This window comes from Thiovibrio frasassiensis (genome assembly GCF_029607905.1).
GTDB classification, from domain to species: domain Bacteria; phylum Desulfobacterota; class Desulfobulbia; order Desulfobulbales; family Desulfurivibrionaceae; genus Thiovibrio; species Thiovibrio frasassiensis.
The window spans coordinates 1,934,799-2,050,141 of sequence record NZ_JAPHEH010000001.1 but is presented as its reverse complement, the minus strand read 5'-3'; the positions used below and the strand labels follow the sequence as shown (position 1 = coordinate 2,050,141).

104 protein-coding genes, 3 tRNA genes and 1 riboswitch (2 of these 108 cut by a window edge) are annotated in these 115,343 nt (G+C 55.0%); of the genes, 31 read left to right on the top strand and 76 right to left on the bottom strand.

The features are described from left to right. A protein-coding gene (locus tag OLX77_RS09615) for an ATP-dependent helicase (RefSeq protein ID WP_307633382.1) crosses the window boundary here: on the bottom strand, positions 1-1,230 show its 5' portion. The gene continues 1,011 nt to the left of window position 1, outside the view; only the first 1,230 of its 2,241 coding nucleotides appear in the window; the start codon lies at positions 1,228-1,230; its stop codon lies beyond the left edge, outside the window. A 136-nt stretch (positions 1,231-1,366) separates the two neighbouring features. Here OLX77_RS09615 and OLX77_RS09610 point away from each other — a divergent pair, with 136 nt between their 5' ends. The 3 genes from OLX77_RS09610 (at position 1,367) to OLX77_RS09600 (ending at position 3,274) form a co-directional block, all read left to right on the top strand. Continuing rightward, on the top strand, positions 1,367-1,753 hold the full coding sequence (locus tag OLX77_RS09610; RefSeq protein ID WP_307633381.1) for a pancreas/duodenum homeobox protein 1: 387 nt from the start codon (positions 1,367-1,369) through the stop codon (positions 1,751-1,753). Positions 1,754-1,799: 46 nt separating this feature from the next. After that, a complete protein-coding gene (locus OLX77_RS09605) occupies positions 1,800-2,366 on the top strand; it encodes a DUF8453 domain-containing protein (protein ID WP_307633380.1) in 567 nt (188 codons plus the stop codon). A gap of 254 nt (positions 2,367-2,620) precedes the next feature. Further along, positions 2,621-3,274 (top strand): DUF6962 family protein, encoded by a 654-nt coding sequence (locus tag OLX77_RS09600; protein WP_307633379.1) that lies wholly within the window; start codon positions 2,621-2,623, stop codon positions 3,272-3,274. 19 nt (positions 3,275-3,293) lie between these two features. Here the strand turns inward: OLX77_RS09600 and OLX77_RS09595 are convergent, their stop codons facing one another. The 35 genes from OLX77_RS09595 to OLX77_RS09430 form a co-directional block, all read right to left on the bottom strand. After that, a complete protein-coding gene (locus OLX77_RS09595; RefSeq protein ID WP_307633378.1) occupies positions 3,294-4,049 on the bottom strand; it encodes a histidinol-phosphatase in 756 nt (251 codons plus the stop codon). Positions 4,050-4,080: 31 nt separating this feature from the next. Next, on the bottom strand, positions 4,081-4,269 hold the full coding sequence (locus tag OLX77_RS09590; protein ID WP_307633377.1) for a hypothetical protein: 189 nt from the start codon (positions 4,267-4,269) through the stop codon (positions 4,081-4,083). 95 nt (positions 4,270-4,364) lie between these two features. After that, entirely contained in the window at positions 4,365-6,500 is a 2,136-nt protein-coding gene (locus OLX77_RS09585) for an FtsK/SpoIIIE family DNA translocase (RefSeq protein WP_307633376.1), read from the bottom strand. Positions 6,501-6,554: 54 nt separating this feature from the next. Further along, the gene (gene nusB / locus OLX77_RS09580) at positions 6,555-6,968 is read right to left on the bottom strand and encodes a transcription antitermination factor NusB (RefSeq protein ID WP_307633375.1); all 414 of its coding nucleotides are present in this window, start codon (positions 6,966-6,968) and stop codon (positions 6,555-6,557) included. Between the two features lie 6 nt (positions 6,969-6,974). Beyond that, positions 6,975-7,442, bottom strand: coding sequence for a 6,7-dimethyl-8-ribityllumazine synthase (ribH, locus tag OLX77_RS09575; protein WP_307633374.1), 468 nt, complete (start codon positions 7,440-7,442; stop codon positions 6,975-6,977). 37 nt (positions 7,443-7,479) lie between these two features. Further along, a complete protein-coding gene (locus OLX77_RS09570; protein ID WP_307633373.1) occupies positions 7,480-8,703 on the bottom strand; it encodes a bifunctional 3,4-dihydroxy-2-butanone-4-phosphate synthase/GTP cyclohydrolase II in 1,224 nt (407 codons plus the stop codon). Positions 8,704-8,748: 45 nt separating this feature from the next. Next, the gene (locus OLX77_RS09565; RefSeq protein WP_307633372.1) at positions 8,749-9,408 is read right to left on the bottom strand and encodes a riboflavin synthase; all 660 of its coding nucleotides are present in this window, start codon (positions 9,406-9,408) and stop codon (positions 8,749-8,751) included. Between the two features lie 41 nt (positions 9,409-9,449). Then, positions 9,450-10,550 (bottom strand): bifunctional diaminohydroxyphosphoribosylaminopyrimidine deaminase/5-amino-6-(5-phosphoribosylamino)uracil reductase RibD, encoded by a 1,101-nt coding sequence (gene ribD / locus OLX77_RS09560; RefSeq protein WP_307633371.1) that lies wholly within the window; start codon positions 10,548-10,550, stop codon positions 9,450-9,452. Beyond that, entirely contained in the window at positions 10,547-11,017 is a 471-nt protein-coding gene (nrdR, locus tag OLX77_RS09555; RefSeq protein ID WP_307633370.1) for a transcriptional regulator NrdR, read from the bottom strand. The genes ribD and nrdR overlap by 4 nt, the downstream gene beginning before the upstream one ends. A 52-nt stretch (positions 11,018-11,069) precedes the next feature. Beyond that, the gene (locus tag OLX77_RS09550) at positions 11,070-11,519 is read right to left on the bottom strand and encodes a deoxycytidylate deaminase (protein WP_307633369.1); all 450 of its coding nucleotides are present in this window, start codon (positions 11,517-11,519) and stop codon (positions 11,070-11,072) included. 6 nt (positions 11,520-11,525) lie between these two features. Beyond that, on the bottom strand, positions 11,526-12,782 hold the full coding sequence (glyA, locus tag OLX77_RS09545) for a serine hydroxymethyltransferase (RefSeq protein WP_307633368.1): 1,257 nt from the start codon (positions 12,780-12,782) through the stop codon (positions 11,526-11,528). A gap of 146 nt (positions 12,783-12,928) precedes the next feature. Continuing rightward, positions 12,929-13,351, bottom strand: coding sequence for a ribose 5-phosphate isomerase B (gene rpiB / locus OLX77_RS09540; protein ID WP_307633367.1), 423 nt, complete (start codon positions 13,349-13,351; stop codon positions 12,929-12,931). Further along, positions 13,348-14,610, bottom strand: coding sequence for a beta-ketoacyl-ACP synthase II (gene fabF, locus OLX77_RS09535; RefSeq protein WP_371877473.1), 1,263 nt, complete (start codon positions 14,608-14,610; stop codon positions 13,348-13,350). The genes rpiB and fabF overlap by 4 nt, the downstream gene beginning before the upstream one ends. 100 nt (positions 14,611-14,710) lie before the next feature. Next, positions 14,711-14,944: an acyl carrier protein gene (gene acpP / locus OLX77_RS09530; RefSeq protein WP_307633365.1), complete on the bottom strand. Its 234-nt coding sequence runs from the start codon at positions 14,942-14,944 to the stop codon at positions 14,711-14,713. A gap of 181 nt (positions 14,945-15,125) precedes the next feature. Beyond that, positions 15,126-15,869: a 3-oxoacyl-[acyl-carrier-protein] reductase gene (fabG, locus tag OLX77_RS09525; RefSeq protein ID WP_307633364.1), complete on the bottom strand. Its 744-nt coding sequence runs from the start codon at positions 15,867-15,869 to the stop codon at positions 15,126-15,128. Continuing rightward, positions 15,866-17,059: an electron transfer flavoprotein subunit alpha gene (locus OLX77_RS09520; protein WP_307633363.1), complete on the bottom strand. Its 1,194-nt coding sequence runs from the start codon at positions 17,057-17,059 to the stop codon at positions 15,866-15,868. Before OLX77_RS09520 ends, fabG begins: the two co-directional genes overlap by 4 nt. Before the next feature lie 125 nt (positions 17,060-17,184). Further along, positions 17,185-17,964, bottom strand: coding sequence for an electron transfer flavoprotein subunit beta/FixA family protein (locus OLX77_RS09515; protein WP_307633362.1), 780 nt, complete (start codon positions 17,962-17,964; stop codon positions 17,185-17,187). Next, positions 17,961-19,118 carry an acyl-CoA dehydrogenase family protein gene (locus OLX77_RS09510; protein WP_307633361.1) on the bottom strand — a complete coding sequence of 386 codons (1,158 nt, stop codon included), beginning with the start codon at positions 19,116-19,118 and terminating at the stop codon, positions 17,961-17,963. The genes OLX77_RS09515 and OLX77_RS09510 overlap by 4 nt, the downstream gene beginning before the upstream one ends. Positions 19,119-19,176: 58 nt before the next feature. Next, positions 19,177-20,154: a beta-ketoacyl-ACP synthase III gene (locus tag OLX77_RS09505; RefSeq protein WP_307633360.1), complete on the bottom strand. Its 978-nt coding sequence runs from the start codon at positions 20,152-20,154 to the stop codon at positions 19,177-19,179. Further along, on the bottom strand, positions 20,151-21,203 hold the full coding sequence (gene plsX, locus OLX77_RS09500; protein ID WP_371877507.1) for a phosphate acyltransferase PlsX: 1,053 nt from the start codon (positions 21,201-21,203) through the stop codon (positions 20,151-20,153). Before plsX ends, OLX77_RS09505 begins: the two co-directional genes overlap by 4 nt. A gap of 17 nt (positions 21,204-21,220) precedes the next feature. Further along, entirely contained in the window at positions 21,221-21,403 is a 183-nt protein-coding gene (rpmF, locus tag OLX77_RS09495; RefSeq protein WP_307633358.1) for a 50S ribosomal protein L32, read from the bottom strand. A 153-nt stretch (positions 21,404-21,556) separates the two neighbouring features. Beyond that, complete coding sequence (locus OLX77_RS13270) at positions 21,557-22,075, bottom strand: YceD family protein (protein ID WP_371877472.1); 519 nt, start codon at positions 22,073-22,075, stop codon at positions 21,557-21,559. A gap of 166 nt (positions 22,076-22,241) precedes the next feature. Then, complete coding sequence (locus OLX77_RS09490) at positions 22,242-22,631, bottom strand: cyclic nucleotide-binding domain-containing protein (RefSeq protein WP_307633357.1); 390 nt, start codon at positions 22,629-22,631, stop codon at positions 22,242-22,244. A 90-nt stretch (positions 22,632-22,721) separates the two neighbouring features. Next, positions 22,722-23,378 carry an MlaC/ttg2D family ABC transporter substrate-binding protein gene (locus tag OLX77_RS09485; RefSeq protein ID WP_307633356.1) on the bottom strand — a complete coding sequence of 219 codons (657 nt, stop codon included), beginning with the start codon at positions 23,376-23,378 and terminating at the stop codon, positions 22,722-22,724. Positions 23,379-23,390: 12 nt separating this feature from the next. Beyond that, positions 23,391-24,407: an MlaA family lipoprotein gene (locus OLX77_RS09480; protein WP_307634071.1), complete on the bottom strand. Its 1,017-nt coding sequence runs from the start codon at positions 24,405-24,407 to the stop codon at positions 23,391-23,393. 266 nt (positions 24,408-24,673) lie between these two features. Further along, positions 24,674-25,123, bottom strand: a complete 450-nt coding sequence (mlaD, locus tag OLX77_RS09475; RefSeq protein ID WP_307633355.1) for an outer membrane lipid asymmetry maintenance protein MlaD — start codon at positions 25,121-25,123, stop codon at positions 24,674-24,676. A gap of 6 nt (positions 25,124-25,129) precedes the next feature. Then, complete coding sequence (locus tag OLX77_RS09470) at positions 25,130-25,897, bottom strand: ABC transporter ATP-binding protein (RefSeq protein ID WP_307633354.1); 768 nt, start codon at positions 25,895-25,897, stop codon at positions 25,130-25,132. After that, a complete protein-coding gene (locus tag OLX77_RS09465; protein ID WP_307633353.1) occupies positions 25,894-26,682 on the bottom strand; it encodes an MlaE family ABC transporter permease in 789 nt (262 codons plus the stop codon). The genes OLX77_RS09470 and OLX77_RS09465 overlap by 4 nt, the downstream gene beginning before the upstream one ends. 228 nt (positions 26,683-26,910) lie before the next feature. Continuing rightward, positions 26,911-26,987, bottom strand: a tRNA-Asp gene (locus tag OLX77_RS09460). A gap of 5 nt (positions 26,988-26,992) precedes the next feature. After that, positions 26,993-27,068 (bottom strand) — tRNA-Val (locus OLX77_RS09455). A gap of 134 nt (positions 27,069-27,202) precedes the next feature. Continuing rightward, on the bottom strand, positions 27,203-29,614 hold the full coding sequence (gene lon, locus OLX77_RS09450) for an endopeptidase La (protein ID WP_307633352.1): 2,412 nt from the start codon (positions 29,612-29,614) through the stop codon (positions 27,203-27,205). A gap of 44 nt (positions 29,615-29,658) precedes the next feature. Then, positions 29,659-30,924, bottom strand: coding sequence for an ATP-dependent Clp protease ATP-binding subunit ClpX (clpX, locus tag OLX77_RS09445; RefSeq protein ID WP_307633351.1), 1,266 nt, complete (start codon positions 30,922-30,924; stop codon positions 29,659-29,661). Beyond that, a complete protein-coding gene (clpP, locus tag OLX77_RS09440; protein WP_307633350.1) occupies positions 30,908-31,528 on the bottom strand; it encodes an ATP-dependent Clp endopeptidase proteolytic subunit ClpP in 621 nt (206 codons plus the stop codon). Before clpP ends, clpX begins: the two co-directional genes overlap by 17 nt. A 39-nt stretch (positions 31,529-31,567) precedes the next feature. After that, positions 31,568-32,863 (bottom strand): trigger factor, encoded by a 1,296-nt coding sequence (gene tig, locus OLX77_RS09435; RefSeq protein ID WP_307633349.1) that lies wholly within the window; start codon positions 32,861-32,863, stop codon positions 31,568-31,570. A gap of 134 nt (positions 32,864-32,997) precedes the next feature. Beyond that, a tRNA-Leu gene (locus OLX77_RS09430) sits at positions 32,998-33,081 on the bottom strand. Between the two features lie 250 nt (positions 33,082-33,331). Next, positions 33,332-33,470: riboswitch (cobalamin riboswitch) on the top strand. A gap of 138 nt (positions 33,471-33,608) precedes the next feature. Here OLX77_RS09430 and OLX77_RS09425 point away from each other — a divergent pair. The 3 genes from OLX77_RS09425 (at position 33,609) to OLX77_RS09415 (ending at position 35,838) form a co-directional block, all read left to right on the top strand. After that, positions 33,609-33,737: a hypothetical protein gene (locus OLX77_RS09425; RefSeq protein WP_307633348.1), complete on the top strand. Its 129-nt coding sequence runs from the start codon at positions 33,609-33,611 to the stop codon at positions 33,735-33,737. Beyond that, positions 33,737-35,128 carry a peptide-modifying radical SAM enzyme CbpB gene (cbpB, locus tag OLX77_RS09420; RefSeq protein WP_307633347.1) on the top strand — a complete coding sequence of 464 codons (1,392 nt, stop codon included), beginning with the start codon at positions 33,737-33,739 and terminating at the stop codon, positions 35,126-35,128. The genes OLX77_RS09425 and cbpB overlap by 1 nt, the downstream gene beginning before the upstream one ends. Before the next feature lie 131 nt (positions 35,129-35,259). After that, positions 35,260-35,838 (top strand): flavodoxin family protein, encoded by a 579-nt coding sequence (locus OLX77_RS09415; protein WP_307633346.1) that lies wholly within the window; start codon positions 35,260-35,262, stop codon positions 35,836-35,838. Positions 35,839-35,842: 4 nt separating this feature from the next. Here OLX77_RS09415 and recO read toward each other — a convergent pair whose 3' ends face one another. The 13 genes from recO to OLX77_RS09350 all read right to left on the bottom strand — a co-directional run bounded on the left by recO (position 35,843) and on the right by OLX77_RS09350 (position 56,006). Beyond that, positions 35,843-36,595, bottom strand: a complete 753-nt coding sequence (gene recO / locus OLX77_RS09410) for a DNA repair protein RecO (protein ID WP_307633345.1) — start codon at positions 36,593-36,595, stop codon at positions 35,843-35,845. Positions 36,596-36,610: 15 nt separating this feature from the next. Beyond that, entirely contained in the window at positions 36,611-37,750 is a 1,140-nt protein-coding gene (locus OLX77_RS09405; RefSeq protein WP_307633344.1) for a helix-turn-helix domain-containing protein, read from the bottom strand. 122 nt (positions 37,751-37,872) lie between these two features. Continuing rightward, positions 37,873-38,850, bottom strand: coding sequence for a SurA N-terminal domain-containing protein (locus tag OLX77_RS09400; RefSeq protein WP_307633343.1), 978 nt, complete (start codon positions 38,848-38,850; stop codon positions 37,873-37,875). Positions 38,851-38,930: 80 nt separating this feature from the next. Next, positions 38,931-42,422, bottom strand: coding sequence for a transcription-repair coupling factor (gene mfd, locus OLX77_RS09395; RefSeq protein WP_307633342.1), 3,492 nt, complete (start codon positions 42,420-42,422; stop codon positions 38,931-38,933). 64 nt (positions 42,423-42,486) lie between these two features. Then, positions 42,487-45,156, bottom strand: a complete 2,670-nt coding sequence (bamA, locus tag OLX77_RS09390; RefSeq protein WP_307633341.1) for an outer membrane protein assembly factor BamA — start codon at positions 45,154-45,156, stop codon at positions 42,487-42,489. 164 nt (positions 45,157-45,320) lie between these two features. Beyond that, positions 45,321-46,037 (bottom strand): ABC transporter ATP-binding protein, encoded by a 717-nt coding sequence (locus tag OLX77_RS09385; RefSeq protein WP_307633340.1) that lies wholly within the window; start codon positions 46,035-46,037, stop codon positions 45,321-45,323. Positions 46,038-46,050: 13 nt separating this feature from the next. Then, on the bottom strand, positions 46,051-47,283 hold the full coding sequence (locus OLX77_RS09380) for a lipoprotein-releasing ABC transporter permease subunit (RefSeq protein WP_307633339.1): 1,233 nt from the start codon (positions 47,281-47,283) through the stop codon (positions 46,051-46,053). Positions 47,284-47,314: 31 nt separating this feature from the next. Then, a complete protein-coding gene (lysS, locus tag OLX77_RS09375; RefSeq protein ID WP_307633338.1) occupies positions 47,315-48,790 on the bottom strand; it encodes a lysine--tRNA ligase in 1,476 nt (491 codons plus the stop codon). Between the two features lie 61 nt (positions 48,791-48,851). Continuing rightward, on the bottom strand, positions 48,852-49,958 hold the full coding sequence (locus OLX77_RS09370; protein ID WP_307633337.1) for a uroporphyrinogen decarboxylase/cobalamine-independent methonine synthase family protein: 1,107 nt from the start codon (positions 49,956-49,958) through the stop codon (positions 48,852-48,854). Positions 49,959-50,173: 215 nt separating this feature from the next. Then, positions 50,174-52,648 (bottom strand): glycogen/starch/alpha-glucan phosphorylase, encoded by a 2,475-nt coding sequence (locus OLX77_RS09365; RefSeq protein WP_307633336.1) that lies wholly within the window; start codon positions 52,646-52,648, stop codon positions 50,174-50,176. A gap of 174 nt (positions 52,649-52,822) precedes the next feature. Beyond that, a complete protein-coding gene (locus tag OLX77_RS09360) occupies positions 52,823-54,307 on the bottom strand; it encodes a CCA tRNA nucleotidyltransferase (RefSeq protein WP_307633335.1) in 1,485 nt (494 codons plus the stop codon). A gap of 8 nt (positions 54,308-54,315) precedes the next feature. Then, positions 54,316-55,209, bottom strand: coding sequence for a GTP cyclohydrolase, FolE2/MptA family (locus OLX77_RS09355; protein ID WP_307633334.1), 894 nt, complete (start codon positions 55,207-55,209; stop codon positions 54,316-54,318). Continuing rightward, positions 55,206-56,006, bottom strand: coding sequence for a glycosyltransferase family 2 protein (locus OLX77_RS09350; RefSeq protein ID WP_307633333.1), 801 nt, complete (start codon positions 56,004-56,006; stop codon positions 55,206-55,208). The genes OLX77_RS09355 and OLX77_RS09350 overlap by 4 nt, the downstream gene beginning before the upstream one ends. A gap of 279 nt (positions 56,007-56,285) precedes the next feature. Between OLX77_RS09350 and OLX77_RS09345 the strand changes: the two genes are divergently transcribed. The 5 genes from OLX77_RS09345 (at position 56,286) to OLX77_RS09325 (ending at position 58,688) form a co-directional block, all read left to right on the top strand. Then, entirely contained in the window at positions 56,286-56,495 is a 210-nt protein-coding gene (locus OLX77_RS09345; RefSeq protein WP_307633332.1) for an addiction module protein, read from the top strand. Then, complete coding sequence (locus OLX77_RS09340; RefSeq protein WP_307633331.1) at positions 56,495-56,797, top strand: type II toxin-antitoxin system RelE/ParE family toxin; 303 nt, start codon at positions 56,495-56,497, stop codon at positions 56,795-56,797. The genes OLX77_RS09345 and OLX77_RS09340 overlap by 1 nt, the downstream gene beginning before the upstream one ends. A gap of 126 nt (positions 56,798-56,923) precedes the next feature. Next, positions 56,924-57,391: an NfeD family protein gene (locus tag OLX77_RS09335; RefSeq protein WP_307633330.1), complete on the top strand. Its 468-nt coding sequence runs from the start codon at positions 56,924-56,926 to the stop codon at positions 57,389-57,391. A 32-nt stretch (positions 57,392-57,423) separates the two neighbouring features. Continuing rightward, the gene (locus OLX77_RS09330) at positions 57,424-58,317 is read left to right on the top strand and encodes an SPFH domain-containing protein (protein ID WP_307633329.1); all 894 of its coding nucleotides are present in this window, start codon (positions 57,424-57,426) and stop codon (positions 58,315-58,317) included. Continuing rightward, positions 58,314-58,688: a DUF2784 domain-containing protein gene (locus tag OLX77_RS09325; protein ID WP_307633328.1), complete on the top strand. Its 375-nt coding sequence runs from the start codon at positions 58,314-58,316 to the stop codon at positions 58,686-58,688. Before OLX77_RS09330 ends, OLX77_RS09325 begins: the two co-directional genes overlap by 4 nt. A 244-nt stretch (positions 58,689-58,932) precedes the next feature. On the opposite strand, the gene OLX77_RS09320 is transcribed toward OLX77_RS09325, so the two are convergent. The 3 genes from OLX77_RS09320 to OLX77_RS09310 all read right to left on the bottom strand — a co-directional run bounded on the left by OLX77_RS09320 (position 58,933) and on the right by OLX77_RS09310 (position 62,094). Then, positions 58,933-60,372: a tetrathionate reductase family octaheme c-type cytochrome gene (locus OLX77_RS09320; RefSeq protein WP_307633327.1), complete on the bottom strand. Its 1,440-nt coding sequence runs from the start codon at positions 60,370-60,372 to the stop codon at positions 58,933-58,935. A 325-nt stretch (positions 60,373-60,697) separates the two neighbouring features. After that, positions 60,698-61,447 carry a hypothetical protein gene (locus tag OLX77_RS09315; protein WP_307633326.1) on the bottom strand — a complete coding sequence of 250 codons (750 nt, stop codon included), beginning with the start codon at positions 61,445-61,447 and terminating at the stop codon, positions 60,698-60,700. A 2-nt stretch (positions 61,448-61,449) separates the two neighbouring features. Further along, positions 61,450-62,094 carry a RibD family protein gene (locus OLX77_RS09310; protein WP_307633325.1) on the bottom strand — a complete coding sequence of 215 codons (645 nt, stop codon included), beginning with the start codon at positions 62,092-62,094 and terminating at the stop codon, positions 61,450-61,452. A gap of 146 nt (positions 62,095-62,240) precedes the next feature. On the opposite strand from OLX77_RS09310, the gene OLX77_RS09305 reads away from it, so the two are divergent. Further along, complete coding sequence (locus tag OLX77_RS09305) at positions 62,241-63,194, top strand: ParB/RepB/Spo0J family partition protein (protein ID WP_307633324.1); 954 nt, start codon at positions 62,241-62,243, stop codon at positions 63,192-63,194. Positions 63,195-63,197: 3 nt separating this feature from the next. On the opposite strand, the gene OLX77_RS09300 is transcribed toward OLX77_RS09305, so the two are convergent. The 14 genes from OLX77_RS09300 to OLX77_RS09235 form a co-directional block, all read right to left on the bottom strand. Beyond that, positions 63,198-64,754, bottom strand: coding sequence for a DUF3369 domain-containing protein (locus OLX77_RS09300; protein WP_307633323.1), 1,557 nt, complete (start codon positions 64,752-64,754; stop codon positions 63,198-63,200). Beyond that, on the bottom strand, positions 64,747-66,699 hold the full coding sequence (locus tag OLX77_RS09295; RefSeq protein WP_307633322.1) for a PAS domain-containing sensor histidine kinase: 1,953 nt from the start codon (positions 66,697-66,699) through the stop codon (positions 64,747-64,749). The genes OLX77_RS09300 and OLX77_RS09295 overlap by 8 nt, the downstream gene beginning before the upstream one ends. Before the next feature lie 20 nt (positions 66,700-66,719). Next, on the bottom strand, positions 66,720-68,903 hold the full coding sequence (locus OLX77_RS09290) for a ribonucleotide reductase barrel domain-containing protein (RefSeq protein WP_307633321.1): 2,184 nt from the start codon (positions 68,901-68,903) through the stop codon (positions 66,720-66,722). A 419-nt stretch (positions 68,904-69,322) separates the two neighbouring features. Beyond that, positions 69,323-71,389 (bottom strand): sensor histidine kinase, encoded by a 2,067-nt coding sequence (locus tag OLX77_RS09285; protein ID WP_307633320.1) that lies wholly within the window; start codon positions 71,387-71,389, stop codon positions 69,323-69,325. Beyond that, complete coding sequence (gene der, locus OLX77_RS09280) at positions 71,382-72,722, bottom strand: ribosome biogenesis GTPase Der (protein ID WP_307633319.1); 1,341 nt, start codon at positions 72,720-72,722, stop codon at positions 71,382-71,384. The genes OLX77_RS09285 and der overlap by 8 nt, the downstream gene beginning before the upstream one ends. 95 nt (positions 72,723-72,817) lie before the next feature. Continuing rightward, complete coding sequence (locus OLX77_RS09275; RefSeq protein WP_307633318.1) at positions 72,818-73,861, bottom strand: aminoglycoside phosphotransferase family protein; 1,044 nt, start codon at positions 73,859-73,861, stop codon at positions 72,818-72,820. 1 nt (position 73,862) lies between these two features. Then, positions 73,863-74,759: a nucleotidyltransferase family protein gene (locus OLX77_RS09270; protein WP_307633317.1), complete on the bottom strand. Its 897-nt coding sequence runs from the start codon at positions 74,757-74,759 to the stop codon at positions 73,863-73,865. A gap of 48 nt (positions 74,760-74,807) precedes the next feature. Beyond that, the gene (locus OLX77_RS09265) at positions 74,808-75,644 is read right to left on the bottom strand and encodes an LpxI family protein (protein ID WP_307633316.1); all 837 of its coding nucleotides are present in this window, start codon (positions 75,642-75,644) and stop codon (positions 74,808-74,810) included. Beyond that, positions 75,631-76,434, bottom strand: coding sequence for an acyl-ACP--UDP-N-acetylglucosamine O-acyltransferase (gene lpxA / locus OLX77_RS09260; protein WP_307633315.1), 804 nt, complete (start codon positions 76,432-76,434; stop codon positions 75,631-75,633). The genes OLX77_RS09265 and lpxA overlap by 14 nt, the downstream gene beginning before the upstream one ends. A 66-nt stretch (positions 76,435-76,500) precedes the next feature. Next, positions 76,501-76,947, bottom strand: a complete 447-nt coding sequence (gene fabZ, locus OLX77_RS09255; RefSeq protein WP_307633314.1) for a 3-hydroxyacyl-ACP dehydratase FabZ — start codon at positions 76,945-76,947, stop codon at positions 76,501-76,503. Positions 76,948-77,017: 70 nt separating this feature from the next. Then, the gene (lpxD, locus tag OLX77_RS09250) at positions 77,018-78,091 is read right to left on the bottom strand and encodes a UDP-3-O-(3-hydroxymyristoyl)glucosamine N-acyltransferase (RefSeq protein ID WP_307633313.1); all 1,074 of its coding nucleotides are present in this window, start codon (positions 78,089-78,091) and stop codon (positions 77,018-77,020) included. A gap of 249 nt (positions 78,092-78,340) precedes the next feature. Further along, a complete protein-coding gene (locus tag OLX77_RS09245; RefSeq protein ID WP_307633312.1) occupies positions 78,341-78,625 on the bottom strand; it encodes an integration host factor subunit alpha in 285 nt (94 codons plus the stop codon). Positions 78,626-78,675: 50 nt separating this feature from the next. After that, positions 78,676-79,968 (bottom strand): phosphopyruvate hydratase, encoded by a 1,293-nt coding sequence (eno, locus tag OLX77_RS09240; protein WP_307633311.1) that lies wholly within the window; start codon positions 79,966-79,968, stop codon positions 78,676-78,678. A gap of 50 nt (positions 79,969-80,018) precedes the next feature. Beyond that, a complete protein-coding gene (locus OLX77_RS09235; RefSeq protein ID WP_307633310.1) occupies positions 80,019-81,230 on the bottom strand; it encodes a type II secretion system F family protein in 1,212 nt (403 codons plus the stop codon). Between the two features lie 321 nt (positions 81,231-81,551). Between OLX77_RS09235 and OLX77_RS09230 the strand changes: the two genes are divergently transcribed. Beyond that, entirely contained in the window at positions 81,552-81,818 is a 267-nt protein-coding gene (locus OLX77_RS09230; protein ID WP_307633309.1) for a PxxKW family cysteine-rich protein, read from the top strand. 86 nt (positions 81,819-81,904) lie between these two features. On the opposite strand, the gene OLX77_RS09225 is transcribed toward OLX77_RS09230, so the two are convergent. Then, on the bottom strand, positions 81,905-82,456 hold the full coding sequence (locus tag OLX77_RS09225; RefSeq protein ID WP_307633308.1) for a hypothetical protein: 552 nt from the start codon (positions 82,454-82,456) through the stop codon (positions 81,905-81,907). A gap of 193 nt (positions 82,457-82,649) precedes the next feature. Between OLX77_RS09225 and OLX77_RS09220 the strand changes: the two genes are divergently transcribed. The 3 genes from OLX77_RS09220 to OLX77_RS09210 all read left to right on the top strand — a co-directional run bounded on the left by OLX77_RS09220 (position 82,650) and on the right by OLX77_RS09210 (position 86,896). Continuing rightward, positions 82,650-83,456 (top strand): CbbQ/NirQ/NorQ/GpvN family protein, encoded by an 807-nt coding sequence (locus OLX77_RS09220; RefSeq protein WP_307633307.1) that lies wholly within the window; start codon positions 82,650-82,652, stop codon positions 83,454-83,456. 7 nt (positions 83,457-83,463) lie between these two features. Further along, a complete protein-coding gene (locus OLX77_RS09215) occupies positions 83,464-85,809 on the top strand; it encodes a nitric oxide reductase activation protein NorD (protein WP_307633306.1) in 2,346 nt (781 codons plus the stop codon). Positions 85,810-86,101: 292 nt separating this feature from the next. After that, positions 86,102-86,896 carry a hypothetical protein gene (locus tag OLX77_RS09210; RefSeq protein ID WP_307633305.1) on the top strand — a complete coding sequence of 265 codons (795 nt, stop codon included), beginning with the start codon at positions 86,102-86,104 and terminating at the stop codon, positions 86,894-86,896. Between the two features lie 429 nt (positions 86,897-87,325). On the opposite strand, the gene OLX77_RS09205 is transcribed toward OLX77_RS09210, so the two are convergent. From OLX77_RS09205 to OLX77_RS09195, 3 genes are all read right to left on the bottom strand, one after another. Further along, positions 87,326-88,042 (bottom strand): Bax inhibitor-1/YccA family protein, encoded by a 717-nt coding sequence (locus OLX77_RS09205; RefSeq protein ID WP_307633304.1) that lies wholly within the window; start codon positions 88,040-88,042, stop codon positions 87,326-87,328. A 76-nt stretch (positions 88,043-88,118) separates the two neighbouring features. Next, positions 88,119-89,201: an AI-2E family transporter gene (locus OLX77_RS09200; RefSeq protein WP_307633303.1), complete on the bottom strand. Its 1,083-nt coding sequence runs from the start codon at positions 89,199-89,201 to the stop codon at positions 88,119-88,121. A 31-nt stretch (positions 89,202-89,232) separates the two neighbouring features. After that, a complete protein-coding gene (locus tag OLX77_RS09195; RefSeq protein ID WP_307633302.1) occupies positions 89,233-89,991 on the bottom strand; it encodes an MBL fold metallo-hydrolase in 759 nt (252 codons plus the stop codon). Positions 89,992-90,087: 96 nt separating this feature from the next. On the opposite strand from OLX77_RS09195, the gene OLX77_RS09190 reads away from it, so the two are divergent. The 6 genes from OLX77_RS09190 to OLX77_RS09165 all read left to right on the top strand — a co-directional run bounded on the left by OLX77_RS09190 (position 90,088) and on the right by OLX77_RS09165 (position 98,855). Next, a complete protein-coding gene (locus tag OLX77_RS09190; protein ID WP_307633301.1) occupies positions 90,088-90,486 on the top strand; it encodes a thioredoxin family protein in 399 nt (132 codons plus the stop codon). Between the two features lie 172 nt (positions 90,487-90,658). Then, a complete protein-coding gene (locus OLX77_RS09185; RefSeq protein ID WP_307633300.1) occupies positions 90,659-94,654 on the top strand; it encodes a DEAD/DEAH box helicase in 3,996 nt (1,331 codons plus the stop codon). Between the two features lie 12 nt (positions 94,655-94,666). After that, a complete protein-coding gene (gene mutY / locus OLX77_RS09180; protein WP_307633299.1) occupies positions 94,667-95,740 on the top strand; it encodes an A/G-specific adenine glycosylase in 1,074 nt (357 codons plus the stop codon). 106 nt (positions 95,741-95,846) lie between these two features. After that, positions 95,847-96,629, top strand: a complete 783-nt coding sequence (locus tag OLX77_RS09175) for a GGDEF domain-containing protein (protein ID WP_307633298.1) — start codon at positions 95,847-95,849, stop codon at positions 96,627-96,629. A 140-nt stretch (positions 96,630-96,769) separates the two neighbouring features. Then, complete coding sequence (locus OLX77_RS09170) at positions 96,770-98,026, top strand: diguanylate cyclase (RefSeq protein WP_307633297.1); 1,257 nt, start codon at positions 96,770-96,772, stop codon at positions 98,024-98,026. Positions 98,027-98,129: 103 nt separating this feature from the next. Continuing rightward, positions 98,130-98,855, top strand: coding sequence for a PilZ domain-containing protein (locus tag OLX77_RS09165; RefSeq protein WP_307633296.1), 726 nt, complete (start codon positions 98,130-98,132; stop codon positions 98,853-98,855). Between the two features lie 8 nt (positions 98,856-98,863). Here OLX77_RS09165 and OLX77_RS09160 read toward each other — a convergent pair whose 3' ends face one another. The 3 genes from OLX77_RS09160 to OLX77_RS09150 all read right to left on the bottom strand — a co-directional run bounded on the left by OLX77_RS09160 (position 98,864) and on the right by OLX77_RS09150 (position 101,310). Beyond that, a complete protein-coding gene (locus OLX77_RS09160; RefSeq protein WP_307633295.1) occupies positions 98,864-99,943 on the bottom strand; it encodes a two-component system sensor histidine kinase NtrB in 1,080 nt (359 codons plus the stop codon). Positions 99,944-100,061: 118 nt separating this feature from the next. Further along, positions 100,062-100,277, bottom strand: coding sequence for a hypothetical protein (locus OLX77_RS09155; protein ID WP_307633294.1), 216 nt, complete (start codon positions 100,275-100,277; stop codon positions 100,062-100,064). Between the two features lie 37 nt (positions 100,278-100,314). Beyond that, the gene (locus tag OLX77_RS09150; protein ID WP_307633293.1) at positions 100,315-101,310 is read right to left on the bottom strand and encodes a diguanylate cyclase domain-containing protein; all 996 of its coding nucleotides are present in this window, start codon (positions 101,308-101,310) and stop codon (positions 100,315-100,317) included. Positions 101,311-101,463: 153 nt separating this feature from the next. On the opposite strand from OLX77_RS09150, the gene OLX77_RS09145 reads away from it, so the two are divergent. After that, complete coding sequence (locus tag OLX77_RS09145; protein ID WP_307633292.1) at positions 101,464-101,952, top strand: NUDIX hydrolase; 489 nt, start codon at positions 101,464-101,466, stop codon at positions 101,950-101,952. Positions 101,953-101,989: 37 nt separating this feature from the next. Here OLX77_RS09145 and OLX77_RS09140 read toward each other — a convergent pair whose 3' ends face one another. Beyond that, entirely contained in the window at positions 101,990-102,388 is a 399-nt protein-coding gene (locus tag OLX77_RS09140) for a hypothetical protein (protein ID WP_307633291.1), read from the bottom strand. A 468-nt stretch (positions 102,389-102,856) separates the two neighbouring features. Here OLX77_RS09140 and OLX77_RS09135 point away from each other — a divergent pair, with 468 nt between their 5' ends. From OLX77_RS09135 to OLX77_RS09105, 7 genes are all read left to right on the top strand, one after another. Then, entirely contained in the window at positions 102,857-105,766 is a 2,910-nt protein-coding gene (locus OLX77_RS09135; RefSeq protein ID WP_307633290.1) for a hybrid sensor histidine kinase/response regulator, read from the top strand. Continuing rightward, a complete protein-coding gene (locus tag OLX77_RS09130) occupies positions 105,763-107,454 on the top strand; it encodes an AMP-binding protein (RefSeq protein WP_307633289.1) in 1,692 nt (563 codons plus the stop codon). Before OLX77_RS09135 ends, OLX77_RS09130 begins: the two co-directional genes overlap by 4 nt. A gap of 25 nt (positions 107,455-107,479) precedes the next feature. Further along, the gene (locus tag OLX77_RS09125) at positions 107,480-108,718 is read left to right on the top strand and encodes an OmpP1/FadL family transporter (RefSeq protein ID WP_307633288.1); all 1,239 of its coding nucleotides are present in this window, start codon (positions 107,480-107,482) and stop codon (positions 108,716-108,718) included. Positions 108,719-108,732: 14 nt separating this feature from the next. Next, positions 108,733-109,929: a TraB/GumN family protein gene (locus tag OLX77_RS09120; protein ID WP_307633287.1), complete on the top strand. Its 1,197-nt coding sequence runs from the start codon at positions 108,733-108,735 to the stop codon at positions 109,927-109,929. 112 nt (positions 109,930-110,041) lie between these two features. Beyond that, positions 110,042-110,365 (top strand): ribosome assembly RNA-binding protein YhbY, encoded by a 324-nt coding sequence (yhbY, locus tag OLX77_RS09115; RefSeq protein WP_307633286.1) that lies wholly within the window; start codon positions 110,042-110,044, stop codon positions 110,363-110,365. A 20-nt stretch (positions 110,366-110,385) separates the two neighbouring features. Next, positions 110,386-111,348: a tRNA 5-methoxyuridine(34)/uridine 5-oxyacetic acid(34) synthase CmoB gene (cmoB, locus tag OLX77_RS09110; protein ID WP_307633285.1), complete on the top strand. Its 963-nt coding sequence runs from the start codon at positions 110,386-110,388 to the stop codon at positions 111,346-111,348. Positions 111,349-111,686: 338 nt separating this feature from the next. Then, on the top strand, positions 111,687-112,526 hold the full coding sequence (locus tag OLX77_RS09105; RefSeq protein WP_307633284.1) for a flagellin N-terminal helical domain-containing protein: 840 nt from the start codon (positions 111,687-111,689) through the stop codon (positions 112,524-112,526). 120 nt (positions 112,527-112,646) lie between these two features. Here the strand turns inward: OLX77_RS09105 and OLX77_RS09100 are convergent, their stop codons facing one another. Beyond that, positions 112,647-113,345, bottom strand: a complete 699-nt coding sequence (locus OLX77_RS09100; protein WP_307633283.1) for a 4Fe-4S binding protein — start codon at positions 113,343-113,345, stop codon at positions 112,647-112,649. A 384-nt stretch (positions 113,346-113,729) separates the two neighbouring features. Then, positions 113,730-114,437, bottom strand: a complete 708-nt coding sequence (locus OLX77_RS09095; RefSeq protein ID WP_307633282.1) for an ankyrin repeat domain-containing protein — start codon at positions 114,435-114,437, stop codon at positions 113,730-113,732. Positions 114,438-114,635: 198 nt separating this feature from the next. Here OLX77_RS09095 and OLX77_RS09090 point away from each other — a divergent pair, with 198 nt between their 5' ends. Continuing rightward, positions 114,636-115,343 carry the beginning of a potassium transporter Kup gene (locus OLX77_RS09090; protein ID WP_307633281.1) on the top strand. Its footprint extends 1,179 nt past the window's final position, so only the first 708 of its 1,887 coding nucleotides appear in the window; its start codon is at positions 114,636-114,638; its stop codon lies beyond the right edge, outside the window.

Sequence of the window (115,343 nt, the reverse complement as noted above, 5' to 3'; positions counted from 1 at the left end):
GGCCAGCTCGTTGAGCTTGAGGCCGCCGCGTTTTTCAAACTCGACCTGTCGATGGGTGAGCTCCAGCTCCAGCTTGTAGGAATGAAAACCGGAGCGGAAGAGTACTGCCATCTCATCAAGAGGCTCGCCCGCATTGCGCAGGGCCACGATCTTTTCCGCCACATAACGGGCCTGGGTGGCCTCATCCCTGGCCCCGTAGACCACGGGCTTTTCCCCGCCCGTGATATTGGTGAACAGGGTCTTGGTATATTTTTCCTGCGCCTTCTCGATGATGGCGTTGGTCAGGTCGAGGATCTTCTGGGTGGAGCGGTAGTTTTCCTCCAGTCGGATGAGGCGGGTGTCCGGAAAGAGCGAGGGGAACTCCATGATGTTGCGGAAATCCGCGCCCCGGAAGCTGTAGATGGATTGGGAATCATCGCCCACCACCATCACGTTGTTGTGCTTGGCCGCCATCAGCCGGACGATACCCGCCTGGATGGGGTTGGTGTCCTGGTACTCATCCACCATGATGTGGCTGAAGCGGTTGGCCAGCTCGGCATGCACCTCGGGAAACTCCTCCAGAACCCGACGCCAGTTCACCAGCAGGTCGTCGTAATCCATGAGGCTGTGCTCAAGCTTGAACCGCTTGTAATGGAGGGCAATGGTCTGCAGATCGTCGGCAAAATCATGAAAATGGCCGTACTCGGCCTCGACCAGCTCCTCGATCCCCATCCCCTTGTTCACCGACTTGCTCAAGATGGAGATCACCACCCGCTTGGAGGGAAAACGCTTGTTCTCGCCGCCCAGATTCAGGGAGGATTTGAGGAGATTGACGATGCCCTCGGCATCGGACTGGTCGATGATGGTAAAATTCGACTCATAGCCGAGATGTCGGCAGTAGCGGCGCAGCAGCAGATTGGCCGTGGCATGAAAGGTGCCGCCCATCACCCGCCGACAGGAATCGTCCAGCAGCATACTGGCCCGATGGAGCATCTCCTGGGCCGCCTTGCGGGTAAAGGTAAGGAGCAGGATCTGCTCCGGGGGCACGCCCTGCTCGACCAGATGGGCCAGGCGATAGACCAGGGTCCGGGTTTTGCCGCTGCCCGCCCCGGCAATGACCAGCACCGGACCACTCACAGTGGTCACCGCCTCGTATTGCGCCTCGTTTAGAGCCTTGCGGCTGATCTGGCTGGCAGAAGGTGCAGGCTGGGGCTTTGGCTTTGGTTCCATGGGAAATAGGGTGGGTTGCATGGCGGCAACTCTAACACAAGAACAGGCGGGCAATCGACAAAAAAGTTTTAATTTTCCTGCCGTACTGGTAGATTAAGGAGTTACAAAAATCAGAGACCAGCAAGACAACTTTTTCCATAAATCCAAGGAAATAGAAATGAACACCGTACAGGATATTTTTACCGAACAAACCCTGCAGACCCTCTTTCCGGCAGACCGCGCCAACGCCTTTTTCGACGCCCTGTTCGGCGATGCCGAAGAAGGGGCCTACGACATCCGCTTAGTCTATAAGGGACATGCGGCAAACATCCTCACCTTCGGCCTCGAACTCCACGAACGCCCCGGCAGATGCCTGGCCTGCAACCTCACCTACGGGTTGCCCGAGGTATTCAGCCGCCACCCCATCATCAACCTCAAGGGATTGACAGCGGAGATCGACGCCCTCCTAGGCGACAAAGCCACCTGCACCGACTGGAAACTCGGCACCACCCAGACCGTTTCCAAGAAGCTGCATGTTATTCCGCTGATGATCAGCTTGGCATAAAAGGTAGCCCCGTAAAATTACATCTTAGGCTTCACTTGGAGACGATGTGGTAATCGAATATTTGACGGCAATCTTGGTGTTCATCACCGCGATATACGCATATCTGACGCACCGCATGACTAAAGCAAGTGAATCATCGGTTGAAGCAATCCGAAATCAGTCAGAGGCGATGTTCCGTCCTTACGTCACGGTTTCATCCTTTATTCGACCTCACACACCATTCCTTTACCTTCGCATTGCCAACACTGGAAGGACAGGCGCAGAAAATCTCTGCCTCGGATTGGACCGAGACTTCTTTCAATTTGGCGAGACTGATCGCCCAGAAAAGAACCTTCGCAATAAGAGCGCCTTCACGACACCAATGGATAGCTTTCCGCCCGACACAGAACTGACCTTTGCTTTGGGACAGGCCTGGGTGCTGTTTGGCAAAGAAGGAAAAATGGATGCTTGCCCCGTCCAGTTCACTGTCACAGCAACTTACGAATACCTAGGAAAAAAGATCGAAGAGCGACACTGCATAGATCTTCGGGGGTACTTGGGCAGCGAAGGTAATCACGATCCAATTGTTGAAGAGTTGGAACGTATCAGAAAAATCATGGAGAAGAAAAATTAACATATAAATACTACTGCATTTCCCATATGTTCCCATTGGCACGCAGCCGAGTACCGGAGAGGCCGCCGAAAAGGGAGGTTGCACTGTTTGAGGCGTAGCCGAGTTTGCAACATCCCGGCGGCATCGAGGAACGCAGGGCATCCCGCCTTCGGCGGGACAAGAGACACAGGGTGCCCTTTCTTTGGTTCGTTTCTTTGGGCAAGCAAAGAAATGAACAATCAATCCCATTCATTCGCCAACCAAACGAGCCATCAGTGCCCCTCACCACCTCCCCAACCGAACTAACCACCAGCGCCACCGATGCCCTCCTCGCCATCGAGTGCACCATAATCATCGCCCTCCTCTTCCGCTCAACACCCACAAACCGCTGGCGAATCAACCTCTGGTGCTCAGCCTTTGCCCTCCTCGCAACCGCCTCCTCCCTCGGCGCCCTGATCCACGCCCTAGAGATGCCAAAGTCCATGCGCATAGCACTATGGGCCCCTCTCTACCTGAGCCTGGGAATTCTCGTGGTTCTCTTCCTCGTGGGGGGTGTTGCGGATTGGCGGGGTAAACTGGCAGCGAAGCGCCTTGTTCCATGGTCCATCGGAGTAAGCGCAGCCTTTCTCGGCCTGACCGCGCTGCTGGGCGGAAAGTTCATCGTCTTCATCGTCTACGCGGCGACGATTCTGCTAAGCACCCTGGCCATCTACACCTTTCTCGCCGCCAGCCAGCGCCTAAAAGGCGCCGCCATTGTTGCCCTGGCAATCCTCCTCAACCTGGCCGCAGCCGCAGTGCAGGCAAGCAATCTCTCGCTCCAGCTTCTCATCCCCTTTGATCACAACGGTCTCTTCCACCTCATCCAAATGCTGAGCACCGCAACCCTCGGGCTGGGATTGCATCTCGGCATGGAACCCGCACAGCGATAGCTATGGGGCAATGCCGAGCCTACCCCAACCGCTCAAAAAACCGCCCCACCTCCCCGGGCCGATGCGCATCGGACCCAGCCACCAGCGGAACCCCCAAGGCAATCGCCTCTTCAAGAATCGGTTGCGCCGGATACTGCTCCCCCCGATGGGAAAACCCGGAGGTATTGACCTCCAGAGCCATGCCCTTTTCCCGCATTGCCTGAAAAATCTCCCTGATCTGCCGCTGATGTGCAGCATTAAATTGCACCTCGGGATGATGGCGAAGCACCGCATCGAGATGACAGAGCACCGTAGCGGGCAGAAGAGAAACCGCTTCCAGCAGGGTGGAGAAATAGTCGGAGATCACCCGCTCCACCCCGTGCTTGCCCAGGGGCTCCAGATTGAACTTGCGGCGGCTCACCACATTGTAGTGATGCCCCTTAATCTCGTAATAATGGAAGGAGAGACCGACCCGGTCCCAGGGGTACTGTTTGAGAAAATCAAGAATCGCAGGAACCTGCTTGGGGTTGTAGCCTACCTCCACCCCGATCCCGATAAAAATCCTATCCCCATAAACCTGCCGCAGCCGCTGACCTTCGCGCTGGTAGACAACAAAATCTTCTTCGCTCAGCCAGGTGTCTTCAGGGTAATGGATGCCGCATTCCAGATGCTCGAGAAAGATCAGCTCCTCAAGCCCCTTGGAGATGGCGGCTCGGACATACTCCTCCATCTCGCCGCTGGCATGATGGCAGAGCCGGGTGTGAACATGGCCGTCGCTCTTGGTGTTGATCAGCATTGGTTTTGTGGCTAAGGGAATTACCCTGGGATTAGGCGTTGCCGCGGGGGAAAAAATGCAGCACCCCGTCGATCTCCGAGGTGTCGCAAACCCGACCCGGTCCGAGCTCGACAAACTGCTCAATGCCTTCCATGTTGATGGAAAACTGCTGGCCGTCCGGCATGTGGTACACAACCGTGCGGACCTTGGTTATATCAATGGGCGATCCAGCCACTCTCATATGCATTCCTCACCAAAATCCTATAAAAAAACAGAACATCGCTGTCCTGTATTTTAGTCATTGATTAAATTATTACAAGCTGCCTGCAAAAAAAATCAATATGACTTTCTCGCCAAGACCTCGCGTGGCTTGGAGCCGTCCGCAGGCCCGACCACCCCTTCCTTTTCCATGAGCTCGATCATCCGGGCCGCCCGGTTATACCCCACCCGCAGCCGCCGCTGGACCATGGAGATGGAGGCCTGGCCCGATTCGCAGACCAAGGCCACGGCTTCGTCATACTTCTCGTCCAACTCCCCACCCTCGTCGCCCTCTCCTGCTTCGGCTTCCTCGGCGAGCTTCAGCACGCTTTCATCGTAACGCACAGCGCCCTGCTCCTTGAGGAAGGTCACGATCCGCTCGGTTTCCTTATCCGAGATATAGGCGCCGTGGATCCGCTGCAGCTTGCTGGTGCCGGGGGGCATGAAGAGCATGTCGCCGGCTCCCAGCAGGTGCTCGGCCCCGCTGCCGTCCAGGATGGTGCGGGAATCGATCTTGGAGGAGACCTTGAAGGACATCCTGGTCGGGAAGTTGGCCTTGATCAAGCCGGTGAGCACATCCACCGAGGGGCGCTGGGTGGCGAGGATGAGGTGCATCCCCGCGGCCCTGGCCATCTGGGCCAGCCTGGCCACGGAATCCTCGACCTCGCGGGAGGAAACCATCATCAGGTCGGCCAGCTCATCGATGATGATAACGATCAGGGGCAACTTTTCCGCGGCCTCGGCGTTGTAGCTGGCCAGGCTCTTGACCTTGGCCTCTTCCATCAGCTGGTAGCGCCGCTCCATCTCCCGCACCGCCCAGAGCAGGGCCCGACTCGCCAGTTTGGGGTCCACCACCACCGGGTGCAGGAGGTGGGGGATATCCTCGTAACAGGAGAGCTCGATCCGTTTGGGATCCACCAGCAGCAGACGAACCTCCTCGGGCGTGGCCCGAAAGAGAATCGAACAGATGATGGTATTGACCGCCACGCTCTTGCCCGAGCCGGTGGCCCCGGCGATGAGCAGATGGGGCATCCGTGCCAGATCGGCGATCACCGGATTGCCCACAACATCCATGCCCAAGCCGATGGTGAGCCGGGAGGCGGCCTTCTGGAATTTTTCATGGGCGAAGATGTCGCGGACATAGACGATATTGCGGGTCGGGTTGGGAATCTCGATCCCCAACGCGGCCTTGCCGGGAATGGAGCCGACGATGCGGACACTCTCGGCCTTGAGCCCCAGGGCCAGATCGTCGGCCAGGGCAATGATCTTGTTGATCTTGACCCCAGGCGCCGGAGAAAATTCATAGGTGGTGATGACCGGACCGGGGGAGATGCCGACAACCTTTCCCACCACCCCGAAATCATTAAGCTTTTCTTCCAGTTCGGCACTGACCGCATAGTAGTACTCGCGGTCCACCACCACCTCGGTGTTTCCCGGCTTATCCAGCAGGGACAAGGGCGGAAGCCGGTATTCTCCGCTGGCCGCGGGCAGGAGGCGGAAGGAGTCGTCCTCTGCCCCGACCTCAAGCTTAACCGGGGCATGCACCTTGGGCACAATGGAATCATCTGCGGACGGGCTTGCGGCTGCGGCAGAGGCGGCGACCTCCCCTTTCTTGCCCTGTCCGGCTGAGTTGTTCGCTTCAGCCGCTTGCCTGGAGGTCCAGCGGCTGAGGACAAAAGCACGCAAGCGGTTCCCAAGGGAATAGGGGGAGAAGCTGCTGATCAGCATCAGGGAGATCAGCAGCACCACGAGAAACAAGAGGAAGGAACCGGGACCGCCGAAGAGCAGCTGACCGTACTGGGCCAGAAGAGTGCCTAAGAATCCGGCCACCGGATAGGTGTGCGCAAAAACGGTAAAAGAGGCCAGCGAAGTGAACCCGCTGAGCCCCGCACTGGCCAGGAGAATCCCGGTGCAGCCGAACACGGTCAGGGGCAGGGTCTCGAGAGTGAAATCAGGGGAAAAAATGCGGATGGAGAAAAAGAGCAAGAGAAAAGGGAGCCAGAACGCGGTGATTCCAAGAAGATCCATGAGCAGCCCGGCCACAAACTGGCCCACCGCCCCGCCCCAGTTGGAGGCAAGGATCTGACCCGAGGGGTCCGGCGTGGTGTGGCTGAGCAAGCAGAGGAGCAGAAAAAGGGCGGCAAACACCCCGAATACGGAAAGTATCTCTCGCCCAAGCGTTGGTTTTTCCTGCTGGTTGTTCCCTTTTGCCATTATGCTCGCAGATCAGTTCCTGTAATGGGAGCGCCAGCGTGCCTGAGGCACAGGCTATTTTTCCTTGCCGATATTTTTCAGGATGGCGTCAAGGATACCGTTGATAAAACCGGGAGAATCCTCGCCGCAGTAGCGCTTGGCCAGCTCAATGGCCTCGTCGATGGCGACGCGCGGCGGCACCTCCTCCTTGTACATCAGCTCGTAGGCGGCCAGCCGGATGATGTTACGATCCAGCACCGACATGCGGCTGACCCGCCAGTTTACCGCGCTTTCCGCGATCTTGGCGTTGATCACCTCCCAGTTGTCGGTGATGCCCTCTACCAGCTCCTGACCGTAGGGGATGGCTTTTTTATTGATCTCGAAATTCTCACAGAGCAGCGGAAAATTCTCCACTGCCGAGGTTTCGGTCATCTCCCCCTGAAACAGGGCGTTGAGGGCAAGTTCCCTTGCCTTGCGTCGATTGCCCATGAATAATCAGGCGAGCTGCGGCAAAAGATTGACCATCTCGATGGCGGTGGCTGCGCACTCGGAGCCCTTGTTCCCGGCCTTGGAGCCGGCCCGTTCAATGGCCTGCTCGATGGAGTCGGTGGTAAGCACCCCAAAAATAATGGGCACCCCGGACTCCATGCTGGCCTGGGCAATCCCCTTGGTCGCCTCGTTGGCCACGAAATCGAAATGGGGGGTGGAACCGCGAATCACCGCACCGAGACAGATCACTGCGTCATAGCGGCCGGATTTGACCATCTTCTGGGCGACCAGCGGAATCTCGAAAGCCCCGGGAACCCTGGCCACCTCGATCTCCTTGTCCTTCACCCCGGAACGCATCAGGGTGTCCAGGGCGCCTTCCAGCAGACGCTCGGCAATAAACGAATTGAAACGGGCAATAACAATCCCGAATTTCTTCCCTTCGACTTGCAGTTTTCCTTCAAAAAATTTGGGCATCGTTTTTCCTCCAAAAGGTGGACTAAAGACTTAACTGTTATTTTGTATCCTTGGAGCCGGTAAAAAGATCCAGCATATGACCAAGCTTATCCTTCTTGGCCTTCAGATAATCGATATTTTCCGGTTCCGGCACCATCTCGATGGACTGCCTCCCCGTGACCTTGAGGCCATACCCTTCGAGACCGACGATCTTCTTGGGGTTGTTGGTGATCAGCCGCATCTTGCGGACCCCGAGATCCCGGAGGATCTGGGCGCCGATTCCGTAGTCGCGCAGGTCGGCCTTGAAGCCCAGATGCACATTGGCCTCAACCGTGTCCATGCCCCCTTCCTGCAGGGCATACGCCTTGATCTTGTTGATCAACCCGATTCCCCTTCCCTCTTGCTGCATGTAGAGAACAATGCCTGCCCCCTCGTTTTCGACCATGCGCATGGCGCTGTGCAATTGCCCGCCGCAGTCGCAGCGCTTGGAGCCGAAGACGTCGCCGGTCAGACAGGAGGAATGCACCCGGACCATGATCTCTTTGTTGGGATCGATCTCCCCCTTAACCAGGGCAACATGTTCAAGCTCATCCACATCATTGGTGTAGACAATGGTCCGGAAATCGCCGTAGCGGGTGGGGATCTTGGCCTCGGCGGCCCGATGGACCAGCTTGTCCTCCCGGGTCCGGTAGGCAACGAGATCGGCAATGGTGGCGATCTTGAGATCGTGTTCCTTGGCAAAGATCTCCAGATCGGGCATCCGGGCCATGGTCCCATCTTCCTTCATGATCTCACAGATCACTCCGGAAGGATGCAGCCCGGCCAAGCGGGAGAGATCAACCGAACCCTCGGTCTGGCCGGTACGGACCAGAACCCCGCCCCGCCGAGCGCGCAGGGGAAAGATATGCCCCGGGCTGACGATATCGCTGGGCTTGGCATCGGGAGCGGCCGCAACCAGAATGGTCCTGGCCCGGTCCGCCGCCGAGATACCGGTGGTAACCCCGGTGGTGGCCTCGATGCTCACCGTGAAAGCCGTTTCAAAGGGAGACTTGTTGTTCTGCACCATCATCGGGATCTGCAGCTGCTCGAGATGATCCGGGGTCAGGGTCAGACAGATAAGCCCCCTGCCATGGGTGGCCATGAAATTGATCGCCTCGGGGGTGACCTTTTCCGCGGCCATGTACAGATCGCCTTCGTTCTCGCGATCCTCGTCGTCAACCAGGATGATCATCTTCCCGGCCCGGATCTCGTCAATCACCTCTTCAATGGAACTCACCGCCATATTCTTCACCTCAAAGCCTTCGCCGCCTGCTGGCTGCCCGTGTATTTATCGCAAAAAACCGTGTTCAGCCAAAAAAGCGGAATTAATTCTTGATGCCACCCCCCCGCCGTCAGCGTCCTTGGCGGAGAGCAATTTTTCCACATACTTACCGATCAAATCCACTTCAATATTGACCACGCTCCCCGGCCGCAATGCACCCAGGGTCGTAACCCCGAGGGTATGGGGGATGATGGAAACGGAAAAAGCCGACTCATCGATGGTGTTGACGGTCAAACTGATGCCGTCAATGGCGATGGAGCCTTTTTCAATGATATACTTGCCAAAACCCGCCGGAACCTGGAAGCTGAAGAGGACAAACTCCCCAACCGGCTTGCGGGTAAGCATGGGGGTCGTGGCATCCACATGGCCGCTGACCATATGCCCGCCCAGCCGGTCGGTGAGGCGCAGAGCCCGTTCCAGGTTGACCACACCTCCCACGGACAACTGGCCGAGATTGGTGCGGTTCAGGCTTTCCGGCGAAACATCGACGAGAAAGCGGCGGCCACTTATCTCTTTGGCCGTCAAACAGACGCCGTTGACCGCAATGGATTCGCCTTCCTCGGGATCGGGCAGAGCAAAATCCGCCCCGATGGCAAAGAGCATCCCGCCACCGACCGGTCTTTTTTCCAGTATTCTGCCCTGCCCCAGTATGATCCCGGTAAACATATTTTTTCCTAAGCGGTCAGCTATCAGCTGCCAGCTATCAGCTATTTTTCCATCAGCCCTTCGATCAGCACATCGTTGCCAAACCGCCGCACCCTGGTAGTGCTGAAGCGGGGAGCGTCCGCAACCTGCTGCAACCCCAAGGTATCCACCAGCGGCACTCCGTCGTTGCCGAGAAAGATCGGGGCAACAAAGATATTCACCTCGTCCACCAGATTGGCCCGCAAAAAAGCGGTATGCACCCGGCTACCACCTTCGACCAGAACGCTGGTGAGCTGCGCGCGGCCAAGCTCGCACAGCACTGCACCAAGATCAAGCTGGCCTGCTTCATCGAGCCTGACCTGCTTGATGACCGCGCCTGCGTTAATCAAGGCCTCGGCCCGTTTCACATCCGCCTCCGGCCCGCAAAAAATCCAGGTGGGGGCAGAGGACTCCTGTTGCAGCATTTTGGCAGAAACCGGCAGCCTAAGCGCACTGTCCAAAATAACCCGCAACGGGTCTCTGCCCCGGCGGCCAGGCAATCTGGTGGTGAGCGCCGGATCGTCGCACAGGGCTGTCTCGCTGCCGATGAGGATGGCGTCCACCCGGTCCCGCACCCGATGCACCTGACGCCGGGATTGCTCGTTGGTGATCCAAGCGCACTGGCCGGAAGCAAGGGCCAAGCGCCCATCCAGACTCATCCCGGCCTTCATGAGCACCCAGGGCAAGCCGGTGGTGACATGCTTCATAAAAGGTCGGTTCAAGCCCCGGCATTCCTCGGCCAACACGCCATGGACAACCTCAACCCCCTGAGCACCAAGAGTCTTGCAGCCTCCCCCCGCCACGAGCGGATTGGGGTCGAGCATCCCGACCACCACCCGCTTGATGCCGCTCGCCAAAATGGCCTGGGTGCAAGGAGGAGTCCGTCCGGTATGGTTGCAAGGCTCCAAGGTCACATAAATGGTGGCGCCCCTGGCTTGTACCCCGGCGCCCCGAAGGGCATGCACCTCGGCATGGGGGGTTCCGGCCTTTTCGTGAAACCCCGTGGCAATGAGCTTGTTATTTTTGACAACCACCGCGCCGACACAAGGGTTGGGCGAGGTGCGGCCGAGCCCTTTTCTCGCCTCCCTGATGGCCAGCTGCATCCAGGCGCGGTCGTCTTTCATTCCGGTATTTCTTCCGGGCCGCCGAGCATGTCCTTCAACTCGGCCATGAACTCGCTCAAGTCCTTGAACTGCCGGTAGACCGAGGCGAAACGGACATAGGCCACGCCGTCGAGCTTGCGCAATCCGTCCATGACCCGCTCCCCGACAAGCTTCACCGGAATCTCGCGTTCGCCCATATCCTGAAGCTCCCGCTCCAGGGAATCGACAAACTCATCGATCTGCTCCATGCTGACCGGCCGTTTTTCACACGCCTTCTGCAGACCTTCCACCACCTTGTGCCGATCCCAGGCCTCGCGCCGCCCATCCTTCTTGATCAACATGGGCATGGTCACTTCAAGCCGCTCGTAGGTAGTAAACCTGCGACTGCAGGCATCACACATCCGGCGACGACGGGTGATGGTAAATTCCTTGTTCAGGCGGGAGTCAACAACCCGATTTTCCAGATGACCGCAATACGGACATTTCATAACTTCGCCTTACCGAGATTAGCGCCGGGGCAAGATTTGCGCCATGTACAACTTACCCCAACTGAACAACCGGAACTTTGGCTTCCGCCAACAGCAACGAGGAAAGGCTGTCGGCATAGCCCTCTTTATAATAGATTTTTTCAATTCGTGCATTGATCAGCATCTTGCTGCAGATGGCGCAGGGCATATTGGTGCAGTACAGGGTAGCGCCCTCGACGCTGAAACCGTGCAGGGCCGCCTGGATAATGGCGTTCTGCTCGGCGTGCAACCCCCGGCACAGCTCATGCCGCTCCCCGGAGGGAATGCCCTGCTGCTCGCGGAGACAGCCGATATCCAGACAATGGCTCACCTTGGCCGGGGCGCCGTTATAGCCCGTGGCAATGATGCGTTTGTCCCGCACCAGAATGGCGCCCACCTTGCGGCGGAGACAAGTGGCACGCTGGGCCACCATCTCGGTGATGGACATGAAATATTCGTCCCAGGAAGGGCGGGTCTCTGTCATAATCGCTTACCCGTTGTCCCGTTCCATGTCCGGATAGAGGGGAAAGGTATCGCACAGGGCGCGGACCTCGGCTTTGATGCCGCTGAGGACCTCCATGTTCTGACGATTCTCTATGGCCCGGTTGATCCAATCTGCAACCTTGGCCATCTCCGGCTCCTTAAGACCGCGGGTGGTCACAGCCGGCGTACCGATGCGCACCCCGCTGGTAACAAAACGGCTCTGCTGGTCAAAGGGAATGGCGTTTTTGTTGACGGTAAGCCCTGCCTCTTCCAAGGCCACTTCCGCATCCTTACCGGTTGCCCCCTTGTTGGTCAGATCGACCAGGAGCAGGTGGTTATCGGTGCCGCCGGAAACAAGACGGAAGCCGTGCCGGACCAACCCATCCCCCAAAGCTTGGGCGTTCTTGACCACTTGGGCCTGATCCTGCTTGAATTTCTCTCCCATGGCCTCCTTAAAGGCGACTGCCTTGGCGGCGATGACATGCACCAACGGGCCACCCTGGATACCGGGAAAGATCTTGCTGTCGAGTTTCTTGCCGAATTCTGCCTTGGCAAGGATCAGGCCGCCCCGCGGCCCCCGCAGGGTCTTGTGGGTGGTGGTCGTGACAAAATCGGCATAGGGCACCGGCGAGGGATGCACCCCGGCCGCCACCAGCCCGGCGATATGGGCCATGTCCACCATGAACAGGGCGCCGATTTTGTCGGCAATGGCACGGAAGCCGGCAAAATCAATAATCCTGGGATAGGCGCTCGCCCCGGCCACGATCATCTTCGGCCGATGCTCAAGGGCAACGCGCTCCACCTCAGCCATGTCGATGCGCTCGGTTTCCCGGCTCACCCCGTAGGAAACAAATTTATAGAGCTGCCCGGAAAAATTCACCCCGGCTCCGTGGGTGAGATGGCCGCCGTGGGCCAGATCCATACCCAGCACCGTATCTCCCGGCTGCAGCGAAGCAAAATAGACCGCCATATTGGCCTGGCTGCCGGAATGGGGCTGCACATTGGCGTATTCGGCACCGAAGATCTTCAGGGCCCGTTCGATGGCCAGGGATTCGATCTGGTCGGCATATTCGCAGCCGCCATAGTACCGCTTCCCAGGATACCCCTCGGCGTACTTGTTGGTGAAAATGGAGCCCTGGGCCTCGAGAACCGCCTCGCTGACAATGTTCTCCGAAGCAATCAGTTCCAGCTGATTACTCTGTCGTGCCAGCTCATGGCGGATGGAACGGTACACATCTGGATCACTCTCTTTCAAGTACGACACTGCAGTATCCTTCCTGGTTAGTTATGGGTTGAAAATCGCGCCCGCAATATTGAGACAAAATAATCACGGCCGAAAAATTACTCCAGGTAATTCCGGCCGCGCAATGTAACAGCGTGCATGGGCCCGCAACAGGGCGAGCCATTTTCCTAGAACATGTCAATCCGACGCTGATGCCTGCCCCCGGCAAATTCCGTGCTGACCCACTCCCGAACTATTTCCACGGCCAGACCGGGGCCAACGACCCTGGCCCCCATGCAGAGCACATTCGCGTCGTTGTGCTCCCTGCTCATCCGGGCGGTAAACAGCTCATTACAGAGAGCCGCGCGAATCCCCTCGAAACGGTTGGCCACCATGGACATCCCGACCCCGGTGCCGCAAATCAGAATCCCACGCTCACAACTGCCGTTCTGCACCTGCGCGCAGACAGCCTTGGCAAAATCCGGGTAATCAACAGACTCGGTGGCAAAGCAGCCCTTGTCATCAACCACATGCCCCAGCTCCTGAAGAAGCGGGACGATTTCTCCCTTCAGGCTGATCCCCCCATGATCGCAACCGATGGCAATCTTCACGGTTTCGCCTCGTACTGCTTCATGATCAGAACCGCATTGGTTCCGCCGAAGCCGAAGGAATTGGACATGGCGGCCCGGATCTTCATGCTGCGGGCCTGATTGGGAACATAATCCAAGTCGCACTCAGGGCTGGGATTTTCCAGATTCATGGTCGGCGGGGCGATCTGATGCTTGATGGCCAGAGCGGTGAAAACCGCTTCGATGCCCCCTGCCCCCCCCAGCATATGGCCGGTCATGGACTTGGTCGAACTGATGGCCAGCTTGTACGCATGGTCGCCGAAGGCCGTCTTAATGGCCCGGGTTTCCACCACATCGTTCAGCGGGGTCGAGGTGCCATGGGCGTTGATGTAGTCAAGGTCTTCCGGCTGCATCCCCGCATCCTTGAGAGCCATCTCCATGCAGCGGGAGGCTCCGTTGCCATCCTCAGGCGGGGCAGCCATATGGTAACCATCGCTGCTCAGGCCGTACCCGGCCACCTCGGCATAGATCTTGGCCCCGCGCGCCAGGGCATGCTCCAATTCTTCGAGAATGAGCACACCGGCCCCTTCGGAGATAATAAAGCCGTCCCGGTCCCGGTCGAAGGGGCGGGAGGCTTTTTCCGGCTGGTCATTGCGGGTGGAAAGCGCTTTCATTGCGTGAAAACCGCCAACCGCCAAGGGACAGATCACCGATTCGCTGCCGCCGGTAATGGCCACATCGCATTCATCATTGACGATGGAGCGAAAGGCTTCGCCCACCGCGTGGGTTCCCGCGGCACAGGCGGTGGTGAGACACAGGTTCGGTCCCCTGGTGCCGTAGATAATGGAGATCTGCCCGGCACCCATATTGGGGATTACCATTGGTATAAAAAAGGGGGTGATCCGTTTCGTTCCCTTTTCCATGGCCACCTGATGGTACTTTTCTATGGTGGGCAAGCCGCCGAGTCCGCAGCCCATGATACTGCCGATCCGGGGCGCATTTTCCTCGGTAATCTGCAGGTCGGCATTGCGCAAGGCTTCTCCGGCTGCGGCGACAGCATACTGGACAAAGAGGTCCAGATGCTTGGCGACCTTTTTGTCGATATGGTCTTCAACCTGAAAATCCTTGACCTCGGCGGCGATATTCACCCCGACCTCACTGGCGTCGAACCGGGTAATCGGGCCGATGCCGCTCTTGCCTGCGCACAGAGCGCTCCAGGTTTTCTCCACGCCTGTTCCCAGGGGAGTAACCAAGCCAACTCCTGTAACCACGACTCTTCTGCCCACGTTGATCCTCACCATCTGTTTGCAGAGAAAGAACAGCCTTGGCAGGCAACGAACCCACCAAGGTCAGTCCTCAATTGTTACCGCGAAACACCTCGTTCCGAAAAAACTGTTCGGATCAGCCGGTAACCTTGCTGATATGGTCGATGGCGTTCTGCACGGTGGTGATTTTTTCCGCAACATCATCGGCAATCTCAATATCAAACGCCTCTTCCATGGCCATGATCAACTCAACCAGGTCAAGGGAGTCAGCGCCCAGATCATCAATAAAAGAGGCACCCGGCACAACCTTGTCTTTATCAACACTCAGCTGCTCGGCAATGATATCAATGAGTTTTTCCTGTACAGACATGTTTTTTCTCCTTCCTTGTTTACGGTAACATCTTACCAAGATTTGTTGAAATCGCGGATAAACGAAAACTTCGAAAAGCCACGATCACAACAGTGGTCACCTTGTAACCATTCAATTTATGTTACGGACCAGTGTCATCGTTCCCTTTTTACGAAAACAGCAAAATTTCTTTTACAATATATTACATAAACATGCCGCCATTGACATGGATAAACTGTCCAGTCACATAGCGCGCATCGTCAGACGCCAGATAGGCAACAGCTCCGGCAATATCCTCCGGCTCGCCCAACACCCCCATGGGGATCTCCCCCTTGATCGTATTGGTGACCTCTTCGGAAAGATCCCGGGTCATATCGGTAACAATATAGCCCGGTGCCACCCCGTTCACCGTGATTCCGCGGGAGGCGAGTTCCTTGGCTACGGATTTGGTAAAACCGACAATCCCTGCCTTGGCGGCGGCGTAGTTGGCCTGCCCGGCGTTGCCGGCAAAACCGATCACCGAGGTGATATTGATGATCCGGCCCCAGCGCTGCTTCATCATCCCCCGGCTCACCGCCTTGGTGCAGAGGAAAACGCCCTTGAGATTGGTGTTGAGCACCTCGTCCCACTGCTCATCCTTCATCTTCATGAGCAGTCCGTCCCGGGTGATCCCGGCATTGTTCACCAGGATATCCACCCGGCCATGGGTATCGATAATCGTCTTGAAAGCCGCTTCAATCTCAGCCGGGACCGCTACATTAAACTGGCTCGCTTCGGCCTTGCCGCCGGCAGTCCGGATACTCTGCACCGTCTCTTCCGCCGCCGCCGGGTTGCTCACAAAGTTGACGATGACCGTGGCGCCGAGAGACGCCAGGCGCTGACAGATGGCCCGACCAATGCCTCTGCTGCCCCCGGTTACTACAGCAACTTTCCCATTCAGACTCATGAGTTCTTCCTTTCCTTGAATTTCTCAATAAGCTTGGGCACAATCTCGAACACATCTCCGACAATGCCGTAGGTTGCCACGTCAAAGATCGGGGCATCGGCATCACGATTGATCGCGATAATGGTGTCGGCGGACTGCATCCCGACCAGATGCTGGATGGCGCCGGAGATCCCGCAGGCAATATAGATTTTGGGAGCCACGGTCTTACCGGTTTGCCCAACCTGATGGGGATAAGGAATCCAGCCGCTGTCCACCGCAGCCCTGGAGGCGGCTACCGCCCCGCCCAGCACATCAGCCAACTCGCGGATCATGGCAAAGCCCTTCTCATTTTCCAACCCCCGGCCGCCAGCCACGACGATATCGGCCTCGGAAAGGTTCACCCGGTCCAGATCTTCAACCACCGATTCAAGCACCTTGATGCGGGGTTTCAGGGTGGCCGGGTCCAGATTCACTGCAATGATTTCACCCTTGCGGGCTGCATCCCTGATAAGGGGCTTCATCACCAACGGTCGAACCGTGGAAATCTGCGGGCGGGTATGCGGGCAGACAATGGTGGCCATGATGTTGCCGCCAAAGGCCGGACGGGTCTGGAGCAGTGCCCCATCCTCATCGCGGATTGCCAGATCCGTGCAATCGGCGGTAAGGCCGGTGGCCAGGGTGGTGGCCACCCGGGGGATAAAGGATCGACCAATGGCCGTGGCGCCTGCGAGAATAATCTCGGGCTTATGTTTTTTGGCCAGGGCACTCAAGGCGTTGCCATAGGCGTCATCGGTAAAAGAGGCCAGGGCCGGATCATCAACGACAAACACCTTGTCGGCGCCGTAGGCGATGAGCTCTTCGGCCATGCCGTCGATTTGTGAACCCAAGAGAACAGCGGAAAGGGAAACCCCTCTTTTTTCGGCCAGCTTACGCCCGGCCCCGAGCAGTTCCGTGGCAACGGGGGCGAGCCTGCCATGACGGCATTCCGCATAGACCCAGACGCCGGACCAATCGGCCAAGTTACCCTGAATTGCCTTTTCCTCTCGCTCGATGGAAAGCGCGCCGACCTCGCAGACATCCACGCAACTGCCGCACAGGGTACAGGTCTCACCGACGACGGCGACCCCGCCTTCAACCTTGATGGCCCCGAAGGTACAGGTACTTTCACAGACACCGCAACCAATACAGGCTTCTATATCAATCTGTAGCATAGAGAATTCCGTTCGTCTAAGGCCGTCATTTACGAAGCCGTAACATTAAAAAGCCATAATCCCGGCATAAAGGGCCGTAACGAAACAGTTAAAATCTAAACATTATTTCGTAACGGCTCCTAAGTCTACAGAAGGGGCGACAATTTCTCATACAGCTGAGCAACCTGCTCACTTGCCGTACCGGCCAGCATGGCCCGCGCCCCTTTCAGTTCAGGAGAAAAGACTTTAACCACCTGGGTAGTAGAACCTTTAAGCCCCAACTGCTCCGGGTCTGCCTCGATATCCGCCGCGCTCATCTTGGTGATATCGATCTTTTTCGCCTTCATCTTTCCCTTGAGGGAAGGAATCCTGGGTTCATTGATCTCTTTGACCACGGTAAACAACGCGGGCAGCGGGACCTCCACCAGATCGTAACCGTCATCCATCAAACGCTCTGCCCGGATGGTATTCGCGGTACAGTCATTGATCTTGCGCACATAGGCGACAAAGGGGATATCAAGACGCTCTGCCAATCCGGGACCCACCTGGGCGGTATCCCCATCAATGGCCTGTTTGCCGCAGAGGATGAGATCAAAATCATCGATCTTTTTGATGGCTTGGGACAGGGTATAGGTGGTCGCCCAGGTATCCGCCCCGGCAAAGGCGCGATCCGAAACAAGCACCGCCTCATCCGCCCCGCAGGACACCGCTTCACGCAGCATCTCTTCCGCCTGGGGAGGACCCATGCTGATCACGGTTACCGTGCCGCCGTGGAGTTCCTTCAGACGAACCGCCTCCTCAAGGGCATGCCGGTCAAAGGGGTTCATAATGGCTTGCACCCCTTCCCTGGAGAGGGTGTTGGTCTTGGGGTCCAAGCGGACATCCTTGGCATCCGGGACCTGCTTTACGCAAACGATGATCTTCATGCGGACCTCATATACTCCTTGTTGAGTTCCTGACCAATAACATTCCGCTGAATCTGATTGGTGCCTTCGTAGATCTGGAGGATCTTGGCGTCACGCATCATCTTCTCCACCGGGTAATCACGCATATAGCCATAGCCGGCAAGGACCTGGACGGCATCGATGGTGACCTTCATCGCCATGTCGGTGGCAAACACCTTGCACATGGAGGAGGCTTTGGACATGTCATTTTTATGGGCGTCGATATGCTTGGCCGCGGAGTACACCAGAGCCCGACCCGCCTCGACTTGGATGGCCATATCGGCGAGAATATGCTGCACCGCCTGAAAGGAAATAATGGGCTTGCCGAACTGCACCCGCTGCTTGGCATAGGTCACCGCCTCGTCCAGAGCACCCTGCCCCAGGCCAACGCCGAGGATGGCAATGCCAGGACGGGACTGATCCAGGGTCTTCATCACGGTGATAAAGCCCATGCCGATCCGACCGATCACCCGGTCCTTGGGAATGCGACAGTCCTTAAAGATCAGCTCCCGGGTGGAAGAGCAACGGATACCCAGCTTCTTTTCCTTGACTCCGTAAGAAAACCCAGGGTCGGTATCCTCGACCACAAACATGGTGGCGCCGCGGGGCCCCTTGCTTTTGTCGGTGATGGCGATAACCGTATAGATCTGGGCCTCGCCGGCATTGGTGATCCACTGCTTGGTGCCGTTTAGGACCCATTCGTCGCCGTCGAGCACTGCGGTGGTCTGGATGCCGGAGGCATCGCTGCCCGCATTGGCTTCGGTAAGGGCAAAGGCTGCCAATTTCTCACCGCTGGCGATGAGAGGCATGTATTTCTGCTTCAACTCTTCGCTGCCGGAAATAAGAATCGGGTATGCGCCCAAGGCGCTGGCGGCAAAAGCGGTGGCCACCCCGGTACAACCGCGGGCAAACTGCTCAAGGGCGAGGACAATATCAAAACACCCCCCACCAAGGCCACCATATTCTTCAGGGATATAGAGGCCATACAAATCGGCCTTGGCGATGGCGGTCAGGATATCCCGGGGATATTCTTCGGTTTCATCCAATTCCGACCTTTGCGGAATAATCATTTCATCGGTAATCTGCCGAGCAACATCAACGATCATCTGCTGCTCTTCGCTCAAGAAATAATCCACTCTGCCCCCTTATCCTCAATTACTTTTTTATGCGCCTGCTAATGGCACACCTAACGGCCTACCACCTCACCAGGGCTGCGCCCCACGTAAAGCCGCCGCCAAAAGTGCAGATGAGAAGCAGATCCCCCTGCTGCAATCGGCCTTCCCGGTTCGCTTCGTCCATGGCAATCGGCACGGTAGCCGCCGATGTATTACCATATTTATGCACATTAATATAGATTTTTTCGAGCGGGACACGGAGGTGATCGGCCAGGCTTTTCAAGATACGGATATTGGCCTGATGCGGAACAACGAGGGAGATGTCCTCGATGGCAAGATCTTCTTTTTCAAGAACTGCGGTGATGGCGTCCGCCATGGCCCGGACCGCGTAACGAAAGACATCCTTCCCCACCATCTTGATAAAGGGGCCATCGCTTGGCTGGCCGCACAGATCAGGATTCAGGCTGGGGGCGCTGTCCATATGGAGCAACTCCCACAAACGGCCGTCGGCATACAGCTTACTCGCCAAAATGCCCCGCTCCTGATCGCTTCCGGTTACCAGGCACGCCCCGGCACCATCACCGAAAAGCACACAGGTATTGCGGTCCTGCCAGTTGGTCCGGGAGGAAAGATTTTCCGCCCCGATTACCAGGATTTTCATGTCCGGAGTGGCACGAATATATTTGTCGGCGAGATCAAGCCCGTAGAGAAAGCCCGAACAGGCGGCATTGATGTCAAAAGCAAAGGCGTTGACCGCTTCCAGCTCTTTCTGAACCAGACAGGCACAGGAAGGCATGGCCTTTTCACAGGAAATCGTCCCGACGACGATCATGTCAACCTCTGCCGGGGTAACCCCGGCCATGTCCAGGGCGCGTCGGGCCGCCACGCTGGCCAGCTTGGAGGTTTCCTCCCCGGCTCCGGCAATATGCCGGGTTTTGATGCCGGTTCGAGTGGTGATCCACTCATCGGAGGTATCGACCATCTTTTCCAGATCCTCGTTGGTAAGGATCCTTTCCGGCAGGCAGGAGCCTGTCCCGATGATCATCGCACGACTCATGGAATTACCTCGGAAACAGTAGCTTTCGCCATGAGAGTGTCATCCTCTTGCACCAGGGGTTGATGCAGGGAAAGGAGCTCGACAATTCGGTCATTGACCTTATTGCGGACCATTTCCGAGGCAACCCGAATAGCATTCTTTATTGCCACGGCACTGGAACGCCCATGACAGATAATGGCGTTGCCCCGGATGCCGAGCAAGGGCGCCCCGCCATACTCGGCATAATCAACCCGTTTTTTAAAGGAAACAAAGGCGTCCCTGGCGAGCAGATACCCGAGCTTTGCCTTGAAGCTCTTGGCAATCTCCTCACCCAGCATCCCCATGACCGCCTCGGCCAACCCCTCGCTGAGCTTCAGGCAGACATTGCCGACAAATCCGTCACAAACCATGACGTCAACATCTCCCTGAAAGGTATCCCTCCCCTCGACATTGCCAATGTAATTCAAGGAGCTTTGCTGAAACAGTTCGTGGGATTTTTTTACCAGGACATTGCCCTTGCCGCCCTCTTCGCCGATACTGAGCAGACCGACACGGGGACGATCCAAACCGAACAGCACTTGCGAGAAAGCGGCGGCCATGACCCCGAACTGAAAAAGGTGCAGGGAACGGCAATCAACGTTTGCCCCGACATCCATCATCACAACCGGACCTTTCAAGGTGGGAAAAATACCCGCGATTCCCGGGCGAGAAACGTGCTCCAGCCGCCCAAGCAACTTGATGGCCGCAGCCAGGGTAGCGCCAGAATTACCGGCACTGACGACAGCGTCAACCTTGCCCTCTTTGTGGAGAGCAAAAGCCTTCATGATGGAGGAGTCTTTTTTTCTACGGATGGCGTCAAAGGGGGATTCATCCATGCCAACAACCTGGGAGGCGTGCACCAGATGAATCCGGGTGGAAGGTTTGTCAAGGCGAGCCAAAATGGCCCCGAGCTGACCCTGATCTCCAATCAAACTGAGCTCAAGGTCATACTCGCGGGCAGCCATGACTGCCCCGGAAACCAGTTCTTCAGGGCCTCGGTCCCCGCCCATGGCATCCAGGGCAATATGCAACGCCATGGGAAGCTCTACTACTCTTCAGTCAGCTTGACAACAGTACGCCCCTTGTATGCCCCGCAGCTAGGACAAAGACGATGCGGCAGCTTCGGCTCGCCACAGGCAGCACAGGTGGCAACAGTGACACCGCAAAGAGCATCGTGGGAACGACGAATTCTGGTACGACAATGGGAATGTCTTCTTTTCGGTAAGGCCATTACTTTTCCTCCAATTGGAAAGATCTCGGTTACAGCTTGTTGTCTGTAACGGGTTTTTCAAAAAAATTCAACAGGTTCAGCAAAAAGGAAACGGTTTCTCCTCCGCAGAGGGAAATAATTGGAAACAATCCCCTGATTGGCATCAAAAAAATACTACTGAACCTTTAATTTTGCCAAAATCTGAAAAGGGGATGCCCCCGTCCCTTGAGTACAATCACACGGACAACGATTCAAGTTTACCCCGCACTCAGGGCACAACCCCAAGCATTTGTCACTGCACAGCCTTTTCTCGGGCAAAGCCAGATACAACTGCTGCACAAGCACAGAAAAAACATCCACTACCGGCTCGGCAAGAAACACGACATCCAGTTCACTGCTCTTGCAACAGTGCTCCGCAGCGATCCCTGCCTCTTCTTCTTTGGCAAGCATCTCAAAAACGACCTCAAACTCCTCAGCCAAGGCATAGACAAAAGAATCAAGACACCGATCACAATCCAGAACAACGGAAAGATGCAAGGTGCCCGCAAACAAAACCCGCCCCGCTTCTTTTTTCAGAGAAACGGTGCATAGGGGCGGCGCTTGACAGACAACCTCGTCGCGAGGAACCCACCCCCCGTCCTCAATGCGAAAAAAAATCCCTTCAGCCGGTATTTCATCCCACCTGATCTGCACACATCACCTATTCAGAATGCAAAAAACGAAACAGATCAATATAAAGAAACACGGTCATTTGTCAAGAGAATTCACCGCCAAAACTTTTTTGACTGATACCCTCGCCCAACGGGATCTTCTCAAGCAATGGACAACAAATGGGACAAAAAGGCGTTGCTACATGAAATTAGAGCAACTTGGAGAGACGATCGCTCGCCTTGCCCAGGCGATGCCCAAGCACATGGATAATCCGTCGTAAAAGTTTCAAGCCAAGGGCTGGGGCCTCCCCAAGCATCCGCTCCATGTTTTCACGAGAAAGAATCAGAACTCGACTCTGCTCCGTAGCGACAACGGTTGCGTGTCGATACCCTTCTTCGACAACAGAAGTTTCCCCGACCAAACTTCCCCGTTCAAGCACGGCAACCAGGATGAACTTCCCGTGGAATATTGCCTCCATCTTCACCGCAAGCTTCCCTTCGACCAGAAAGCCCATAAAATCACCGGACTCCCCACTTTTCATCACAATTTCAGCCGACTGCCACTCTCTCAACTCAAGATAGGCGAAGAATTCCCCCATCTCTTCAGCGGATAAAAAAGAAAATATATCAGTGAGCTCCTCGGGCCTGTATCTCCCAAAAAGCATTTCTCCAGCAATCCCCATTGGTGTTTACTCAGCAGCCCCCTTATTGACCTTCTCTTCGAGCTTGGCAATAAGTCCGGCAAAATTCTCCTTGCTGAGGATACTGGCAAACTGCGTCCGGTAATTGTTCACCAGGCTCACGCCCTCGACTTCCACGTCATAGACCATCCAGCTGTTATCATTGCTTTTCAGCTTGTAATTAACAGGGGTCTCTATATTTTTGCGAATGAGATCACTATAAACAATGGCCTTGTTCCCTTGGACGGTTGTTTTCTTAAAAACAACCTTCTCCCCGGAATAAGTCTCTATCTTGGCTATATATGTGTTTTCAAGAAGCGTCTTAAACAAAAAAACAAAACGGTCCTGTTCAGCAGGAGTCCTGTCCCGCCAATGCCTCGCCAAGGCACGCATGGACATCTCGCGAAAATCAAATTTCTTTTCGACAATAGTGACCACACGGTTTTTTCGTTCCGCCTTACGAGCCGGCACGGCAAGCTTTTCATCCTGAAGAATAGATATAATTTCGTCAACCGCATCCTTCATAAAAACAACTGGATCGGTTGCCGCAGCAGAGGATGCCCCCTTAAGCAAAACCGGGATTGCGATTGCCAAAAAAAACACCGGAAAAAACTTCAGATACCAACGAGTACTCTTTTTCATTTCTGCCTCTACCATCAATTCCATGGGATCCGTAAATTATTGCACAACCCTTGCTTCGCTGAACCCAACAGCGCAGAGTTTTTGCTCCTCCTGCTTGGCGAACTCAAACTTTTTCCCAGCAGGCACCTGCAGAGCATAAAAGTTATAGTCTCCCCGATCATACACCGTGACAACCGGCTCTTCGTTCATGGCGAGCAAGGTTTGCCGCATTGCCAGAACCTGCTCCGCGTCAACCGAAGTACCAACCTGAACAAAAAAATCATCCGATGCAACCGGCACCGATTCCACGTCTGACTCTATCGGGCCGGGCATCACTTGGACATATGTTTTTTCTGTCTTAGCCAAGGAAGAAATATAGACAGAGTCGCCCCCCACAGCAATATCACTGATCTTCTTGTTCCGATACTGACGGTAAGCATCCCGCAAGGCTATATACGGATCAATGGCGGATTCCTTGAAATCTTCGTAATCCCCGATAGTAAGGGAGGTATTATTTACCTCCCTCCCGGTATTTACAGCCACCCCAGCCCCAGTGTCCGACATGGCAAGATAGGAGATCGGACTCAGGAAAAAGTCCCCGGCTAGCCCGAGAGTGTCCCGCACATTCGACGGCCCAAACACAGGCCAACAGATATAGATGCCTTCGCCAATACCATACACCCCCATGGTTTGACCCAGATCTTCATCTTTGGGCGAAAGACCGAACTCATTTTTTGCAGTATCGGCCAAACCGGCAATACCAAGAGTGGAGTTTAAAATAAACCGAGCGGTTTCGACGCCAGAGTCCGCAACTTTTCCCTGAAGGAGGTTGTTCACAATCCGAACCGGAGCAAGAAGATTTTTAAAAAAACTCCGCACACACATCCGGACGTCTTCAGCAAGAATATAGGCATATCCTTGGGATGCAGGCTTAAGCACCCAAAAATACAGCTTATCGTTAAAATGAAAGAAGACACGGTTCATGGGCTCCAAAGGATCCGAGGCCAAAGCGATATCCTGCCCATTTCCCAAGGCCGATTCATCGTCAAGGGTAAATTCCTGACCCAAGGCCATGCTGAAAGAACAAAACCAGATGGCCAGACAACAGAAACATACCCGGCACAGTTGTGGCGCAAAACAATCACGATTTTTCATGGTCGTCCTCTGTCCCCAAAATTTGCATACACCCAGACGAAGAGATCATTCATCCTCAACTAAAGTAAAGCAATTGGAACGTCTATGATATCCCCGAGCAAAACAGTAGAAATACTATACCAGCCCAGCCAACTGTTTTGTTCCTAAAAAATCTAAGACCTCACACGCAATGCGAGGCACCATCACTACTCAACTTTACCAAAAATGTACTTACTCACCAATTCTTCAAGATCAAGCGCGGATTCCGTTTCCGAGATAACACCGCCATCGACCAACACATCTTCCGAACCACCCTGACTGATCTTGATATATTTATCCCCAATAATACCCTGGGTTTTAATGGAGGCGATGGCATCATCGGTAATCTTAACACCGTTGTTGATTTGAAGATGTACTTGGGCCCGATCATTTTCACCCAATGCGATAGTGCTTACCTTACCCACGTTAACCCCGGCCATTTCAACAAGAGCACCACGCTTCAAGCCGGAGACATTCTCAAATGTCGCCTGCACAGAGTATGTTTTTTCCATGGAAAAAACAGAAAACTCCCCCAATTGCAGAGACATGTACACAAAAGCCAGAAATCCGGCCAGGACAAAGAGGCCAACCATCGCATCAAAATTTATTTTCTTCATAACCCTTTATTCAATCTCCCTGCTTAAATAAATCTTCCCCATAGTGTACTGCACAAAGGCCTGAATATCGGGAAGTTCACTCTGTTGAATATCTTCAGGGCTGGCAAAGGTGGTGAACTTGCCCTTATTGACCAGAATAACCTGATCCGCCAAATTAAATACCTTGGGAATATCATGACTTACAATAATTGAGGTATATCCGAATTTTTTCTGGGTCTCCAGAAAAAGTTTGTAAATCTCCAAGGAGTTTTCGGGATCCAGCCCCGTCGTCGGTTCATCAAAAAGCATTATTTCCGGGTGCAACATCAACGCCCTGGCTAACCCCACCCGTTTTCTCATGCCACCGCTCAACTGAGCCGGATATTTGTCCTCGTGCCCCGTAAGACCAAGTTGTGCCAAGGTGGTAAGGACCCGCTCCCGGATTTCCTCGCGGCCCAACTTTGTCCGCTCTTCCAGCGGCAAGGCAACATTGGCAAAAACACTCAACGAATCAAGCAACGCTGATCCCTGAAACAGGACCCCGAATTTAGTCCGAATCCCGTTCAGCGCCTTGCCGCGCATCCTGGAAATGTCTTGCCCGCCAATGAGAATCTGACCGGAATCAGGTCGCAAGAGCCCCAGGATGAGCTTCATGGTAACGCTTTTCCCCTGGCCACTGGGCCCGGCAATAACCGTGGTCTTACCAGCCTTAATCGTCAGATTCACACTGTCAAGAATGATCTGCCGTCCGAATGATTTCACCACATCTTTGAACTGAATAGCTGCCTGACTCATAATAGTATCGCCGTAAGCAGATAATCCCAGATAAGAATCGCGATTGAAGAGAGGACAACCGCCTGCGTTGTAACCTTACTCACTCCCTCAGCCCCGAAACCTGCCCCACGGATAACGTGAACATAATACCCCCTTCCCGCACACACCCAGACGATCAACAGGGCAAAGACAAAGGACTTTATGATGCCCATGTTTATATCCTGATTCACAACGCTCTGCTCCATCCCGGACCAATATGCCCCGGGATTAACACCGAGCAAGCCGCATCCGGCCAGAAAGCCGCCGAAAATGCCGACAACATTAAAAAAAAGGGTGAGAATCGGAACAGAGATAATCGTGGCGAGGAACTTCGGGGTGATGAGATAACGGAAAGGGTCAACGGCCATGCACTCCAAGGCGTCGAGCTGCTCGCTGTTGCGCATGATGCCGATTTCAGCGCACATTGCCGAACCTGCACGCCCGGTAACCATCAACGCGGTCAAGACAGGGCCAAGCTCACGGATCAAGGAGAGCGAAACCGCCGATCCCAACGCGCCTTCCGAGCCAAACTTACGCAAGGTATAGTAACCTTGCAAACCAAGGACCATGCCGGTAAAACCTGCGATAAAAAAGATGACCCAGAAGGAATTGGCGCCGATGAGGCGAACCTGCCGTATCATGGCGGAAAAACGAAACGGCCTTTTGAATACACCGCCAAGACCCCGCATCAGAAAAAAACCCATGCGCCCCAGATCCTCAAGGATCCACACGGTATTATTTCCAATTTTTTCCAGATAACGGATCATAGGGTCCTCTTGCATGCGAGGCGCAGCAAAACGTTTGGCAACAAACGATTGCGGCAATCACCATGCCTTGGCCGATTATCGGCTTGCACCATCCAAAAAGTTTTTTATGTTACTCACGGGAGACGGGAGGTGTCAAGCACTTGCGCCAATGAAAGACAAAAAAAACACCAAAAATTTGGTTAAAAAAAAAGGGATTAGCTGTAATGGCTAATCCCTTTATTTTTTTTATGGCGGAGTGGACGGGGCTCGAACCCGCGACCCCCGGCGTGACAGGCCGGTATTCTAACCAACTGAACTACCACTCCTCTTGTGGTGGGCGAAACAGGGATCGAACCTGTGACCCTCGGCTTGTAAGGCCGATGCTCTCCCAGCTGAGCTATTCGCCCACATGAAGTGTGGCAAGATATACCCTTGCACCCCATGATCCGTCAAGGAAAAAACTTACCGCAGACCAAAAATAAAAGCCAGAGACGATACTGCCTCCGGCCTCCTCTGCCTGACGGCAACGATCATACCACCATTAATGCGCCACATCGTTTGCGGGAAGCACCCCTTCTACGCCCAAGTGGCCAAAAGGAATCTCCTTAAAAAGGGGCTCCCCATCCTGCAGCACCAAGGCCTTTACCAGAACTTCGTCGACATGATCAACCAGTTCCACGGTGAGATCCTTGAGTATCTTGGCTGGAATTTCGTTCAGGTCAGCTGCATTCTCCCGAGGGATCAGGACATGCTTGATATTCCCCCGTCGCGCGGCAAGGAGTTTTTCGGTGAGCCCACCAATGGGTAAGATTCTGCCGCGCAGCGTAATTTCACCGGTCATGGCAATATCCCGCCGGACAGGAAGCTTCAGCAAAGCGGAAACCATCGAGGTCGCCATGGTAATCCCGGCCGATGGCCCATCCTTAGGGATGGCCCCTTCCGGCACATGGATATGGATATCAAGTTTCTGATAAAAATCCGGCAACAGACCGAGTTGCAAGGCCCGGGTCCGCACATAGCTCAAGGCAGCCTGGGCCGATTCCTGCATGACATCGCCAAGCTTTCCGGTTACGGTCAGCTTGCCCTTCCCAGGCATCAGCGCCGTTTCGATCTGCAGCAACTCACCTCCCACCTCAGTCCAGGCCAGGCCGGTGGTGAGGCCAATCTTGTCCCGCTCCTCTGCCAGACCGAAACGGTACCTGACCCCGCCCAAATACTTGGCAATGGCAGTGTCGTTCAGCCGGTACCGCTTCTCCGTCTTTTTCTTTTGTCGGTCCCGGGCCACTTTGCGGCACACCGAGGCAATGTTGCGTTCGAGGTTCCGCACCCCGGCTTCCCGGGTGTATCTCCGGATAATCTCAAGAATCGCCCCATCGTTGAAGGTGATATCCTCGCGGCCGAAACCGTTGGCCTCCAGCTGTTTCGGCACCAGAAAACCCTGGGCGATGTTCAGCTTGTCCTCTTCCGTATAGCCATTGAGTTTGATCACCTCCATCCGGTCCTGAAGCGGGGCCGGGATTGAATGGAGATTGTTGGCGGTGGTCACGAAAAAAACCCCGGAAAGGTCATAGTCGAGATCAAGATAATGATCATTAAAAGCGAAATTTTGTTCCGGGTCCAGCACCTCAAGGAGGGCGGAGGAAGGATCCCCCCGAAAATCCATACTCATCTTGTCCACCTCATCGAGACAGACAACCGGATTCACAACCTTGGCCTTCTGCATGGACTGGATAATCTTCCCCGGCAAGGCCCCAATATAAGTGCGGCGATGCCCTCGGATCTCGGCCTCGTCACGAACCCCACCAAGAGAGAGACGAACGAACTTGCGGCCCATGGCGCGGGCCAGCGACTTGCACAAAGAGGTTTTCCCTACGCCGGGCGGGCCGACAAGACAAAGAATCGGCCCCTTGATTTTCTCAACCTGGGCCTGCACCGCTAGATATTCAAGGATCCGCTCCTTAGGCTTTAAAAGGCCATGATGGTCCTGAGCCAGGACTTTCTCCGCCTCCAGGATATCGATTTTTTCTTCGGTTTTTTCCTGCCAGGGCAGGCTCAGTATACAGTCGATATAGTTCCGCACCACCGTCGCCTCGGCGGACATGGCCGGCATCATCTTCAGCTTCTTGAATTCCTGCTCCAGCTTGGCGCGAGCCGCCTCGGGAAGATTTTTTTCCTGTATCGCCTTGTCCAGCCCCTCAAGCTCGGAAGACCCATCCTCGCTGCCCCCCATCTCTTTCTGGATGGCACGGAGTTGCTCCGCAAGGAAATAATCCTTTTGGGTCTTATCCATTTTTTTCTTCACCCGAGCCCGGATAACCTCCTCAAGCTCAGCGATCTCAATTTCCTTATGGATAAGGGCCAAAACCTGTTCCAGCCGGTCGACAACCGAAAAATTCTCGAGGATCTCCTGTTTTTCCTGCACATTCAGGGGCAGATGCGCGGCCAGAACATCCACAAATTTTGCCGGACTCTCAATGCGGGCAAGGGACTTGATCACCTCGGCCGGCACCTTCTTGTTGTATTTGACATACTCCTTGAAACTTGTCTGGATCTCACGCACATAGGCGATGGCTTCAAGACCGGATTCCTCCTCGGACTCGTCGCTCTCAAGCTGCACGACAAAGTAGTCCGGATTGGGCAGGTGCTTAATAATCCTGCCCCTTCTCTTACCTTCAACCAGGGCTTTTATCGTCCCATCGGGGAGACGGAGCAGTTGCATAACCGTGGCAACGGTTCCCACCATATGCACGCTTTCTTCGCTGGGATCATCCTCGGCAGCATCTTTCTGGGTGACCAAAAAAATCTCGGAACGCTTGGCCATCGCCTCCTCAAGAGCCTTTATAGACCGCTCCCTGCCAACCACCAACGGTGCCACCATATAGGGAAAGATCACGATATCCCGCAGGGGCATCATCGGATAGGCAACATTCTGCTCAGGATCAAACTCAGCCATAATGTTTAATTCACCCTAGAGGGGTTAACGGTCTGCTCGCCAACTCAAGCACTTTTCTTCGCTTCCACATCGTTATCGTACAAGATCACCGGATAATCGCCATTCAGAACCACCTGCTCACTGATCACGCATTCCCGCACGTTTTCCTTGGAGGGCAATTCGTACATGATATCAAGCATCGCCTGCTCCATGACCGTTCTCAAGCCGCGGGCTCCGGATTTTCTCTTGATCGCCTGCTGGGCAATGGCCTTGAGCGCGCCCTCGGTAAAACGAAGACGGATATTGTCAAAGGCAAAAAGGCGCTCATACTGCTTGGTCAAGGCGTTCTTCGGCACCCGTAGAACACGAACCATATCCTCCTCATCCAACTCCTCCATGGTCGCCACCACGGGCAGGCGGCCAACGAGTTCCGGAATCAGACCAAAACGGAGGAGATCCTCCGCCTGGACCCGGGCAAGGATCTCTCCCACCGTCTTCTTCGGCTTGCCGACAACCTTGGCGCCAAACCCCATGGATTTGGTGCCGGTCCGCTGCTTGATCACACTATCAAGGCCGACAAAGGCCCCGCCGCAGATAAACAAAATATTGGTGGTATCAATCTTGATATATTCCTGCTGCGGATGCTTGCGCCCGCCTTTGGGAGGCACACTGGCCACCGTCCCCTCGATAATCTTCAGCAAGGCCTGCTGCACCCCTTCCCCGGAGACATCTCGGGTGATGGAGGCACTGTCTGATTTCCGGGCGATCTTGTCGATTTCATCGATATAGATGATCCCGCGGCTGGCCCGCTGGATATCATGGTCCGCTGCCTGCAGAAGATTGACGAGAATATTCTCCACATCTTCGCCGACATAACCCGCCTCGGTCAGGGTCGTGGCATCGGCCATGGCAAAAGGAACATTGAGAATCTTAGCCAGGGTTTGGGCCAGAAGCGTCTTACCGCTACCGGTCGGGCCGACCAGGAGAATATTGCTTTTCTGCAATTCGACATCGCTGCCGTCGTTGCTTCCTTGGGCCTCGATGCGCTTGTAATGATTATGTACCGCGACGGCGAGAACCTTTTTGGCATGTTCTTGCCCGATAACATACTCGTCAAGATGGGCCTTGATGTCATAAGGCTTAAGGGTCGACGCCTCCAACTGAGACTCCAAGGCCTGCTGGCGATCCTCACTGACGATCTCATTGCACAGATCAATGCATTCGTTGCAGATATACACCGTCGGCCCGGCGATCAGCTTCTTGACCTCCTCCTGACTTTTGCCGCAAAAGGAACAGGTGACTTCTACTTCTCCGTTATGATCTTTTGCCATGACTATTCTCCTCTTCAGGATTTGCCCGTTTCAGCAGCACCTTGTCAATTACGCCATAGGCCTTGGCTTCCTCGGCTCCCATGAAAAAATCCCGGTCTGTATCAACCTGAATCTTCTTGAGCTTTTGCTTGGTATGATGCGCCAGAATGGTGTTCAGGGACTGCCGCATCCGCAAGATCTCCTTGGCGTGGATGTCAATATCGGAGGCCTGCCCCTGAAAACCACCCATGGGTTGGTGCAGCATAATCCGCGCATTCGGCAAGGCATACCGTTTTCCCTCGGTGCCTGCGGCAAGGAGTACCGCGCCCATGCTTGCCGCCTGCCCCATGCACAGGGTAGCGATGTCACATTTCACGTAGTGCATTGTGTCATAGATAGCCATACCGGCCGTCACAACGCCACCGGGGGAGTTGATATAAAAAGTAATATCCTTGTCCGGATCATCGGCCTCAAGAAAAAGTATCTGGGCGATGATTATATTGGCTATCTCGTCATTTATGGCCGAACCCAAAAAAATGATCCGCTCTTTCAAGAGCCGGGAATAGATATCATAGGCCCGCTCACCGCGGGGACTCTGTTCAACAACCATGGGGACGAGATTCATAAACATGCTCCTTCTAGAAGTTAGTGGATCGCTCACACCCTAGGCAGCAGCCGGGACGATTTTCATCTTGGCTGCATCAAGCAGGAAACTCAATATTTTTTCGTTCAACAGCTCTGCCATGAAGGGGAGCAGGTCATCCCTGCTGGAAAAATATTTCTTCACTTCGCTGACCGGCATGTTGTACTGCTCGGAGATGCGCTGAAACCCTTTATCGATGTCTTCATTTTCCAGCTTAAGCCCTTCCTTTTCCGCGACCTTTTTCAAAAGGAAATCACCCTTGACCCGTGACTGCGCCGCAAGCTTATACTGTTCGACCAAGGCATCCCGGTTGAACCCGGCGGCTTCCAGGGTCATCCCCTGCCGCTCCAGGTTGCTTTCCAGTTCTTTAATCATTGACTCGATTTCATAGGCCACCAGCCGAGGCGGAATCTCAAATTCATGGGCTTCGATCAGCGCCTTCATCAACTTGTCGGTAAGATCGCCCCGCTGGGCATCCTTCTTGGCAAGCAGCTTCTTCTCCCGAATATGACCCTTGAGCGCCTCAAGGGTGGCAAATTCCTCCCCGACCTCCTTGGCAAATTCGTCATCAAGGGGAGGGAGCACCCGCTCCTTCACATCCTTGACATTGATTTTAAACTCTACCTTCTTGCTGGCCAGAATCGGATTGGCAAAATTTGCCGGAAAATCTATTTCCTGCGAAGCTTCCTCGCCTTTTTTCAAGCCAAGAAGCTTCTCTTCAAACTCCTTGCCATACTGACCGGAACCGACATCAACGGAATAATTTTCGCCAACCACCTGCTTGATGGGATTGCCGTTGTGGTAGCCCTGGAAATCAACCACAGCCAGATGCCCCAGCTCAATGGCTCGGTCTTCAACGCTTTGCAGGGGAGCCATCTGCTTCTGCAGGGCCTCAAGCTCCTGGGCTATCTCCTCGTCGGTCACCTCAAGGGCGGCCTGCTCGATCTCGAGCCCCTTATACTCGCCCAGTTCGAACTGGGGCCGGACATCAACCTCTGCGATGTAAACAAAAGTACCATTCTCGGCAAACTTCTGTTCACGGATGTCAGGGTGGACAACCGCATCGATCTTGCTTTTCTCCAGGGCATCAAAATATGATTCCTGAATCAACTTTTCAGCCACGTCATACTCAACCTTCGGTCCATAATTTTTTTCCAGCACTTGCCGGGGTATTTTGCCCTTACGGAACCCTTTCAATGAGACTTCTGAGTTCAGTTTTCTATAGGTGGACTCAAGTTCCTGGGCAACCTGCGCTTCCGGCAGAGTTATGGTCATTTTTTTGGTAAGCGCACTCACGTCTTCAACATTGATCTGCATGCAACACCTTCCTTGTTTCAAACATTTTCGACAACACAGTCATCCAGTGCAGGAACATCTTCGCGGGTTCCTCCTCACGGGATGAATAAAATATCTACCGACACTCCGACCTTGACGTCAGAGCTGTTTTCTTATGGTGCGAGAGGGGGGAGTCGAACCCCCATACCAAAGGCGCTGGTTCCTAAGACCAGTGCGTCTACCAATTCCGCCACTCTCGCTTGAACATGGAAAAATAACCAACTTTGGGGTCACAGTCAAGGACGGCTTACGATCTTGGCCCGATTTAACGCCAACCAATCCCCGAAAAAACATACCGAGAAACCATTTCTTCTCCGTGGGCCTAATGTCCAAACCATATTAGCCGCAAATTGGTTGCCCCTCTCTATTTCAAAATTATCCACTGCCACACTTGACAACCACCGGGCAAAAATGGTTTATAGAAAAAAATAGTGAACATTGCATCATCCCGGAACACGGTGTAAATCCGTGGCGGTCCCGCCGCTGTAATCGGGGATGCTGGTCAGCACAGGGAATTTCCCGGTCACTCCCAGAGGCTCTACTTGGGGGGAAGGCCGCAGGCCAGCAGACGATCCGAAAGCCAGAAGACCTGATGCGAATGTTTTTGCTGTATGTATTATGCTGTTCGTCTGGGTATTCCTATGGAAACAGAACCCGGAGAAGCTCCCATGGGGGTTTCTCCGGGTTTTTTTATGCTCACAGTTCAACAATAAAAAAGGAGAACACCATGAAAACACAGAAAGAGATTATCTCGTACCGTCGACGCTGCAATCTAATCGGCCAGGGGACCGGACTTTCCCATTACATCCTCCTCGCCCCCACTGCGGAAACAAAACCAGAGGCGAACGGCAAGTAATGAAACACGCAGACACACAGACAGCAGCAACCATTTTCGCCAACACCGGCCATGGCCCGAATTTTTCCGTGCTGGAGATCGGCGATCCCGACCGAGTTGCGGTTGTCGAGGCGGACACGGCATACTGGGCTCTGGTTGACAGGGATGACCTGCCCCAGGCCTTGGCCGGCTCCATGGCCCACGATTTCATGGCCCGTGAGTCGGAATTCCACACGGAAATGGACCACCTGCGCTCGGGCTTGAAGCTCTCCGCCGCGTATGTGAATCCCACCGAACGCTGCAACCTGAACTGCAGCTACTGCTACCTCCCGGAAGAGATGCGTAAAAACGGCATCGACATGGGAGAGGAAAAGCTGATGCTCGCTCTTGAGCGTTTACTGCAACACTTCCGGAAGGTTTTGCCGGAGGGGGTAAAGCCGCAGCTTATCTTTCACGGCAGCGAGCCCATGGTTGCAAGAGATGCCGTGTTTGCCGCAATTGCCAAATATAAAGACGAGTTCCATTTCGGCATCCAGACCAATGCCACCCTGCTCGATGATAGCGCAATCAGCTTTTTAAGAGATCACGGGGTCGGCATCGGTCTTTCCCTGGATGCCCCCACGGCAGAGATCGCCAACAGCACCAGGAAAAACTGGCAGGGCAACGGATACTTCGACACCGTTGTTTCGGTGATCAAAAAACTCGTCGATTATCCTGCCCTCAATGTCATAACCACGGTTACGCAAGCAAACGTGCACACCCTGACCGAAATGGTGGACTTCTACCACGACCTTGGGGTACGGGTTGTCATGCTCAATCCGGTGCGCTGCACCCGCCAAGGCGGCATGGACCTGAAACCGGACAACCATGTCCTGGCCGAGGCTTTTTTCAAGGCGCTGGACCACTCCTTTAAGCTTTTTGAACAAACCGGGAGAAAACTTGTCATCGCCAACTTCGCCAATGTCCTGGCGGGAGTTATCGGCCCGACCGGACGCAGGTTGATGTGCGACATCTCTCCCTGCGGCGGCGGCCGTTGCTTTTTTGCCGTTTCCGCTGACGGCGAGGTCGTGCCGTGCAGTGAATTCATCGGCATGAACGAGTTCTCCGGCGGAAACATCTTCCGTGATGACCCTGTTGATATTCTGGCCAGCAAGCCCTTTCAAGAGGTGACGAACCGGAAGGTGGAAAAGATTCTCCCCTGCGCAGGATGCGCCATCCGGCATTTCTGCGGGGCTCCTTGCCCGGCTGAGATCTACAAGGTGTCCGGCGACATCAATGCGCCAAGCCCCTACTGCAGCTTCTTTGAGGAGCAGGTTCGCTATGCCTTCCGGACCATTGCCCAACAACGGGAGGAGGCCTATCTCTGGGACAGCTGGCAGAGTGAGACAGAAATATCCTACTGCTGGAAGTAACCTTGTCTTATTGAAACCGGTCGGGGCTCTTCCCCGACTGGTTTTTTTCAAAATCATTTCCTCTCTTTTTCAATCTCGATTACACTATCATGGTACCCCCTAAACGCAGCATAACGTCCGAGGAGCATACCATGAAAGTCGTCGCTTTTAGCGGAAGCGCCCGCAAGGGTGGAAATACCGCAACATTGCTGAATACCGCCCTGAACGAATTGTCCATACAGGGAATCGACACAGAGCTGGTGGAGTTATCAGGCCAGCCGATTTCAGGCTGCATCGCCTGCTATCAGTGTTTCAAGAACAAGGACAATCGCTGCGCCGTGGGAAATGACATCATCAATGATTGTCTTGAGAAGATGATCGCAGCCGATGGCATCCTTCTCGGCTCCCCCACCTACTTCGCCGATGTTTCCGCGGGGATGAAAGCCCTGATCGAACGGTGCGGCATGGTTTCCCGGGCCAACGGCGATCTGTTCAAGCGCAAAGCCGGGGCCGGAGTGGTTGCGGCCCGTCGGGCCGGGGCCTATCAGGTATTCAATTCCCTCAACGCCTTTTTCCTGATCGGCCAAATGATCGTGGTGGGCTCCTCTTACTGGAACATCGGCATTGGCAGGGAGCCGGGCGAGGTGACCAAGGACGAGGAAGGCATGAAAACCATGCGCGACCTGGGACGCAACATGGCCTGGGTCCTTCAGAAAATCAAGGCTGAATAACCTATCAGCCCAAGAAATTCCAGGACTGCACTTCACGCTGCAAGAGATGGTTGTCATGCCGTTTCAACAAATCGATGGCCTCCCTGAGGGCCGCCGGGGAAAAATGGAGCCGCGCCAGTTTGTCTTGCTCCATATCCTGCACCTTACGCAACAGCTGGATGGTCTGGATGGAAAGGGGTGAAGAGTTATTGCCTGTAGCCTGGGGTTGGCAACGGCTGCACACCAAACCGTTGCGTAAGGAGCTGAAACGATACAATATCCCGGGACCGCCCAAAAGACCGCAATCAAGACACCCAGTCAGGTCAGGCCGATAGCCAAGGATCTCCAGCATCTTGACGTGAAAAAAAATAATCCTCCGGTGCACCGCCCCTTCTGCCAAAGCCAGTCCCTCGATACCCCAGCCAAGTAAACGAAAAAGCTCTGCATCACTATCATGCTCCCTGGTCCAGTGCAGGACAAGCTCACACAGCAGGGAGGCTGCGGCGTACAGCGCATAGTTCTCTCGCAGCCGGGGGAAGGAATCCAGCAACTCGGCCTGATCCAGGCGCATCAGCGAACTGTGACGATTTGGGGCAAAGAGGACGGAGAGGAGGGAAAAAAGCTCAAGCTTGTTGACAAAACGGATCTTACTGCGCTTGGCGCCTTTGGCGATCAACACAATTTTGCCGTGTTCCAGGGTATAAAGGGTGACAATCTTGTCGGAATCACCATAATCTTTAACCTGGAGTACAATCCCCAGGCTTTGCCGCAAGGACATCTGCTCTCGCTATACCTATTCAGCCGGAAAGGAAACCCGGGTACTTTCCATTACCTTGCCAAGGGGAGGGACCTTTTTCCCGTTCAGGGTAAGGATGATCCCCCCGGCGTTCCCGACAAAAAGGGAAATCTTTTTTTCTGCCTGCCAGACCAAATGGTCTCCAGGCTTATATACGCCGGACTTCTTCTTTTCTTTGTCCACCTGCACGGAGAGCCAGGTCTCCTGGGTAAATTTCGCCTCCAGAACATAATTCATCCCCGGAGCTTTTACCGTGGAAGGCGGGGGGGAAACTGCCGATACCGGAGCAGGCTTGACCACCTCCTGAGGCGCCGGGACCTGGACCGGTTTTTCTTTGGTGGCCCGCGGCAGAATCACAGGCTTACCATCAACTGTCTTGCTTTGGGCCCCTGGCTCCTGCGGAGTCTCCACCTTCTGGGCTTGTATCTCCGGCCCAGCCTTTTCGGGCACGGATACAGCCGCCTTTATGTCTGGCCCTGTTTTTCCAGGACCGGAAACGGGAGGCGCAGCCACCTCAACTCCACCCTGCGTCACAGGCAAACCACCCTGCTCAGTTGCCACCATACCGAGGGAGGGATCAGCACCGGACTCAGCGGGCAAGGGTACGGACAGCGGCGAAGGGGGTTCCACCAAGGGAGGAGGAGTAGCCTCGTGCATGGAAACACTGACTGGAGGGGCGGTCGAATCTAAAAAATTTAAGACCAGATATACGGCAAAGAAAAGTGCGCCCACGACAATGAAAAACCCGATGAGGCGCCCAAAGGGGAAGGTCCGCTCCTCGGCCATGGCTTCGCCGGCGAGAACCTCCTGAACATTAATTTTTCCCGTAGGCCTGGCCTCCCCATCGTTCTGCTCGATATACCAAGCCAATGCCTCGTTTGGATCAAGGCCAAGATACTGCGCATAATTTTTCACAAAACCCCGGGTAAAGACATCCGCCGGCAAAGCCTTGGGATTGTCCTCCTCGATGGCCCGAAGCGTTGAGGCATGGATGCGGGTCTTTTGCGCGATTTCCTCGAGTTCTTTTCCCTGACTTTGTCGATGTCTTTTTAGAAAACTGCCAAGGGTTTCATCGGCTCGTGATAAAGCCCTCGGCTGCTCAATTGCATCATCAGCAGTTAGTGAATCCTTGGTCATGAGAAACATCCCTTTTCCAGAGGTTATGGGGATAAACGAGACTAAACCGTTTCCATGAATTGAAAGGGTAGCTCCGCTGCTTACACTCCTGTTAACAGCAGTGCCTATCCGTATCCCAGCGCCTAAAGTATCTTTTTAATATACGCCTGATCGCGAAGCTCTTTGACCCATTTCTGAAACTGGCTGTTCATCGCTTCCTCATACAACTGCTTCCTGATCTGCTCTTTCACCGCTTCGTAGGAAGCCTGAAGGCCTATATCGCCCCGGTCGGAAAGAAGCTTAAAAAACTGATACCCGCCCGGAGTCTCTTGAATGGTGCCTATCTGTCCCGCCCGCAGACCGCTAATGCTTGCGCTCATGTAGTCTGCCATTTCCGATTTCTTAAAAACCCCGATATCACCCCCATCCTTGGCCGAAGGCAGATCGGAAGATTGCCGCGCCAGTGTGCGAAAATCCTGGCCGGCAAGAGCTTGCTGCCGAGATGCTTCAGCCCGCCGCAGGGCATCAGCTTTGGCGGCCGGGGTGTTTTCCTGCCAGGCGAACCCCATCTGCAGAACATGATAGGCATCCTCCTTGATTTTCTGGGCATAATTCTTGTCATAATATTCACGTATCCGCTCCTCATTCACCACCACCCGGGAACGGATTTCGTAGTCGATCAATCTTTCTTGCAGGATCTGGCTTCTAATGAGTTCACGGTAGTCATGTTCGTTCGAGCCCATGAGCACTATCTGCTGCCAAAACTTTTCCGGAGTGGTCTTGTTGCGTTCGACGATTCGACTGATGGAATTGTCCAACTCCGAATCAGCCACCGAAATCCCAACCTTCTTGGCCCGCTGGGCAACAATGAGCTTATCAATCAAGCTGGAAAGAATATCCTCCCTTGCCTTCAGCAAGGTCCGCTCAACCTGTTCCGGCGGAGCCTCCTGCGTGATCCTCCGAAAGACGGACGCCCCTTCCCGATTGAGGTCGGAAAAGGTAATGACATCATCGTTGACAATGGCGATGATCCGGTCCACCATTTCCGCCCGGGCGACAGGGGGATGGAAAAAACCGAAAAGAGACAGGGCTGCGCATAAGACATGTAAGGAAAATTTCACTGATCCACTCATAACAGTATAAAAATATTGTTTTTAATCTTGTAAGACATCTTAGCCGGCAAATTCTACCACAGTCATTTTCAAATGTCATCTCCCACGAGCAAAGCAAGAATTTTTTGCGCATTCTCAAGGATTTGTTCCGGCAAAAGACCGACCTCTGTTTTGACAATCAGCCTGCCCTCCGGGGTAAAACGCGCCCGATCCTTGTATTTTTCAAGCAGGTGCATGATCTTCTCCGGGGTCACCGGGGTTTTTTCATGGAAGGAAAAAACAAGATTCCCCACCCCTTGCTCCAACTTGCTGACCCACAGACGCCGGAGCATGGTTTTCAGCGCCATCACCTCAAACAGAGTAATGGCCTCCGGGGGAAGTTGCCCGTAACGGTCGGCAAATTCATCCCGCAGGTCCATCAGCTCTTCGACCTGCTCCGCGTTGGTCAGGCGGCGGTAGGCGATATAGCGCTGTTCCGTGGCGGGAATGTACCGTTCCGGCAGAAACGCCGAGATCTTGAGGTTGATTTCCGGCTCGATCTGCTCAAGGGGATGTTCCACTCCAGCCCCTTTTCGCTTTAAATCGAGCACGGTCTGCTGCAGCAGTTCAAGATAGAGATCATAGCCCACCGCGGCAATATTGCCACTTTGCGAGATCCCAAGGATGTTGCCTCCGCCCCGGATTTGCAGATCACTCATTGCCAGCTTGAAACCGCCGCCCAGCTCGTTGTAGTCCATGAGCGCCCGCAAACGTTGCTGGGCATCCTTGGACAACCCGTCCAGGGAGGGAACCAGCAGATACGCATAGGCCTGCTCCCGTCCCCGCCCAACTCTGCCGCGAAGCTGATAGATTTCCGCCAAGCCGAGCCGGTCCGCCCTGGTGATGACTATGGTATTGGCGTTGGGGATATCAAGGCCGGACTCAATAATAGTGGTGCAGACAAGCACATCAATCTCCCGCTTGACAAAGCGGACCATTATTTCTTCAAGGGCCTTTCCCGGCATCTGACCATGGGCTACAGCCAAGCGTGCTTCCGGCACGAGCTTCTGCACCCTGGAGGCCATTTCCTGGATGGAGTGGACCCGATTATGAACAAGAAAAACCTGCCCCCCACGTTGCATCTCCCGAACCACGGCCTCCTTGATCACCAACTCGTCATCACGGGCCACAAAGGTTTTCACCGGCCGGCGAAACTCGGGCGGCGAACTGATCACGGAAAGGTCGCGGATACTGAGCAGCGAGAGCTGCAGAGTCCTGGGAATCGGGGTGGCGGTAAGGGTAAGGACATCCACCTGACTTTTGAGTTTTTTAAGTTTTTCCTTATGAGAAACGCCAAAACGGTGCTCTTCGTCGATGATCAGGAGACCGAGACGCCTGAAAACGACATCCTGTGAGAGCAAGCGATGGGTGCCGATCACGATATCAATTCTCCCCGCACGCACTTCCTGAACAATCTGCTTCTGTTCTGCCGGACTGCGGAAACGGGTGAGGCTTTCCACTCGGACGGGAAACCCCTGCAGCCGTTCCCGAAAAGTGGCGGCATGCTGCTCGGCCAGTACCGTGGTCGGGACCAGAATCGCGACCTGAAAATTATCGCCCACCACCTTGAAAGCCGCCCGGATGGCAACCTCGGTCTTCCCGTAGCCCACATCCCCGCAGACCAGCCGATCCATGGGCCTGGGGGCGCTCAAATCGTCAAGTACCTCGTTGATCGCCTTGAGCTGGCCGGCGGTTTCATCAAAGGGGAAGGACTCCTCCATCTCATGGTACAACTCGTCGGGCGGCGAAAAGGCATGCCCCTCCACCATGGCGCGCCGGGCATACAGGCCAAGCAGATCCTGGGCCACCTTCCAGACCTCTTCCTTGACCTTTGCCTGCCGGGCCTGCCAGACCTTGCCGCCCAACTTGTCGAGCTTCGGTTCGGTGTCGGAAAGCCCCTGATATTTGCTGATCACCTTGAGCTGGTCAACCGGCACGTAGAGCTTGTCTTCGTCGCGGTATACGAGCTGGAAAAAATCGTTGGCGATGCCGCCGAGCTCAATGTTGATCAACCCTTCGTATCTGCCAAGGCCATGGGCCGTATGGACCACAACATCGCCGACCTTGAGCTCTTCAAAGCTTATCGCGGGTCGGTGCCGCTGGACCCCTTTCTTTTTGCCCGTTCCCAACCGGAGCTCGCCGAAAAGTTCGCTTTCCGAAACCCAATGCTGCCGTGCCACCGGCAGATCAAAGCCAGCGGCAAGCGGCGAATCCACCAGGAAAATCTGTCGCCCAACAGTTGCCGGCGCAAGCACCGGGGCTTCGGCTATGACAACCGGCAGCTCGTATTGGCGGAGCAGTTCCGCCATATGTTCGGCATGGCGCATAGTCCGGCAAGCAAAAAAGACCGTATCTCCCCCCCCAAGCCAGACGTGCAGCTGCCTGGCAAGCTCCGGCAGCATCCCTTGATTTTTCCGCTGCAACTCGAGCTGCTGCCGAAGAAGGACATGATTGCCGCAAGGGATCTCCAGGGTTTCCCCCTCTGCCATATCCGGATGGATAAAGTCGTAGAATCGCCCTCGCTGGAAACGAGCCACCCGCTCATGCCACTCCTCTTCCAAGAGAAATATTTGTTCAGGCACCAAGACAGGCAGACCAGCAGCGGAGGCCTCGGCAAAATTCGCCTGAATCCTTTCCCGACAAAGAGCCAGACTGTCGTCGATCGCGGTCGGAGAGGAAAAAAAGATAAGGGTATCCTCAGCTAGATAATCAAGCACGGTGGCAGGGTTTTCATAAAAAAAGGGGAGCAGAAACTCAATACCGGGAAAACGCTGGCGATTTTGCAGGCAATCCTCCACGACCCTGACCCGTTCACTGTCCCAGCCAAGATCCTCGGCAACGCCCTGAAAACGAGCGACCAGTTGCTGCACTTCTTGCTCAGCATCAGGAAAGAGAATATCACTGACCGGCAGAAGGACGACCTCTTCCAGGTCTTCAACCGAGCGTTGACTGATGGGATCAAACTTGCGAATAGACTCAACGGTGTCGCCACAAAAATCGAGCCGGACAGGCATCTCGAAGCCCGTGGGGAAAATGTCCAGAATACCACCGCGCAGACTGAACTCGCCAACGGATTGCACGAGAGCCGCCGCATCATAGCCACAGGCGGTAAGCGACGCGATCAATCCCTCAAGGTCGGTATCCTCACCCCGCATAACCAATTCGGCGAGATTTGCCAGGGAAGCACGGGGCAAAACCTTTCTCAGCAGGGCCTCAATGGACATGACCAGGATAAACGGCTTATCGGCGCTGTGTACCTGAAACAGGGTGGCGAGACGATCGGCCACAGTTCGACTGTCCGGTGACAAGGGGGTATAGGGAGGAATTTCATGACCGGGAAAAAAATGAACGGGAGTGTCGCTGAACAGGGAAAGATCCTGAACAAGGTGCTGGGCCGCAGTCTCACTCGGGGTAAGACAGAGGATGGGCCGGCGGGCAAGCAGAGATGTGCGGCCGATATACAAAGCGGCGGCACTTCCCCGCAGGCCGATGATATTAACGGAGCGGCCCTCGGTGAAGAGGGCCGCCAGTCTATTGTCCATTTCTTATCTGGGGGGCGGCAGAAACGCCAAAGATAGTCAAATTATTCCGGGTGACGGACATTTGCTAAAAGGCCCCGCCGATGCTGAAATCCCAAACCCCCTGCTTCTCACCTTCTTTCGGATCGAGATTGTAGCCCCATTCAAGGCGCAGCGGCCCCATGGGCGAGAGCCAGCGAAAGCCAACACCGGTGCTGTAGCGAAGATCGGCGACATCCCAGGTGTCCGAATCGGTGTAGACGTTGCCCAGGTCAAAAAACACCAAACCTTTCAGGCCAATCTCAGAGACCAGGGGAAAGATATACTCCACATTGCCATACCACATCTTTTCACCGCCGACCTTGGAATAGGTCGTGCCATCCGGATTTAACTCAAGAGGGCTGATCTTGCCGCTGTCAAATCCGCGGATGGTATTGAGTCCGCCCAGATAGAATTTTTCAAACACCGGCAGTTTCTTATCCTCATTTTCTGTGACATAGCCGATGGAGCCTTTGACATGGAAGGTTGTATCCCACCACAGGGGATAATACCAGCCGGAAGTGGCCTCGTACTTGGTAAAGGCACTGTCCCCGCCCAAGGGGCCGCCCGCCTGCTTGATGGAATAGCTGGTAAGCCAGCCCGTTGAGGCATCCGTGAATTTATTCCGGGTATCCTTGCTCACACCGATCCGAAAAAAGCTTGTAGTCTCGATGTCCAAGGAATCAAGGATAGATTGCGAGACATTGTCCAGCAACACATCGGTCATCTTGGTATCATCATAGCCATAGGCCCAGCCCAGCATCCATTTGTTCCAGATCGGATAGCCAAAACGCAGGGCACCGCCGGTGGAATCCTTGGTATAATCATCGTATTCCCGGGACCAGTTATAGATATCATAGCCGAACAACAGCTTGGTATCGTTGAGGTGGGGCTCGGTAAAGCTGAAGTTATAACGGCTGCTGCGGGAGCTCACGTTGGCCTGCAAGGAGAGGTGCTGGCCCTTGCCGAGGAAGTTTTTCTCGCTGACCTCGCCCATGAACATCATGTTATCCACCGAGCTGTAGCCGGCTCCGACACTGAAGGTGCCGGTGGCCTTTTCCTTGACCTCGACCACAACATCCATGAGATCCTCCTGCACGGTCGGCTCCGGGGTGACATTCACCTCTTCGAAAAATTCAAGCCGCTGCAGCCGCTCGCTGCTCTTTCTGACCGCGCTTGCATCAAGAAGGCCGCCCTCCTTGACCTGCATTTCCCTCCGGATGACCTTGTCCCTGGTCCGGGTGTTCCCCTTGATGTTGATCCGGTTAATGTGCACCAGAGTTCCCTGGGCAACCTTGAGCGACAAATCCATGCGTTTGTCTTCCTCATTCTTGCTCAGCTTGGGGTCAACCTCGGCAAAGGCATAGCCACTTTCCGCGTAACGGTCCGTCAAGCGCAGGACATCCTCCCGCAGAATCTTGCGGCTGAAGAACTTCTCCTTGCTCAACTCAAGCAGGCTGAACAGATCGTTTTTCTCGCCAACGATATCCCCCTCGATTTCAATGGTGCCGACCCGGTAGCGATCGCCTTCCTGGATATCAAAGGTAACATACAGCCAGTCGCCTTCATCGCTGATCTCCGGTTCGCTGATCTTGGCTTCGATATAGCCGCTGTTATGATACATTGCGCCGATCCGGGAACGATCCTGCTCAAGCAGATCACGCTTCAGCTTGCCCGACTCGGTAAACCAGGAGAGCAACCCTTTTTCCGAGGTGGTCATCTCCTTGCGCAATTCCTTTTCAGTGAAGGCCTTGTTGCCGACAAAACGGATGCCCTTGATATACATCTTGACGCCTTCTTCGATATCAAAGGTAACATTCACCTTGTCATCAGCAACATAGTTGAGCTTGGCGGCAACGTTGGTCCGATAAAACCCCTTGTCTTTATAAAGCTTGCGGATGTTTTCAACGGAGGTCTGCACCTCCTTGGTGTTGATGATGGTGTTGGGCGAAACACTCACCACCTCTTTCACCTCTTTCTCCTCAAGCTCATTTTCTCCATTAACGAGCACCTGGCCGATTACCGCTTTTTCCGTGACCTGAAAGGTGATCTCCTTGCCTTTTTCCGTATCGGTCACTAGGATCTGCACATCGTCAAAGTAACCCATCTGAAAGATGTTTTTCAAATCCGCCCGCAACAGTTCCGGAGCATAGCGATCCCCTGCCTGGCTTTTCACCTGACGCAAAATGGCCCCGGAATCCACCCGGGTATTCCCGGCAATGGCAATGGACTGCACAAGAAAATATTGCCCGGTGTGCGAGAGAATATCGTTAACCATCTGGTTAAAAGATTTCTGCAGCTCGGCCTCGTTGTTGCTGACCTGATAATAAAATTTGGGTGGATTGTTGCCGAAGATGTCATAGACGACATAGTCCAGGCTGAGCTGTTCCCCAAGCTTGGTAATACTGCCAACCGCCACATAGTTGACGGCAGGAGAGGCAATCAAGGGCTTGACGGCCTCAACCTTGGGGGGCCAATGCTCATAACCGAGTTTCGCCTGTACTTCCTCCCTGGAAAGCATTGCCAATCCCTTACTCTGCACTACCTCCTTCAGAGTCTTGTCACTCAGGGCAAGCAGCTGCTCAACTCCGGCCTGGGCATTGATCCGGGGGGGGATCATAACGGTATTCGGCTCGAGCCCCGCAGCAACGGCCGCTCCTGCCAAAGGCAGAAAACCCAGGCTTACAAAAAGAGCAAGGGCGAGAACAACAATCTTCATGCCCCCCAAAAAACCGCGGGAGGACACCAGGTATCGGACTGAGTTGTCTTGTTTCATACTCTCGATTTCGCTGTGAAAGGACCGGAGTGACCGCCCCAAGATATGCGGACGTGCTGACGATCTATTAATAAGTTTATCAGAATTATCAGGCATTGCGCCGCCTGTCAAGAATCTTTGCTCTCATCCCGGGTTTCGAACAAGCCCCCGTCTCGCAAGGTGAGACAACGGCTCATCCGCCGGGACAGCTCAAGGTTATGCGTCACCATGACCGTTGCCAGCGAAAGGGTCTCGCTCAACTCCCGAATGAGCTCAAAAACCTTGAGGCCGCTTTTCGGATCAAGGTTCCCGGTGGGCTCGTCCGCAAGAAGAACCGCAGGCTTCATGACCAAGGCCCGGGCCAGCGCAACCCGCTGCTGCTCACCGCCGGAAAGCTCCCCCACCTTGTGGCTGGCACGATTCAAGACACCAACCCGATCGAGAAGATATTCCGCATACCCGACGAGGGCGGACCGTTTCTGCCCGGCGATGAGCCCAGGGAGCAGAACGTTTTCCAGGGCGTCGAACTCCGGCAGCAAATGATGAAACTGAAAGACAAACCCAATAACCTGATTGCGGAATTGGGCCAGTTGGTCATCGGTTTTCTCAAAAACATTTTCGCCCCGGTAAAAAAGCTGCCCCTGGCTGGGCTGATCGAGGGCCCCGAGAATATGCAGTAGGGTTGTTTTTCCGGTGCCGGAAGCGCCGACCACCGCGACCATTTCCCCGGTGACCAACCGCAGATTAACCCCGGCAAGGACCTGCAGATTACCGTGGTTACGATATTCCTTGTAAATATCCCGCGCTTCAAAAAAACAGGGTGCTTCCGGTGCGGTGTCTTGCATACCCCCCCCGCCCCTATTCATAGCGCAGGGCCACGGCAGGATCGATCTTGGCCGCCTGCCAGGACGGATACAGGGTGGCCAGCAGAGTAATAACCGTGGCGGAAAGGGCGATGAGAAGAACATCCGAAGGCAGGACCAGCACCGGCAGGGTGGAAATCGGATACACATCGGGCAGCTTGATAAACTGATACCGGCTGAGAATCGCGCAGAGACCAAGGCCGCCCAGCACCCCGAGCGTAGTGCCGACAAGGCCGATAACCAGACCCTCGTAGATAAAAATCCGCATGATGCTTCCGGAGGTGGCGCCCATGGATTTCAGGATGGCGATGTCCTTGTTCTTTTCCATGACCACCATGATCAGGGTGCTGACGATATTGAAGGCGGCCACCATCACCACCAGGGCCATGATCACCGAGAGGGCTGTTTTTTCCAGAGCAAGGGCGGAAAAGATGTTCCGATTCATCCGCATCCAGTCCTTGGCATAAAAATTTGGGCCCAGGGCATGTTCGATCCGCTTGGCAACCTGATCCGCCGCATTGAGATCAACAGTTTTCACCTCCAAGCCATGCACCGCGCCGGGCAGGCCAAAAAAACGTTGCGCCGTTTCCAGGGAGACATAGGCCAGGGCGGAATCATACTCGTACATGCCTGTTTCAAAAACCCCAACAACCTGACAGGTGGAAACCTTGGGGATTACCCCCATGGGCGTCAAAGGACCTGAGGCCGAGATCAGCCTGACCCGGTCATGGGTCGAGACATGCAACTGGGCGGCAAGCTCCTTGCCAAGGATGATCCCGGGCAATGCTCTCCCCTCCGTCTGGACCGGCGACAAGGCGGCGATTGAACCGCTCCGCAGATGTTTTGCCAGACTGAGTACGCCGGGGGCTGTGGCAGGATCAAGACCGCGCAACACCGCGCCGGTTCCGCCCTCGCCGCTGGTGATCATGGCCTGGCTGTAGAGATAAGGGGTGACCCCGCTTACCCCCTCCACCGCGCGAATCTTTGCCGCAACCTCCTCGTAACCCCGGATATTGCCGGTATAATCCTGGACCACCACATGGGAGTTGATGCCGAGGATCTTGTCGCGAAATTCGGAAGTAAAACCGGTCATCACGGCAAGCACCACGATAAGGGCCATAACCCCGACCATAACCCCGGCAATGGAAATCAGCGAAATAAGCGAGATGAAGCCGTGCTTGCGCTTGGCTTTAAGATATCGCAGGCAGACAAACCATTCAAATTGCACAATATCCCTCACTTGCTGAAACGATTGCGGCTTACTTGTTCTCCGCCCGCAGATGCGGGAAGAGGATAACGTCGCGGATCGAGGGCGAGTCGGTCAGCAGCATCACCAACCGGTCGATCCCGATTCCCTCCCCTGCCGCGGGGGGCATGCCGTATTCCAGGGCGCGGACAAAATCCTCGTCCATCACGGGAAAGATCTCCTCGTCATTGCCCCGCTCATCAATCTGCTTTTGCAGCCGTTGTTTCTGATCAATGGGGTCATTGAGCTCGCTGAAGGCATTGGCTATTTCCCGCCCGGTCATGAAAAGCTCGAAACGGTCGGTGACCTCGGGATTATTCTCGTTGCGGCGGGCCAGGGGCGAGACCTCGGTGGGATACTGGGTCACGAAGGTAGGATTGACCAGTCTTTCTTCCACCAGCAGTTCAAAGAGCTCGGTCTTGGCCTTGCCGTGTCCTGCCAGCGGCTCAAGGGTAATGCCCTTGTCCAGAAGCAACTGCCGGGTGCGGGCCGGATCGGCGAGAATATCCTTGTCAACCCCGCCCACCTCGATGATCGCCTCGTCCATGGTGTAGCGCTTCCAGGGCGGGGAAAGATCCACCTCCTGCCCCTGGTAACTCACGACCATGGAGCCGGTGACCTCGGCGGCGATGTAGGAAACCATCTCCTCGGTGAGATCCATGAGATCTTCGTAGGTGGCAAAGGCCTGGTAGAATTCAAGCATGGTGAATTCCGGATTATGCCGGGTGGAAAGCCCTTCGTTTCTGAAATTGCGGTTGATCTCGAAGACCTTTTCAAAGCCACCCACCAGCAGCCGCTTCAGATAGAGCTCCGGAGCAATACGCAGATAGAGATCCATGCCCAGGGCATTATGATGGGTCTTGAAAGGCTTGGCCGTGGCCCCGCCGGCAATGGCCTGCATCATGGGGGTCTCGACCTCCATGAAACCCCGATTGGTCAGAAAATCACGGATCAAACGGATGATCTCCACCCGCTTGCGAAAGGTGTCGCGCACCTCCGGGTTCATGATCAGGTCGACATAACGCTGACGGTAGCGGGTTTCCACATCGGTGAGGCCGTGAAACTTCTCCGGCAAGGGACGCAGGGATTTGGTGATCGGCTTGACACTTGCCGCTTCGATGGTCAGCTCTCCGGTCTGGGTGCGGAACAGGGTGCCGCCAAAACCGGCGATATCGCCGACATCGAGCTTCTTGAAGATCTGGTAGGCATCCACCCCAACCTCGTCCCGTTTGACATACACCTGGATCCGGCCCGATTCGTCCTGGATATGGAGGAAGGCTGCCTTGCCGAACTTGCGCAGGGCCATGATCCGGCCGGCAACCGACTTGATCCCTTCTTCCAGCGGCGCATCCGGGTTATCGTTTTTCGCCAGAACCTCACTGATCCGATGCGCAGGCCGAAAATCGTTGGCATAGAGATTCACGCCCAGATCTGCTAGCTCCTGAGCCTTTTGACGACGTTGCTTCAAAACCTGATTCAGTTCTTCCATGGTCAATACTCAAACTTTTTTAAAATGGTTGGATACAAGAAACGCCGGCCAATGCCGGTATCTAGAGATATTTGTCACGCAAGAGCTTGGAAAGATCCCGGGTCAGAGCCAGCACCTTTTGGGCATGTGGCAATGACAGCGAACCGGTGCCGCAGCTTGGGGTTATCAGGGTCTGACGGAGCAGGGATTGATAATCCCAGGAGCCATTGCCGTTGCCACTGCCCACCAACTGCTCGGCCTGAGACTCCCAACGGGCAAGAAGCGACTCAGCCGTTTCCTGTTCGATATATTCCTTCTCCGAGGTGGGCACGATCCCCCAGGCAACAATACCGCCCCGTTCCAGAAAGGAGAACAACGCCTCCTTGCAGGCGACAAGCTTATCGAAAAAACCGTAGGCGTCAAAGCTGACAATGTCCAACTGGGTGGACAAGAGAAATTCCCAATCCGTATTGGCGCACACATGGACGCCCACCAGGCCGCCCGCTGCCTGGGCCGCACCGATAATCTCATTGAGATCCTCCCCCAACTCGTCCAGAGAAACGGTGAGGAAGGCGGAGGAGCCAAGACCGGCCAGGGCAGGTTCGTCGATAAAGAGAATGACCGGAACCTGCACCTGCGCGAGAAGCTTGACCTGCCATGCACCCTTGAGGGACAGCCCCTTCACCACCATTTCCCGAATGGTCGGCTCATAATAGGCGGCCCTCCCTTCCCGGTCATGGAGGCCGGTGAGCAGGGTAAACGGCCCGGTCATCTGCCCCTTGACGGCGGCCACATTTTTACCGTCAGCAGCAGCGATTGCCTCCTGCAGGGCGAAAAGGCCCTGGGCTCTCTCCCTCGATACGGCAAAAGGGGAATCCGGCAACAGGGCCGGGTCTTCCACCGCAGCCAGATACTGCTCGAAGTAGTGCAGCATCTCCTCAGCAAAGGTCTCGGTCTGGATATCAAAATAGGTGCGGTCCGCCTCTTCGACTATGCCGGGCATCCCTTCGCTGAACTGACTGAGCATCCCCTCCTTGGGGTTGCTCGGCATTTGCGGCCACAGCGGAATGTCGGGGGTATGCGCAAAGATCAAAGCAAACGCTTCCGTAAGGTCTGTAACCGGCAGGCTGCCGATGAGGGTCGCCAGGCCATTTGCCTGAAATCGCGAGGAAATATTATCTTGAGTCATAGCTTTATTCCAATATCGGGAGCAACGCCGCTATCCTGCTGCGCTTGCGCTGCTATTTACGGCGATGGCGCGGCAGACATGCGCCCTAACACAAATCAGGATGTTAAAAAAAGCGGAGAAGAGCTTTTTTTAACATCCTGCTAGCTATCAACAATAGGGCGAAAAGTCAATGTCTTTTGGGGGAAAGCGGTGTTGTGCCTGAGGGTGAAATCCTCTTAATCCACCGGAACTCCCCATATCTCACGGGCATATTCCCGGATGGTCCGATCGCTGGAAAATTTGCCCATCCGGGCCACATTGAGAATGGATTTACGGATCCAGTTCGGCTGATCAAGATACAGCGCGCCCACCTCTTTCTGGCAGCGGAGATAATCCTCCAGGTCGAGCAGCAGCAGATAGGGATCATTGCTATTGAGCAACCCCTCGACGATGGGAGCAAACAGGGCGGTATCGCCCCGACTGAAAGAGCCGTTGCCAATGCTGTCCAGGGTACGTTTCACCTCCGGATTGTCGCGATAGACAGTAAAGGCGTTGTGGTCTGGATTCTGGCGGGCCGCCTCGACCTCTTCCGTGGTCATGCCAAAGATGAAGATATTCTCTGCCCCCACCTCCTCGAGGATCTCGATATTGGCCCCGTCCAGGGTGCCGATGGTCAGGGCGCCATTCAAGGAAAATTTCATATTTCCGGTGCCGGAGGCCTCCGTGCCCGCGGTGGAGATCTGCTCGGAAAGGTCTGAGGCCGGAAAGATCTTTTCGGCAACCGACACACCATAATTGGGGATGAACGCCACTTTAAGGCGATCGCCCACCCGGGAATCGTTGTTGATCACCTCGGCCACCGAATTGATCAACTTGATGATCAATTTTGCCTTAAAATAGGAGGGCGCGGCCTTGCCCCCAAACACAACGGTGCGGGGGGGAGAATCCGTATCCTCGCCGTTGGCGATCCGGTGGTAGAGGGTGATAACATGCAGGACATTGAGCAGCTGCCGTTTGTACTCGTGGATCCGCTTCACCTGGACGTCGAACATGGTATTGGGATTGACCACCACCCCGCACTCCTGTTTGATAAGGGCGGCCAGCCTTTTTTTGTTCTCCGTTTTCACCTTGGCCCATTTCTGGCGAAACTTCGCCTGCTCGGCATAGGGCTCAAGGTTGCGCAGGTAATCAAGATTGGTGACCCATTCGCCGCCGATGGTGTCGGTGATCAAGCCGGCCAGGCCGGGATTGCATTTGAGCAGCCAGCGCCGCTGGGTTATGCCGTTGGTCTTGCAATTAAAGCGGCCGGGATAAAAGTCGTGAAAATTCTTAAAAAGCCTGGTCTTGAGAAGATGGGTGTGGAGCTCTGCCACCCCATTGACCGAATGGCTGCCCACGATGGCCAGATACGCCATGCGCACCCTTTTCACCGGGCTTTCCTCGATGATGGACATCTCCCGCAGCAAATCGTCCCGGCCCGGATACCGGGCCGCAACCAACTCAAGGAACCGGCGATTGATCTCGTAGATGATCTCAAGGTGCCGGGGCAGCACCCTGCCCAGTAACTCCACGGGCCAGGTCTCCAGGGCCTCCGGCATCAGGGTATGATTGGTGTAGCCAAAGGTGCCGACACAGATCTGCCACGCCTTATCCCAGGGAACCGACTCCTCGTCCACCAGGATCCGCATGAATTCCGGGATGGCGATGGCCGGATGGGTATCGTTGAGCTGGACGGCGATCTCATCGGCAAACGAATCGAACCCCTCGTGCTTTTTTTTATGCCGGCGGAGGATATCCTGAAAGGTGGCGGCTACGAAAAAGTATTGCTGCTTGAGGCGCAGTTCCTGCCCCTCCCGGATATCGTCCGAGGGATAGAGCACCTTGGAAATCGTTTCCGACTGCACCTTTTCCTGCACGGCCGAGATGTAGTTGCCCCGATTGAAGGAGCCGAGATCGATCTCACGAGAGGCCTTGGCGGTCCAGAGACGCATATTGATGACATTGTCATTGTTAAAGCCGGGCACCAGGACATCACAGGCCATGGCCATAATCTCTTTCGTCTCGATCCACTCGGTCCGCAATTCCCCCTTGTTGTTGCGGTAGCGCTGCACCCGGCCGTAATATTTGACCGGATACAGATTTTGGGGCCTTTCAAACTCCCAGGGGGTACCGTAGCGCAGCCAGTTGTCGGGATATTCCATCTGGAAACCGTCCACGATGCGCTGATAAAAAAGGCCGTACTCATAGCGGATGCCATATCCGTAGGCCGGAATGCCCAAGGTTGCCAGGGAATCGAGAAAACAGGCGGCCAGCCGGCCGAGGCCGCCGTTACCGAGGGCGGCATCGTCCTCCTCCTCCCGGATTTCCTCAAGATCGTAGCCCATTTCTTGCAAAACGCCGGCCATCTCATCATAAAAGCCGAGGTTGATCAGGCTGTTGCCCAACGACCGGCCGATAAGAAACTCCAGGGAGAGATAGTAGACCCGCTTCTTGCCCTTGGCGTAATACCCCTTTTGCGTTGCAATCCAGCGCTCGACCAAAAAATCACGGATGGTGTAGGCCAGGGCCTTGTAGAGATCCCTGCTTCCGGCCCGTTGCGGGTCACGGCCGAGAAAACTCAGCATGTGGTGGTTGATCGTGCTGAGAAAATCCTTCTTGGTGAGCGATTTAAAAACGGCACAATACGGGCCTTGCGGGATCTTGTCATTCATAGTTGTGGTCTGCATCCTTAAGGTTGACCTGAATTAAAACCAATCCCCCCATCCTCAATAGCAATCGTTGCTCCCCACAGGGTACAATGGGGCAAAAAAAACAGTCAAACTTATTTAGGGGCCGTCATGGAATAACCTTTTTTTTGCCCCGTAGAATTACGGACCCTTATGCCGTTATAGCGGCGTTACTGACCCTGACTCAAGAAACATTTTCACCCAGGCCAGAGCCTGTTCCCGGTCCGCAACCACACCCTCCACCTGCGCACCCTCCAACCCCTCAAGGATCTCCTTGAAAAGCGGACCTGGCTCAAGGGCAAAGATGGTGATGAGATCATGCCCCGTGAGCAGCGGCGGGCTGGTAAAGACCGGCTGGATGTACTCTACGTGTACCTCATGCACCTCCGCCCAAAGCGCGGCCAGATTCTCCTCCATCTCCTCGGGCTTGCCGGGACCCTGCCCGGCAAGGCTATCCGCCATGGTCAGCAGAAAAAGAAGGGGCAGATCGTCACCAACCGCTTTGACCAAACGCAGACACGCCTTGCGGCTGATTCCGGTGTGCAGCCGGGCGTTGCTGAGATGAAATGGCCACATGTGCAGACTAATGAGCCGGGCCACCCGATTACGGTCATCTTTGGGCCAGTGCAACCGTTCGGCGATCCCCTCAAAGATAGCGGCTCCGGCCTGATCGTGGTTATAAAAGGTGATCTTTTCCTCAATCAGTCTGTGGGTCTCCGGTTTGCCCAGATCATGAAACAGGGCTGCCCATTTCAGCAATACGCCCCGTTTTTCTTGGACCGCCTTCCGGAACTGATCGCCCTGATCAGGAAAATATGCTTCGGGCTTCGAGATGATTGCCTCCACACAGCGCAAGGCCTCCAGACTATGGCCGAACACATCGAGATGATGGCTGGAAGGCTGGACCAGACCGCAACCCGCAACAAGCTCCGGAAAAACAACCCAGAGGAGCCCGCTTGCCGCCATGGCACGCACCGTCTCCCAGGCACGGGGAGAACCGATGATCAGACCCAGTTCATAGGCCACCCGCTCCATGGCCGACTCGACCAGCAGCTCGCCATGGGCGACAATGGCCGCCTCGGTCGCAGATTCGATACTGAAATCCAGAGTGGCCGCGAAACGGTAGGCCCGCAACAACCTAAGGGGATCGGCCAGGAGATTGGCTAGGGCCGGAGTCCGGATGCGTTTTTGGGCAAGATCGGCCACGCCGCCGAAAGGATCAATAACCGTGAGCTCGCCAAGGGCGCCGGTGCCAGGAGCAATGGGAACGGCCATGGCGTTGATGGTAAAATCCCGCTGGCCGAGATCGTCCTCAATACTGGTGGTGTGATTTCTGAAACCGGAAAAATCAAGGGTAAACCCCTGCCAGACAACCCTGGCCACGTCTTCAGCTGCATCAAGCAGGACAAAGGTGCCTCCCAGCAGAGCACTGACCTCGCGGGCGCAAGCCACAGCGCCCTTCGGTACGGCAAGATCAAGATCCTTGGCCACCACCCCAAGCAGCCAGTCCCGCACCGGCCCGCCCGCCACATACATGGGCTGTCCGCTGTGCTGTGCAATCTGGCCCAGGACAGACCGAAGCTCCTCGGGATACGTTTGCAGCCAATCCTGGCTCAATTGCCTCGCCGCTAACACTGCTGCCATGTCGTCCCTTACAGATGCCTGACGATTTCCGCCAGGGTGGTTTCCAGCCGACAACAAACGTCGTGGATATGGATGCTCTCCAGGCTCAAGGACTCGATAATCACCGAGGTTTCCGGCGGCAACACCTTGCCGAACCGCTCCCCGGCCCGCCGGGCCACTTCCCGCACCGCATCCTCAGCAAACTGCGGCTGGGTGTGCGAGGTGTAGACCAGTTGCGCCTCATCGGTTCTTTTCAACAGGTCCTGGGTCACATGCAGGGCCTCTTCCAGGCAAGCCAACAGTTCAGCAATAGATGGGGAAAGTCCTGCCGACTGAAGGGAAAGGGTGGTCTGGGAGCGCTGCGAATGGGTGGGCATGGGGCACTCCTCACCCTCCTTGCGAAACAGGGTCTGGTTATACGCCTGGGTGCAAGGACAGGCCGTAATGTGGGCCACACCCACACCGAACACCGCCACACTCTGCAGAGTATCCCCCTGCCCGGCCAGCTTCAGGTCAAGGGACACGGCAATGGAATCCACCGATTGCCTGCCGCTGACCTTGGCCGTGCGGATGAGCGGCAACTGGCCGGTAAGCCGCACCCTGCCGCGATTCGCACCCTGGCGCGCCATCATCTCCCTGCCGATCTGCAAGCCGTAGTCGCGGAGATCGGAAAACTCCCGATCGTACAGACCGGCGACCACCTCCTCCATGCGGGACATATGGATGCCGCGGACCTCCGCGGCCAGGTTCACCTCCAGCCGGGCCGCAAAAGGAATCAGCCCTTCGGGCAGCCGGACCCAGACGGTTTTTCCGCAGATGCCGACCTCCGGCAGGGGCAGCCCAAAGGCAGGATGCTGCTGGGGAATGTCAACCCCTTCCGCCAGCACCCGGGCATGGTCTTGGGGGGATATGGATGGTTTCAAAGAAGCTCCTCCTGTTTCAAGGAAATATACCACTGCTGAATCGTCTGCCAATCCCCCTGTTGCCTGGTCCAGTCGGCCAGGGCCTGAAACCGGACAAGATTCTCGGCTGCGGCCCCGGTTTCCGCCAGGGCACAGAAGACCGTGGCCAGCAGGGTCTCCAGCCGTTCGCTGTTCGCGCCATTGCACAGACTGCCATGATGGAGATACCGCAGGGTGATGGGTTCCTCCCCGCAAAAGCCAAAGGGGAAACGTTGGGCCAACCGGATAAAAAACGACCAATCCTCACCCAACTCTCCGGGACCGAAGCCCCCCACCGCAACACAGGCCTCTTTCTCCACCGCCATTGCCGAGGGGACCAGAAAACACCAGCGGGACAACGCGGCCAGGCAATGCCCTTCCAAGGTCATGCCCGGCTCGGGGAGGCAAAATTCCCCGCCGCCGACCTGATCGCAGTTCCTGGTCACGCCATAGGCCACCGGAAAGCCGCGGGCCATTGTCCGCACCAAGCGTGCGACATGGCCCTCCAGCCAGACATCGTCGGAATCAAGAAACATAACCACCTCGCCGCAGGCCTCGACAACCCCGGCGTTTCTCGCCAGACCAGGCCCAAGGCCGGAGCGGTGCAGCAGCCGCACCCCGGGAAACCGCGCGGCAACCAGGGCAGCGGTGTGATCCGTCGAGCCGTCGTCCACGACAATGATCTCGCTCACCGGAGTATCCTGAGCGGCCACGCTGGCAATGGCCCGGCAGGTCATCTCCGGCCGGTTTCTGGTGGGGATTACGCAACTGATCCGCATGGTCGTCGTGATGGTTCCTTTTGCTCTGTCTGACGAGGGTACGCTGTACCGGGCAGGAAGGCATGCTGCCCAGTCTCCAGCATAACACATAAAACTGGACTGCTCCAAGGGGATGGATTCGACATGCCTGTCTGAACAAGACGGGAGGCGGGCAGGGTCTCGACCGATTTTCTCCTTGCCTTTCAATCCCGTGCCACATAGAATCACTAACTGTTGGAACCAACGAAAAAATGGGGGCTTCTTTTTTTGTGTTTCCCTAATAACCCCATTGAAAAGGAGATGCACATGGGCACGCAGGAACTGGTGGCAATGGCCTTGAAGCTCGATCCGGCGGAGCGTTTCGACCTGGTTGACCAAGTGTTGCACTGTCTCGACAAACCCGATCCGGAAATCGACCGCCTCTGGCTTGACGAAGCGGAACGCCGCCTGGCGGCCTACCGCGCCGGCAAGGTACAAGGCATCCCCGCAGAGGAAATCCTCGGCGAATAATGATGCGCGTAATCTTCTCACCCGAAGCGCGGCGCGAGTTCGAGGAGGCCGAGCGCTACGACAATCGCCAAGCACCCCGTCTTGGCAACGAATTCCGGACAGAAATCAAGGAGGCCTTGCCGCGCGTCCAGACTTGGCCTTTGTCTTGCCCGGTCGAGCAAGGAGATATCCGACGCCTGACCTTGAGCCGGTTCCCCTACAAGTTGCTGTACTCGGTTGAAAACGATCAGATCTACCTCATTGCGATAGCCCACCAGCACCGCAAGCCCGAGTATTGGATTGACCGGACATCGGATCAATGAGCCTCAAGAACTACCAAGTTCGATATCCGAGACACAATACCTATTTGTCTCAAAACCAAACCGTAATGAGTAGTATCCCCACATAATAGGCTCGAATTTTTCAAAAATCTACAACAAGGAAGGGCAATGGAAAACATCCTCTGGTGGCACTGGATTGTCCTGGGAATCATTCTAATACTCATGGAAATCGTGGTGCCGTCGTTCACTATTTTCTGGTTCGGCCTGGGGGCGGTGGTGACCGGCCTACTGCTGGCCGCGCTCCCGGACGTTTCGCTCAAGTGGCAGTTACTGGTATTTTCCGCGTCCAGTCTCGGGTTCACCTTTTTCTGGTTCCGTTTCTTCGTGCCACGAAAAAAAACCAAAACCCTGCTGGCTGATGACCAGGCAGCCATCGGCCAGATGGGAATTGCCGCCACCCGGGCCCTGGTTCCGGGAGAGCATGGCCGGGTGGCGTTTTCCGTCCCGGTGCTGGGAGAGGAATCGTGGATGTATCTGGCGGACGAACCCATTGAAACAGGCAACCGGGTTCGGGTTATCGCGGTTCTCGTTTCAGACCAGGGAGAGCGGATTCTTAAAGTGAAAAAAGTGCTGTAACGGAGTTTAATCTTCACCTGGAGGAATAGTATATGGATGTGGGACTCATTATCGTCGTTGCCATTCTGGTTCTTGTGTTTGTGACCATTGCCAACGGGGTCAAGATCGTGCCGCAGGGGTATGAGTTTGTCATCATGCGGCTCGGCAAATACCATACGACGCTGACGCCGGGCCTGAACCTGATCATCCCGTATATCGACACCATTGCCGCCAAGGTAACCAGAAAGGATATCTCCCTGGATATCCCCAGCCAGGAGGTCATCACCCGGGACAATGCGGTGATCATCACCAACGCCATCGCCTTTATCAACATCCACACCCCGCACAAAGCCATTTTCGGCATCGATTTCTACGAACATGCCACCAAGAATCTGATCATGACCAACCTGCGGGCCATCATCGGCCAGATGGACCTGGATGACGCCCTCAGCTCCCGGGAGCAGATCAAGGTGAAACTTATCCAGGCCATTGCCAATGATCTGGAGGATTGGGGCTTGACGGTCAAGAGTATCGAGATTCAGGACATCAAGCCATCGAGCACCATGCAGGCCTCCATGGAACGGCAGGCCGCGGCGGAACGGATCCGCAGGGCGGCCATCACCGAGGCCGAAGGCGAAAAACAGGCTGCCATTCTGACGGCGGAAGGCCAGAAGCAGAAAGCCATCCTGGAGGCGGAGGGCGGCCTGGAAGCATCGCGAAGGGAAGCCGAAGCCCGCATCGTTCTGGCGCAAGCCACCAAGGATGCCCTGGCCTTGGTGCAACAAGGAATCGGCAACGAGCAGTTGCCGGCCCTCTACCTGCTGGGCGAGAAATATATTGGCGCCTTGCAGGAACTGGGTCTTTCCGGAAACGCCAAGACCGTGGTCCTGCCTGCCGATCTGCCCGCAGCGCTCCAGGGGATGTTTGGCCTCAAGATCGGAAAATGATCTACCGCATCGGGGCCGACACCATCCTCCTGCTGCACCTCACCTTCACTCTTTTCACTGTTCTTGGAGGCTTGCTGGTGTTGCGCCGCCCCTCCCTTCTCTGGGTGCATCTCGCCGCCGTTCTCTGGGGAGTTGTGATCGAATGGGCTGACTGGATCTGTCCGCTTACGCCGCTGGAAAACGCTTTGCGGGTACAAGGCGGCGAGGCGGGGTATGCGGGCGGGTTTATCGACCATTACGTTTCCCTGCTGCTCTACCCCGAGAATCTCACCATTGAATTGCGTTATCTCCTTGGATTAGGCCTTGTCTTTATAAACCTGACTATCTACGGATATATCTTTCTGACGCGCCGCCACCGGAAAACCTTGTGATAAACCAGCACGGCGTCTTTTGTGCTTTACGCAGAAACCCACCGCCAGTCAACCCTCTCTTCCACTTCTGAATCCCCTAAAGTCCCAACCGTAACCAATCAGCAGCGCCGCAGATGCACACCGAAGACAGCTCAGCAAGCAGCGCGAGACCACGCAAATGCTGTGCTGCTTGGCGTTTATACAAAAAAAGCCCCCTTCCTCAAAGAAGAAGGGGGCTTAAGGGAGGGTGCGGAAACCAGGAAGGTTACTTCTTCATCCTGGCAGCGCCTTTTGTTTTCATGGGATCGCCCTTGTAGCCGAGGGCCTTCCAGTCAAGACGGCCGTTCTTGGCGTGGCAGTCGTTGCACTTTAAGGCCTCGGCAGCCGGAGCAACCATGTGGTTGATCCGCCAGTACATGACCGTGGGGGCAAAATCAAAGCTGCCGCTGTATGCAAGACCGGAGGCCTCGCTCCCTGCCTTGACCGCCTTGTCCCAATCAAAATTCTTCCAGTAGGCTTCCTTGTCTTCCTTGTTGGTCGGCCAGACCTTGGGGGTCAGGAAATACTTGTTCTCCTTGTCATAGATCTGCTTGCCGCTATGGATCTTAAAGGGATAGATTTTGGCGCTTTTATCCTTGATGCTGCCCACCGGCGCGTTCAGCTCAGTGACCTTGGCAGGATCGATCTTCTCACCGCGCAGATAGACGGTGGCCTTGCCATTGTACCATTTGTAGGCAGGGACCACATCTTTCGCCCACTTGAAATTCCCTTTCTTTTTATCATAGCTGTCCCGCTTCTCCGAACCGAACACCTGCTCTTCCGGCTTAATGTCCTGACCGGCTGTGGACCAATCCCACTCCACCTTGGTGGGCATGGCCTTAGCAAAGGTGGGGATATGGCAGGTCTGACAGGCCACGGTGGCTGTGTGCGTGTTCAGCTTGGCATTCTTGTGGGGCTTGGCATCATGGCACTGGGTGCACTCCAGCTGATTCTTGCCGCCAGGGGTAACGATCATGGCGTTGCCCTTGATGTTGTGCTTCTGGGTGGTATGGCATTCGGTGCATTGAAAGTTCAGGCTGTCGGATCCCATGTGCACATCAATAGCCTTGGTGGGGTTAACCATGGAGGAATCGATATCGCCGTGTTTGACGTTGTTGCCGCCGCCGCCGAAACCATGGCAAGAGACACAGTTTTTCTTAGCGGGCTTGCCCACGCTTTGCGCTACCGCCACCAAGTCAATCGGTTTGGCATCCAACTCGGGGTTGCCGGTAAAGCCAAAGGGCATCCCGGCTGCCGGAGGCGCCTTTTTATAGGTTCCTGATCCGTCATGGCAGACCAGACAATCGACCCGGTTTTTGTCGTTGAAATCAAACTTGGCATCCTTCCAGCCGTAGCTGATATGGCAGCTGGTGCAACGGGGCCAGTTGGAATCAATGGAGATACAGAAATTATTGACGGCATTTTTCTTGCCGAGCATCACCTTGCCCTTGCCCTCGATATCCTGCTCAGTAGACCAAGTCCAATGGCTGGTCTTCATGATGTCCGTTGCCGCATCCGCATGGCACTCCAGACATTTCTTGGTAACATCCATGGGCGTGGCAAAAGGACCGGTAATACCCTTATGCGCCTCCCCACCATAAGCCGACCCTCCCGCGGCAATAGCAGAAACAACCACTAATGCAGAAAACACACCGTATTTTTTCATAGCGCCCCTCTTCTCCTTAAAAAAATGAGCCATCACACTTCCCTCCTTTTCCGACCTCAGAACGAAGACAAAAAAGCCAACAACAGCACACAGCTGTTCTCAAGGGTAGGCAAAGCAAATTAAGTGCCAGTGTAGGAAGAAACAGACAAGGGGATGATTTCACGACACAAAACAAATATTGCGGAGAGATTCCCGAAGAAAAGGGGGGCAATTAATTTTGACGACAAAGGAGCAAAAGAAGAGTGACATATTAAAATAACAACAAAAAAACAAGAAGAAACACCGCAAGGGCGCAAAATATCTTGCGCCCGTTACAGCCGCAATCCTACACCCTTTGATTCCCGGGAGGAAAACAGAGCGCAGCCTGCCGAATCCGACCGGCCAACCGGTGTTCAATATATTCGCCAACCCGTGGCAGCATAGCATCAAGGTACTGACCGATCTCCTTCTCCGTTGCCGTGGTCAGGGTCTGACAGAACAGACATTTTCTTTCCCCCCCGCCCGTGGAGGGCAGGCCGAAATCCTCCAGCACATGCCGGGTGATCATCTGGTCGTCAAAATCCTCGTACACAGGGAAGGTGGCGGTGATCCCGAACCGGGCGGAGAGCTCAGCGATCTTTTCCATGAAGACCGGGGTCTGCTCGGGGTAATGCCCCTGTTTTTTGGTGTAGCCGGCCACGAAATGGGGGACGAAATGCTCGTGACAATAAATGATGGCCCGGGCATGCATCGCGAGTTTACAGGCCACGCAGACGAGATTTTTCCCGCCATAGAGCGGCATGTATTCTTCATACCGGTCCAACCACAACCCTTGAAAGAGTCGGCCCATGTCCAACTCCACCATCTCCGCTTCCGGTATTTTGCTGGGCTCGGCGGCATTGGCCAGGAGAATCTTTTTCGCAGCCAGAAAGCGGTTCCTGGGAAAATCAACAAAGCGGCCCATGCCGTTGAGCATGTGGAGCAGATGGATGCGCACCGGCCGAACCAGGCCGGGATGATGGCCGGCGCTGGCCAAGGCATAGAGGGCGAGGGAGTCAGTTCCTCCGGAATACAAGATCGCCAGTTCCTGCTGCATGGTCACGCCCCCTTGATTACGCGATATTTCAAGAACAGTTCCCCAGTATTGGCTGTCTCGCACGAGACCAGGTCCAGCGGCAGAAAGGGATCACCCAACGGACCAGGGCCGCCGCACAAGGAGGGTGCCTGCAGGTCTCCGGAAAGTTGCGGGGTCAGGGTGAGAAGAATCTCATCAACAACCCCTTGTTGCAGGAAAGCGTAGTTCAACCTGCCTCCGCCTTCGACCAGCACCGAAGAAACGCCAAGTTCTGCCAGATGGGCAAGGGCCGCTGCCAAGGAAAGCCCTCCGCTGATATACGTCGGAAGGGGCACGACCTGAGCCAAGCCACCCAGCTTGTGCTGCAACCCAATTGCCGCCGCCACCCCGGTAAAAATAAGTGGCCCCGCCCCTTCCTGAAATATTTTTTTCCCTGCCAGCGGGATATCTCCGGACTGGCTGACGACCCCCCTGATCCGATTCGGCAAAAGATGCCCGCCAGGGCCCCGCATCTCCGGATCCCCCTGGCGCAGAGTTTCCGCCCCCAGCAGGCTGACATCGGTGAGCGCCCGCATATTTTCAAGAAACCCACGATCAACCGAGCTGCCGGTAAGGCCGGGACCGATGCGCCCGCAAATGGTGCTGGCCGCTATGATGATTACTTTCATACCGCCCCCTCCCAACCGTCCCGGCGACAAATGCCAGAAGCCCGACGGATGATTGCAAAAAAAGCCTGTAAATTTCATTGACAAGCTGGGGGTTTTTTCCCATAGAGTCAAGCATCCACGAACCTCAACAGTCCATGAGAACGCCAATGCCCCATGCCTTCCGCTCAAGTCTCGTCAATCTGCACCACATCAACTTTCAGGACTTCAGCAACAGCCTGAGCCCGGAAGAAGCACCGCAGCCAAGCGCGGAGCTGCTGGCCTCCGTTGCCCGAAGCGGAATCCTCCATCCTCCCATCCTCAGGGAACAGGGCCGGACCACCATGGAGATCGTCAGCGGCCGCAGACGTTTGATGGCGGCTGCGGAAGCTCGGGACAGCGTCTCAACCATCTGCCTGGTTTTACCGGCGGATACCCCGCGGGCGGAAGCCCTGGCCATCAACCTGGAAGACACCATCCTCCGGGGCAATATCACCGTGGTGGAGCAGGCAATCTTTTTCGAAAAAATCCTCGAACATCTGGAAGAAAACGAGGCGGCCCAGCGATTTCTTCCCGCCCTGGGTCTGGAACCGCACCGCCATCACCTGCACAGCCTGCTGCAGCTCCTCGGGCTTGAAGATCATCTGCTCACGGCGCTCCATGAAGGGAGGCTGCACGATGGAGTGGCCAGGGAATTACTGGCCCTGAATTTCACCGACCGCCTCTCCCTGTACGAGGTCATGGAAATGCTCAGCCTCAGCGTCAGCAACCAGAAAAAAATCACCGTCATCAGTCGGGAGCTGGCAGCCAGAAACCAGACCTCGATCATGGCCCTCCTCAGCCAGCCCGAGGTACGGGAAATCCTTGACCCCAAAGAAACCAACATCCCGCAAAAAACCGCCCGCCTCATGCAGTGGCTCACCGAACAGCGTTTCCCGAGGCTCGGGGAGGCGGAAGAGGAATTCCGCACCTTCGTTGCCACCCTCAAGCTGCCGGGGGGTATCACCTTGAACCACTCGCCCTCTTTTGAACAGGATCAGGTACAGCTTGCCATCCCCTTTGCCAACCGGGAAGCACTGCACAGGGCCTGGCCGCTCATCGCTACTGCCTTGAAGCCGGAATAGGCGCTACTCGGCCAGGGTGATTTTGATGGCCAGGATCGCCTCGATATTTTCAAAAAAGAGATCCACCAGAACCGGGTCGAAATGCGCGCCCCGTTCCGTCCGGATAAGATCGAGGATGGCCTCCATCTCCCAGGCCTGGCGATACGAACGGTCACTACCCAAGGCATCAAACACATCGGCTATGGCCGTGATTCTCGCACTGATGTGGATCTCCTCCCCCTTCAACCCTTTGGGGTAGCCGCTGCCGTCAAACTTTTCGTGGTGCTGCATGGCAATGACAATGGCGGCCTTGACAATCTCCCGATCGGAAAGGCCCAGCATCTCCTGAGCCCGGATGGTATGGGTCTTCATGACCTCAAACTCAGCGGGGCTCAACGGCCCGGTTTTATTGAGGATGGCATCCGGGATGGCGACCTTGCCCACATCATGCATGGAAGAAGCCAGACGGATCACCTCCACCTCCCGCTGGCTTAAGCCATGTTTCTCCGCAAGCAACCGACTGTATTCGGCCACCCGATGGACATGATTGCCGGTTTCAAGGGACCGCATCTCGGCAAGCTGGCCCAGAGTATAGATGATCTCCTTCTGGGTTCCTTCTATCTCCTGATTCAGGAGCACATTTTCATAGGCCACCTGCACGTTGCTGCAAAAAACCTCGATCATCCGCCGGTCAAGGACGCTGAGGTCCCGCCATCCCTCAAGATAAATAACCGTTTCTTCTCCACGCTCACTGCAAAAATAACCGATATACCGATTATCCAGACAAATAGATTTCTTGAGCGTCGTCACCTGCTGGACACAATCAAGAACATTGTCAGGCAAGTCCCCCTTGGTCTCGGCATCGATATACGGCTCATAAGCCCCGGTGGCGGCCAGCATCTTAAAATTACCCTGTAAATTAGCCACCGCGATCCCCGAGGTCTGACAATAGAGGGCATTTTCGCTGAGATGCAGGATGGAAACCAGCTGGGTCAAGACTCCGCTGGCCAGATTTTTGATCGAGCGGAGGCGGCAGATATAGGTGGCCGCATCGATAATCTTCTCCAGTCCCTTTCGGTTGGCATCGATGGTGAGGATGTCCCGATAGGAACGAAGGGAAGCAACCATGGTGGTGAAAAGTTTCTGGGCGGTGAGTTCGGTCTTTTCCTTGTAATCATTGATGTCATACTCGATGATTACTTTTTCCGCAGGCGCCTGGCCAGGCTGGCCGGTGCGCAGAATGATCCGGACAAAGGAATTTTTCAGCTCCTCCCGGATATGGCGAACCACTTCAAGCCCGGCATCGTTTTTCTCCATGACCACGTCGAGAAAAATAATGGCGGTATCGGGATGCTCGGCAATAAGAGCCCTGGCCTCCTTGCCGGAATAGGCATGGAGAAAAAGCAGCCCTTTATTCTCATAAGAAAAATCCGCGAGAACCAGCTTGGTGACGGCATGCACCTCTTCTTCGTCGTCAACCACCAGCACCTTCCAGGCACCTTTACCCACAGCCTGTTGTCGGGGTGACACACTCCCCTCCGGTTCATCGGCAAAAAAAACCGCCTCAGGTGATTCAACCATGCGATACCCCCCCAGGTATGACAGCCGGGAAAAACAGGACAAAGGATGTCCCCTTTCCTGGCATGCTTTCGCAGATAATTGTCCCCAGTAATTTCTGGGTTACAAGATTATATACGATATGCAGCCCTAAACCGCTCCCCCCTTTTTCCCTATTTGTCGTAAAAAAGGGATCAAAGGCATGGCTGACCAGATCGGCGGTCATACCCTTTCCGTCGTCGCTGTATGCAAACCGGACATTGCCTCCCTCCAGCCCGATCTCCACATGCAGAAAGCCGGCCTGATCCTCATCATAGGCATGGGTCAACGAGTTGGTGATGAAGTTGGTAACGATCTGGGAAAAGGCACCGGGGTAGCTGTTCAACTCCAAATCCTCGGGACAGGAGATCTCCAGGCGATGGCCGGTATTCTTTAAAACCGGCCTGAGGCTCAGGCAGACCTCGGCCAGGTACTCCTTAACCCGAAAAGGCCTGCGCCCTTCCCCGGATTGATCCACCGCCACCTGTTTGAAGCTGCGGATAAGCTCCGCTGCCCGGTTGAGATTGGAGAAAATAAGATTCGCCGCTTCCTGACAGAGGGCAAGATACCGATCAAGATCGCTGCGGCTCATACGCCCTTCCGCATAGAGCGCCACAATCTCACGGGTTTTGTTTTCCAGGTGCGAGGCCGCTGTTACGCCCACGCCCACCGGGGTGTTGATTTCATGGGCAACGCCTGCCACCAGATCACCCAGGGCCGCCATCTTTCCCGATTGCACGAGTTGGGCCTGGGTCTGTTCCAACTGCCCCAGAGTTTCCCGCAATTCAAGATTGGCGGCGTCCATGCGGGCGGTACGCTCCATGACCCGCCGCTCCAGGGTATCGGTCAGGGCAAGCAGATCATGTTCGGCCTGCTTGCGCACGGTGATGTCTTCAAAGACCACCACCGTACCCAGAACCTTCTCCCCTTCCACCAGGGGGGTACAGACAAACTCCACCGGAAAGACAGTACCGTCTTTTCTGCCGAAGTAGCTTTCTCCTCCCCGGTTTTTCCTTCCCTCACCATAGGCAGCACACACCGGACAATCTTCACGGCCATAGGGGTCACCATCCCAACGCACGTGATGGTGAAAATCATGGAGATGTCTGCCGATCAATTCCACTTCCTCGAAACCAAGGATCTGCAAGCCAGCCAAGTTGATAAAGGTAAGTCGTCCCTGGGTGTCCAAGCCATAGATCCCCTCGCCGGCGGATTTCAAGATCAGCTCATACTCCCGATGCAATCTGGCAAACTGCTCTTCCGCGGCATGACGCACCGCAATCTCTTTCTGCAAGAGAAGATTGGCTCCTTCTAAATCGACGGTCCGCTCTCGGACCCGCTCCTCAAGCTGTTGGTGCGCCGAGGCCAGCTTCTGCTCCGTCTCCAAACGCAGGCCGATTTCCATTTCCAGAGGGGCGAGGGCGATACGCCTCAGGGTTAACCACAGGACGATTCCCGCTATGGCCGTCATGAGAAACGAGGCAAGCCCCAACTGCCAATGCAGCTTGCGCAGAAGCCCATCCACCTCGGTGGAAGAAGAGACCATCTGGAGGATTAAGAGTCCTTTGCCCTGAAAACGGACCTTCTCCTCTACCAGAAAAAACTTCCCCTCTTCTTTCGGGCGGCTGAAGGTGATCAAATCTCGCCCTGCGGGACCCACCGCAGCCAGGCGAACAACCTCCGGATGTTCTTCGCCCCAACGCAGGATGAATCGGGTTATCGATTCGTAATCATACTTGATCAGAGGCTCAATGAAATTGGCCGCCATCAACTGCAGATCGCGACGGGCCTGATTTTCCGCCCGAGAATACAAAAAATCCCGCTGGTGGTGGGCAATGATGAAATCACCCAAGGCCATAAAAAAAAACAAGACGGCCATGAAAGCCATGACCGCCTTGTTATATCTGCCTTGTTGCGGGCCTGATTGCATGCCAATCCGCTCCTATCCGTTCAACAGGAGGAATACCCGCAACTCACGCACTGGTTGCAGCCGCCGCTTCGCCGCAGGCTCAACTTGCCGCACGCCGGGCAGGAAGCATAGGAGGAAGGCTCGACATAGGGTTCCGGATCGCCCTCCACCTCATTCTCCGCATTCTTATCAAGAACCTTGGCCAGGGCCGCGGGGATGGAATAGACCCTGCCCAGCGAGGCGCTGATCCAGGCACCGTCGGAGGAGATATCCTCCAAGGTCCTGGCAATCTTACCCACCAGCCGGTAGTCGTGCTGGAGCGCCACGGAAATAACCCGGCCCAGGGCCTCGCTCATCCCATGCAGAGTCGAACCGGACTTGGTGGTGTTGAGGAAAATCTCGCGCACATGCCCCTGTCCGCCCTTGTTCGCCGTGATATACAACGGCGCAGGCCCCCGGAACTTGTAGGTGCTGCCGCTGCGCACGTCCATATCGCAGAATTCGCAGGTCTCCGCCAGCTTGCCGCCATGATCGCTCAACACCCCCTCCATGGAGGAATCGCGGAACATGGTGATGCCCTTGAGATTGCTTTTCCGGGCATACTGGAGGATCTTCTTGATATCCTCCACCGTGGTGTCGGCGGGCAGGTTGATGGTTTTCGAAACTGCGGTATGATTGAAAGCTTGGCACGCCTCGAGAATCCGGATCTGCTGATACGGCTCGATCTTGTGCGCGGTCTGTTCGGCAACCCATTCCAACTTCTCCTCCTCGTACTGGTAAAACTCCAGGGGCACGAGAATGAACTCCTTCCAGGAATCATCCACATCCTTGACCTTGCGGCGCTGGATCATGGAGAAATAGGGCTCCACCCCGGTACAGGCCACCCGCATCAACTGGGAGATGGAACCGGTGGGGGCTTGCGAGGTGGTCACCGAGTTATACAGACCGCCGAGCTTGCGCAGGGTAGTAAATATATCGCCCGCACGCTTGTGCCACTGCGCTTTGTTGGGCATATCCGACTCGATGAAGGCCGCGGCCTCGCTGTCGATCTTATCGACATAGGTCATGTTCCATTCCTGGGGAGTGAGCTTCTTCTGCTTGCCCTCCTTCTTAATGAACTCGGCGTAGTCGAGACTGCCCTGCATGGAGCCCAGCATCAGGACCAACTGAGTCGCCTTGGCAAAGAGCGGGGCCTCATGCTCATCGGCATAGGAAACCCCAAAATGGTTCATGGCATGGTGCAACCCGGTAAAGCCTATACCGATGGGACGGAACTTGAGGGTGTTGGCCTTGATCCGCTCAATGGGCGGAAAGCCCCCCAGATCGAGGATCTCATTGCCGGCCACGGCCGCGAGCCTGGCTGCCTCGAAAACGCGGTCAAAAAACTTCTCCTGCTCCTCTTCAAGGCACTTTGACAGGTTGACCGTAAGCAGGTTGCAGGCAGTATCCTTGGTGGAAAGATATTCGCCGCACGGGTTGGAAAAAACCGGATTGTATTTGGCCAGCACCGGGGTATTGGCCATGCTCTTCTGGGTAAACAGCAGGCCGGGATCACCGGACTTCCAGATGTATTCGGCCACCAGATTGGTGAGCTCTTCATCCTTCCAAAACTTCTCGTCGGTGACATTGAGCGAGATATTACAGCCGGTGTAGCGGCCAGGATTATCCCCCTTAAAGGTGACGAATTCCTTGACGTCCTTGATATCCCAGTCCGCTTGAATCATCAGGGCGCCCCGACGTTTACCCCCCTGGCTGATGCGCTCGGAAAGGTGGGAAAACCCCTTGGCAAAGGAAACCGGACCGGAGGCAAGCCCCTGGCCGTTGTCCACAATGGTTCCCTTGGGCCGGATCTTGGTCACATCGATGCCACCGCCGCCGGCATGCTGGAAGATGCTGACCAGATCCCGCTCCATATCAAAGATCGCATCGGTGGAATCTTCCACATCGCCCAAGGGATAACAGGAATAATAACCCGCCCGCCGGGTATAGGGGTTGCCGCCGTTCATCAGAAAAGGCGTCGCTGTAATAATGGTTCCGTGGACCAGGGCCTTGGCCACCGCAGGGTGCTTGAACTGCTTACTGATGCGCAACAACACCTGGCTCATGTCTTTTTCCATGGGCAGCCCGGTCTTATTATTGCGGACAGCATACCTGGCCTGGACCAGATACTCTTCAAAACGCTCCCACTCCTTCAGCGCTTCATCAAAACTGATTGGTAACTCCATCGGGCACCCCTCGGGTAAATGTCATGATTGTTGCAACCGCAAACTTCAAAAAGCCTCGATTACAACGGTGATTGTTTGGCAACTCTTTGATTTCTATATCTCACAGGCTTGTTTCCCTGCGTTATGGACCTGTGGCCTTTTTCTCTTTTTACACGTCCATCTTGATTATCGCGGGACAAAACACGATATGGCACATCTGCAGCATATACCACCACAATATATGGTACAGCATACCCAAAGAGGGGCCGGGAAGGAAGCACTTTTTCAGATAAAAAAAGGGGAGGAAAAAATGAAGGAACTGCGCCCTGTTACAGGAGGCGGGCAAGCCATTTGCACCATTCAACGGTTAGACAAGATCAAGCGAACGAAACTCGGTTGTCGGCACTTAGGCCAACACAGGATCCGGAACTTTACTGCCGCTATGATGGGCCAAGAGGCAGCTGGATAATAAAAATCGAGCCCTCGCCGGGGGTGCTTTTGGCCGTTATTTTCCCACGATGCCGGGCGACAATTTTTTCGCAGGTTGCCAGGCCGATCCCGGTCCCCTCATACTCATTGCGGCCATGCAAGCGGACAAAGGGCTGGAAAATTCGCTCCGCGTGCTTTTCCTCAAAGCCAATGCCGTTGTCCTGCACCGTGATTTCGTAGATTTTACCGGGCAGCGTTCTGCCCTTCACCGCAATGACCGGGGAGAGATTTTTCTGCCGGTATTTCAGGGCGTTGGCAATAAGATTCTGAAACAACTGCCGAAGCTGGGTTTTGTCTCCCACAACGGCCACCAAGCCATCCACACAGACATTGCCCTCCACCTGGCTGATCCTTTCTTCAAAATCACCCAGCACCTCCCGCAAAAGATCATCCAATTCCACCACCCCGAAAGGGCGGTCACAGGTACGCACCTTGGAGAGATGCAGGATATCATCCACCAATTCCTGCAATTGCCGGGCGGCCCTGAGGATCCGCGCGAGGTATTCACCCGCCTTGCCGTCAAATTTTTCCGGCCATCTAGCCTGCAAACGCTCGACAAAGGCGACAATAAGGAGGAGCGGCTCTTTCATATCGTGGGAGGCCACATGGGCGAACTGCTCCAACTCGGCGTTGGAACGCTTGAGACTGGCCGCCAACAGTTCCAACTGCTGCTGCGCCTGCTGGCGTTCGGCAACCTCCAGCAGCAGCTGCCGATTCACTGCCTCGGCCTCCTGGGTTCGTTCCTCAACCATGTCCTCCAGCCAAGCACGGTATTCCTTCAGCTCATCTTCCATCTTCCGCAGCTTGGTGACATCGGAAAAAACCCCGGTGGCATACGTACCCGCAACCCGGGCCCGGTCATGAACCCAGAGCCATTTTCCGTTTTTATGCCGAAAACGGTAGCGGAAGGAAAAATCCCTGCCTTTGGCAAAAAGACGGTGATACCGCTTCCGGACCTCTTCAACATCCTCGGGATGCACGCGGTCCAACCTGCTTCGGCCAAGCAGTTCAGTAGGGGTGAAGCCACAGATTCTTTTAATATTGGGACTGAGATAGAGCAGAGTCCCCTCTGCATCCGCCTGCCAGGTGACATCCGGCACATTTTCCACCAGGCTGCGGAACTGTTCCTCGCTTTCCTGCAAGGCCTGCGCTGTCTGTCTTTGTGCGCTGATATCCTGCAAAATGACAATGCCCCCCGGCACCCCGCGCACCCGACCCAAAGACGCACCGCTGATCAAGACCGTCCGGATCTCATCTGCTACCGGAAGATTCACTTCAATGTTGGCAAAGGAACCATGTTCAGCCAGATTCTTTTCAAGCAAACAGGCCTTACAGGCTTGTACCCCGAAAAGCTGAAGGCACGACTTGCCAAGCAGTCTCTCGCCCCCCTCCTTAAAAAATTCCGCAAAGGCAGCATTGACATCAAGCAGACATCCCTGCTGATCAACAATACAAGCAGGCTCCGCCATTCGATGAAATATCGTGGCATAGCGTCTTTTTTCATTCAGAATAAAATGCTTCGCCTCCCGCAGCCGGCGCTGGGCGGCAAGCCCCTCCTCCTTGAGCCAGCAGTCGGCGGCAGCTGTTTCCAGGAGGTCAAAAAACAAGACACTGTGAGACTGAGGAAGGGGAGGCAAAGTCGGATCGTTGAGCACGGTCCGGTGGAGGCATTTAAGCAAAGAAAAAAAGACGGCAAAGGGCAAACCATCCTGCCGAAAAAGCTGCACTGCTTCACGGGCAAGCGCGGTGGGGATATCCAGGGTAAGAGCGTTGGCGCAATCAGGGCTGCCCTGCCCTGGGGCTTTGGAACCCTCTTTCCCCGCTAGCGCCGGTGCCTGAAGAAAATCAGCAAGCCCCTCCGTCAAACGGGAGACAAAAAGGCGCCAACCATCCTCCTGCAAGGCAAAATACTGGGCGTATCCGGTCTGTTGCACTTCATGGGCAAAGGCTTCACGCAGCCCTTGACCATCGTTAAGCAACAATCCAAGATTCTTACCCAGCAGCTTGCCTTTAGCCATATTCTTTTCGTTGCCGTTCCTTAAGAATAATCTTGATGGGAATGGAATCGAGCTTGAGCCCGGCCCGGAACTGGTTCAGCAGGTAGCGGAGGTAGGAAAAATGAACCCCCTTCGGGTAGTTGGTAAAGATGATAAAGGTGGGCGGCTTCGTGGAAATCTGGGTCGTGTAGTAGAACTTGAGACGACGCCCCTGATGCATGGTCGGGTTATGGCCCTCCAGCGCATCCTGTAAAATCCGGTTGAGCTTGCCGGTTGAGAAGGAGCCGCAATACTGCTTGTAAATCTTTGCCACCGTGGGCAGCAACTGCTTCACCCCCGCACCGGTAAGAGCGGAGATCTTAAGCACCGGGGCATACTCAACAAAACTCGTTGCCCGGGCAATCTCCTCCATCAACTGTTTCTGCCGCTTCGCATCCCCGTGGAGCAGATCCCATTTGTTGACCAGGATCATGCAGGCCCGGCCGCGCTCAAAGGCATAGCCCAGCACCTTGGTATCCTGTTCGGTAATCCCTTCTCCGGCGTCGATGAGGATCAGCACCACATCACAACGTTCCAGTGCGCCCAAAGCCTGGAGCACGCTGAACTTCTCCAGTTTTTCCTGCACCTTGCCCTTGCGCCTGATCCCTGCGGTGTCAATGAGCAGATACGGCTGCTTGCCCACGGTGAGCAGGGTGTCCACCGAATCCCTGGTGGTGCCCGGCACATCGGAGACCACCATACGCTCTTCCCCCAGCAAGCGGTTGATCAAGGAAGACTTCCCCACATTGGGTCGACCCAGACAAGCCAGGCTTATGGTATCCGGCGGAATGTCTTCTGATTCCGGAAAAACCGGCAGGGTTTCGAGCAAGGCTTCAAAAAACGGCTTTACCCCGTACCCATGCGCGGCGGAAACAGGCCAGAGCGTATCCACCCCCAATTCATAAAAGGGGGGTATCAAGCGTTGCTCAAGCTCGGGGCTGTCCACCTTATTGACCAGGAAATGCACCGGTTTTTCCGTGCGCCGCAGGTAATCGGCCACCTCAAAATCTTCCGGCAGCACCCCCTCCTTGCCGTCAAGCAAGAAAAGAATCACGTCCGCTTCCCGCATGGCCTGCATGGTCTGCTCGCGGATCAAGCCAGCCATCATTTCCCGGCCGTCGCCCTCGATACCTCCGGTGTCAACAAGGATAAAAGTCCGTTCCTCAATGGTCACCTGCTCATAATGCCGGTCACGGGTTACACCGGGAGTGGGATCAACAATGGCCTTGCGATGCTTGGAGAATCTGTTGAAAAGGCTCGACTTGCCGACATTGGGTCGGCCAACCAGAGCAACGATGGGATATCGGGTTTGCATGTTATTTTTGAATTTCCGTGTTGGGTTGAGGTGCGGTTGCGAAAGAAGTATCGAAGTCTACACTGCTGCCGTTTCCAGCAACATGAGCAACACTGCTATTCCTGGTCATGGGCTTCCAGTAAATTTCTCACCTGCTGAACCACAGCGCGCAGAGTGGGGAAATCCCGCCCCTGCGGCGCAGCCAGGTGTTCATGAAGGGTACGGGCCGCAGGTTTGATAAACTGCCGAAAAAACTGTTTTCCGCGAATCTTCGAGAGAAAAGCAAACGCGCCAAGAATCTGCAGGTTACGCTGCAGAGCCATGTAATAATATCCCTCAATAAATCGGCCCCGGTCAAGGGGAATATGAGAGGCGAGCGCATCCAGGTAGCATCCAAGGAGGGCCTGCTGCCGGTCTAGAGACAAACCGGCATAGGGATCGATGAGCAGGGAGGCAAGATCATACCCCAACGGCCCCATTCTGGCACCCTGAAAATCAATGATCCTGACTTTCCCCTTATGGACCATGAGGTTGCGCGACTGAAAATCACGATGCAAAATAAAATCAGCCGGCTCCTGCAGAGCCCGGTCCGCCAGAAAAACAAACTCCTGGATCAGCCCTCGGGGCAGGTTGTTCATCCCCAAAAAATCCTCGCACAGGGCCTTCTGAAAATATCCGGACTCCCTGGTCAGCATAAGTTCGCGGTCATAACGAGGGGTATCCCAACACCACGCCGGCTGAAAATCCTGGGACGCCTCGGTCTGCAAATGGGCCAAGGCCGCAAGAGCCTCTCGGTAGAAGAGGTCTACCTCCGGCGATTCTGCGCCATACAGGAGAACCAGATCATGGAGCTTGGTATCGCCCAGGTCCTCAAAGAGAATGAGGCCGCACTCCTCGGCAAAACCGTAGATTCTCGGGACCGCTGCCCCATGCGTGGAAAAATGAAGCCCTATTGCATGGGCGGCCCGTGCTTCGGCCATGCCCAATGGCAGAGTAGGGCTTGGCAAAACAGCCAGTAGGGAAAGATCGCCTACAGAAAACCGGAAAAACTGCCGATCAGAACCATCCCCGGCCATCCTGTCCGCCACCGGAATATCCGGGGAAAGACCCTGCGCGGCCAACAATCTCCCCAGCGCCTGCCTGTGCTCCTCGGTAAACACCTTACTCGCCCTCCGTGATGATGCTGTCCACCAGAATACTGCCTGGGGCAACCCGAGCCCCATCCCAGACCACAACCCGCGTCAGGCTCGCCCCCTCGCCGATCGTTGCACCGTGCCCGATGGAAACCCAATCCTGCATGCTTACCCCGGCTCCGAGCACAAGGTCTTTGCCAAGATAAAAAGGGGTGTCAGCGTTTCCGGAGGAAAATCCGGGAAGCTTCTTGAGCAAAATATCCTCGTGGAGCTTCAGGTAATCAGCGGGAGTGCCCATATCGGTCCAAAAATGACCAGAAACAATCAAGGATTGAATGCGTCCCCCGCTTTTGATCACCTCGGCATAACAGTCAATGCTGTTATAAAAAACACCCGCGGGGATCGGGTTAAGCACAGCCGGATTGAGGACCTGCACCCCGGTAAAAGCGAGGAGACGCTCCCCCTCGCCAGCTGGACCGGTAAACCCGACGATCCTGCCCTCGCCATCCACCCGCACATTGTTAAAACGCGGGCAATCATGCAACAGCATAGTCACCTCCGCGTCGGAGGCGCAATGGGCCTGATAGAGCGCAGCCAGATCAAAGTCGTGGACGATATCCCCATTCACCGCAAGAAAGGGTGCTTCCGCAAAATAGGGTTGTGCGAGACGCAGACCGCCGCCGGTACCCAGCTCGACATCCTCCATCTGAACCTGAACGTCTTCGTGGTCATGGAGCAGGACTTTGACCTGCTCCCGGAGATGGTGGGCATTGACCACAATCCCCTCAACCCCATTTCGCCGAAGCTGGGTCAGGGTATGGAGCAAAATCGGGGTGTCCAGCACCGGGAAGAGTGGCTTGGGACGCTTCAGGGTGTAGGGTCGCAGGCGTGTCCCGAATCCTGCGGCCAGAACCATGGCTTTCATAGCAAATACATCCTGATGACTGAGTATGGATAACGAAAAACAGAAGACTTATAAAGACAGGGTGGAGTCCGGCAGTTCCTCCACCCCAACCACGACAATGCCGGCCCGGTTCGCGGCTTCGATCACGGCCTCCCGGTCAAAAAGCAGGGCCTGACCGGTTTCCACCGCCAGTACAGCACCCTTGACCTCGGACATGGTCTCGATGGTTTTTACGCCGATGGCCGGGAGGTCGAAGCGGAAATCCTGCTTGGGCTTTTTCACCTTGACGACCACGGTTTTCTCTTTCCCCAGGGTGCCGCCCCGCATGATGGCGGCATCCGTTCCCTCGATTGCCTCAACGGCCAGGACGGTGCGGTCGCGGACCACAACACATTGGCCGATATCAAGGGCGCCGATGGCCCTGGCGGCCTGCCAGCCGAAGCGGATATCATCCAATTGCTCGGCAGAGGGCTTCTTTTTGGTCAGAACCCCCTTGGGAAAGAGCAGATCCTTGAGGTAGAGGGTGGATTCGAGAACGTGAATGCCCTCTTTTTCCAGGGCCTCTGCCACCGCCCGTAAGATCGCGTCGTCCTGCCGGGCGTCTATTTTATTCCACAGGGTCAGCCCCTTGAGGTCCGGCCAGACATCCTTGAAAATTTTTGTTTTGGTAATCGCCCCGAGGAAAACCGTTTCCGTCACGCCATGTTCCCGGAAAAAGCCGATGATCTTGCCAAGCTGGCCGAGCTTTACCCAGCAGAACCTATCGGCGATGCTTTCAAGCTCAGGCCAGGACTCCCCCTGGTGCGCAACGATTACCACCTCGCGCCCCGCCTTTTTGGCCGCCTCGGCAAAGAGTTTCGGAAACTGACCGGAGCCGGCGATGATGCCGATCCTATTCTTCGTCATCACCGGCCATGCGTACCGCCCCACGTTTCGAGGTGGCGAAGAAATTCACCAGTTTGGCAACCGGCTCACAGTCGGGGATCTCCGCCAGGGTCTTGGCAAGTGCTTCCTGGAGCAGTAATTCCGGGCTCCGAAAAATAATTTTGTAGGCCTGCCCCAGCTTTTTGATATCGTCCGCCGTAAAGCCGGAACGGCGCAAGCCAATCCGGTTAATGCCGGTTACCCGCATCTGGTTGCGAATCCCGGCCATGATCACATAGGGGGGCACATCTTTGCTGAGCCCGGACATCCCGCCGATATAGGCATATTCGCCGATCCGGACAAACTGGTGCACGGCGGTGAGCCCCCCGATGATCACCCGGTCGGCAACCTCGACATGGCCGCCCAAGGTGGCGGCATTGGCCATGATGACATGATCGCCAACCACGCAGTCATGGGCGATATGGGTATAGGCCATCAACAGGTTGCCGCTGCCCACGGTGGTCACTCCATGGCCGCCCGGGGTTCCGCGGTGGATGGAAACGTATTCGCGGATCTGATTATCGTCGCCGATGACCAAACGGGTGGGCTCGTTATTGTATTTCAAATCCTGGGGCGGCCCGCCGATATTGGTAAAAGAACCGATGGTGTTGCGGGCACCGATGGTGGTCAAACCGGTGACCACGGCATGGGGACAGACCACGCAATCAGGGCCGATCACCACCCCTTTCTCAATAACGGCATAGGGACCAACCGTGGTGGAGGCATGGACCTGCGCCTCGGGATCAATAACTGCGGTAGGATGTATATTCATTGCGCCTTCGCTTGGGTTTGATTAGGGAGGAGATCACAATCGAAAATGATGCGAGAGGGAAACGGTTCAAGCAAAAGTAGCCATGAGCTCCGCTTCGGCCACGAGCTTGCCATCGACATAGGCCTTGCCGTCCATCTTCCAGAATCTGGACTTCCGCTTGTTAACCGACAGTTCGTAATGGAGCTGATCGCCGGGCACAACCTTTTGCCGGAATTTCACCCCGTCAAGCCCGGCAAAATAAACGAGTTTACTGGCAACGCCATCGGGGTCCGTGACATAGGCAAGGATCGCGCCTACCTGGGCCATGCCCTCGAGGATCAAGACCCCGGGCATCACCGGCTGCGCGGGAAAATGGCCCTGAAAAAAATTCTCATTCATGGTCACATTTTTATAGCCCCGGATGGACTCACCAAGGTGCATTTCAAGAATTCGATCCACCATCAAAAAGGGATACCGGTGCGGCAATATTTTCAGTATTTCCATAATATCAAGCTGTTGCAGATCAATACTCATCCCATTCTCCTCTCTTTTCACTGAGCCGACGCGGCCAAGCCATATTTTCCCCAGCAATCAGTCCGGCTATTCACGCATCGTTGCCGGGGCTGTCATCTCTGCCCGGGGTCATTGCCCGGGACAGCTCGGCAACCTTCTTTTTCAACTCCCGCATCTCCCGCACCATATCCGGGAGTTTCGCATAGGCAGCACTGGCACGCAGCCAATTCTTATGGGGAATCGCCGGAATACCGGCCACAATGGAGCCAGGCTCCAGATTGTTATGCACCCCGGATTTGGCCGCAATCATTACTCGGTCCCCAAGATGGATATGCCCGCCGAGACCGACCTGCCCACCGATGACTACATTGTTGCCGGTGGTCGTACTGCCTGCCATGCCCACCTGGGCAACAAGCAATGCGTCCTCGCCAATCACCACATTATGCCCCAACTGCACGAGGTTATCAATCTTTGTTCCTCGCTTGACCCAGGTTCTGCCGAAGGTAGCCCGGTCAATACAGGTATTGGCCCCAATCTCAACATCGTCATCAATCTGAACCACACCAACCTGCGGCCGTTTAAGGTGATGCCCGTTTCCATCGGTGGCATAGCCAAAGCCGTCACTGCCGATCACCGCACCGCTGTGGATAATAACCCGGTTCCCGATCCGGCAGCCACGGCCAATGGTTACATTGGCGTACAGCACCACATCGTCCCCGATAACCGCGTCATCGTAGACAACCACCCCGGGGTGCAGGGTAACCCGCTGCCCAAGATGGACCCGGTTGCCAATAAAAACCAAGGGACTGATGGCAACCTCGGCGGGGATATGACAATCATCGCCGACAACCGCCCGAGCATCGACACCGGTGGCAACAAACGGCTCTTCGACAAACAGGGCATGGATGCGGGCCACGGCCAGATAAGGGTTTTTTACTCGAATCGCCGATCCGCTGATCTCGGTGACCGCGAGAGGAACAATAATCGCCGAACCCTTGCATTCGTCAAGCCGAGCCCCGCGCTTAAGATCTGCGACAAAGGTTATCTCGCCCTCGCCAGCACTGTCAAAATCCGCAACGCCGGAAATGAGCAGCTCAGGATCACCGACCAATTCTCCCTGAACCAATACAACCAGTTCCGCAAGACGTATCTTCTTCCCAGCCATAGCCTCTCCCTCTCGCTCTCTGTCGGATGGACTGCAACATCCCGAAGCATAAGAAAAAAAGTTCACCGTGTTCACAAGCAACTGCGACATTAAAACACCACGGTCGACAGCAGCAAAGCGGCGCAAGGAACCGCAACAGTGTTACCGGCTCCTAAAAAAAAAGACGGGTTGCTTCCTTGCTGGCAAGGGAAACACAACCCGTCTTGATAAACGTGTCAGCGTTGAAAATACACGGCCGGCTATACGCCGCTATTCTCCGTTGATTCTGGAACGCAGAAGGCCGGACGGCTTAAAGGTTACAACCTTTCTGGCATCAAGAATCAACTCATCACCTGTCTGAGGATTTCTCCCCCGCCGGGCATTTTTCTTTTTCACGTTAAACTTGCCGAAACCACTGATCAAGAGATCCTCCCCGGTATTCAGGCATTTTTTGGCAATGCGCAGAAAGGCCTCAACGGCCTCGGCAGCCTGAGCCTTGGTGAAGTTGTGATTTTGGTAAACCTTTTGGACGAGATCCGCCTTTGTCAGGGTCATGGGGCACCCTCCTTTATTGGCCTATAACATGTTCAACCAACTGATAATTGTCAAGAAATATATTTCAACGCACCCTTGCCGGCATACCTGCCTGCGGCCCCAAGTTCGTCCTCAATCCGCAGCAGCTGATTGTATTTGGCGACCCGATCGGTACGGGAAGGCGCCCCGGTTTTGATCTGTCCGGTGTTCAAGGCCACACTGAGATCGGCAATGGTGGTGTCCTCTGTCTCGCCGGAGCGATGGGAGATAATCGAGGTATATCCTGCCCGGTGCGCCATTTCCACGGCATCCAGGGTTTCCGTGACCGTCCCGATCTGGTTGAGTTTGATCAGAATGGAGTTGGCCACCTCTTCCTTGATACCCTTGGCCAAGATCTTGGTATTGGTAACAAAGATATCGTCCCCCACCAGTTGCACCTTACCCGCCAGTTTTTTGCTGAGCTTTTTCCACCCCGCCCAGTCGGCCTCGGCCAGTCCGTCTTCGATGGAGACCAGGGGATACTTTTTCACCCAACTTTCATAAAAGGCGATCAATTCATCCACGGATTTATTGGCTTTTTTCTCCGCGGCAAGCACATAACATTTCTTCTTCGGGTCATAAAGTTCGCTGGCCGCAACATCAAGGGCGATGAAAATATCCTTACCCGGTTTGTAGCCGGCCTTGACAATGGCCTCCAGCAAAAATTCCATAGCCTCCTCGTTGGAACGAAGATTGGGAGCAAAACCGCCCTCATCGCCCACGGCGGTCTGCAGCCCAGCTTTTTTCAGAACAGCCTTAAGGCTGTGAAAGGTTTCAACCCCCATACGCAGTGCCTCGGAAAAAGAACTGGCCCCCGCCGGCATGACCATGAATTCCTGGATATCCACATTGTTGTCGGCGTGCGCCCCACCGTTCAACACATTCATCATCGGCACGGGCAGTACCTTGCCATTCACCCCGCCCAAATAGGTATAGAGGGGCAGCCCGACCTCCTCGGCCGAGGCCTTGGCCACCGCCATGGAAACCCCGAGGATGGCGTTGGCACCCAGATTTTTCTTGTTCTCGGTGCCGTCGAGCAGCAACATGGCCTGATCGACAATCACCTGCTGGGTGGAATCAAGACCAATGATACCGGGACCGATCTTTTCGTTCACATTGGCCACCGCCGTGAGCACCCCCTTGCCGAGATACCGTTTCTTCTTCGTGTCGCGAAGCTCCAAGGCCTCACGGGTGCCGGTGGAGGCGCCGGATGGCACCAGAGCCCGCCCGACCACCCCGGAGTCAAGAAACACCTCAACTTCAACCGTAGGGTTGCCCCGTGAATCCAGAACCTCTCGCCCCAACACACCGATAATCTCTCCCATTGCTTCCTCCAAATCTTATTAAAAAACCGATACAGGATATACCCTGAAAATCAACCGCCAACAGCCCCGGCCATACTGAAGATGGGCAGGTACATGGCAATAACCAATCCGCCGATCATGCCGCCCAGAAAAACCATCATCAACGGTTCAATTGCCGCAGTCAGATTCTCAACGGCCTGGTCGACCTCTTCATCATAAAAATCAGCAATCTTGGTCAGCATGACATCAAGGGCGCCGGTGGCTTCACCGACATTGATCATCTGCACCACCATTCCCGGAAACACCCCCGTCTCTTCAAGAGGCTCGGCAATGGCCCGTCCTTCGCTGATACTGTCCGTTACCCGAAACACCGCCATTTCAATAATCTTGTTCCCGGCGGTTCTTGCGACAACATTTAAGGATTCCAGGATAGGCACACCGCTTTGCAGCATGGTGCCAAGGGTCCGGGTAAACTTGGCCACCGCCACCCTGCGCAAAAGTGGTCCGATAATGGGCATATTCAACAGCATTCGGTCCATCTCAATACGACCCTTCTCCGTTTTGTAGATCTTTTTCACCAAAAACACCGCGCCAAACATCGCCCCGATGATAAGAAGAAAATTCTTTTGGGCAAACGCACTCATATCAACAACCATCTGAGTCGGCGCTGGCAAAGCGCCGCCAAAATCCGCAAACATCTTCTCAAAAACCGGAACAACAAAAACAAGCATCACGGCCATGACCACAAAGGAAATGCAGATACAGATAACAGGATAGGTCATGGCGCCCTTGACCTTTTTCTTGAGCGCCATGTTTTTTTCCATGAAAGATGCCAGCCGGTTCAAGATGGTATCCAGGATACCGCCGACCTCACCGGCCTCAACCATGTTACAGTACAGAGTATCAAAACAGCTGGGATGCTTCTTCATGGCATCGGCAAAGGTGGTGCCGGTCTCGACATCCGATCTGATTGCCCGCAACACCTTCTTGAAGGTGGGATTTTCCATCTGCTCCCCGAGAATCTCCAGACTTTGCACCAAAGGCAACCCTGCGTCGATCATGGTGGATAACTGGCGGGTAAAGATAACCACATCCTTGCCGGTCACCTTCGGTTTTAAAAACTCAATATTTTCAAACATGTCCTTGGGGGCTTCTTTGAGCATGGACACTGTTATCCGCATCTTTTTCAGATGCGATTGTGCCATGGCCTCATTGGGCATCTCTATCTTGCCCTTGCGTTTTTCCCCATAGGAGTTGACCCCCTTCCAGATATAAAACGGCATATCCCTTTCCCTCTCTTGTAAGAAATTAAACCGCCACCTCTCTCTTATATCGTAAGATTTTCTCAAAAACAATAGATAGATAGCGTTTATTTACACCTAAAAATCCCCTTTGTTCTCTATTTTTCATCAAGAGAACCCATCTCGTGCTCGTGCTTCCTGCTGCTTTTTTTATTGACACACCAGGTGGGATACTTTAAATAAGCTGATTCATTACTGAGATGTTGCCTTGGTTTGCGGCACCATCCTGACTACCCCCAACCAACAGCACCCCGACCAGGGATGAACGCGATTCCCGATATGGGTTTCATTCGGAGGATGACAATGGCAAAAGCGGCTCCCAAAGATATGACCAGCAAATACACCACTGGCAAGTTTCAGCAGATCATCGACAAATGTGAAGGTTGCGAGCGCATGGTTGAGGTCGAGTCAGCAAAATATTGCTCAACCTACACTATGCCGGAAGCCAAATGGCGTCTGGGGCTTTGCAATTTTGCAACCCATGTGAAACATGAGATCAGCGTCTCCACCCTCAAGATCAACCCCTTGAAGGCATCAAAACGCGCAGCCACGGCTGGCAAAAAGAAATAACTTTCTTTCATTACAAAACTTAAAAGGCCTTTCCGTATCCGGAAAGGCCTTTTTTTGTGGATTGCGCAGAAGCAAATAGAGTGCAATTACAGTATTGCTTTGGGATACAGAGCACTCAACAACTTCTCGTCCTCCTTGATCTCCTTGAATCGCTCATAGGCCTCCTGAAAATGGGCGGGCCTTTCCGCATTTTCCGCCACCCTCGCCGCCGCCTGAGCCAAAAGTTCTTCGGAGCAGTCATACACCGCCTGAAAAACCTTATCTACCACCAACTGCGGCGCTTTTTCATAGGGCGGGGGCACCTTGCTGATGGCGACAACCGCCTGAAAAACCGTGGGCTCGGCAATACATCGGAAAAGATCTGGCACGTCATAGATATCAGCAGCCCCCAACATTTTCTCAATCCCGCTGCCGTTCAATGAGTGCAGCAGACCGCGCACCCTTGCCAGATTTCCTTCCCCGTCCGGCGCCATAAACAGCTTGATGTATGGGGTAATTTCATTGGGAGTCAGAACCCCTTTCCTAAAAGCAGATTCAAGCCAGCGCAATTGCATCTCCGGACTTCTGGCCACAAATGGCAGGTATTTCTCATACCATTTCCGTTTTTTCACTACCGTTTCCCCTGCTCCTGTGACCATATTTCCCGTCCTACCCCAACTCAGAAAAAAAAAGAATCTTTGTTTGATTCCCCATGGGGATATCACGAGTGTATTTGTCATTCCTACCCTTGCCGGCTGCCAGCGGCAAGTTATTTTGTCCTGACGCCGGATTTTCATTTGCTTGCAGCGCGAACCGTCCTTATTCTTTTTTTTATCAAGGAGGAACAGAACGATGAAACACATCGCTATGACAGAGCATATGATTACCGAAAAACCATTCTACCTGGAACAGGCGAATGAACTGCTCATCGCCAAGACCGCATACCATAACCGTCTGCCGATACTGCTAAAAGGCCCTACCGGCTGCGGCAAAACCCGGTTCATGCAACGACTGGCCTGGGAACTTGCGCGCCCGCTCATCACCGTTTCCTGCCATGACGATCTTTCCACCAGTGACCTTGTCGGTCGTTTTCTCATCAAGGGTGGAGAAGCGGTCTGGATGGATGGCCCCCTCACCACGGCTATACGGGCCGGCGCCATCTGCTATCTTGACGAAATCGTGGAAGCCCGGAAAGACACCACCGTGGTCATCCATCCCCTTGCCGATGACCGCCGGGAACTGCCCATTGAGAAACTCGGGGAAACCCTCAGCGCACCGCCTGAATTCATGCTGGCCATCTCGTATAACCCTGGCTACCAGAGTGTGCTCAAGGACCTCAAGCAGTCCACCCGGCAGCGTTTCGTTTCCTTTGAATTCAACTACCCAACGCCGGAGCTTGAGGCAAGTATTGTCCAAGAAGAATCCGGCATCGAGCACCAGCTTGCCTTGAAACTTGTCCGGTTGGCCGCCATGACCAGAAGCCTGAAAGACTCAGGCCTGCAGGAGGGGGCCAGCACCCGGCTCTTGATCCATGCCGGGAAACTCATCAAAAGCAACATCCCCCCGCGCACTGCCTGCAAGGCCGCGATCACGGAAACCCTGACCGATGACCACGAAATGCTGGCAGCCCTCGAGGAGATGTCTAACTCTCTCTTTTGAAGCCAAGGTGATTGTTCTGGACACACACGGACTCACACTCAGGTTTGCCCAAGCGGTCCTGCCGGATATTCTGAACGACTGGGAAATCGAAGAGATTATTGAGCCCTTACACGGCCTGCCCGATGGAGCGCTGAACGAAATCTTCCGGCAGATTACCGTTATCTGGCCGGTGAGCCATGCCCTGTGCAACAACTTTCTCCATGCGGTCCCGCATGCCTTGACCTGCCTGCCCCACTCCCAGCTTAGCGATTGGGCCAAGGCCATTCTCGCTGCCTATGAGTCCGGAGGACTCCATCAGGCCAGGCCGCTCCTGGAGCGGGTGGAGGAAACATTTCTTTGCACGGTTCGCGGCGAAACCGGCATCAGCTTTCCCGAGATTACCGGCAGGTTGCAGCCCTATGCAACCGGACTGGCCGGACACCCTCTCGAACTGCTCACAGGAGCCGAGTTATACACGGACACCGCATCAATCTATCTCCCCCCCAGAATCGCCGTTTTTCCGAAGCGGAGCGACAATTTCCTGCTTTACAAACTCATGGTCTCCTTTCAATGGGCGTTTACCGCCATTGGCACCTTTTCGCTCCATCTTCCAGAGTCCCGCCCGGAGATATCCTCCGCGCCTCAACAGTACCATACCGGCTTGCCCCCACTTGAAAGCCTGAGCGAGTTCCTCAATCGCTTCCCGGCCCCGCCCCTTGCCTCCCATCTTTTTCACCTTGGCGAGACAGCCCGGGCCACCGCCTTTCTCGCAAAGAGACTTCCCGGGCTTATGCGGGAAAGCGGGCCCCTCTTCCAGGCCCTTGCCCAAAAAATCCCCCTCACCGCCGGATGCTCCACGGAAGAGCTGCAAAGAACCATTCTCCACCATGCCGCCCAACAGAGCCACGCCCCCTCACTTGCTGCGCCACCAGCCATAACCGACCTTTTTAGCGCCTTATTCCAAGAGGACACGACCAGCCGCGACTCCGCTTTTTTTGTCAGCAACGCCTATGACGCGTTCTATGCCCAGGCAGAAAAGCCCTGCCTGCCCATCATCTTTCAGGGAATACTGCGGCCGGCAGAGGTGATGGCGGCCAAGCAGAAGAAAAGAGCGGCAGCCAAGGAGCAATTCGTCGCGGCACTTGCCGCCATCATTGCGGCACAGACGAACCAAGACATCCCTGCCGAAAACGAGGGGAACGAGGTGCCGGACACTGTTTTTCCCGAGCTTGATGGCCAGAACGCAGCGATCATCCTGCCTGAGAAAACAGGAAAAGCAACGATGGAGAGCGAGCGGCAAGGAGAGGAAACCCTTGACTTCATCACCATCAACGATAGCCACATCGAACTCCCCGACGAACTCAGGAAAATGGCCAGGGAAATCGTCGATGATCTCGGCCAGATCCCGAGCCAGTACATCTCGAGCGCCATGCAGTCGGCGGGCAAGGCGCTGGCCCAGGGAAACTCCCCCCCTCCGCAAGAGGGTGATCCGCTCAGCGGGACAGACCTCTTCATCTATGACGAATGGGACTACCGACGCTCCGGATTCCGCAAAAACTGGTGCTCTCTTCTTGTCAAAAAAATTATCCCGGTCACGGGCACCTTTGTCGGCAACACCCTGGAGAAGTACCGAGGCCACCTGGCCCAGCTCAAACGACAGTTCGAAATGATGCGGAATCAGGAACGCTTTGTCCGACGCCAGAAAGACGGGGACGAAATCGATATTGACGCCCTCATCGAAACCCTTGCCGACATCAAGGCAGGCCTTTCCCCCTCGGAGGAACTTTTTATCCGGCTCTGCCGCGACAAACGCAACATCAGCGTCCTCTTCCTCGTCGACATGTCCTCCTCGACCGAAGGCTGGGTGAATACCGCCATCAAAGAATCATTGATCCTGATGTGCGAAGCCCTTCAAGTCTTGGGGGACACTTACGGCATCTACGGATTCTCCGGCATGCGCCGTACGCGCTCCGAACTCTTTCAGATCAAGGATCTTGCCGAACCCTACAGTGAAGAGGTGAAGGGAAGGATCGCCGCCATCGCTCCCCAGGAATATACCCGGATGGGACCGCCCATCAGGCATCTCACCACTCTCCTCGCCAAGGACGACGCCAGAATCCGACTCCTTATCACCCTTTCCGATGGCAAGCCCGAGGATTATGATGACTACAAAGGGGATTACGCCATTGAAGATACCCGCCATGCCTTAATTGAAGCCAAGGCGCAGGGGGTGCATCCATTCTGCATCACCATTGACAAACAGGCGCACGCCTATCTCCCCCACATGTACGGGGAGGTGAATTATATCTGCATCGACGAGGTCAAGAAACTCCCCAGCCGCATTCCCGAGATCTACCGTGGGCTTACCTCCTGACAAACCTACATTTTCACTGGCTCTACTGATAAGCCTCCGGCCGGCAACCTCCCGATTTTTATTTGACCTCGCAACCTCCCTGCGATAGACTTAAATTTTCTTGGCGTTCCCTTGCCGCAACATATCCTGGTAGCGAGACAACATGAGCCAACCGAATAAGCCTGGTGCCCCCAAAAAAGCTGTTTCCCCACTCAGCATCACCATTATAATCCTTGCGGTTCTCGGTCTTTCCGCCGGCTGGTATTTCTTCAGGGGACCGGAGCAAACACCTCCCCCTAAGCCCGCAGCGCCAATGACTGATCTGCCTTCCACCACAGCAGTCACGCCCCCGGCCACCCCACCCGTTGCTGAGCCCCATACAACCAAAGACACGCCTTCGAACCAGACGCAGGGACCGACTGAGCCCCAGACGAACACTGCCTCCGCCTGTGAACAGACAGAGGAAGAAATCGCCTCGTTTTTCAGTTCCCTGGATAATGCGGATTATATCGGCGCCCGACAGCTCAAGGACGGCAGCCAAAGGTATTTCACCCTGCGCATCGACAAACTCATGGCTAAACCGCCGGTGGTCGCAAGGGAGCGGGAAAGCCTCACTTCCATTCTCCGCAACACCGCCCACCTCTACCGCGTCCTTGGAAAAAATGATGTCGCGCTCATCAAGGAAATTCTCACCCAGGAAAACGATTCGGTGGAATCCGCCATGGCCCTGTTCTATCGCTGGTCTGAGCTTGCTCCCAAATGCGAGCCTTCCAAGACCGCGATTCGCCTACCCCTCCGCGGGCTCTACGAATATGCGGGCTTTTTTCTCAACACCCTTGGCGGGCAGTCCTATCTGTACCGGCGGGATTCTCGGGTGCGGCTGCTGGGAAAATATTATTCGATCCTGGTCCTTGACCGGGCCAACGACGCCTCCCTGAACCGCCACGGCATCGACATCAGACCCTCGGTGGATTCCCTGCTCGACGAGATGAAAAACACCTCCAACCTCACCGGACGGGACACCTATCTGGCCCGCCTCATCCTGCTGCGGGACAAATACCTTGCCCGGTACGGAGCGAAGAACGCCGCGACTGTCTCCACACAATAAACCTGTTCTTTTTTTGGCGAAGCGCATAAAAAAATCCGGCGCGGAACTCTCCGGCCGGATTTTTTTGTCTTCCCGAGGTCAGGAAAGTGTGATTATGAAAACAACTGCAAAAAGCTGAGGCAGCCGCCCCCGGGTTTCTTGGGGGCTGTCTCCCCGGTCTGACTCGCGCAACCCACGGCGCCCATAAATACTGCCACGCATACCAGCACGGTGGCTATTTTCACCCCGCGCGACCATATATTTGTTCCATTCCGCATAAATATTCTCCTCTCGGGTAAAAGTAATTTCCTTCTTGTTCTGTGCAAGCCCAAGCCACAGGCAATCGGATTATTAATGTACCGCAGAACGGGGGAGAGATTCAAATCGAAAAAAAAAGCGATTGTCGCCCCGGACAATCGCTTTTTCCTATCGCAGGATGCAACGCCGGAGTTAGCGGCGATCTCCCAGGAACCTCAACAGCATGAGAAAGAGATTCACGAAATCAAGATACAGGGCCAAAGCCCCCATGATTGCACCCTTCTGGATCGCCGCCTGACCGTTTTCCATGATCCCGCCGGAACCGATCCGGGTGATTTTCTGTACGTCATAGGCGGTGAGGCCGGTAAAAACAATCACGCCGATGGCGGACACCACCCAGGAAACCATGGAACTGCCGAGAAAGATATTCACCACCGAGGCGATGATCATCCCCACCAGTCCCATGAAGAGAAAGGACCCCATGCTGGTAAGATCTTTTTTGGTCACCGTGCCGTAGACCGCCATGGTAACGAACATCCCGCCCGCGACAAAGAAAGTGGTGGCAACAGAAGCGCCAGTATAGAGGAGGAGGATGGCGGAAATGGTCGCCCCGTTCAAGATGGAATAGCCGAGAAAAAGATTGGTCGCCATGCGGGCCGACATCTGTTCGATCCTGGCGGAGAGATAGATTACCATGCCAAGTTCCCCGAAAATCAAGCCGTAAAACACGATCTTGTTCCCGAGAATGGCCTGCTGCAGGGCCGGAGTACTGGCGACCACCAAGGCGGTAACCCCGGTAAGAGCCAGGCCAATGGCCATCCAATTGAAAACCTTGGCCAGGAAAAGGGTTGCCGCCTGGGAGCGGGACTGATCAATAACCATTGTTCTGCCATTGTCACTGCTGTACATAATTTCTCCTTGCTCTAAAAATTGAAAGTTCGAGACAGACGTTTAAAACGTTTAAGCATTCTCCCCCAAAAAGTCATTATTCCGCGCTGATCATTTTCGCCAGGGGCATGGACGGATCATACTCTTCCATGGCGATATTAAACGCCGCGGTTAAGGGAACCGCCAGCAGCATGCCGACCCCGCCCCACATCCAGCCCCAGAAAATAAGGGCGAAGAGTACCACCAGGGGACTGAGATTAAGACCACGTCCCATGATCTTTGGTTCCAGATAATTTCCCACGACAAAATGAATGGCGACAAGGACGCTGGCCGCGAGTAGGGCGAAGCCTGGGGAGCCGGACTGGAACAGGGCCATAAGCACCGGAGGGACCGTGGCGAGGAGCGCCCCGACATTGGGTATAAAGTTCAACAGGAAAGCAAGAACCCCCCAAAGCAACGCGAACTGGACACCAAACAACCAAAGCGCCAGAGAGGTAAGCACCCCGGCAAGGAGACTGATCAAGGTTTTCAGGCCAAGATACTCTTCGATTGACTGACTGATCCTCCCCCCGACCTTGATGATCTTTTCAGCGCGCCTCTGGCCAAAGGCATTGTGCAGCCGATTTTCCATGCCATCCCTTTCGGCCAACATAAAAATAAGGAACAGCACCACCCAAACAAGATTGCCGATAAACTGAAAAAAAGAACCGCCGGCAGCATGAAGAAACGAACCCAACGGCTCCATCTTCTTCCCATCCATATTGCCGACAAAAGCATCCAGAATCTCCTTTCCCTGCTCGGCGGTTACCCCATACGATTGCAATTCAATGGCGGCATACTCGGACAGCTTCTGCGTAAAGACAGGGAGCTGACCGACAAACTCCATGATATTCGCCTGCAACAACCCGCCAACCCAGTACAATGCATCAAGGATGAAAGAAACGACCAGCAGGATGCGAAGCCAGCCGGGCACCCCAAACCGCCGAAGAAACTCCATGGGCATGCCCACCGCAAAAAAAACGAGAACCGCCACACTCAGGGGAATAAAAATAAAAGAAAGGGTTTTCACGATGAGGGTAACCAGCACCACGATCACCAGCCAGGCAGCAATCTCCTGGGGGCCATACCTTCGCACTGCAGCCTTCTGCGCTTCCGGCTCCATCTGTTCCATCTGCTCCATTTACCCACTCCTGATTGTATCCATCCCGATATTACAACACTAAGGTCTCACCCGCTTCCGGCAGCAACACCGCCAACACTTCTCCCTGTGGACACAGCTTCCGCAGTTTTTCCGCCGCCCCTTCCCGCTCAAGACGCCCGATATGCACCAGCGCCAGCTTAAGACAGCCGGCCTGCCTGGCAAGAGCAAGGCTCCCGGCAACGCTCCCATGCCCGGGAGTCTCCCCGGAAACACGGTACGTCTCCTGAATAATTAAATCACATCCCCGCGCCAAGTCAGCCACCGGGCCGGTACACCGGCCGTCACCACTGTACAACAATGACTTCCCTTCGCTTGTCAGCCTGACGGCAAGGCAAGGCTGGGAGTGGTCCATTGCCGCGGTCTGCCAGGCAAAGCCTGCCGCCGTAAAAGAGTCCCCCTCGGCTACCACCAGATATTGCACGGCATAACGCAATTTTCTACCAAATCCAGGATACGCCAAGTCAAGGGCCATTTCAACTTTCTCCTGCAAGCCAGAGGGCCCGACAAGCAGCAGCGGACGGGTCCGCCCCATCTCCCAAAAGCGAAGGAGCAGCAAGGGAACCCCGAAAAAATGATCGCCGTGAAAATGCGAAATCCACAGGGCCTCAAGCTGCTCCGGATCGGAACAATCTTTAAAATATCGATGGGGGGTGGTAAATCCGCAGTCAAGTAGGATATAATGATTTTTGCTCCCGCTTAAAACCAGAAGCGAGGTGTTACAGTGTTCCGGGTCACAGGCTTCGCCAACCCCCAAGAAATGGACTTTCATGCACAGCGACCTTTTTATTCTTTTATCTCACTTGATCGACAGCATACCATGAATACCCTGATTGTTGCATGTCCAAGCTGCAAGAGCAAAAATAAAATGATGGCCAGCAAACAACACCGCAAGCCGCGTTGCGGCAAGTGCCAGACCCCGCTTCCCATGGCCGCTTACGCCACGCCGGTTGAACTTACCGATCAGGAGGCTGCGCAGGTGATCGCCGAGGCGGACCTGCCCATGCTCCTCGACTTCTATTCGCCGAGTTGCGGTCCCTGCCGGATGCTGGCTCCGGTTATTGAAAAACTGGCGCAGCAATTTTTCGGACGAGCGATCATCGCCAAGATCGACACCAGCACAAACCATCTCAGCGCCGGACGATACGGAATCCGAGGGGTCCCAACCCTTCTTTTCCTTAAAAACGGCCAGGTTGTCGACCAGATTGTCGGGGCCTTGCCCGAGGGCGCTCTTATCGCCAAACTCGACAATTTCCTCCGAACCTAGGACGTACCCATTGCCATTACACATCTCGCAAAAAGTTCAGAACCCATTTTGGAACATATACCAATCCCTGCCAGCCAAAGCCCGTTTCGCCTTGCAGGCTTGCGCTCTGGCCGGAGAACCACTTCGGAAAACCGCCCTGACTGCCTGCCTCTTCCCCTCGGCTCCAAGGCAAATGTGGCCGACGGCCACCGAAGAAGAACTCCTGGCCGCCCTCGCTGAACTCGCAGAGGCAAATCTCTTAAAAAAAGGGGTCTGCTCCGCAGAGATGGCCGAAATCGTGGCGCGGGATTGCCGGAAACAGAAATACTTCCCGAGACTTGCCTCCGCCATCCAACATGCCTGGCCAACCCCACGCCCGGAAGAAAACCCCGACCCGGACACCCTGTGGCATCGCGTCCTGCGCGATCTTCGCCTTGCGCTCCTTGCTGGGGACGAAACCGAATATACTCACAATCTCCTTACCCTTCTTGAACTCCAGGAGACATTCCCCGAGCGTTTCCAGGAAAACCCTCTGGTCACGCTCTGTGGCAACTCTTTTGACCCGCTCTGGTTTGCCGGACTCCCCCTGCATATCCAACTCTACGCCCTGCACCAAATATTTCTCAGCGGACTGCTCCACCTGACGGAAATCATCCTGCCTCTCGAATACTTGCAAGACAAGCGGTTCCTCAAGGGACTTCCCGCCAAGAACCGTGAGCCATTCTCTTACCTGCTCACCTCCCATCTGCTTATCCGGGGAGAAACCCGGGCAGCCTCCACCTGGCTCAAGGCAAGCCAGCAACAGCTCCCGCCGTTGGGCATACAGGGTTGGCAACAGTTGCTGGCCGGAGATACCACGGCAGCGATTCACTGCTACGAAGAAGATCTCGCCAAGATCAGAAAGGCCAACCAGAACGCACAGGCTTATTTTACCGGAGTCGAGGGGCTCTTCTACTTGATGGCCCTGCTGCAAAATGGGGATTACACCGCGCACCAGCAGATCCGGGACATTATTAGCGACCTTGAGGCTATTCAACCCCACAACCCTTTTCTGCCCTCCTACTTCCTTCTCCTCGCCCTGGTGGAAGCCAAGGAAAACCGCCTTGATCTGGCCCGCGACCGACTCACCGCCGTGAGCATCCTGCCCAAACCGCACAGCATCACCACACTTTTTCTGGGCCTGGTCACTTACTGGATTGAAGGAAGGCCCAGCCCGGTCTGCCTCCCTTACCTCAAGGCCTACCAGAAAAAAGCCGCGGCCCATGGCTATCTGTGGCTTGCCTGCGAATATGCTTCCCTGTTGCGTCTGGCCGGAGAAAAATCAACTCCCCCGGCCATCACGCCCGAACCTCCGGAAGTCTGTTCGCTTGTCACGGCCATTACCCCGGAAGAGCAATGGCAACGCGCCCTGCGTGCCCTCAATTTCAGCTCGGCTCCAGCCCTGAACCTCCCCCCGCCCACGACCTCCTCGCGACTGGCCTGGATGATTGATTACCGCAGCCAGGATGGCCTCATCTCCCTGGCGCCGAAGATTCAGAATCTTACCGCCCGTGGCCAATGGACCAAGGGCAGATCGGTGGCACTCAGAAAGCTGTATCGCAAAAACAAACCTTCCTATTTAAGCCCGCAGGATCTTCTCGCGTGTGAAACCATTACGGAAAGCAAAGACAGCCGGGGCGTTTTTTTCCGCTTTACCATGCCCGATGCCCTGGTGGTCCTCATCGGTCACCCCCATGCCTTCCTTGCCGACTCGCCCAAAACCCCGGTTGAGATTCTGCAGGGCGAACCGGAGTTGCGGGTTGATCAGCAGGGCGAATCACTGCTGATCCAGTTCTCGCCATGGCCCGACAATACCGACGCAATAGTCCTCCGGGAAACCCCGGCCCGTTTCAAAATTTACCCCATCACCATGGACCATCGCCGGGTGGCGGAGATTATCGGGCCCAATGGTTTGAGTGTTCCCTTGGGCGGCAAGGACGAACTTTTTGCCACCTTGGGCAACATCTCTTCCTTCATGACCGTCCACTCAACCATCGAAGGCAAATCCGTGGGAGTTGCCGAGGTGCAGCCGGATTCGCGCATCCACATGCAGCTCCTGCCTTACGGCCCGGGGTTCAGACTGGCCATGCTCGTCAGACCGTTACAACCGGACGGCCCGTACCAAAGGCCGGGAGAAGGGCCCAAAACCATCATCGCCCATAGCGGCGGCAAACGGACGCAGACAAAGCGCGACCTGGAACTGGAAGAAAAAAACGGACGCCTTGTCGAAGAATCCTGCCCCATGCTGGCAAAGGGGACGGATCTTGAGCGGGAATGGTTGTTACAGGACCCGGAAGAATGCCTGCAGCTCCTCCTAGAGCTGCAAAGCCTGCCGGATAATGTCATCATAGAATGGCCCGAAGGGGAACGGCTGACGGTGAGCCCGCCGGCTGAGCTCAACCAATTTCTCCTCACCGTAAAAGAACGCAACAATTGGTTTGAGATGAGCGGAACCTTGAAGCTCAACGAATCCCTGGTGCTCGACATGCGCACCCTGCTCGAACTGGCCCAGACAAACAGCAGCCGCTTCATCCCCTTGGGGCATGGCCATTTCCTCTCCCTGTCCCGGGAGCTGCGCAAACGGCTGGACGAAATCGCCGCCTTTGCCGAACTCAAGAAAAGCACGGTCCGCTTGCACCCTCTTGCCGCCCTGGCCCTGGAGGATTTCACCAACGGGGTGGGAGAACTCCACACGGACGAGCGGTGGCAAGAGCAGCAGAACCGTCTCAAAGAGGCCCAGGAGTACGAGCCCAAGATACCATCCACCTTCAAGGCCGTACTGCGCGATTATCAGCTGGAAGGGTTCAACTGGTTGGCCCGCTTGGCCAACTGGGGGGTGGGCGCCTGCCTGGCGGACGACATGGGGCTTGGCAAAACCGTTCAGGCCCTGGCCCTGGCCCTTGACCGCGCGGTGCAGGGGCCGACCCTGGTGGTGGCCCCTACCTCGGTGTGCCCCAATTGGGAAGAGGAGGCAAACCGCTTTGCCCCGACCTTCAGGGTGGTTCTTTTTGGCGGACGCCAGCGGAAAAAAATGCTCTCGGAACTTGGCCCCTTCGATCTGCTCATCTGCAGCTACGGCCTGCTCCAGCAAGAATCCGCACTCCTTGCCACCCAGAACTGGGAAACCATCATCCTGGACGAGGCCCAGGCCATCAAGAATTTCATCACCAAACGCTCGCGGGCTGCCATGCTGCTGCAAGGCCGATTCAAGATGGTCACCACCGGCACCCCCATTGAAAATCACCTCACCGAGCTCTGGAACCTGTTTCAATTCATCAACCCAGGGCTCCTCGGCTCCCTGAATCAATTCAACCAGCGCTTTGCCATCCCCATTGAACGGGGCAACGACCCGGAGGCCCGGAAAAAACTCAAGAAACTGATCAGCCCCTTTATCCTGCGCCGCCTCAAATCACAGGTTCTCGAGGAGTTGCCCGAACGCACCGAGATCCTCCTGCAGGTGGAGATGGAAGAAAGGGAGGCCGCGCTCTATACCGCCCTCCGGCAGCGGGCCCTGGAAAACCTGCGCCAGACAGGCGGACCGCCGGGGAAACGCTCGCTGCAGATTCTGGCCGAGATCATGAAACTGCGCCGGGCCTGCTGCAACCCGCGCCTGGTACTGCCGGATACGGACATCCCCAGCTCCAAGCTCACCCTCTTTGCCAAGCTTGTCGACGAATTGCGGGAAAATGGCCACAAGGCCCTGGTCTTCAGCCAGTTTGTCGATCATTTAAGCCTTGTCCGGGAGCATCTCGACAAAGAAGGGATTTCCTACAGATATCTGGACGGCAGCACCCCCTCCAAGGAGCGCCAGCGCCAGGTCCAGGAATTTCAAGCGGGCAATGGCGACCTGTTTTTGATCAGTCTCAAGGCCGGCGGGGTTGGCCTCAACCTCACTGCCGCCGACTACGTGATCCACATGGATCCCTGGTGGAATCCCGCCGTGGAAGATCAGGCCTCGGACCGGGCCCATCGCATCGGCCAGAAACACCCGGTAACCATTTACCGCCTGGTGGCAAAAAACAGCATCGAGGAAAAAATCGTCCATCTCCACCATGAAAAAAGAGCCTTGGCGGACAGCCTGCTGGAAGGAACCGATATCAGCCACGCCATGAATCCCGCAGACCTCTTGCGTCTGTTGAAGGAAGCTTGAACAGGTTTGACCATGCCGCCGCTTACCCTCCAGGATGGACTGCTCCACTGGTTCGCCAATAATGGCCGCGACCTTCCCTGGCGCCGCACCTACCTCCCGTACCACATTTGGATTTCAGAGATCATGTTGCAGCAGACCCAGATGGATCGGGTCGTTGTCTACTTCAACCGCTGGCTCGAATCTTTCCCCGACATTGCCAGCCTGGCAAAGGCCAAGGAAGAGGAGGTCCTCCGTTTGTGGGAAGGGTTGGGCTATTACTCCCGAGCCAAAAATATCCTCAAGACAGCCGGGCTGCTCAGCGGCAACCATGGTGGCGGACTGCCGGAAGACCATACCGCCCTGCTTCAGCTTCCCGGTATTGGCCGCTACACCGCCGGGGCCATCATGAGTCTGGCCTTCAACCGAAACCACCCCATCGTGGACGCCAATGTGGAACGCCTTTTCTCGCGGCTCTTCAATCTGGCGGCTCCGGTCAAGGAAAAGCAGACCCACGCTTTCATCTGGCAGATGGCAGCCAAGCTTATCCCCAAGGGCAAGGCACGTTTTTTCAACCAAGCCCTCATGGAGCTTGGCGCCTTGATCTGTCAACCCCGTTCCCCCCGCTGCGATCTTTGTCCGCTTCGCGACCACTGCGAAGCCTTTGCCATGGGTGTTGTGTCCGAGAGGCCGGTTACCGGCAAACCAAAGGAGATCATCAAAATCAGTATGGCAACCGGCATACTCCACCACCAAGACAAGATCTACATCCAAAAACGTCTGGCCGATGATGTCTGGCCCAATCTCTGGGAATTTCCCGGCGGACGGATTAAAGAAGGGGAGACGCCGGAAGAGGCGCTGGTTCGCGAGTATTATGAAGAAACAGGCTTTACCATCCACCGCTTAGAAAAAATCGCCGCCATCCGACACAGCTTCACCAGATACCGGGTTACACTCCATTGTTATCATTGCCACCTACAAACCAGCAAGACAGAACCGATTCTCAAGGCCGCTCAGGAATACCGTTGGGCAGCCCCGGAGGAACTTGAAAATTTCGCTTTTCCCGCTCCCCATCGCAGCTTAATCAACCGCCTCGCTGGGGAATTATAAAAAACCGCAACCGCTGTACTTTCCTGTTCTTCCTTGCTACACTAAGATGCACAGCAAATTCAGCCGACGACAGGTTTTGAATCTTTCAGGAAACGGGAGAAAAAGCATGCGCCAACAGATGATCCGAGCCCTGATCTATCTGGCCATTATCCTGCTCATGGCCAACATCAGTCCGGTCATCGATTCTTTTCTGCACCCGGAAATCCCCTATTTTGACCCGGAACATCTCCTGGTGGGCGGGCTAACCGCGACCATCACCGCCCTCCTGCTCAGCCTGCTCATTTCCCACGCCAATCGCATGACCAAGGTCGCCCATGAGCTCAGCCTCCTCAACAAAACCCTCCGCGAACAGTCCAGCCGCGACAGCCTGACCGGGCTCTACAATCACCGGTACTTCCAAGAAATGCTCCGCCATGAATTCCTTCTCTCCCAACGGTACCGGACGGAGTTGTCCTGTATGATGCTCGACCTCGACCTTTTCAAGGAGGTCAACGATACCTGCGGCCACCCCTTCGGCGATCTGGTCCTGAAAGGCACTGCGGAACAGATCCTCCACGAGGCCCGCACCACAGATATCGTAGCCCGCTATGGTGGAGAAGAGTTTGCCATCCTCCTGCCCAACACCGACCTGGAAGGCGCCACCCGCATTGCCGAACGGATCCGCGCCCGAGCCCAAGAATATACCCATCAAGACAAGGGGCTTGCCATGCGGGTCACCATCAGTATTGGTCTGGCCTCGAACCGGGCCCACTCCCCGAAAAAGCCGGAAGAGCTGCTGACCTTTGCCGACCAAGCCCTGTATCGGGCCAAGGAAGCAGGCCGCAACAAGGTGACCGCTTACTCCGAGCTTCCCGCAGGCGAATCCTCCGGAAGCATACTGCCATCTTGACCGCAAATCCGACTTAAAGAGCAAGCCCATGCGATCCTCGACACGCTACAAGTTTGCGCTGTCCAGCTCCCTGACTGAGAAGAAAATACAGAGTACTCCTTATTGCCCCCCTGTCTCTTTCTCGGATATACAGACACACTATGCTCCCATCCAAATCAGATCATCGTGCCCATCTGAAACGGTTTGCCGTCAATATCAGCATGGTCATCCTGCTGTTTATTTCCGCACTTTTCACCGGTATCTACCTCAATCACCAGAAGGCCCTCGATCAAGAGCTCAAGGGGCGGGCGCAGGCGCTTTTCAACAGCATTATCATCACCCGGAAATGGAATGCCCTGCACGGCGGTGTCTTTGTCGAAAAAACACCGGGCATGGTGTCCAACCCCTACCTCCAGAGCCCCGATATCACCGCCAGTAACGGCAAGACCTATACCAAGAAAAACCCCGCCCTGATGACCCGGGAGATCTCGGAAATCGCCGACAAAGAAGGCGCGTTCCAGTTCCACATCACCAGCCTCAGGCCACTCAATCCCGGCAATGCGCCGGACACCTTTGAGCGCCAAGCGCTCCTGAGTTTTGCCCAAGGGAAATCCGAGACGATCCTCAAGGAAAAGAACGGGAACGCCACCTATTACAGGTATATGGCACCGCTCTTCGTTGAAGAATCATGCCTTTCCTGCCATGCTGACCAAGGATACCGAATTGGCGATGTCCGTGGCGGCATCAGCATCCGCTTCAATATTGAGAAGATGGAACGGGCCTTGGTGCTGAATAAATTGCTTCTTGCCCTGCTGTTCACGGTAACGCTTGCTTCTTTACTGGGAATCGTTTTCAGCCTGGTTGGCTCTCTCAAGAAAAAACTGGCTGCTGCGGAAGAAACTATCCGGGAGATGGCGACAACCGACGAACTGACCAAACTGAAAAACCGCCGTTTTCTGCTCAATCGGCTCGCAGAGGAAATCGAACGCGCCACCCGTTACCGCCATCCCCTTTCCTGTATCTTTTTTGATGCAGACCACTTCAAAGAAATAAATGACACGTATGGCCATGAAGCAGGCGATGAGGTCCTCAAAACCATCAGCACCACCGCGCAAGGGCAATGCCGCCTGACCGACATTCTTGGCCGTTACGGCGGGGAAGAATTTCTCATGATTTTACCGGAAACCGAACGAGAACAGGCGACCGCCCTGGCGGAGCGGTTGCGGCAAGCCATCGAGCACCAAACCAGCATTGCCGACCACCCGCAGATCCGGATCACTGCCACCTTTGGCGTGGCGTGCTACTCACCCGAGACCACCGTTCCCCAACCTGATCGGTCCGTTATTATCAACCAAGCCGATGCCGCAATGCTCGAAGCCAAGAAAGCCGGCCGAAACCGCGTTGGCATCGCACCCTGACTCCCTTCGTAAAAAAATACAGAGCCCCCCTTATTGCCTGCCTGTACCGTTCGGCGTAAGGTCTTTTGCATATTAATTCGTTCAAGGGACTCGTTCCGAGATCATGAAAAAAACACTCCCCGTTCCGGGCTGGCTCGATATTGGCGCAGATTATGAATCCTCCATCTCAAGCGAACTTATCGACCGAACCATCGCACGGCTCGTGGCCGGACATGTGCCGATCTTTCTTGCCGGCAAGGGGTATCAGTCCGGACCCGCCATCCTGATCGGCACCAACGATCAGGGGTTGCTCATCGATAAACCGCGCGACTGGCAATCTTGCCAAAAGATCCGTCTTAGTTTTAAAGACAAGGCAAAGCTTGCCAACCATTTTGATGTACACATCCTGTCTGAATCTGCGGACACCTTACAATCCTCCCTGCCTGGAGAGATTTTCCGCTTGCAGCGCCGGGCCCGTTACCGGGTCGATGTTCCCTCTGGCTGCCATGTTTCCTTTCGGAGCAACAACAATCTGCACACCGGCCTGACCCTGAAAAATATCAGCGCTACCGGCATGCTCTTTTTTTCCAAAAGACCGATGGTATTACCGCAAACCGACATCCAGGACATAGCTCTGTCAATTCCGGCCGGGGAAGGAAAAGATATTCTGACGGGTTGGCAACAGAAAAAAATTTCTCAAGGAGACATTGTCCGGACCTTCCATGACCGGCAGCTGGGCATGGTCTGTTACGGGGTTGCCTTCCGAAGCAAAGGCAGGGAAGAAGATGAATTGGCGCGGTACATCCGCGAGCGGGAACGCGAATTGATCCTCAAGGGGCTACCGGCCTGAATCGACCTTCAACCCTTGCTGCGACGGAAACCGATGGTGGCGACAGTGCCCTTGCCTTCCTCACTGTCCAACTGGAAGGAACAACCGGGGTGATCCTCGATAATCCTTTTGGAGATACAAAGGCCTAAGCCGGTCCCCTGTTCTTTGGTGGTGAAAAAAGGCAGGAATATCCTTTTCTTAATTTCCTCGGAAATCCCCTCCCCGGTGTCCGTGACCTCAACCTCCACCAGAAGCTCCTGCACCCTGGTGCTGACCACAATCTCTCCCCCCGGCGGTGTCGCTTCAATCCCATTCTTCACCAGGTTCAGGAGCACCTGCTTTATCTTCTCCCGGTCCACCTCGACGACAACATCGTCGCTGACCGCAAGCCGAATATCAATCCCCTTGCCGCCGGAATAAGAATGCGCCAGATCAACGACCTCGGCCAGCAGCTCATTGAGGGAGATGCCGGCAAGATTGAGTTGCGGGGGCCGATACAGTTCTTTTAGCCCGGCAAGGAGATGTTCCAGGCGGGTGACTTCATCAACGATGATGGTCAGCTTCGCCCGATCGTTCTCCACCGTTGCTTTTTTCAAGAGCTGCCGGGCAAACCCGCCAATCATAATGAGGGGATTTTTTATTTCATGATTGATCTCGGCGACTGTTTGCCCCAACGCGGCGAGCCGCTCGTTCTGAGCCAGACGGTCCTCCAGGATCTTGGTATCGGAGAGATCCCTGACCAGACCGGTAAAATAAAGCGCACCCTCGATATCCGCCACGGAAAAAGAGATGGTAGCAGGAAAGGTTTCGCCGTTTTTCCGGGCCACCACCAGTTCGGTCTCGTGCCCGATCAAGGTTGCCCGACCGGTTCGGATATATTTGGCCACGGCCAGCTCATGCCCTGCCCTACACATATCGGTCAGGATTTTACCCAGATCGTGGCCGACAATCTCCGCCCGCTCATACCCGAACATCCTCTCTGCCGCCCTGTTGAAAAAGATCACCGTGGAGTTTTCATCAATGGTGACAAAAGCCTCGTTGGTATTTTCAACCGCGTTCTTGAGAATGAGAAACTGCTTCTGCGTCTCTGCCGCCGTTTCCTCAGTCATATCCCCACCAGATCATGGACCATGAAACTTTTGTCCGATGCTGCCCCTACCGCATATTTAAACTTTGCCCAAAGAACAGGAGTACGGCTGAATCCCTGAGCCAGGTCTTCCTCAAAAATTATTCCTGTACCGTTATCCCTTTCTTCTTCAAATCGCTGACAACTTCCCTGATCTGTTTTTCATTACAATCATCAATCTGATACACGTTTTTCATCCCATCCAAGAAATAGATGGTCAACTGATCTCCACCACTCAACTCGGCGCTTCGAATGTGGCTCTTATCGAGCCAGGGTTTCAGTTCTTCCATAAAATCATTCAGGCTGCATTGTTTCATGTTCATCCTCCTCACTCACACCAACAGTTATTATGGATTACTGGCAATCAAAGGCCACCTTGATCCGGTTGCCCCCATCACCTTTGGCCAGATACAATGCTCCTTCCGCGGCAGCTATCAAACTCTGCACATCCGACCCGCGACAAGGCTCGGCGGTTGCCAGGCCGATACTCAGCGTCAGGGGTTCCCCGGGTGTTTCCGCTCCGGCATCCCTGCTGTTCAGGGTGGCCATATACTCCATGAACTCGAGAGCCACGGTCTGGGCGCCACCATTCGGGGTATTGGGTAAAATAGCGGCAAACTCCTCTCCGCCATAGCGAACCACGGTGTCCCCGGCCCGCTTGAGGACAGAGCTCAGGCCATCAGCCACCTTCCGCAGGCAGGCATCACCCTTCTCCCGGCCATGGGTTTCGTTAAACCGCTTAAAATCGTCCAGGTCCACGATGAAGAGCGAAAGAGGAACCGACTCCCGCCTGGCCCGATTCCATTCCCGGCCCAGGATTTCATCAAAATAACGACGGTTGCCCACCTCGGTCAGGCTGTCTCTCGGCACCATGTGCATCAAACGACGGTTCATCGTATCCAGCTGGCGGGTAAGCTCGACCAGCTCCTGTTCCCGCGCCTTGCGTCGATCGGTTTCATGCTTCAACTTAAGCGCGGCGCGCACCCTGGCCAGCAGCTCGAGTTCCTTGACCGGCTTGATGATATAATCGGTGGCGCCCATGGCGAACGCCTGGGCTAGGGCCTCATCATCATCTCGGACCGTGACCATGATCACCGGGATATCCCGCAGCCCATCCTGCGCCTTGATCCGTTTACAGGTCTCTATCCCGTCCATGCCCGGCATCATGACGTCCATGAGGATGAGATCGATTCTTTTCTCCTCCGCACCCGATGTCTCGGTTGTCGCCAGCATCTCCAGGGCTTCCTGCCCGCTTCTGAGACAATAAATATCCGCATACCCCTCCTGCTGGAGCATCTCCTCAAGCAGCATCAGGTTTACCGGAATATCATCAACAATAAGGATTGCCATTTTCGCCCCGATATTTTAAGGCAAGAGCTGTGGACTGTACCACGGCTCCGCACCTCTTTCCCTACATGGAATCATGGTATAGAATCATGCCTGATTTTGAAAGGGTGAAATATTTTTTCAATACTTCGCACTATTCCCGACAACAGGACGGACATGCCCTACACTCCCATCATCGGAACCCTTGGCTACATTCTTTCTCCAGACCGAACCCAGACCCTTCTTGTCCATCGCAATGCCCGTGCGGCGGATACCCACCTGGGCAAGTACAACGGCCTGGGCGGGAAAATGCACCCGGACGAGGATGTTCTCACCTGCCTCACCCGAGAAATCAAGGAAGAAGCGGGAATCGATTGTGAAGAAACCCTGCTGCGCGGAACCATCAACTGGACCGGTTTTGGTCCGCACGGGGAGGACTGGCTCGGGTTTATCTTCCGGATCGACCGCTTCCACGGCACACCCTTTACTGAAAATGAAGAAGGGGTGCTCGCCTGGCACCCCATTGCTCAACTGGATCTCCTGCCGATGTGGGAAGGGGACCGGTATTTCCTGCCTCTGGTTTTTGACTCCGACCCCCGCATCTTCCATGGCCATCTTCCATACAAAAACGGCCAGCCGCTGCGCTGGAACTTTACCAGGATCTAATTCTTATTGCTCCCGGACCGGGAGCAGCCAGGGCTTATCAGCCACAGCTTTTATTGGACCTGGGATCCCAGGTATCATATGCCTTGGTATACAGATAGTCGTTAATAACCACTAAATCTTCCGGGGATAACTTGGCCCAGGAGCCATCCTTGGCGCATGGCACATTTTTCTTGTAAAAGACCTTATTCCAGCCCTGCATGGTCCGCGAGTCTGTCTCCAGGAACGAGGCGCCCTTATCATTCCCCCTGTAGTGGCAACTTTTGCAACTACTTTGATACAACTTATACCCCGCCCAGGTATTTTTATACTCCATGGCTCGACTGGACTGGCTCTGCGGATCAAAACGGTAGGTTGTCTCTCCGGCAAATACCAGCCCCTGTGAGAGCAATGCCAAAAATACCGCCACTACGGCAACGACTGCGATCTTTTTTCCCATTATTTCACCTCCTGCCTTGGACTTAAACCGGACAACAGTCGATGCGCCTTGCGCATCGACTTACCCCTTAAAGCACCTTATCCTAAACAAAAGCCTTACCGCTGAGCAAAGCCCTCGCACTTTGCAGCACAATACAGTTACAATTATTTCATCCCTCTCCAGCCGACTCCCTGCGGATCAATTCCCCTTTGACCGTAAGCTGATTCCTAAGGATATCACCATTCCCTCCCGATTCCGGAGAGATTGATCTTCATCAACCAACTGATAAAACAAGACAAAGATATTGTTTTCGCCTTGTTTTTCATGTTTATACTGAATGTATTTACTATTCTCTCTCTTGGATCGAAGAAATACAAGATCAATAATTATGCTGTCATGCAGGGATTTAATCCATTGATGCACGCCGGAGCAATAGTAAGACGCGGCCTCCAAGGTTTCGCTTTTTTTTGCCTTATCGCAATCCCGACCATGGTCCGGGCTATGCCGGTGCCGGTGATTCTTTCTCCCGAACATGCCTCATTTTCCCTGGCAAAACATATAGAACTCCTGGAAGATCCCAGCAGAAATCTTACCATCGCCGACATCATTACCCGACACACCGAGACTCGGTTTACCCCTTCCGCCGCAGTCACTCCCAGTTTCGGCTTTACCACCTCGGCTGTTTGGGCGCGTTTTACCTTGAAAAACTCCCGCCAGGATTCCGCGGACTACTTTCTCGAGGTAAAATACCCCCTCCTTGACCATATCGATCTATACACCCCCACTGGCTCGGGCAACTTCACCGTTCTCAAAGGCGGCGACAGCTTTCCCTTCAAACACCGGAGCATCCAGCATAAAAACAACATTTTCCCGATCAGGCTTGCCGCCGACGAAGAGAAAACCCTGTACCTCCGCTGTGAGACAACAAGCTCCCTGAACCTCCCGCTCGAACTGCATTCCTCTGCCTGCCTGGCCGAGGAAATCAGCATGGAACAGACCCTGCTCGGCATCTATTACGGCATCCTGCTGGTCATGATGATCTACAATTTTTTCCTCTATCTTGGCCTCAAGGACAACACCTATCTCTACTACGTCCTTTTTGTCTTTACTTACATGTTGTTCCAGTTGAGCCTCAATGGCATGGCGTTCCAATATTTTTGGCCCAACCAGATCTGGTGGGCCAATAACTGCACGCCCCTGTTCATCTTCCTCACCTACATCTTCGCCATCCAGTTCACCCGCAACATTCTCGACACTGCAAAAAATGTCCCCCGCCTTGACACCACGCTCAAGATAGGTCTTTTCCTTTCCCTCCTCGGCTGCATTCTGGCCTTTTGGGTCGGTTACAATCTGAGCATCCGCCTGGCTACCCTGATGAGCCTCACCGTCGTTGTCCTGATCATTACGGGGTTTATCTGCATGATCAAAGGCTATCGCCCGGCCCGCTATTATTTCCTTGCCTGGTCCGTTTCCATGTTGGGGGTAACGGTATATGCCCTGAAAAGTTTTGGCATCTTGCCCCACATCTTCATTACCCATTGGGGCATCCAGCTTGGGTCGGCATGGGAGGTCACCCTTTTATCCATGGGCCTTGCCGATCGTTTCCAGCTGATGAAACAGGAAAAGGAACAACTCCAGACCGTCTACGCCAGAGAGCTCGAAGAGGCCCATGGCGAACTGGAAAAATCCTTCCGGGATCTGGAGCTGTTTAAACAATCGCTGGAGGTGCTGGTTGACGAACGCACTGCGGATTTGAGCAGGGTCAACGAACACCTCGCCAGAGAAGCCCGGGAACGCCAAAAAGCAGAAGCACGTGCAGAAGCTGCCAGCAAGGCAAAGTCCCAGTTTCTCGCCTCCATGAGCCATGAGATCCGCACCCCGATGAACGCCATTCTCGGCATGGCAAACATGGCGGCCAAAAATGCCGAAACAACAAAAATGCGCCAGTATCTCACCATTATTCAGGACTCCGGCAAATCGCTTATTACCCTGATCAACGACATCCTTGATTTTTCAAAAATTGAAGCCGGGCGCCTGGATCTCGAGTGCACCAATTTTGATCTCCGGGAAACGGTGGAAAGCCTTACCGACCTGTTCGGCAAGCAGGCCGCAGACAAGGGCCTTGAATTGCTGATCAACGTGCATACCGACATACCCTGCGCCATGATGGGAGACCCCCTCCGCCTGCGGCAAATCCTGATCAACCTTGTCAACAATGCTATCAAGTTTACGGATAAAGGCGAGGTCGCCATCACGGCGCTCTGTGAACAACAGCATCATAACGATGCCGTTCTCTATTTTTCCGTACGGGATACAGGAAGCGGGATTAACCATGACCAAATAAGAAAACTCTTCAGCGAATATACCCAGGCAGACAGTTCAACCTCCAGACTTTACGGAGGCACCGGCCTTGGCCTTGCCATCAGCAGACAGCTTGTTACCCTCATGGGAGGAGAAATCAACGCCGAAAGCGAGCCGGGAAAAGGCAGCATATTTTATTTCACCATCAAAGTGCAGTTGCAACCTCCCGAGACACAACATCCCCTCATCCTTCCTGCCTCGCCTTTCCCCCCTAAAGTTCTGGTGGCGACAGAGCATCCGGCCCTGCGGGAAACCTTACTGGAGACACTTGCCGGCTTTGGCTGTCTGGCTGAGACCCTGCCGCCTTCGGAAGCCAACGCCTTCCCTCTTGCCATTGCTGGACTGCTCCATGAAGAACATGCACTCCTTGTACTCGACAGCTCCCTGACCGGCCTCGACCTGCCCCATTTCCTGGCAGATCGTGCGGCCAACCAAGCGAGCGATCGGCTGACTCCAGTCATAATCCTGGCTCAAACCGAAGCCGACACGGAAAGCACCCTGGAAAACAGCAAAACCTCTCCCGGAGTTATCCTCCTGAGCAAGCCGCTCAAACAATCCTACCTCTACGAAGCAGTTATCTCCTGCCTCGGGACAACAAAAAACACCATTCCTGCCAGTGCTCTTTCTCTTGCTGCGAAAAAGGACAAAAAACAGTTCGAAACCCTGGTCGGCAAACAGGTGCTGGTTGTCGAGGACGACCCGGTAAACCAGATGGTGACAAGTCAACTCTTGACAAGAGCCGGCATTCTAGTTGATATAGCGGGCAACGGTCATGAGGCGCTTATCGCCCTGCAAGGCAAAACCTATGACGCAGTGTTGATGGATGTCATGATGCCAAAAATGGACGGTCTCGCTGCGACCAGAGCCATCCGCCAGACCCTGCACCTTGACCTGCCTATTATCGCCCTCACCGCCAACGCCATCAAGGGTGACCGAGAAAAATGCCTTGAAGCCGGCATGGACGAATATCTGAGCAAACCTGTAGAGATACAGCGCCTGTATCAGACTCTGGAAAAATTTACTGCCGTGCGACTATGATCTCAACCACCATAACAACCTTAAACCTGCTCTTTGAAGAAAGCTCCCAAGCCTTCCGCGATCTGCCTGCGGCTGGTTTCGCCTTCCAACCGCCCACGCTTTACGGGGAGTTCCACAATATAGCTCTGGACGTCGCTGCGCTGCTCAAAGAGCGCGGCATCAAAAAAGGCGACCGGGTGGCGATTCTTGCCGACAATTCCCCCCAGTGGGGCATGGCGTATTTTGGCATTATCCGCCTTGGAGCAATCGCTGTCCCGATTCTCCCAGACTTCCCAGAAGCCGACGTCAAGCACATCTTAAATGAGGTCGGGGCAACAATCCTTTTCACCACCCAGCGGCAGATGGAAAAGCTCTATGAACTTTCCGGCAACAAGCTCAAAACCGTAATCACCCTGGATGATACGGTAGACCCGAACAACCTCTTGCTCACCCTTCCCTTCAACCGATTTCTCCTCCAAGCCAAGGAGCTTCCGGAAAAGCAAAAAGCCCTTGCAACGGACCTGGCCGCCCCAGAAGACATCGCCTCTATCATCTACACCTCCGGCACCTCGGGCCACGCCAAGGCAGTGATGCTGAGCCATAAAAACTTTATCAGCAATGTTCGTTCCACCTTGTCCATCTTTCCCGACGAACCGGTGCAGGGCTGGACCTTTCTCTCGATCCTGCCCATGTCCCATGCCTATGAGTTCACCATCAGTTTCCTGGTGCCTCTGGCCACGGGCTGCCGTATCGTCTACGCAGGCAAAACTCCGACCCCGACCGTCCTTGAAAGAATTTGCAAACATGAACACCCATCCATCATGTGCATGGTACCCATGGTCATGGAAAAGATTTACAAAAAAAAGGTACTCCCTGCCATCAGCGCCAATGTTTTCATGCGGGCAGCCATGAAGCTGCCTCTCGTCCGCCAAAAGATCCTGCAAAACATCGGCCGGAAACTGGGAATATTTTTCGGGGGCAAGCTGAAGTTTGTCGCCATCGGCGGAGCCGCCCTCAACCTTGAGGTGGAACGATTCCTTGCCGAGGCAGACTTTCCATACTTGGTCGGCTACGGTCTGACCGAAGCATCACCGTTGGTCAGTGCCGGACCATACGGCGATCCAAGCATTGCCTTAGGATCGTCAGGAAAACCGGTGCAAGATGTAAAGGTCAGGATCAGTAATCCCCACCCCGAAACGGGCTTGGGCGAAATCCAAATCAAGGGCCCCAACGTGATGCGGGGGTACCGCGACAATCCGGAGGCAACCAAAGAAGTCCTTGGCCCTGATGGTTGGTTGGCCACCGGCGATCTCGGCTTTCTGGACCCGCAGGGCAATCTGGTCATCAAGGGCCGATCCAAAAGCGTGATTGTCCTTTCCCACGGGGAAAATATCTACCCTGAAGCCATCGAAGAAAAGATCAACGCCTACCAGCATGTGGTGGAATCGCTGGTGCGCGAGCGCAACAACCGATTGGAAGCCTTAGTCTATCTTGATTACGAGCTGATCGACAAAGAAACCCAAGGCAAGAACCAAGCCCGGCAACTGGCCCATATCGCCGAGATTCTGGCGGAGGTCAAAAGGCAGGTGAACCAACAGCTCCCCCAGTATGCCCAGCTTGCCCAAGTAAGAGAACACCGCGAAGCATTCACCAAAACCGCGACCCATAAAATAAAACGCTATCTCTACACCAGCACCCCCCAGATCTGATGCGCAGGAAAAAAGGAGAGAGGAGATGAAAAAGAAAATCGCCGTTGTCGCCCTGAGCGGAATACTGGCCGCTGGCCCCGCCTTTGCCTCGGGCTATCGGATCCCTGAGCAGTCCACAAACTCGGTGGCCCTGAGTAACGCTTATGTGGCGAACACCCCTGGGGCAGACGCCAGCTATTTCAATCCCGCCAACATGAGCTGGCTTGAGGATGGGTGGCATTCCGAATTCAGCCTCACGTACATCAATCTGGCGAGCATTGACTATACCGACAACAATTCCGTTACGCAAAGCGGCAGTTCCAGAACAGAGAACTTTGTCCTGCCGGAATTCCACCTTGTTTCTCCCCGCTATAACAACTTTCGCCTGGGCCTCTCCTTGATCTATCCATACGGACTGTCGAAACGGTGGGATGCCCCCTTTCCCCGCGTATCGGCCGAAGAATTCACCCTGAAGACCTACGAGCTCAACCCCAGTCTTTCCTATCAGGTGAACAACAAGCTTTCCGTTGCCGCCGGGGTTCGCGCAATTTACAGCGAAGGCAAAGTAAAAAGCACCGATACCATGCCGGCAGTCGGTTATGCAGCCAGAGATCTCGAAGGCACCGGCACTGACTACGGCTACAACCTTGCCGTTACCTACAAGCCAGTCACCAACCTCTCTCTTGCGGCAACCTATCGCTCTAAGGTTGAGCTGGAAATTGAAGGCGATGCTACACTCTCCATTGGCGGTGTCACGGCTTACAACAACCGTTATGCAGAAGTCATGGTTCCGGCCCCGGCAGTCCTCTCCTTGGCGGCCGCCTATAGCTTTGAAAAAACCACCGTGGAATTCACCTACGACAAAACATTCTGGAATACCTACGACAAACTGGATTTTAATTACGATGTCTCGTTGCAAACCATCAATGGTACCCTTTATGCTCTTTTCGATGCCCCCGGGGCAAAAAACTGGAGTAACAGCAACGCGTACCGCATTGGTGTGACCCATAAATGCACCGACAAACTCACCGCCATGTTTGGGTTTGCCATCGACCAGAACCCGGTCCCCGACCAGACCCTCGGCTTCGAGCTGCCCGACTCCGACGCAAAAATCTACTCCATTGGAGCGCGTTACCAGCTCAACGACAAGCTCCAGATTGGCGCAGCCTATCTCTATGATGACAAAGAGAGCCGAACCGTTGCCAATGCAGCGCCGAAACCCAACGGCTCCTTCGATAATTCCGCGGCCCACCTGCTCAATGTCGGGCTGCAATACCGCTTCTAATGTGACCATAAACCATGACTGAACCCACGGCGGCTTCCGCCCCCAATTATCCCCCGGACGTCCATTGCCTCAGGCTGGGCGACCGGGAAATATTCCTGATCGGCACGGCCCATATCTCCAAGGAATCCGTGGAACTGGTCCGCCGGGTCATTGCCGCGGAACAGCCGGACTGCGTCTGCGTGGAGCTCGACGAGAAACGCTACGAGGCCCTGGCTAAACGTAAGACTTGGGAGCTTCTCGATCTGCGGGAGATCATCCGCAAGAAACAGCTCGCCACCCTGCTGATCAACATGATCCTGGCCTCATACCAGAAAAGGCTCGGGGACCAAATGGGGGTCAAACCCGGCACCGAATTGCTGGAGGCTGTGCAGGAGGCGGAGAAATACGGGATCGCCGTGGCCCTTTGTGACCGGGACGTGCGGGTCACCCTGCGCCGGGCCTGGAATTCCACCTCGTTCTGGCGCAAGAACTATCTGCTGGCGACCATTCTCACCAGCATGTTTGAAGAGACCGAAATCACCGAGGATAAGCTGCGCGAGCTGAAAGAGACCGATGTTCTTTCCGAACTGCTCAACGAACTGGGCCAGGCCATGCCGGAGCTCAAGCGGGTGCTCATTGACGAACGGGACACCTACCTGGCCGAAAAGATCAAGGAAGCCGAAGGCAAGCGCCTGGTCGCCGTTGTTGGGGCGGGACATGTGGCCGGAATCAAAGAAGCGCTGGGCGAGGACCGCAGCGACCGGATGGAAGGGATCAACCGGATCCCGCCGGTATCCCCGATCTGGAAGGTGGTGGGCTGGGCCATTCCCGCCATCATCGTGGCAGCAATGGTCTTGATCGCCTTTACCAAAGGCGCGGCTGTGGCCGGCGACAATGTGCTCTTCTGGATTATCGCCACCGGCCTTCCCGCCGCCATAGGCGCCATCCTGGCATTGGCTCATCCCTTAACCATCCTTGGCGCTTTTGTCGGAGCCCCCATCACCACCCTCTTGCCGGTGCTCGGCGTGGGACATCTCACGGCCTTTATCCAGGTCATGGTCCAGCCGCCGCTGGTTATCGAGTTTGAAACGGTACTCCAGGACATGACAAGCTTCAGCGGCTGGTGGCGCAACCGGCTGTTGCGTCTCTTTCTCGCCTTTATGCTGCCAAGCATTGGCGCGGTGGCCGGCATGTGGGTCGGCGGCTCCAAAATTATCTCCAACCTCTTTTAGGAGCCGTTACGAGAAAAGATCTCCAATATTGAGCATTCGTTACGCCCCCTTAAGCCGTCTCCGGTATCCGGACGACGATATCATATTAATTACAACTGCTTAGGAAAACACCATGAGCAAATCTCTCTACCTGTTGGGCAAAGAAGCCCGTCATCTGCGCGGCCTGGGACACCATCTTTCCCCCCTTGTCATGATCGGTAAGGATGGCGTAACCGACAATCTCACCGCCGCGCTGGAAGCAGTGCTTGCCGCACACGAATTGGTCAAGGTCAAGATACAGGACGGCTGCCCCTATGCCAGGGAAGAGGCGGCCGAACTGCTGGCCAAGAAAACCAGAAGCCGAATTGCCCAGATCATCGGCAAAACCTTCCTGCTCTTTCGCGAGAACAAAGAGCTCAAGGATGATAAGAAAATCAAAATGCCGAAGGGCAAATAATTATCGTTTCAGACCCGGCCATGAGAGAGTATCTTGATCTTCTGAAAACCGCCGACAAGGATGCCATCCTTACCCGGCGAGCAGAAACCGCCAACCGCCTGGCCCAGACCAAGAAGGGGTTTCTGCGCTTCCGCGAGCCTTATGAGGCCTTGCACCATCTGCAGGCGCAATTCACCGATTTCAGCAAGGACGCCGTAACCATCGGCCGGGGTACTGAGCTGAGCGAGGCGGACCGCCACTTGGTGCACGACGCCATGCGGGCCTTCATGCCTTGGCGCAAGGGACCTTTTGATGTGTTCGGGGTTGAAATCGATGCGGAATGGCAGAGTTGGCGTAAATGGAACCGATTGCTACCCGCCCTGCCCGACCTCACCGGCAAGGTGGTTGCCGACATCGGCTGCAACAACGGCTACTATATGTTTCGCATGCTGCCGCACAAGCCGCGCTGCGTTGTCGGCCTGGAGCCGTTTCTTCAGCATTATTATTGTTTTAAAACGCTTCGCCATCTGGCCGGCGCCGAGGAGCTGTTCATCGAGCTGATGGGAGTTGAGGATATCCCCCTTTTTCCCTCCTGCTTTGACGTGGTGTTTCTGATGGGCATCATCTACCACCGCATTTCTCCGGTTGAGATGTTGCGGGAAATCCGGGCAGCCATGCGACCGGGCGGAGTGCTGATTTTAGAATCCCAGGCCATTCCGGGCGAGAATCCGGTGGCCCTTTTCCCGGAAGCACGCTACGCTAAGGTGCCGGGCACCTATTTCGTGCCCACGGCAAGCTGCCTCCGTAACTGGCTCCTCCGCACCGGCTTTGGCGAGGTGGAGATTTTTTGCAGCCACCCCATGAGCAGCGAGGAACAGCGAAAAACAGCCTGGATGGCCTTTGAATCCTACGAGGATTTTCTCGACCCACATAACCCAAACCTGACCGTGGAAGGATACCCGGCCCCCTTGCGGGTGTTTCTCCGGGCAACGGCCCCCTCATAGTCAGGACAGATCAACCCTTTCTCAAAAAATGGTGTCAAGTTGGCAAAACCAAACTACCAATACGAAAAACGGCAGCGAGAGTTGGCAAAGAAAAAAAAGAAAGAAGAAAAGAAGCAGAGTTTACTGGAAAAAAAGGAGCTCCCATCAGAGGCCGAGACAGAGCAGTCTTCGGATACCGCCGCTGATTGAGCCTGTCATGGTGGCGCCATCACGCTCTGCGGCCGACTGGCGACACAGACAACACGTATCCCCCCAAGTTCACGAATGTATTTCGACATCCGCCCTTGACTTTCAGCGGCAGATCCGCATAATATAGGGGTATACCAAGGAGGTCTCCCATGGCTATCACGATCAACAGCGACAGCAGCTCTTCCGCCGTAAACCAACTGGGACGGAGCCAGAAAAACCTCGCCTCATCCTTGGAAAGGATCGCTTCCGCGCGGCGCATCAACAAGGCAGCCGACGATGTGGCAGGAATGACCATCGCCGACAGCCTGCTCAGTCAGACGCGCGCAACTGGGCAAGCATTGCGCAATGCCAACGATGCCATCTCCATGGCACAAGTAGCAGACAGCGCCCTGGGACAGTCAACGGCGCTGGTACAATCCATTCGCGAAAAAGCGATGCAGGCCGCAAACGCCAGCCAGACCACGGCAACCCGCCAGGCCCTGCAGAACGACATCAATAATTCCCTGGTTCAACTCAACAAAATCGCCCAAGATACCACCTACAACGGGCAACAATTGCTTTCCGGCTCCTTTACCGGGAAAGAGGTGCAAACCGGCGCAAACAGCGGCGAGACCATCAAGCTGTCCATCGCCTCGGCAACACCGGACAAACTCGGCAGTCCAATCCTGGGCAATCTTTCCGAGGTGAATGTCCTGAGCCGGGAAAACGCCCAGGCCGCCATCAAGATCGCCGATGCGGCTCTGAATCAGATCGGTGCCTCACGGGGCGACATCGGCTCCGCCCAGCAACAGCTTGCCTCCACCATCAATAATCTGGCGACCACAGGCAGCAACCTGTTGTCCGCGGCTTCGACCACCGCCGATGTGAATATGGCGGAAGAAGCCATTAATTTCACCACCATGAAGGTTCTGACCGAGGCGAAGACCTTTGCCCTGGCGCAGGCCAAGAACATGAACAAACAGAACGTCCTGAGCCTTCTCCAGGGGTAATCCTTTGTTTCTGGATTTCACCTCTAAAAAAAAAACCCGAATCGTCAACAAAAGATTCGGGTTTTCTTTTAAAAACACTCGCAAAACACAAGGGTTTTCGCCTGGTTCATCAAGACTTGCTCAACAATCCCCCTTTTCCTTGTCGGAAAGCGGCTCCTCACTGGTGCTCGCAGGGCGGGCTGTAAATGAAAGGACCTTGGCAGGACAATTCACCACGCAATTGCCGCAACGCAGGCAATCGGCACTTTTGATGATTCCAAGCTCCCGCATGCTGCCGGGATTGGTCTCAATGGGACAGACCTTCTCACATAAGCCACACTCACGGCAACCTTCACCGACCTGTAACCGATAGGCCCGCAAGCCAATAAGCCCCTGAAACATGCCCATGGGACAGATGCTGCACCAAGAGCGCGGCTTCCAAACAAGACCGATGCCAATGGCCAAACCGGTGGCGATACTCCACATCATAACAAAAGTGGCGCCGATCTTTCTCGGATCTCCCCCTGACAGAATCAGCCTCGTGGCCAGCAACCCCATCATCAGGATAAAAACAATCCACCTGAACCATTGCGCCTTAAAAACAGGCAGCATCTTCTTTTTGCAACTGATCAGAGAAAGAATCCGCTCATGAAAAGAGCCCATGGCACAATACCAACCACAATAATAACGGCCACGAAACAGGGCGAGGGTCAGCATGAACAACAGCATGACAACGCCAATGTATCCAAGATACGGCCAAAAATATCCACCAATCACGACGAGCGGCACGAGCGGCGCAAGGACCAACTGGAAATATTTACGATGCTTCTGTTCTTTCATTCCCACCACCTTTCGGACCATGGGCCGTAAATCTTACTCTATTAGCTACAGAAGCCCCAGGCAATGCCAACGGCAAAAGCTTAAGAATACAATTAATAAATTTACTAGGCGGATAACAAAAAAAACACCTTTTATCAAGGAGAAATACTCCGGCCACAGACAACGCACCGGCACAAATACAAATGTATATTTAATAATAGTTGAAAAATCAGCACATTGCGCAATGCTTTTTATGAACGTTACAGAAAGATTACCAGAAAAAACTATCAAAGAAGAGGAGTAAGTTTTTTTGCTTTAAGATAAAAAGTCGGAACAGACGTTTTACGAAAATAGGGAGGCTCAAGTATGTATATCAATCGAGCTCCGACTGAAAAGGCGTAGCCTTCAACCCTTTTTTTTCAGGCCAGCTTCAAGCCGCAACACCATTCTCGCGAGTTTCTGATTGTGCGCGCCCTGGCCACCCATATTCTCTTTGAAATATTCCCTGGCAAAGTGGGCCGCAGTCCGTCCGTCCCCGGAAACAAGCCGCGGGTTCGCGCCACGATCAAGAAGGAGATTAGCCACCTCGATCCGGCCATTTTTTGCCGCCACCATAAGCGGGGTCAAACGGTTTTTCCCCACCCGACAATTCGGATCCGCCTTGTAATCGAGAAGGAGAGCGGCGATCCGACCATCCTCCTTATGGGCCGCAAGCCAGAGCGGGGTTCTGCCGTCATGGTCAGCGGCATTGGGCTGTGCCCCAAAATCCAACAATCTGGCGACAATGGCCGGATTGCCGGGGGCAATGGCACAGTGGAGGGCAGTGGTACCGTCATCCGTGGCAGAATTGACAGCCTCAACACTGGCCTTGACCAGGACATGATCAATACCCTCCGCAAACCCCTGAGCAACCGCCTGCATGAGGATGGTCTTACCGGTTGCATCGACGACAAAAAAATCATCCTGGCGACGAAACCGCCAAAAAAAAACCATCTTGCAGTCATCATTCTCTTTTTCCCGTAGATCCATGGATCTACTCACCCTGAGCAGAAAAAAGCTGACAATTGCCACAAGAGAAAAAAGCGCTAAGATAGCGGTATATCCATCAAACATGACATGAGCTCCTCTATTTCACTCCACTGCAACCAAATCAAAAAACCGACATCGACTGGTGAACAACCCACCATAATTATACTAGCATTGAATACCGCAGCGGAGAAGCGCGGAAGGGGCAAAGCCGTGTTTTTTTGTTGCTCTTTTTTAGATAATCGCAAATAGTGGCCCTGATTGAAATCCAAGGAAGATACCCGAATGAATGCTCCCGCCACAGAAATGTCCGGCAAACAATTAAGCGCCCTCTCACTGGCTGCCCTCGGGGTTGTATTTGGGGATATCGGCACCAGTCCGCTCTATGCCATGCGGGAATGTTTTCACGGCGAGTATGGCATCGCGGTTACTTCCGCCAATGTCCTCGGCGTATTGTCCCTCATCTTCTGGGCTTTGCTGCTTATCGTCAGCATCAAATATCTCGGCTTCATCCTCCGGGCAGATAACGAAGGCGAGGGCGGAGTTCTGGCCCTGACCGCCCTGATCAAACCCAAAAATCTCAAACGGCACACCCCGCAATGGGTTCTGGTGTGCATTGGCCTCTTTGCCGCCTGCCTGATGTATGGCGACGGCATGATCACCCCGGCCATCTCGGTGTTAAGCGCCGTGGAAGGGGTGAAAAACATTACTCCGTTCTTTGAACCCTATATTATTCCTGCCACCATACTCATTCTCTCCGGGCTTTTTTTGATCCAGAAGAAGGGAACCGCCAGGGTGGGTCGCCTGTTCGGGCCGATCATGCTCCTCTGGTTCTGCATGCTTGCCGCCCTCGGCATTGCCCAGATTGTCAGCTGCCCACGGATTCTTGTTGCCGTCTTTCCCTGGCACGGCATCAGTTTTCTTCTCGAAAACCGAATCCACGGCTTTATCGTATTGGGCGCGGTTTTTCTTGTGGTGACCGGGGCCGAGGCA

Excerpts from the sequence above, each read along its gene's own strand:
- OLX77_RS09265 (WP_307633316.1), bottom strand. The coding sequence starts at position 75,644 with ATGACGAAGAATAGGATCGGCATCATCGCCGGCTCCGGTCAGTTTCCG.
- OLX77_RS09140 (WP_307633291.1), bottom strand. The coding sequence starts at position 102,388 with ATGGGAAAAAAGATCGCAGTCGTTGCCGTAGTGGCGGTATTTTTGGCA.
- OLX77_RS09120 (WP_307633287.1), top strand. The coding sequence starts at position 108,733 with ATGACTGAACCCACGGCGGCTTCCGCCCCCAATTATCCCCCGGACGTC.
- OLX77_RS09160 (WP_307633295.1), bottom strand. The coding sequence starts at position 99,943 with ATGACTGAGGAAACGGCGGCAGAGACGCAGAAGCAGTTTCTCATTCTC.
- mlaD (WP_307633355.1), bottom strand. The coding sequence starts at position 25,123 with ATGAAGAAAATAAATTTTGATGCGATGGTTGGCCTCTTTGTCCTGGCC.
- OLX77_RS09285 (WP_307633320.1), bottom strand. The coding sequence starts at position 71,389 with ATGGCTAAAGGCAAGCTGCTGGGTAAGAATCTTGGATTGTTGCTTAAC.
- OLX77_RS09210 (WP_307633305.1), top strand. The coding sequence starts at position 86,102 with ATGACTGATCTGCCTTCCACCACAGCAGTCACGCCCCCGGCCACCCCA.
- recO (WP_307633345.1), bottom strand. The coding sequence starts at position 36,595 with ATGTCCTTGCGGCAAAGCCTGGGGATTGTACTCCAGGTTAAAGATTAT.
- OLX77_RS09325 (WP_307633328.1), top strand. The coding sequence starts at position 58,314 with ATGATCTACCGCATCGGGGCCGACACCATCCTCCTGCTGCACCTCACC.
- OLX77_RS09595 (WP_307633378.1), bottom strand. The coding sequence starts at position 4,049 with ATGCTGATCAACACCAAGAGCGACGGCCATGTTCACACCCGGCTCTGC.
- clpX (WP_307633351.1), bottom strand. The coding sequence starts at position 30,924 with ATGGCAAAAGATCATAACGGAGAAGTAGAAGTCACCTGTTCCTTTTGC.
- OLX77_RS09340 (WP_307633331.1), top strand. The coding sequence starts at position 56,495 with ATGATGCGCGTAATCTTCTCACCCGAAGCGCGGCGCGAGTTCGAGGAG.
- bamA (WP_307633341.1), bottom strand. The coding sequence starts at position 45,156 with ATGAAGATTGTTGTTCTCGCCCTTGCTCTTTTTGTAAGCCTGGGTTTT.
- acpP (WP_307633365.1), bottom strand. The coding sequence starts at position 14,944 with ATGTCTGTACAGGAAAAACTCATTGATATCATTGCCGAGCAGCTGAGT.
- yhbY (WP_307633286.1), top strand. The coding sequence starts at position 110,042 with ATGAGCAAATCTCTCTACCTGTTGGGCAAAGAAGCCCGTCATCTGCGC.
- OLX77_RS09175 (WP_307633298.1), top strand. The coding sequence starts at position 95,847 with ATGCGCCAACAGATGATCCGAGCCCTGATCTATCTGGCCATTATCCTG.
- OLX77_RS09550 (WP_307633369.1), bottom strand. The coding sequence starts at position 11,519 with ATGACAGAGACCCGCCCTTCCTGGGACGAATATTTCATGTCCATCACC.
- OLX77_RS09295 (WP_307633322.1), bottom strand. The coding sequence starts at position 66,699 with ATGCAATCAGGCCCGCAACAAGGCAGATATAACAAGGCGGTCATGGCT.
- OLX77_RS09305 (WP_307633324.1), top strand. The coding sequence starts at position 62,241 with ATGCCCCATGCCTTCCGCTCAAGTCTCGTCAATCTGCACCACATCAAC.
- mutY (WP_307633299.1), top strand. The coding sequence starts at position 94,667 with ATGCCGCCGCTTACCCTCCAGGATGGACTGCTCCACTGGTTCGCCAAT.
- fabG (WP_307633364.1), bottom strand. The coding sequence starts at position 15,869 with ATGAGTCTGAATGGGAAAGTTGCTGTAGTAACCGGGGGCAGCAGAGGC.
- ribH (WP_307633374.1), bottom strand. The coding sequence starts at position 7,442 with ATGCCCAAATTTTTTGAAGGAAAACTGCAAGTCGAAGGGAAGAAATTC.
- OLX77_RS09225 (WP_307633308.1), bottom strand. The coding sequence starts at position 82,456 with ATGGTCACAGGAGCAGGGGAAACGGTAGTGAAAAAACGGAAATGGTAT.
- OLX77_RS09185 (WP_307633300.1), top strand. The coding sequence starts at position 90,659 with ATGTGGCCGACGGCCACCGAAGAAGAACTCCTGGCCGCCCTCGCTGAA.
- OLX77_RS09135 (WP_307633290.1), top strand. The coding sequence starts at position 102,857 with ATGGTCCGGGCTATGCCGGTGCCGGTGATTCTTTCTCCCGAACATGCC.
- clpP (WP_307633350.1), bottom strand. The coding sequence starts at position 31,528 with ATGAATCTCGTCCCCATGGTTGTTGAACAGAGTCCCCGCGGTGAGCGG.
- lon (WP_307633352.1), bottom strand. The coding sequence starts at position 29,614 with ATGGCTGAGTTTGATCCTGAGCAGAATGTTGCCTATCCGATGATGCCC.
- fabZ (WP_307633314.1), bottom strand. The coding sequence starts at position 76,947 with ATGAGTATTGATCTGCAACAGCTTGATATTATGGAAATACTGAAAATA.
- OLX77_RS09335 (WP_307633330.1), top strand. The coding sequence starts at position 56,924 with ATGGAAAACATCCTCTGGTGGCACTGGATTGTCCTGGGAATCATTCTA.
- der (WP_307633319.1), bottom strand. The coding sequence starts at position 72,722 with ATGCAAACCCGATATCCCATCGTTGCTCTGGTTGGCCGACCCAATGTC.
- OLX77_RS09425 (WP_307633348.1), top strand. The coding sequence starts at position 33,609 with ATGAAAACACAGAAAGAGATTATCTCGTACCGTCGACGCTGCAATCTA.
- ribD (WP_307633371.1), bottom strand. The coding sequence starts at position 10,550 with ATGAAAGACGACCGCGCCTGGATGCAGCTGGCCATCAGGGAGGCGAGA.
- OLX77_RS09095 (WP_307633282.1), bottom strand. The coding sequence starts at position 114,437 with ATGTTTGATGGATATACCGCTATCTTAGCGCTTTTTTCTCTTGTGGCA.
- OLX77_RS09590 (WP_307633377.1), bottom strand. The coding sequence starts at position 4,269 with ATGAGAGTGGCTGGATCGCCCATTGATATAACCAAGGTCCGCACGGTT.
- OLX77_RS09480 (WP_307634071.1), bottom strand. The coding sequence starts at position 24,407 with ATGGCCTTGGGTCAGGAATTTACCCTTGACGATGAATCGGCCTTGGGA.
- tig (WP_307633349.1), bottom strand. The coding sequence starts at position 32,863 with ATGCAGATCAATGTTGAAGACGTGAGTGCGCTTACCAAAAAAATGACC.
- OLX77_RS09520 (WP_307633363.1), bottom strand. The coding sequence starts at position 17,059 with ATGCTACAGATTGATATAGAAGCCTGTATTGGTTGCGGTGTCTGTGAA.
- cmoB (WP_307633285.1), top strand. The coding sequence starts at position 110,386 with ATGAGAGAGTATCTTGATCTTCTGAAAACCGCCGACAAGGATGCCATC.
- OLX77_RS09505 (WP_307633360.1), bottom strand. The coding sequence starts at position 20,154 with ATGAGTCGTGCGATGATCATCGGGACAGGCTCCTGCCTGCCGGAAAGG.
- OLX77_RS09360 (WP_307633335.1), bottom strand. The coding sequence starts at position 54,307 with ATGGCAGCAGTGTTAGCGGCGAGGCAATTGAGCCAGGATTGGCTGCAA.
- OLX77_RS09230 (WP_307633309.1), top strand. The coding sequence starts at position 81,552 with ATGGCAAAAGCGGCTCCCAAAGATATGACCAGCAAATACACCACTGGC.
- OLX77_RS09290 (WP_307633321.1), bottom strand. The coding sequence starts at position 68,903 with ATGGAGTTACCAATCAGTTTTGATGAAGCGCTGAAGGAGTGGGAGCGT.
- OLX77_RS09490 (WP_307633357.1), bottom strand. The coding sequence starts at position 22,631 with ATGGGGGAATTCTTCGCCTATCTTGAGTTGAGAGAGTGGCAGTCGGCT.
- lysS (WP_307633338.1), bottom strand. The coding sequence starts at position 48,790 with ATGGAAGAACTGAATCAGGTTTTGAAGCAACGTCGTCAAAAGGCTCAG.
- lpxA (WP_307633315.1), bottom strand. The coding sequence starts at position 76,434 with ATGAATATACATCCTACCGCAGTTATTGATCCCGAGGCGCAGGTCCAT.
- fabF (WP_371877473.1), bottom strand. The coding sequence starts at position 14,610 with ATGGTGAGGATCAACGTGGGCAGAAGAGTCGTGGTTACAGGAGTTGGC.
- OLX77_RS09365 (WP_307633336.1), bottom strand. The coding sequence starts at position 52,648 with ATGAATGACAAGATCCCGCAAGGCCCGTATTGTGCCGTTTTTAAATCG.
- eno (WP_307633311.1), bottom strand. The coding sequence starts at position 79,968 with ATGGGAGAGATTATCGGTGTGTTGGGGCGAGAGGTTCTGGATTCACGG.
- OLX77_RS09485 (WP_307633356.1), bottom strand. The coding sequence starts at position 23,378 with ATGGAATTGATGGTAGAGGCAGAAATGAAAAAGAGTACTCGTTGGTAT.
- OLX77_RS09385 (WP_307633340.1), bottom strand. The coding sequence starts at position 46,037 with ATGCAAGACACCGCACCGGAAGCACCCTGTTTTTTTGAAGCGCGGGAT.
- OLX77_RS09310 (WP_307633325.1), bottom strand. The coding sequence starts at position 62,094 with ATGAAAGTAATCATCATAGCGGCCAGCACCATTTGCGGGCGCATCGGT.
- OLX77_RS09320 (WP_307633327.1), bottom strand. The coding sequence starts at position 60,372 with ATGAAAAAATACGGTGTGTTTTCTGCATTAGTGGTTGTTTCTGCTATT.
- OLX77_RS09570 (WP_307633373.1), bottom strand. The coding sequence starts at position 8,703 with ATGGCGGTGAGTTCCATTGAAGAGGTGATTGACGAGATCCGGGCCGGG.
- OLX77_RS09170 (WP_307633297.1), top strand. The coding sequence starts at position 96,770 with ATGCTCCCATCCAAATCAGATCATCGTGCCCATCTGAAACGGTTTGCC.
- nrdR (WP_307633370.1), bottom strand. The coding sequence starts at position 11,017 with ATGAAATGTCCGTATTGCGGTCATCTGGAAAATCGGGTTGTTGACTCC.
- OLX77_RS09155 (WP_307633294.1), bottom strand. The coding sequence starts at position 100,277 with ATGAAACAATGCAGCCTGAATGATTTTATGGAAGAACTGAAACCCTGG.
- OLX77_RS09235 (WP_307633310.1), bottom strand. The coding sequence starts at position 81,230 with ATGCCGTTTTATATCTGGAAGGGGGTCAACTCCTATGGGGAAAAACGC.
- OLX77_RS09415 (WP_307633346.1), top strand. The coding sequence starts at position 35,260 with ATGAAAGTCGTCGCTTTTAGCGGAAGCGCCCGCAAGGGTGGAAATACC.
- OLX77_RS09565 (WP_307633372.1), bottom strand. The coding sequence starts at position 9,408 with ATGTTTACCGGGATCATACTGGGGCAGGGCAGAATACTGGAAAAAAGA.
- OLX77_RS09190 (WP_307633301.1), top strand. The coding sequence starts at position 90,088 with ATGATGGCCAGCAAACAACACCGCAAGCCGCGTTGCGGCAAGTGCCAG.
- OLX77_RS09585 (WP_307633376.1), bottom strand. The coding sequence starts at position 6,500 with ATGGCAAAAGGGAACAACCAGCAGGAAAAACCAACGCTTGGGCGAGAG.
- OLX77_RS09315 (WP_307633326.1), bottom strand. The coding sequence starts at position 61,447 with ATGCAGCAGGAACTGGCGATCTTGTATTCCGGAGGAACTGACTCCCTC.
- OLX77_RS09370 (WP_307633337.1), bottom strand. The coding sequence starts at position 49,958 with ATGACTCAAGATAATATTTCCTCGCGATTTCAGGCAAATGGCCTGGCG.
- OLX77_RS09345 (WP_307633332.1), top strand. The coding sequence starts at position 56,286 with ATGCACATGGGCACGCAGGAACTGGTGGCAATGGCCTTGAAGCTCGAT.
- OLX77_RS09610 (WP_307633381.1), top strand. The coding sequence starts at position 1,367 with ATGAACACCGTACAGGATATTTTTACCGAACAAACCCTGCAGACCCTC.
- OLX77_RS09195 (WP_307633302.1), bottom strand. The coding sequence starts at position 89,991 with ATGAAAGTCCATTTCTTGGGGGTTGGCGAAGCCTGTGACCCGGAACAC.
- OLX77_RS09350 (WP_307633333.1), bottom strand. The coding sequence starts at position 56,006 with ATGCGGATCAGTTGCGTAATCCCCACCAGAAACCGGCCGGAGATGACC.
- OLX77_RS09220 (WP_307633307.1), top strand. The coding sequence starts at position 82,650 with ATGAAACACATCGCTATGACAGAGCATATGATTACCGAAAAACCATTC.
- nusB (WP_307633375.1), bottom strand. The coding sequence starts at position 6,968 with ATGGGCAATCGACGCAAGGCAAGGGAACTTGCCCTCAACGCCCTGTTT.
- OLX77_RS09145 (WP_307633292.1), top strand. The coding sequence starts at position 101,464 with ATGCCCTACACTCCCATCATCGGAACCCTTGGCTACATTCTTTCTCCA.
- OLX77_RS09130 (WP_307633289.1), top strand. The coding sequence starts at position 105,763 with ATGATCTCAACCACCATAACAACCTTAAACCTGCTCTTTGAAGAAAGC.
- cbpB (WP_307633347.1), top strand. The coding sequence starts at position 33,737 with ATGAAACACGCAGACACACAGACAGCAGCAACCATTTTCGCCAACACC.
- OLX77_RS09515 (WP_307633362.1), bottom strand. The coding sequence starts at position 17,964 with ATGAAGATCATCGTTTGCGTAAAGCAGGTCCCGGATGCCAAGGATGTC.
- lpxD (WP_307633313.1), bottom strand. The coding sequence starts at position 78,091 with ATGGCTGGGAAGAAGATACGTCTTGCGGAACTGGTTGTATTGGTTCAG.
- OLX77_RS09405 (WP_307633344.1), bottom strand. The coding sequence starts at position 37,750 with ATGACCAAGGATTCACTAACTGCTGATGATGCAATTGAGCAGCCGAGG.
- OLX77_RS09100 (WP_307633283.1), bottom strand. The coding sequence starts at position 113,345 with ATGAAAGAACAGAAGCATCGTAAATATTTCCAGTTGGTCCTTGCGCCG.
- OLX77_RS09200 (WP_307633303.1), bottom strand. The coding sequence starts at position 89,201 with ATGGAGCAGATGGAACAGATGGAGCCGGAAGCGCAGAAGGCTGCAGTG.
- OLX77_RS09125 (WP_307633288.1), top strand. The coding sequence starts at position 107,480 with ATGAAAAAGAAAATCGCCGTTGTCGCCCTGAGCGGAATACTGGCCGCT.
- OLX77_RS09465 (WP_307633353.1), bottom strand. The coding sequence starts at position 26,682 with ATGATCCGTTATCTGGAAAAAATTGGAAATAATACCGTGTGGATCCTT.
- OLX77_RS09470 (WP_307633354.1), bottom strand. The coding sequence starts at position 25,897 with ATGAGTCAGGCAGCTATTCAGTTCAAAGATGTGGTGAAATCATTCGGA.
- OLX77_RS09245 (WP_307633312.1), bottom strand. The coding sequence starts at position 78,625 with ATGACCCTGACAAAGGCGGATCTCGTCCAAAAGGTTTACCAAAATCAC.
- mfd (WP_307633342.1), bottom strand. The coding sequence starts at position 42,422 with ATGGACAATAGACTGGCGGCCCTCTTCACCGAGGGCCGCTCCGTTAAT.
- OLX77_RS09330 (WP_307633329.1), top strand. The coding sequence starts at position 57,424 with ATGGATGTGGGACTCATTATCGTCGTTGCCATTCTGGTTCTTGTGTTT.
- OLX77_RS09300 (WP_307633323.1), bottom strand. The coding sequence starts at position 64,754 with ATGGTTGAATCACCTGAGGCGGTTTTTTTTGCCGATGAACCGGAGGGG.
- OLX77_RS09165 (WP_307633296.1), top strand. The coding sequence starts at position 98,130 with ATGAAAAAAACACTCCCCGTTCCGGGCTGGCTCGATATTGGCGCAGAT.
- OLX77_RS09150 (WP_307633293.1), bottom strand. The coding sequence starts at position 101,310 with ATGGCAATCCTTATTGTTGATGATATTCCGGTAAACCTGATGCTGCTT.
- OLX77_RS09105 (WP_307633284.1), top strand. The coding sequence starts at position 111,687 with ATGGCTATCACGATCAACAGCGACAGCAGCTCTTCCGCCGTAAACCAA.
- rpmF (WP_307633358.1), bottom strand. The coding sequence starts at position 21,403 with ATGGCCTTACCGAAAAGAAGACATTCCCATTGTCGTACCAGAATTCGT.
- OLX77_RS09270 (WP_307633317.1), bottom strand. The coding sequence starts at position 74,759 with ATGAAAGCCATGGTTCTGGCCGCAGGATTCGGGACACGCCTGCGACCC.
- OLX77_RS09205 (WP_307633304.1), bottom strand. The coding sequence starts at position 88,042 with ATGTACAGCAGTGACAATGGCAGAACAATGGTTATTGATCAGTCCCGC.